95 protein-coding genes, 20 tRNA genes, 1 rRNA gene, 1 pseudogene, 1 riboswitch and 2 other annotated features (1 of these 120 running past the window's edge) are annotated in these 115,343 nt (G+C 38.3%); of the genes and pseudogenes, 32 read left to right on the top strand and 85 right to left on the bottom strand.

From position 1 onward, the window contains the following. Positions 1-40, bottom strand: partial view of a septation ring formation regulator EzrA gene (gene ezrA, locus ACZ11_RS15710; RefSeq protein WP_049667475.1) — the beginning only. Its footprint begins 1,664 nt before the window's first position; the window shows 40 of its 1,704 coding nt (coding positions 1-40); the start codon lies at positions 38-40; its stop codon lies off the left edge, out of view. 191 nt (positions 41-231) lie between these two features. Here ezrA and hisJ point away from each other — a divergent pair, with 191 nt between their 5' ends. Then, a complete protein-coding gene (hisJ, locus tag ACZ11_RS15705) occupies positions 232-1,026 on the top strand; it encodes a histidinol-phosphatase HisJ (protein WP_049667474.1) in 795 nt (264 codons plus the stop codon). A gap of 24 nt (positions 1,027-1,050) precedes the next feature. Beyond that, entirely contained in the window at positions 1,051-1,530 is a 480-nt protein-coding gene (locus ACZ11_RS15700; protein ID WP_049667473.1) for a GAF domain-containing protein, read from the top strand. Between the two features lie 67 nt (positions 1,531-1,597). Here the strand turns inward: ACZ11_RS15700 and ACZ11_RS15695 are convergent, their stop codons facing one another. Then, a complete protein-coding gene (locus tag ACZ11_RS15695; protein ID WP_049667472.1) occupies positions 1,598-3,505 on the bottom strand; it encodes a sensor domain-containing diguanylate cyclase in 1,908 nt (635 codons plus the stop codon). 459 nt (positions 3,506-3,964) lie between these two features. Between ACZ11_RS15695 and rpsD the strand changes: the two genes are divergently transcribed. From rpsD to ACZ11_RS15680, 3 genes are all read left to right on the top strand, one after another. After that, the gene (rpsD, locus tag ACZ11_RS15690) at positions 3,965-4,567 is read left to right on the top strand and encodes a 30S ribosomal protein S4 (RefSeq protein ID WP_049667471.1); all 603 of its coding nucleotides are present in this window, start codon (positions 3,965-3,967) and stop codon (positions 4,565-4,567) included. Positions 4,568-6,346: 1,779 nt separating this feature from the next. After that, positions 6,347-7,552: an iron-containing alcohol dehydrogenase gene (locus ACZ11_RS15685; protein ID WP_049667470.1), complete on the top strand. Its 1,206-nt coding sequence runs from the start codon at positions 6,347-6,349 to the stop codon at positions 7,550-7,552. Between the two features lie 134 nt (positions 7,553-7,686). Continuing rightward, on the top strand, positions 7,687-8,496 hold the full coding sequence (locus ACZ11_RS15680) for a cobalamin-binding protein (protein WP_049667469.1): 810 nt from the start codon (positions 7,687-7,689) through the stop codon (positions 8,494-8,496). A gap of 31 nt (positions 8,497-8,527) precedes the next feature. On the opposite strand, the gene ACZ11_RS15675 is transcribed toward ACZ11_RS15680, so the two are convergent. Then, entirely contained in the window at positions 8,528-8,797 is a 270-nt protein-coding gene (locus tag ACZ11_RS15675; protein WP_049667468.1) for a hypothetical protein, read from the bottom strand. A gap of 542 nt (positions 8,798-9,339) precedes the next feature. Further along, a complete protein-coding gene (tyrS, locus tag ACZ11_RS15670; protein ID WP_049667467.1) occupies positions 9,340-10,608 on the bottom strand; it encodes a tyrosine--tRNA ligase in 1,269 nt (422 codons plus the stop codon). Positions 10,609-10,691: 83 nt separating this feature from the next. Beyond that, positions 10,692-10,895, bottom strand: a binding site (T-box leader). A gap of 102 nt (positions 10,896-10,997) precedes the next feature. Here tyrS and ACZ11_RS15665 point away from each other — a divergent pair. Together ACZ11_RS15665 and ACZ11_RS15660 are read left to right on the top strand one after the other, a co-directional pair. After that, positions 10,998-14,114, top strand: a complete 3,117-nt coding sequence (locus ACZ11_RS15665; RefSeq protein ID WP_049667466.1) for a transglycosylase domain-containing protein — start codon at positions 10,998-11,000, stop codon at positions 14,112-14,114. A gap of 92 nt (positions 14,115-14,206) precedes the next feature. Continuing rightward, positions 14,207-15,088 (top strand): NAD-dependent epimerase/dehydratase family protein, encoded by an 882-nt coding sequence (locus ACZ11_RS15660; RefSeq protein WP_049667465.1) that lies wholly within the window; start codon positions 14,207-14,209, stop codon positions 15,086-15,088. Positions 15,089-15,153: 65 nt separating this feature from the next. On the opposite strand, the gene ACZ11_RS15655 is transcribed toward ACZ11_RS15660, so the two are convergent. The 7 genes from ACZ11_RS15655 to acsA all read right to left on the bottom strand — a co-directional run bounded on the left by ACZ11_RS15655 (position 15,154) and on the right by acsA (position 23,034). Then, positions 15,154-15,447 carry a hypothetical protein gene (locus tag ACZ11_RS15655; RefSeq protein ID WP_049667464.1) on the bottom strand — a complete coding sequence of 98 codons (294 nt, stop codon included), beginning with the start codon at positions 15,445-15,447 and terminating at the stop codon, positions 15,154-15,156. Between the two features lie 226 nt (positions 15,448-15,673). Next, a complete protein-coding gene (locus ACZ11_RS15650) occupies positions 15,674-16,804 on the bottom strand; it encodes an acetylornithine transaminase (RefSeq protein ID WP_049667463.1) in 1,131 nt (376 codons plus the stop codon). Between the two features lie 150 nt (positions 16,805-16,954). Beyond that, the gene (gene argB, locus ACZ11_RS15645) at positions 16,955-17,725 is read right to left on the bottom strand and encodes an acetylglutamate kinase (RefSeq protein ID WP_049667462.1); all 771 of its coding nucleotides are present in this window, start codon (positions 17,723-17,725) and stop codon (positions 16,955-16,957) included. Next, positions 17,688-18,920, bottom strand: a complete 1,233-nt coding sequence (gene argJ / locus ACZ11_RS15640; protein ID WP_049667461.1) for a bifunctional glutamate N-acetyltransferase/amino-acid acetyltransferase ArgJ — start codon at positions 18,918-18,920, stop codon at positions 17,688-17,690. The genes argB and argJ overlap by 38 nt, the downstream gene beginning before the upstream one ends. A 61-nt stretch (positions 18,921-18,981) precedes the next feature. After that, entirely contained in the window at positions 18,982-20,016 is a 1,035-nt protein-coding gene (gene argC, locus ACZ11_RS15635) for an N-acetyl-gamma-glutamyl-phosphate reductase (RefSeq protein WP_049667460.1), read from the bottom strand. 324 nt (positions 20,017-20,340) lie between these two features. Beyond that, positions 20,341-20,886 carry a DUF7010 family protein gene (locus tag ACZ11_RS15630; RefSeq protein WP_049667459.1) on the bottom strand — a complete coding sequence of 182 codons (546 nt, stop codon included), beginning with the start codon at positions 20,884-20,886 and terminating at the stop codon, positions 20,341-20,343. Between the two features lie 420 nt (positions 20,887-21,306). Continuing rightward, positions 21,307-23,034, bottom strand: coding sequence for an acetate--CoA ligase (acsA, locus tag ACZ11_RS15625; RefSeq protein WP_403089431.1), 1,728 nt, complete (start codon positions 23,032-23,034; stop codon positions 21,307-21,309). Positions 23,035-23,383: 349 nt separating this feature from the next. Between acsA and ACZ11_RS15620 the strand changes: the two genes are divergently transcribed. From ACZ11_RS15620 to ACZ11_RS15610, 3 genes are read left to right on the top strand one after another with little or no spacing between them, the layout of a single operon-like run. Continuing rightward, positions 23,384-24,016, top strand: a complete 633-nt coding sequence (locus ACZ11_RS15620) for a GNAT family N-acetyltransferase (protein WP_049667772.1) — start codon at positions 23,384-23,386, stop codon at positions 24,014-24,016. Positions 24,017-24,040: 24 nt separating this feature from the next. Beyond that, entirely contained in the window at positions 24,041-24,691 is a 651-nt protein-coding gene (locus tag ACZ11_RS15615) for an acetoin utilization AcuB family protein (RefSeq protein WP_049667458.1), read from the top strand. Next, a complete protein-coding gene (locus tag ACZ11_RS15610) occupies positions 24,688-25,848 on the top strand; it encodes an acetoin utilization protein AcuC (protein ID WP_049667457.1) in 1,161 nt (386 codons plus the stop codon). Before ACZ11_RS15615 ends, ACZ11_RS15610 begins: the two co-directional genes overlap by 4 nt. Before the next feature lie 149 nt (positions 25,849-25,997). Here ACZ11_RS15610 and ccpA read toward each other — a convergent pair whose 3' ends face one another. Both ccpA and ACZ11_RS15600 read right to left on the bottom strand, forming a co-directional pair. Further along, positions 25,998-27,002, bottom strand: coding sequence for a catabolite control protein A (ccpA, locus tag ACZ11_RS15605; protein WP_049667456.1), 1,005 nt, complete (start codon positions 27,000-27,002; stop codon positions 25,998-26,000). 826 nt (positions 27,003-27,828) lie between these two features. Next, complete coding sequence (locus ACZ11_RS15600; RefSeq protein ID WP_049667455.1) at positions 27,829-28,914, bottom strand: bifunctional 3-deoxy-7-phosphoheptulonate synthase/chorismate mutase; 1,086 nt, start codon at positions 28,912-28,914, stop codon at positions 27,829-27,831. A 172-nt stretch (positions 28,915-29,086) separates the two neighbouring features. Between ACZ11_RS15600 and ACZ11_RS15595 the strand changes: the two genes are divergently transcribed. Beyond that, the gene (locus tag ACZ11_RS15595; protein ID WP_049667454.1) at positions 29,087-31,252 is read left to right on the top strand and encodes a cell division FtsA domain-containing protein; all 2,166 of its coding nucleotides are present in this window, start codon (positions 29,087-29,089) and stop codon (positions 31,250-31,252) included. A 221-nt stretch (positions 31,253-31,473) separates the two neighbouring features. On the opposite strand, the gene ACZ11_RS15590 is transcribed toward ACZ11_RS15595, so the two are convergent. From ACZ11_RS15590 to ACZ11_RS15555, 8 genes are all read right to left on the bottom strand, one after another. Then, complete coding sequence (locus ACZ11_RS15590) at positions 31,474-31,974, bottom strand: YtxH domain-containing protein (protein WP_049667453.1); 501 nt, start codon at positions 31,972-31,974, stop codon at positions 31,474-31,476. A 134-nt stretch (positions 31,975-32,108) separates the two neighbouring features. Then, complete coding sequence (locus ACZ11_RS15585) at positions 32,109-32,615, bottom strand: DUF948 domain-containing protein (RefSeq protein ID WP_049667452.1); 507 nt, start codon at positions 32,613-32,615, stop codon at positions 32,109-32,111. Positions 32,616-32,720: 105 nt separating this feature from the next. Next, positions 32,721-34,034 carry a UDP-N-acetylmuramate--L-alanine ligase gene (gene murC, locus ACZ11_RS15580; protein ID WP_049667451.1) on the bottom strand — a complete coding sequence of 438 codons (1,314 nt, stop codon included), beginning with the start codon at positions 34,032-34,034 and terminating at the stop codon, positions 32,721-32,723. A 230-nt stretch (positions 34,035-34,264) separates the two neighbouring features. Further along, positions 34,265-37,492: a DNA translocase FtsK gene (locus ACZ11_RS15575; RefSeq protein WP_049667771.1), complete on the bottom strand. Its 3,228-nt coding sequence runs from the start codon at positions 37,490-37,492 to the stop codon at positions 34,265-34,267. Positions 37,493-37,875: 383 nt separating this feature from the next. Then, the gene (gene ytpR / locus ACZ11_RS15570; RefSeq protein ID WP_049667450.1) at positions 37,876-38,490 is read right to left on the bottom strand and encodes a YtpR family tRNA-binding protein; all 615 of its coding nucleotides are present in this window, start codon (positions 38,488-38,490) and stop codon (positions 37,876-37,878) included. Next, positions 38,487-39,311, bottom strand: a complete 825-nt coding sequence (locus tag ACZ11_RS15565; protein ID WP_082172821.1) for a DUF1444 domain-containing protein — start codon at positions 39,309-39,311, stop codon at positions 38,487-38,489. Before ACZ11_RS15565 ends, ytpR begins: the two co-directional genes overlap by 4 nt. A gap of 741 nt (positions 39,312-40,052) precedes the next feature. After that, positions 40,053-40,574 carry a DUF84 family protein gene (locus ACZ11_RS15560; protein WP_049667449.1) on the bottom strand — a complete coding sequence of 174 codons (522 nt, stop codon included), beginning with the start codon at positions 40,572-40,574 and terminating at the stop codon, positions 40,053-40,055. A gap of 75 nt (positions 40,575-40,649) precedes the next feature. After that, the gene (locus ACZ11_RS15555; protein ID WP_049667448.1) at positions 40,650-41,726 is read right to left on the bottom strand and encodes a M42 family metallopeptidase; all 1,077 of its coding nucleotides are present in this window, start codon (positions 41,724-41,726) and stop codon (positions 40,650-40,652) included. 282 nt (positions 41,727-42,008) lie between these two features. Between ACZ11_RS15555 and ACZ11_RS15550 the strand changes: the two genes are divergently transcribed. Next, complete coding sequence (locus ACZ11_RS15550; protein ID WP_049667447.1) at positions 42,009-42,323, top strand: peptidase M4; 315 nt, start codon at positions 42,009-42,011, stop codon at positions 42,321-42,323. A 467-nt stretch (positions 42,324-42,790) separates the two neighbouring features. On the opposite strand, the gene ACZ11_RS15545 is transcribed toward ACZ11_RS15550, so the two are convergent. From ACZ11_RS15545 to pepV, 8 genes are all read right to left on the bottom strand, one after another. After that, positions 42,791-44,017: a carboxylate--amine ligase gene (locus ACZ11_RS15545; RefSeq protein WP_049667446.1), complete on the bottom strand. Its 1,227-nt coding sequence runs from the start codon at positions 44,015-44,017 to the stop codon at positions 42,791-42,793. Positions 44,018-44,543: 526 nt separating this feature from the next. Continuing rightward, the gene (locus ACZ11_RS15540) at positions 44,544-45,407 is read right to left on the bottom strand and encodes a YtnP family quorum-quenching lactonase (RefSeq protein ID WP_049667445.1); all 864 of its coding nucleotides are present in this window, start codon (positions 45,405-45,407) and stop codon (positions 44,544-44,546) included. An 11-nt stretch (positions 45,408-45,418) separates the two neighbouring features. Further along, positions 45,419-46,066, bottom strand: coding sequence for a tRNA (guanosine(46)-N7)-methyltransferase TrmB (gene trmB, locus ACZ11_RS15535; protein ID WP_049667444.1), 648 nt, complete (start codon positions 46,064-46,066; stop codon positions 45,419-45,421). A 95-nt stretch (positions 46,067-46,161) separates the two neighbouring features. Beyond that, positions 46,162-47,094, bottom strand: a complete 933-nt coding sequence (locus ACZ11_RS15530) for a diacylglycerol/lipid kinase family protein (protein WP_049667443.1) — start codon at positions 47,092-47,094, stop codon at positions 46,162-46,164. 3 nt (positions 47,095-47,097) lie between these two features. Beyond that, positions 47,098-48,102 carry a nuclease-related domain-containing protein gene (locus tag ACZ11_RS15525; protein WP_049667442.1) on the bottom strand — a complete coding sequence of 335 codons (1,005 nt, stop codon included), beginning with the start codon at positions 48,100-48,102 and terminating at the stop codon, positions 47,098-47,100. 87 nt (positions 48,103-48,189) lie between these two features. Further along, positions 48,190-48,378, bottom strand: coding sequence for a hypothetical protein (locus ACZ11_RS25895; protein ID WP_152911520.1), 189 nt, complete (start codon positions 48,376-48,378; stop codon positions 48,190-48,192). Between the two features lie 163 nt (positions 48,379-48,541). Continuing rightward, positions 48,542-49,396: a D-amino-acid transaminase gene (dat, locus tag ACZ11_RS15520; protein ID WP_049667441.1), complete on the bottom strand. Its 855-nt coding sequence runs from the start codon at positions 49,394-49,396 to the stop codon at positions 48,542-48,544. A 27-nt stretch (positions 49,397-49,423) separates the two neighbouring features. Then, positions 49,424-50,830, bottom strand: a complete 1,407-nt coding sequence (gene pepV, locus ACZ11_RS15515; RefSeq protein WP_049667440.1) for a dipeptidase PepV — start codon at positions 50,828-50,830, stop codon at positions 49,424-49,426. Positions 50,831-51,184: 354 nt separating this feature from the next. Between pepV and ACZ11_RS15510 the strand changes: the two genes are divergently transcribed. From ACZ11_RS15510 to ACZ11_RS15500, 3 genes are all read left to right on the top strand, one after another. Further along, positions 51,185-51,406, top strand: a complete 222-nt coding sequence (locus ACZ11_RS15510) for a DeoR family transcriptional regulator (RefSeq protein WP_049667439.1) — start codon at positions 51,185-51,187, stop codon at positions 51,404-51,406. Between the two features lie 314 nt (positions 51,407-51,720). Beyond that, a complete protein-coding gene (locus tag ACZ11_RS15505; protein WP_161804469.1) occupies positions 51,721-52,656 on the top strand; it encodes a hypothetical protein in 936 nt (311 codons plus the stop codon). A gap of 105 nt (positions 52,657-52,761) precedes the next feature. Continuing rightward, on the top strand, positions 52,762-53,937 hold the full coding sequence (locus tag ACZ11_RS15500) for an MDR family MFS transporter (RefSeq protein WP_049667437.1): 1,176 nt from the start codon (positions 52,762-52,764) through the stop codon (positions 53,935-53,937). Between the two features lie 12 nt (positions 53,938-53,949). Here the strand turns inward: ACZ11_RS15500 and ACZ11_RS26365 are convergent, their stop codons facing one another. The 8 genes from ACZ11_RS26365 to asnB form a co-directional block, all read right to left on the bottom strand. Beyond that, positions 53,950-54,096, bottom strand: a complete 147-nt coding sequence (locus ACZ11_RS26365) for a hypothetical protein (protein ID WP_161804468.1) — start codon at positions 54,094-54,096, stop codon at positions 53,950-53,952. After that, positions 54,084-54,242 carry a hypothetical protein gene (locus ACZ11_RS26360; protein ID WP_161804467.1) on the bottom strand — a complete coding sequence of 53 codons (159 nt, stop codon included), beginning with the start codon at positions 54,240-54,242 and terminating at the stop codon, positions 54,084-54,086. Before ACZ11_RS26360 ends, ACZ11_RS26365 begins: the two co-directional genes overlap by 13 nt. Continuing rightward, complete coding sequence (locus tag ACZ11_RS26355; RefSeq protein WP_161804467.1) at positions 54,230-54,388, bottom strand: hypothetical protein; 159 nt, start codon at positions 54,386-54,388, stop codon at positions 54,230-54,232. Before ACZ11_RS26355 ends, ACZ11_RS26360 begins: the two co-directional genes overlap by 13 nt. Continuing rightward, entirely contained in the window at positions 54,376-54,624 is a 249-nt protein-coding gene (locus ACZ11_RS27070) for a hypothetical protein (RefSeq protein WP_236690888.1), read from the bottom strand. Before ACZ11_RS27070 ends, ACZ11_RS26355 begins: the two co-directional genes overlap by 13 nt. A gap of 256 nt (positions 54,625-54,880) precedes the next feature. Continuing rightward, positions 54,881-56,395 carry a sensor domain-containing diguanylate cyclase gene (locus ACZ11_RS15490; RefSeq protein WP_049667435.1) on the bottom strand — a complete coding sequence of 505 codons (1,515 nt, stop codon included), beginning with the start codon at positions 56,393-56,395 and terminating at the stop codon, positions 54,881-54,883. A gap of 176 nt (positions 56,396-56,571) precedes the next feature. Further along, the gene (locus ACZ11_RS15485) at positions 56,572-57,285 is read right to left on the bottom strand and encodes a pseudouridine synthase (RefSeq protein ID WP_049667434.1); all 714 of its coding nucleotides are present in this window, start codon (positions 57,283-57,285) and stop codon (positions 56,572-56,574) included. A 9-nt stretch (positions 57,286-57,294) separates the two neighbouring features. Beyond that, positions 57,295-58,908, bottom strand: a complete 1,614-nt coding sequence (locus tag ACZ11_RS15480; protein WP_049667433.1) for a putative polysaccharide biosynthesis protein — start codon at positions 58,906-58,908, stop codon at positions 57,295-57,297. A 550-nt stretch (positions 58,909-59,458) separates the two neighbouring features. Then, complete coding sequence (gene asnB, locus ACZ11_RS15475; protein WP_049667432.1) at positions 59,459-61,306, bottom strand: asparagine synthase (glutamine-hydrolyzing); 1,848 nt, start codon at positions 61,304-61,306, stop codon at positions 59,459-59,461. Between the two features lie 591 nt (positions 61,307-61,897). Between asnB and ACZ11_RS15470 the strand changes: the two genes are divergently transcribed. After that, positions 61,898-63,148 (top strand): BaiN/RdsA family NAD(P)/FAD-dependent oxidoreductase, encoded by a 1,251-nt coding sequence (locus ACZ11_RS15470; protein ID WP_049667431.1) that lies wholly within the window; start codon positions 61,898-61,900, stop codon positions 63,146-63,148. Between the two features lie 142 nt (positions 63,149-63,290). Here ACZ11_RS15470 and ACZ11_RS15465 read toward each other — a convergent pair whose 3' ends face one another. The 9 genes from ACZ11_RS15465 to ACZ11_RS15425 all read right to left on the bottom strand — a co-directional run bounded on the left by ACZ11_RS15465 (position 63,291) and on the right by ACZ11_RS15425 (position 76,736). Next, positions 63,291-63,983 carry an AIM24 family protein gene (locus tag ACZ11_RS15465; RefSeq protein ID WP_049667430.1) on the bottom strand — a complete coding sequence of 231 codons (693 nt, stop codon included), beginning with the start codon at positions 63,981-63,983 and terminating at the stop codon, positions 63,291-63,293. A gap of 391 nt (positions 63,984-64,374) precedes the next feature. Continuing rightward, on the bottom strand, positions 64,375-65,646 hold the full coding sequence (locus ACZ11_RS15460; protein WP_049667429.1) for an L-lactate MFS transporter: 1,272 nt from the start codon (positions 65,644-65,646) through the stop codon (positions 64,375-64,377). A gap of 780 nt (positions 65,647-66,426) precedes the next feature. Then, the gene (locus tag ACZ11_RS15455) at positions 66,427-67,365 is read right to left on the bottom strand and encodes a hypothetical protein (protein ID WP_049667428.1); all 939 of its coding nucleotides are present in this window, start codon (positions 67,363-67,365) and stop codon (positions 66,427-66,429) included. Next, on the bottom strand, positions 67,352-67,873 hold the full coding sequence (locus tag ACZ11_RS15450; RefSeq protein WP_049667427.1) for a sigma-70 family RNA polymerase sigma factor: 522 nt from the start codon (positions 67,871-67,873) through the stop codon (positions 67,352-67,354). The genes ACZ11_RS15455 and ACZ11_RS15450 overlap by 14 nt, the downstream gene beginning before the upstream one ends. Positions 67,874-67,970: 97 nt before the next feature. Beyond that, positions 67,971-70,388 (bottom strand): leucine--tRNA ligase, encoded by a 2,418-nt coding sequence (gene leuS, locus ACZ11_RS15445; RefSeq protein ID WP_049667426.1) that lies wholly within the window; start codon positions 70,386-70,388, stop codon positions 67,971-67,973. 91 nt (positions 70,389-70,479) lie between these two features. Next, positions 70,480-70,691: a binding site (T-box leader), on the bottom strand. A gap of 417 nt (positions 70,692-71,108) precedes the next feature. Next, positions 71,109-72,860, bottom strand: coding sequence for a dihydroxyacetone kinase subunit DhaK (gene dhaK, locus ACZ11_RS25305; protein ID WP_082172820.1), 1,752 nt, complete (start codon positions 72,858-72,860; stop codon positions 71,109-71,111). 380 nt (positions 72,861-73,240) lie between these two features. Then, entirely contained in the window at positions 73,241-74,971 is a 1,731-nt protein-coding gene (locus tag ACZ11_RS15435; RefSeq protein ID WP_049667425.1) for a SulP family inorganic anion transporter, read from the bottom strand. Positions 74,972-75,035: 64 nt separating this feature from the next. Then, positions 75,036-75,383 carry an ArsR/SmtB family transcription factor gene (locus ACZ11_RS15430; protein ID WP_049667424.1) on the bottom strand — a complete coding sequence of 116 codons (348 nt, stop codon included), beginning with the start codon at positions 75,381-75,383 and terminating at the stop codon, positions 75,036-75,038. A 174-nt stretch (positions 75,384-75,557) separates the two neighbouring features. Continuing rightward, positions 75,558-76,736: an MDR family MFS transporter gene (locus ACZ11_RS15425; RefSeq protein ID WP_049667423.1), complete on the bottom strand. Its 1,179-nt coding sequence runs from the start codon at positions 76,734-76,736 to the stop codon at positions 75,558-75,560. Positions 76,737-77,007: 271 nt separating this feature from the next. Here ACZ11_RS15425 and ACZ11_RS15420 point away from each other — a divergent pair, with 271 nt between their 5' ends. Further along, positions 77,008-77,964 (top strand): TIGR01212 family radical SAM protein, encoded by a 957-nt coding sequence (locus ACZ11_RS15420; protein ID WP_049667422.1) that lies wholly within the window; start codon positions 77,008-77,010, stop codon positions 77,962-77,964. Then, the gene (locus ACZ11_RS15415) at positions 77,961-78,539 is read left to right on the top strand and encodes a tRNA (mnm(5)s(2)U34)-methyltransferase (protein WP_049667421.1); all 579 of its coding nucleotides are present in this window, start codon (positions 77,961-77,963) and stop codon (positions 78,537-78,539) included. The genes ACZ11_RS15420 and ACZ11_RS15415 overlap by 4 nt, the downstream gene beginning before the upstream one ends. Positions 78,540-78,611: 72 nt before the next feature. Here ACZ11_RS15415 and ACZ11_RS26345 read toward each other — a convergent pair whose 3' ends face one another. After that, positions 78,612-78,767: a hypothetical protein gene (locus ACZ11_RS26345; protein WP_161804466.1), complete on the bottom strand. Its 156-nt coding sequence runs from the start codon at positions 78,765-78,767 to the stop codon at positions 78,612-78,614. Positions 78,768-79,014: 247 nt separating this feature from the next. Here ACZ11_RS26345 and ACZ11_RS15405 point away from each other — a divergent pair. Beyond that, positions 79,015-80,159: pseudogene (locus tag ACZ11_RS15405) on the top strand (IS3 family transposase). Between the two features lie 66 nt (positions 80,160-80,225). Here the strand turns inward: ACZ11_RS15405 and ACZ11_RS15400 are convergent. Both ACZ11_RS15400 and ACZ11_RS15395 read right to left on the bottom strand, forming a co-directional pair. Then, the gene (locus ACZ11_RS15400) at positions 80,226-81,728 is read right to left on the bottom strand and encodes an alanine/glycine:cation symporter family protein (RefSeq protein WP_049667419.1); all 1,503 of its coding nucleotides are present in this window, start codon (positions 81,726-81,728) and stop codon (positions 80,226-80,228) included. Positions 81,729-81,854: 126 nt separating this feature from the next. Beyond that, positions 81,855-82,661 (bottom strand): alpha/beta hydrolase, encoded by an 807-nt coding sequence (locus ACZ11_RS15395; RefSeq protein WP_049667418.1) that lies wholly within the window; start codon positions 82,659-82,661, stop codon positions 81,855-81,857. A 136-nt stretch (positions 82,662-82,797) separates the two neighbouring features. Between ACZ11_RS15395 and ACZ11_RS15390 the strand changes: the two genes are divergently transcribed. Next, positions 82,798-83,316, top strand: coding sequence for a gamma carbonic anhydrase (locus tag ACZ11_RS15390; protein WP_049667417.1), 519 nt, complete (start codon positions 82,798-82,800; stop codon positions 83,314-83,316). A gap of 177 nt (positions 83,317-83,493) precedes the next feature. On the opposite strand, the gene metK is transcribed toward ACZ11_RS15390, so the two are convergent. After that, the gene (gene metK / locus ACZ11_RS15385) at positions 83,494-84,690 is read right to left on the bottom strand and encodes a methionine adenosyltransferase (protein WP_049667416.1); all 1,197 of its coding nucleotides are present in this window, start codon (positions 84,688-84,690) and stop codon (positions 83,494-83,496) included. Positions 84,691-85,166: 476 nt separating this feature from the next. After that, positions 85,167-85,285, bottom strand: a riboswitch (SAM riboswitch). A gap of 825 nt (positions 85,286-86,110) precedes the next feature. On the opposite strand from metK, the gene pckA reads away from it, so the two are divergent. The 3 genes from pckA to ACZ11_RS15375 all read left to right on the top strand — a co-directional run bounded on the left by pckA (position 86,111) and on the right by ACZ11_RS15375 (position 89,460). Then, on the top strand, positions 86,111-87,697 hold the full coding sequence (gene pckA / locus ACZ11_RS15380; RefSeq protein WP_049667415.1) for a phosphoenolpyruvate carboxykinase (ATP): 1,587 nt from the start codon (positions 86,111-86,113) through the stop codon (positions 87,695-87,697). Positions 87,698-88,199: 502 nt separating this feature from the next. Beyond that, the gene (locus ACZ11_RS25885) at positions 88,200-88,481 is read left to right on the top strand and encodes a hypothetical protein (protein ID WP_161804465.1); all 282 of its coding nucleotides are present in this window, start codon (positions 88,200-88,202) and stop codon (positions 88,479-88,481) included. Positions 88,482-88,503: 22 nt separating this feature from the next. Further along, positions 88,504-89,460: an alpha/beta hydrolase gene (locus ACZ11_RS15375; RefSeq protein ID WP_049667414.1), complete on the top strand. Its 957-nt coding sequence runs from the start codon at positions 88,504-88,506 to the stop codon at positions 89,458-89,460. Positions 89,461-89,583: 123 nt separating this feature from the next. Here ACZ11_RS15375 and ACZ11_RS15370 read toward each other — a convergent pair whose 3' ends face one another. The 3 genes from ACZ11_RS15370 to ACZ11_RS15360 all read right to left on the bottom strand — a co-directional run bounded on the left by ACZ11_RS15370 (position 89,584) and on the right by ACZ11_RS15360 (position 91,489). Further along, the gene (locus ACZ11_RS15370; protein ID WP_134008221.1) at positions 89,584-90,360 is read right to left on the bottom strand and encodes an alpha/beta hydrolase family protein; all 777 of its coding nucleotides are present in this window, start codon (positions 90,358-90,360) and stop codon (positions 89,584-89,586) included. Beyond that, on the bottom strand, positions 90,344-90,808 hold the full coding sequence (locus ACZ11_RS15365) for an NUDIX domain-containing protein (RefSeq protein WP_049667412.1): 465 nt from the start codon (positions 90,806-90,808) through the stop codon (positions 90,344-90,346). The genes ACZ11_RS15370 and ACZ11_RS15365 overlap by 17 nt, the downstream gene beginning before the upstream one ends. Before the next feature lie 363 nt (positions 90,809-91,171). Beyond that, positions 91,172-91,489 carry a hypothetical protein gene (locus ACZ11_RS15360; RefSeq protein WP_049667411.1) on the bottom strand — a complete coding sequence of 106 codons (318 nt, stop codon included), beginning with the start codon at positions 91,487-91,489 and terminating at the stop codon, positions 91,172-91,174. A gap of 138 nt (positions 91,490-91,627) precedes the next feature. Between ACZ11_RS15360 and ytzI the strand changes: the two genes are divergently transcribed. The 4 genes from ytzI to ACZ11_RS15355 all read left to right on the top strand — a co-directional run bounded on the left by ytzI (position 91,628) and on the right by ACZ11_RS15355 (position 93,334). Beyond that, positions 91,628-91,774 (top strand): YtzI protein, encoded by a 147-nt coding sequence (ytzI, locus tag ACZ11_RS25880; RefSeq protein WP_100544130.1) that lies wholly within the window; start codon positions 91,628-91,630, stop codon positions 91,772-91,774. 70 nt (positions 91,775-91,844) lie between these two features. Next, on the top strand, positions 91,845-92,006 hold the full coding sequence (locus tag ACZ11_RS26665; protein WP_169776087.1) for a hypothetical protein: 162 nt from the start codon (positions 91,845-91,847) through the stop codon (positions 92,004-92,006). Further along, complete coding sequence (yidD, locus tag ACZ11_RS25300) at positions 92,003-92,236, top strand: membrane protein insertion efficiency factor YidD (RefSeq protein ID WP_082172819.1); 234 nt, start codon at positions 92,003-92,005, stop codon at positions 92,234-92,236. The genes ACZ11_RS26665 and yidD overlap by 4 nt, the downstream gene beginning before the upstream one ends. 108 nt (positions 92,237-92,344) lie before the next feature. Further along, complete coding sequence (locus tag ACZ11_RS15355) at positions 92,345-93,334, top strand: metal ABC transporter solute-binding protein, Zn/Mn family (protein WP_049667410.1); 990 nt, start codon at positions 92,345-92,347, stop codon at positions 93,332-93,334. Here ACZ11_RS15355 and ACZ11_RS15350 read toward each other — a convergent pair. The 6 genes from ACZ11_RS15350 to ACZ11_RS15325 form a co-directional block, all read right to left on the bottom strand. Continuing rightward, the gene (locus ACZ11_RS15350; protein ID WP_049667409.1) at positions 93,282-94,502 is read right to left on the bottom strand and encodes a transglutaminase domain-containing protein; all 1,221 of its coding nucleotides are present in this window, start codon (positions 94,500-94,502) and stop codon (positions 93,282-93,284) included. The two genes, ACZ11_RS15355 and ACZ11_RS15350, sit on opposite strands and share 53 nt — an antisense overlap. 786 nt (positions 94,503-95,288) lie before the next feature. Further along, complete coding sequence (locus ACZ11_RS15345) at positions 95,289-96,713, bottom strand: o-succinylbenzoate--CoA ligase (RefSeq protein WP_049667408.1); 1,425 nt, start codon at positions 96,711-96,713, stop codon at positions 95,289-95,291. Positions 96,714-96,986: 273 nt separating this feature from the next. Further along, positions 96,987-97,805: a 1,4-dihydroxy-2-naphthoyl-CoA synthase gene (gene menB, locus ACZ11_RS15340; RefSeq protein ID WP_049667407.1), complete on the bottom strand. Its 819-nt coding sequence runs from the start codon at positions 97,803-97,805 to the stop codon at positions 96,987-96,989. A 64-nt stretch (positions 97,806-97,869) separates the two neighbouring features. Continuing rightward, complete coding sequence (menH, locus tag ACZ11_RS15335) at positions 97,870-98,679, bottom strand: 2-succinyl-6-hydroxy-2,4-cyclohexadiene-1-carboxylate synthase (protein ID WP_049667406.1); 810 nt, start codon at positions 98,677-98,679, stop codon at positions 97,870-97,872. Then, positions 98,667-100,391, bottom strand: a complete 1,725-nt coding sequence (menD, locus tag ACZ11_RS15330; RefSeq protein WP_049667405.1) for a 2-succinyl-5-enolpyruvyl-6-hydroxy-3-cyclohexene-1-carboxylic-acid synthase — start codon at positions 100,389-100,391, stop codon at positions 98,667-98,669. The genes menH and menD overlap by 13 nt, the downstream gene beginning before the upstream one ends. Beyond that, the gene (locus ACZ11_RS15325; protein ID WP_049667404.1) at positions 100,384-101,769 is read right to left on the bottom strand and encodes an isochorismate synthase; all 1,386 of its coding nucleotides are present in this window, start codon (positions 101,767-101,769) and stop codon (positions 100,384-100,386) included. Before ACZ11_RS15325 ends, menD begins: the two co-directional genes overlap by 8 nt. A gap of 404 nt (positions 101,770-102,173) precedes the next feature. On the opposite strand from ACZ11_RS15325, the gene ACZ11_RS15320 reads away from it, so the two are divergent. Further along, entirely contained in the window at positions 102,174-103,094 is a 921-nt protein-coding gene (locus tag ACZ11_RS15320) for a 1,4-dihydroxy-2-naphthoate polyprenyltransferase (RefSeq protein WP_049667403.1), read from the top strand. Between the two features lie 24 nt (positions 103,095-103,118). Here ACZ11_RS15320 and ACZ11_RS15315 read toward each other — a convergent pair whose 3' ends face one another. The 4 genes from ACZ11_RS15315 to ACZ11_RS15300 form a co-directional block, all read right to left on the bottom strand. After that, the gene (locus ACZ11_RS15315; protein WP_049667402.1) at positions 103,119-104,045 is read right to left on the bottom strand and encodes a dipeptidase; all 927 of its coding nucleotides are present in this window, start codon (positions 104,043-104,045) and stop codon (positions 103,119-103,121) included. Positions 104,046-104,093: 48 nt separating this feature from the next. Continuing rightward, positions 104,094-104,543 carry a TraR/DksA C4-type zinc finger protein gene (locus ACZ11_RS15310; protein ID WP_049667401.1) on the bottom strand — a complete coding sequence of 150 codons (450 nt, stop codon included), beginning with the start codon at positions 104,541-104,543 and terminating at the stop codon, positions 104,094-104,096. Between the two features lie 205 nt (positions 104,544-104,748). Next, a complete protein-coding gene (locus ACZ11_RS15305; RefSeq protein WP_049667400.1) occupies positions 104,749-105,510 on the bottom strand; it encodes a MerR family transcriptional regulator in 762 nt (253 codons plus the stop codon). Between the two features lie 419 nt (positions 105,511-105,929). Then, positions 105,930-107,141, bottom strand: coding sequence for a diaminopropionate ammonia-lyase (locus ACZ11_RS15300; protein WP_049667399.1), 1,212 nt, complete (start codon positions 107,139-107,141; stop codon positions 105,930-105,932). A 162-nt stretch (positions 107,142-107,303) separates the two neighbouring features. Here ACZ11_RS15300 and ACZ11_RS15295 point away from each other — a divergent pair, with 162 nt between their 5' ends. Further along, positions 107,304-107,942 (top strand): NAD(P)H-binding protein, encoded by a 639-nt coding sequence (locus ACZ11_RS15295; RefSeq protein WP_049667398.1) that lies wholly within the window; start codon positions 107,304-107,306, stop codon positions 107,940-107,942. Positions 107,943-108,014: 72 nt separating this feature from the next. Here ACZ11_RS15295 and ACZ11_RS15290 read toward each other — a convergent pair. The 22 genes from ACZ11_RS15290 to ACZ11_RS15185 all read right to left on the bottom strand — a co-directional run bounded on the left by ACZ11_RS15290 (position 108,015) and on the right by ACZ11_RS15185 (position 111,563). Continuing rightward, a tRNA-Glu gene (locus tag ACZ11_RS15290) sits at positions 108,015-108,086 on the bottom strand. Between the two features lie 2 nt (positions 108,087-108,088). Beyond that, positions 108,089-108,179 (bottom strand) — tRNA-Ser (locus ACZ11_RS15285). 8 nt (positions 108,180-108,187) lie between these two features. Then, a tRNA-Asn gene (locus tag ACZ11_RS15280) sits at positions 108,188-108,264 on the bottom strand. 7 nt (positions 108,265-108,271) lie between these two features. After that, positions 108,272-108,345 (bottom strand) — tRNA-Ile (locus tag ACZ11_RS15275). A gap of 1 nt (position 108,346) precedes the next feature. Beyond that, positions 108,347-108,420: transfer RNA gene (locus ACZ11_RS15270), tRNA-Gly, on the bottom strand. A gap of 5 nt (positions 108,421-108,425) precedes the next feature. Next, positions 108,426-108,501: transfer RNA gene (locus ACZ11_RS15265), tRNA-Phe, on the bottom strand. A gap of 16 nt (positions 108,502-108,517) precedes the next feature. Continuing rightward, positions 108,518-108,593: transfer RNA gene (locus tag ACZ11_RS15260), tRNA-Asp, on the bottom strand. Between the two features lie 4 nt (positions 108,594-108,597). Further along, positions 108,598-108,672 (bottom strand) — tRNA-Met (locus ACZ11_RS15255). Between the two features lie 49 nt (positions 108,673-108,721). Next, a tRNA-Ser gene (locus ACZ11_RS15250) sits at positions 108,722-108,814 on the bottom strand. Positions 108,815-108,827: 13 nt separating this feature from the next. Continuing rightward, a tRNA-Ile gene (locus ACZ11_RS15245) sits at positions 108,828-108,904 on the bottom strand. Between the two features lie 7 nt (positions 108,905-108,911). Further along, positions 108,912-108,985 (bottom strand) — tRNA-Met (locus tag ACZ11_RS15240). 26 nt (positions 108,986-109,011) lie between these two features. Continuing rightward, positions 109,012-109,087: transfer RNA gene (locus ACZ11_RS15235), tRNA-Ala, on the bottom strand. 6 nt (positions 109,088-109,093) lie between these two features. After that, positions 109,094-109,170, bottom strand: a tRNA-Pro gene (locus tag ACZ11_RS15230). A gap of 13 nt (positions 109,171-109,183) precedes the next feature. Then, a tRNA-Arg gene (locus ACZ11_RS15225) sits at positions 109,184-109,260 on the bottom strand. Positions 109,261-109,279: 19 nt separating this feature from the next. Continuing rightward, a tRNA-Leu gene (locus ACZ11_RS15220) sits at positions 109,280-109,368 on the bottom strand. A 5-nt stretch (positions 109,369-109,373) separates the two neighbouring features. Continuing rightward, positions 109,374-109,448 (bottom strand) — tRNA-Gly (locus tag ACZ11_RS15215). Positions 109,449-109,496: 48 nt separating this feature from the next. Then, a tRNA-Leu gene (locus tag ACZ11_RS15210) sits at positions 109,497-109,581 on the bottom strand. A gap of 20 nt (positions 109,582-109,601) precedes the next feature. Beyond that, positions 109,602-109,677, bottom strand: a tRNA-Lys gene (locus ACZ11_RS15205). A 5-nt stretch (positions 109,678-109,682) separates the two neighbouring features. Beyond that, positions 109,683-109,758: transfer RNA gene (locus ACZ11_RS15200), tRNA-Thr, on the bottom strand. 3 nt (positions 109,759-109,761) lie between these two features. Beyond that, a tRNA-Val gene (locus ACZ11_RS15195) sits at positions 109,762-109,837 on the bottom strand. 10 nt (positions 109,838-109,847) lie between these two features. After that, positions 109,848-109,963 (bottom strand): 5S ribosomal RNA (gene rrf, locus ACZ11_RS15190). 520 nt (positions 109,964-110,483) lie between these two features. Next, positions 110,484-111,563 carry a cysteine desulfurase family protein gene (locus tag ACZ11_RS15185; RefSeq protein WP_201778538.1) on the bottom strand — a complete coding sequence of 360 codons (1,080 nt, stop codon included), beginning with the start codon at positions 111,561-111,563 and terminating at the stop codon, positions 110,484-110,486. A gap of 91 nt (positions 111,564-111,654) precedes the next feature. On the opposite strand from ACZ11_RS15185, the gene nadB reads away from it, so the two are divergent. From nadB to nadA, 3 genes are read left to right on the top strand one after another with little or no spacing between them, the layout of a single operon-like run. Further along, positions 111,655-113,241 (top strand): L-aspartate oxidase, encoded by a 1,587-nt coding sequence (nadB, locus tag ACZ11_RS15180; RefSeq protein WP_049667397.1) that lies wholly within the window; start codon positions 111,655-111,657, stop codon positions 113,239-113,241. Next, positions 113,198-114,058, top strand: coding sequence for a carboxylating nicotinate-nucleotide diphosphorylase (gene nadC, locus ACZ11_RS15175; protein ID WP_049667396.1), 861 nt, complete (start codon positions 113,198-113,200; stop codon positions 114,056-114,058). The genes nadB and nadC overlap by 44 nt, the downstream gene beginning before the upstream one ends. Further along, positions 114,045-115,148, top strand: coding sequence for a quinolinate synthase NadA (nadA, locus tag ACZ11_RS15170; protein WP_049667395.1), 1,104 nt, complete (start codon positions 114,045-114,047; stop codon positions 115,146-115,148). The genes nadC and nadA overlap by 14 nt, the downstream gene beginning before the upstream one ends. Positions 115,149-115,343: the final 195 nt, after the last annotated feature.

Here is a 115,343-nt window from a genome sequence, read left to right as displayed (position 1 = left end):
AAATTAATAGTAGGATAACCGGAATGATGATATACTCCATCGTAAGCCTCCTTATTCTACAATAAACGAATTGGCTAGTTGTTTTTATTATATACTATGTTATCGCCTTTTGTACTAAAATTTGAGTGTTTTTTATGTATTTACGCCTTTCAAGAATAACACTTACTTAAGTTTTGAACAATTTGCGCAAATTAAAGTAGTTTATCTAAAAGCTAAAGGAGTGGTAATTTTATGAAATTTGACGGCCATGTTCATAGTCCATATTGTCCACACGGTACTTCTGATTCATTTAAGCAATACATTGAAAAAGCAATCTCTCATAACTTTACAGATATTACCTTTACAGAACATGCACCATTACCATTGAATTTCACTGACCCTACACCACAGCAAGATAGTGGTATGAATCCAGAATTTTTAATGCCCTATTTCGAAGATTTACAGTGCCTTCAAAAGGAGTACGCAAAAGACATTCGCATTCATATCGGACTTGAGGTTGATTATATTCAAGGCTTTGAACAAGACACCCGTAAATTTCTTGATACATATGGACACTTTTTAAATGACTCTATTTTATCAGTCCATTTTTTACAATGGCAAAATATCTTTGAATGCATCGACTTTTCTCCAGAAAGTTTTATGGCTTTTTCAAAAAAAGTGGGCTCTATAGAACAAGTGTATAATCTATATTATGATACCGTCCTACAATCCATTAAAGCAGATTTAGGGCAATACAAACCTAAGCGCATTGGACATCCTTCACTTATTCACAAATTTCAATTAGCACATACGGTGAAAATTGATGATTCTGCGCGGATTCGAGAAGTTTTAGATTTAATGAAGGAAGAAGGTTATGAGCTAGATTTAAATAGCGCTGGTTTAAGTAAAACACATTGTCAGGAACCTTATCCACCTTTTTCCTTTATCGATTATAGTAAATCTATTGGGTTACCAATTGTTTTTGGTTCAGATGCTCATAGTGCTGCTGATTTACATCAACACTATAATGTTATATACCCAAAATAAATAACTTTCAAACGAGGTGCCATTATGTTTACACAAATTAATTATGAAGGGCCAATTGCCGAGCAATATAATACATTAGCAAAACAGTTAGATGCCCTACTTACTGGTGAAAGCGATCGCATTGCTAATTTAAGCAACGCCTCAGCTTTACTAAATCTTTTTCTACCTAACATTAACTGGGTTGGTTTTTATGTATTACAGGGGGAGGAACTTGTATTAGGGCCATTCCAAGGCTTACCTGCCTGCGTCAGAATACCAATTGGACGAGGTGTTTGTGGAACAGCTGTAAAAAAAGAAGAAACAATAGTGGTAAAAGACGTACATGACTTCCCAGGGCATATTGCCTGTGATGCTGCGTCCCAATCCGAAATTGTTATTCCCTTAATAAAAGAAGGACAGGTCATCGGTGTTCTTGATATTGACAGCCCAATCGTAAATCGCTTTTCTAAGGAAGATCAAGAGGGGTTAGAGCTATTCGTAAAAACCTTACTTCTCCATTTATAAAAAAATGCCCTGAAATGATTTATTTTCATTTCAGGGCATTTCAGCGCATAAGGCTGACGTTTTATGTTCAAAAACAACTATTTTCTTTTATTACATTATAATTTTTTTGATCGGATCGATTATGAATACAAAATCGATTTTTACCACTGTTTTTCGCTTCATAAAGTGCTGTATCTGCATGTAGGAAAACAGATTGAAATGCTGGACGGTACTGTTCGTCCCATGTTATGAGACCTGCTGAAATAGTCACCTGAGGATCTGTTGCATTTGGAATTATTGCAACAATTGTTGCTGCTAATTCGATTGCTTCTTTCTCATCAATATTTGGGATATACACAGACATTTCTTCTCCACCCCAGCGTGCACAAATGCCACGACCTCCAATAGTTTCTTTTAACTTTACTGCAATTTGCATAAGAATCTTATCACCAACTTGGTGACCATACGTATCATTAATGTATTTGAAATTATCAATATCAATGAGTAAGAACATCCCTGATTGATCATTTTTAAGCGACTTTTCTACATACTGGTCTAAATAACTTCTTGCATACAATTTCGTTAAATGGTCCAAATCCACCATTTCCTGAAGTTGATTACGTAATATTGAGTTTGCAATTGCTAAAGAAGAGTGATGGATTAATGATTGCATTAATTTAAAGCTATCAAATGAAAAGAAGTAGGGCTCCTTGTGTAACACAATACTAAAGCCATTAATTTTTTCTTCCATTAAAATCGGGATTGCCATAATTGAACGATATTCAATTTGATTAGGGGTTAATCTACTGAAATCGGCAATAAATAGTGGATCGTCAGTATGTTCAAAATGTTGTTCAACATGTTTTATATATGTTTGACACTTTTCTGCATTGAATAATGCTGTACTAGCATCCGTCACTTTAAAAGTGTCATTATGTTTAAAAGCGAAACAAACTTCCATTGGTTGAAAGGATTTCATTAACTGTTTTTGAAGGAAAAGTAACATTTCATTAATGTCAATCCTCATATTTAAACGATGAGATGTTTCATTGATGAGTTGTAAATCACTTACTAGGCGATGTGATTGATGATATAATTTTGCATTTTCTAGCGCATTTCCTGATGTTTGTGCTAGCATTCGTACAAAATCTTTTTCAGTCGTTGAAAAAAGATATGTTGTAGGAGCACTTACTTGTAAAATACCATAAATAGCTTGTCTACCTTTAATAGGGGCGTTTAATAATCGACAATTCATATCGCTTGCAAGCTCCGTCGTCAGCTCTCCTGAGACAAAAGCCTCAATAGTCGCAGGTCTTTCAGATAAGTAATCAAAAAGCTTAATATCGATAGTCGTATGACGGTCTTGATCATTCGATAGGATAAGCTCCACGTTAAACTCTGGGAAATTATCCTTAATATTTTTCAAGACATTTTCTAAAATTAAATCAATATCCATAGTGGAATGAAATAAATCTGTCATATTGTACAATTTTCTATATTGATCTTCATTCACTTTTACTTCAAAATTTTCACTAATTATCTGAAGAACGTTCGTAAGCGTTTCGACAAACCTTTCCCCGTAATCCGAAGTCATAAAGTCTGTCCAAACATCGGTTGCCTCGACAAGTAGCACACCAATTGGATTTTTCCCTTCTGCTTGGAAAAGCACCATATCTGTCATCATCGTATATGCTTCTTTTTCTTTTAATATATAAGGGACTTTTACCAACTTCTGTTGATAGAAGCTAGCTTCAATCATTAACCATGACACAGCATTTAGTTTTGTTTCAATTGTTAAAGTAGCCATCTCTTCAACAGGTATTAAAGAATTACCTTCGAAACCGAGAAATGTCACATTTACAATTCCAAAGTGCTTCTTTAGACACTGTTTCAATGAGTAAAAATACCCATTAAAACCGGCTTGTTCCTTAGAACTTACCCAAATGCTCAAAACATCTGATTTTATATATTTTAGCGTTTGTAAATGGTCTGTCATGAAATCACCTTTTCTATATAACGTCCAAATCAATTACTATTAACTTACAGTATAGTATACATAATTTGTGTCATTTTGACTATGTTATTCTATTCTACTTTTACGTTTTACATTTCACACTGTATCATTAACTATTACTGAATATTTCAATATGTACAGTGAGGAAATTTTTACTATTATACCTTTTTCAAAAATAGTTAGTCTAATAATTGACGTCTATGTAATAAGCAGTTACAATGAAATTTGTGTAAAATAAACGCAGCAGTGGTATGAGCTTATTACTGTATTTTATTCCTCTTTTTTGTTTAGTATAACTAAACAGTTTCTAATAGATGGTGTATTGCGTAACCTAACGGCTGCATAGGCGAAAATACATGAAAATAAAATGCGTATAAGAATGGGTACTACTGGTTTTTGTTTTACAACAAAAAAACCAAATTTAAAGGAGGAGACAACAATATGTCTCGTTATACAGGTCCATCTTGGAAATTATCACGTCGTCTTGGTATTTCACTAAGCGGTACAGGTAAAGAAATCGAAAAACGCCCTTACGCACCAGGTCAACACGGTCCAAACCAACGTAAAAAATTATCAGAATACGGTTTACAACTTCAAGAAAAACAAAAACTTCGTCACATGTACGGCATGAACGAACGTCAATTCCGTACTCTATTCGACCGCGCTGGTAAAATGAAAGGTGTACACGGTGAAAACTTCATGGTTCTTCTTGAAACTCGCCTTGACAACCTAGTTTACCGTTTAGGTTTAGCTCGTACTCGTCGTGGATCTCGTCAATTAGTAAACCACGGCCACATCTTAGTAGATGGCAAACGCGTTGATATCCCTTCATTCAGCGTAAAACCAGGTCAAACGATTTCTCTTCGTGAAAAATCTCAAAACCTTGCTGTAGTAACAGAAGCAATCGAAGTAAACAACTTCGTACCTGACTACTTAACATTTGATGCTGACAAAAAAGAAGGTACATTCACTCGCCTACCAGAGCGTTCTGAATTATCAGCTGAAATCAACGAAGCATTCATCGTAGAGTACTACTCTCGTTAATTTTTTAACGTTAGATTACTTACGGTTCTTAAACCTCGCAACCTTGTGTATACAAGCGTTTGCGAGGTTTTTGTTTTTAATAAGATAATCGGAAATTTACGTTTCTATTGATTTTCGGGGCGCCTGAGGGAGCATTTTTTCACCTTAATCAATTAAAAAATAACATACGAACAGGTGTACACTAACTCAGAATTATTCAAATATCTTCCACGCTTCAAAAAAGATATTCTTCCCTCCCCCCTTCTACCTATAAGATTGAATAAATTAGGAAAATAATACAAATCAACTTTTGTCCCCTTTTAAGCATATTTTGATAAAACCTCATTGGAGAATTATCAAAACTGAGTTGCGCTTATTGCGATTAAATTACAAACAGGCAAAAATGGTGAAAAAAATCAAGTTCAAGTTGAGTATAAAATCGTACGGACATTTATTTATCTGAATTTTATCAATTTTTGTTCAAATGATGACAAAACTTGATTTTATAACATTTATAGTTAATGGTATTTTATTAATATACCCGGTAAAAAGTAAAGAAGGAGGAAATACCATGCTTAAATTTTATTAATATTTTAAATTAGGATACTACTTTCAAGTAGTAAATTACTATTTCGTAGAAAAAGAGCCGAGTAGCAATTACACGGTTAGGGAGTTTTTTTAAAAGTTTTTCGTATTAGAATAATCAGAAAATAAGGTTCACCGTTATTGCATATTTGCTTATTATCGAAAATGAAAGGAGGAAAAACATGACAAAAAACATTCTTATTTTTTCTCTAGGTTTTGTGACGTTCTTCATTTTCTCAATCATTTTCAGATTTTTCTTTTAAAACAAAGGAGGTGGATTGCAATAGGTCTTAAAAGAATTGTTGTAATAATACCTGCCGTTGGAGAAACAATAAATACTTTTCCCTCCCAGTCTCCACTCCAATCAACTTTTAGTGATGAGCCCTGAAAATGCTAAAAAAATAAAAAAGGAACCTTTTGTCTTTACGGAAGTCTAAATGGAAAATATTTAAAATTACAAGGAGGAAATTATGGGGTTTTCTGAACTTACTGTTCTGACCTTAATTTATAGTGGCATGATGATCTTTTTCTTAGTACCTTTTAAAAGGCAGCGAAGCAATTTTTAATCCATTTTTAAAGAAAGCTTACTGCAAATCACTTTTCATAAAAAAGCTTTACTGGCCAGCTTTTTGTTAGTAGCTATTTGGTTCGGTTATGAGCAGGAGATCTATCATTTTAATGCTCACAGTGGTTATCCCCCTATCAATACAGATTCAGAAGCAACTTTCTATTTGTGCACATTAATTGGGTATACAGTCATTCTTTATTTACTTCTCGCATTATGGATTTCCTTAAACATTTTAAAAAGAAAGATAAAATAATTAAATATTCTAATAATTTATGACGTTTTTTTGTACTTTACAATAGTAATCACACAATTTATAAACAACTTAATCACTACTTTTATAATAGAAACAATATATCAGTTTTTTACTATTCATTCCATCTTTAAAATAGAACCGACTCTCCAAAAATATATTTTACTTTCATAAGAAAACAATTTAAAAACGCTTTCATTTAAATAATCTTAGATAATTCAATCTTTCAACAACCTGAAAAAACAGCTAACTTTTTTGTAAAATAATAACATGAATAAAATTTACAATTTTAATAAAAATACGAGTTGAACTTTTACAAGGAATAGAATAACATGAATTTCGAAAGGTGGTTCGCCATCATTCAAGCAATAACAATTTTGTTAAAGGGGTTGGAAATATGTCAGACGTTCTAAAGCAATTTGTAATGCCAAAAACAAACTTATTTGGACCTGGAGCAATTCAAGAAGTTGGTACACGCTTAAATGATTTAGAAGTGAAAAAGACATTAATCGTAACAGATGAGGGCTTACACAAATTAGGTCTCTCTGAACAAATTGCTAACATCATTACAGCTGCTGGAATTGATGTAGCGATTTTCCCGAAAGCAGAACCAAATCCAACAGATCAGAACATTGAAGACGGGATTGCAGTGTATCATGCTGAAAACTGTGATTCAATCGTTTCTCTTGGAGGCGGTAGTGCACACGATGCAGCAAAAGGTATCGGACTTATTGCTTCGAATGGTGGACGCATTCATGATTACGAGGGCGTTGACAAATCACAAAACCCACTGGTTCCATTAATCGCTATTAACACAACTGCTGGTACAGCAAGTGAAATGACTCGCTTCACAATTATTACGGATACAGCTCGTAAAGTGAAGATGGCCATCGTGGACAAACATGTTACTCCACTACTATCGATTAATGACCCTGAGCTAATGATCGGCTTACCTCCTGCTCTAACAGCGGCAACTGGTTTAGATGCTTTAACACATGCAATCGAATCATTTGTGTCGACAAACGCAACACCAATTACTGATGCATGTGCAGAAAAGGTACTTCAGCTAGTTCCTGAATATTTACCACGTGCCTATGCAAACGGTGCAGATTTAGAAGCACGTGAGCAAATGGTTTACGCACAATTTTTAGCGGGCATGGCGTTTAATAATGCATCACTTGGCTATGTGCATGCAATTGCTCATCAATTAGGTGGTTTCTATAATCTACCACATGGCGTATGTAACGCTATTCTATTGCCACATGTTTGCCGCTTCAACTTAACAGCACGTACTGAGCGTTTTGCAAGAATCGCAGAATTGTTAGGCGAAAACGTTGAAGCGTTAAGTAAACGTGATGCTGCTGAGAAAGCAATTGTAGCAATTGAAAATCTTTCTAGAGATTTGAACATTCCAAGTGGCTTCCGCGAATTAGGTGCGAAGGATGAGGATATTGAAATCTTAGCGAAAAACGCAATGTTAGATGTATGTGCTGCAACAAACCCACGTAAAGCAACTTTAGAGGAGATTAAACAAATTATTACGAACGCGATGGGCCCTGTAGCGAAGAAAGAAGAGTCACTTGAAGCTGTCGCACTTTCTTAATAAACAATAAAACAAATTGAACGGCATGTCTTTTACAGGCATGCCGTTTTTGTTGAGTCGAAAATGCGTTCGCTCATTGTATGTAACGCCAACACCCGCTATACTTTTCTTAAAAAAGAATTGGAGATATGAATATGCGTTTAATCTCAATTTGTCCTAGTAATACCGAGCTTGTGGCTTATTTAGGCCTGACTGATCAGCTTGTTGGTGTCGATGATTTTTCGGATTGGCCATTAGCAGTTAAAGACTTACCTCAACTTGGCCCAGATTTATCGATTGATATGGATGCATTAGAGGCGTTGCAGCCTGATCTTGTACTCGCATCCTTAAGTGTCCCTGGCATGGAAAAAAATATTGAAGCTTTACAGGCTAGAAATATTCCCCATATTGTTTTTAATGCTAATTCATTAGAGGAAATCGCACAAGATATCCATACTTTAGGTAAAGCCTGTGGAGTTGAAGGGCGTGCAAAAGAAATTTCTGAGGAATATTTACATTGTATTGATCGTCTTCGTACAGTTGCTCAGTCGATTCCTAAAAAGCCTACCCTCTATTGGGAGTGGTGGCCAAACCCTATCTTTACGCCAGGTAAAATAAATTGGCTAACTGAAATTAGTGCCGTTGCTGGTGGGCAAAATCTGTTTCAAGATGTAGAACTAGCAAGCGTGCAAACTGATTGGGCTGATGTAGTAAGGCGCGACCCAGACTATATTATGATGGCTTGGGTAGGAGTTGCCTTTGAGCGTATTCAACCAGCAAATTTATTAAAACGTGCACATGCGCAGGAGCTACAAGCCGTTAAAATGAAACAGCTTCACGTAATGGAGGAATGGCTTTATTGTCGCCCATCACCTCGCCTCATAGAGGGGGCATTAAAGCTTGCGAACATGCTTCACCCAGAAGAATATAAGAACGAAAAGCTTCCTAGTTTTTTAAATAGCTAAAACGAAACAATATGTCAGTGGCATTGTCGTACTAAATAAAGTGTGGCTGTTCATCAAAGCGAGGGGATGATTTCCGTTCCGGCTGGGCGCTTTGTTGCTGTCGCTTCGCTTTCGCGCAGAGCAGCGCTTCCTGGGGCGTCCGATGAGCCGCTTCGCTACGCTCCAGGGTCTCGGGCCAACAGATGTTTTTTGCGCGAAAGCGCAGTGTTAACGTAGCGGCAGCAGCACCGACGTTGGTCACGAAGGCGTTATCACAGGACGTGATGGTTTTAGCCTTCGTTCCTCTATCGCTAATCCCCAAGGAGTCGCCCAGCCTCCACTCCAATCAACCAATTTATTTAGCGTATATTTTCTGGCATGTTACTTATTTATAGTGATAAAACGCAGCATCAGCGCATGCAAAGCTAAGGTAGCAGCTAAACGTTCACCCATAGGAGAACGCATAAAGATTTCCTTGACCATTTTTCAACCAAAAGAAACATCCCCTCAAATTCCGAGGGGATGTTTGACGTGTGAGTCTGGAATCAATTATGCCTCCTCGGCATAATTGCGTCCGGAATCGGATTTGTGCTTAGGCCTGCTGGATGCAGGTCAGTTAGCCGTTATCGCAAGGAAGCAATGGTTTTAGGCTAACATCCTTTAAGAACTCCATTCCGATTCCGTGACATCCGCCGGAGGCTTTAGGCCAACACGAAGTTGGTCACTCAGTCGTTGCCACAGGACGTGGCGTTCTTAGACTGAGTTCCTCTATTTTAGCAGATGTTTGGACACCCGCTGAAAAGTGACTTAAAACTGCATTCATCTCCCCCCCTTATTGAGGTGGGAGATGAATGCTGAAAGAAATTAAACAAACTTCACCATATGGTATTTTTTCTTGCCGCGACGAACAATACTGAATGCATCTTCTAAACGATCTTTGCCGTCAATTACATATTCTAATTCAGTGACCTTTTCACCGTTCACGCTAATCGCACCATTTGTTACGTCTTCACGAGCTTGACGTTTTGAAGGTGAAATACCCGCTTCTACTAATAAGTCCACGATGTTTTTATCTTCTTTCGCCAATTCAATAGAAGGAACATCTTTAAACGCATCCTTCATTTCATCAGCAGAAAGTGCTTTTAAGTCTCCAGAGAATAAAGCAGCTGTAATGCGGATTGCTTGGTCTAATGCTTCTTGACCATGAATTAAGCGAGTCATTTCTTCAGCTAATGCTTTTTGTGCCTTACGTAAATGTGGTTCCTCTTCTACAGATACTGCTAAAGCTTCAATTTCTTCACGAGAAAGGAATGTGAAGATTTTTAAGTATTTTACAACGTCAGCATCCGCAGCATTAATCCAGAATTGGTAGAACTCGTAAGGAGATGTTTTCTTACTATCTAACCATACTGCACCACCAGCTGTTTTACCAAATTTCGTACCGTCTGCTTTCGTTACTAAAGGAATTGTTATACCAAAAGCTTTCGTTTCTTGCTCATGTGTTTTACGAATCACTTCTAAACCTGTTGTAATATTCCCCCACTGGTCAGAGCCACCTACTTGAATACGACAGTTGTAATGGTTGTATAAATGATTGTAATCAATACCTTGAATTAAAGTGTACGCAAACTCAGTAAATGAAATCCCTGTATCAAGGCGTGATGCAATCGTATCCTTTGCTAACATGTAATTCACGTTAATTAATTTCCCGTAATCACGTAAAAATTCAATCGTATTTATATTGCCGATCCAGTCACGGTTATTCACTAATTGTGCACCATTACCATCTTCTGCAAAGTCAAAAATACGCTCTAATTGACTACGGATACCTTGAACATTTTTATCAATTTGCTCAACTGTTTGTAATTGGCGTTCTTCAGAGCGACCAGATGGATCTCCAATCATACCAGTCGCACCCCCAACTAACAAAATTGGACGGTGGCCCGCTTTTTGGAATCGACGTAGCGTTAAAAGAGGCACAATATGCCCAATATGCATAGAATCCGCAGTTGGATCAACACCACAGTATAAAGATACAGACTGTTCATCTAATAATTTTGTCATACCCTCAGCATCAGTTTGTTGGTATAACAATCCGCGCCATTCTAAGTCTTGTAATAATTCGTTCGTCATTTTTATTCCTCCTAAGTGTTTATTATTTCGTGTAGGGAGAATTATTTTAGAAACAAAAAAGTCCCCACACGCAAAACATTGCATGCAGGGACGTTAATAACTAACGCGGTACCACCCGGCTTGAAGATGTCATCCATCTTCCTCTTCATTCAACCGCCTTTATCGCAGGCGCGCACGTCTAAGCTCCAAGCACGTAATTCGTCTCTACATTATGACCAGCTTTCACCAACCGCTGGCTCTCTAAACAGGGAATATAGACACTACTGCAAGCTCTTCATCACTAGAAAACTATAAGCATTATTCTATACGATTCTTTTTCATTGTCAATAACTATGTTCGACCTAAATCAATATGTGCTATAATAGACAAGATTTTAGGGGGTCGATACATTGAAAGATTGGATTGAGAAAATCAATGCAAAGATCGATGAGTTAATTCAACAAAAATGGATGAAGAAATTACGCATTTCAGGAAGTGTTACCTGGAACTTATTTTTACTATTTTTAGTCTTTGCATTGGTAGGCACTGTATTTGCCAGTTCAGTTGGCGCTGGCTATTTTGCTTCACTTGTTAAAGAAGAGCCACTACGCTCAAAGGAAGAATTACGAAAAGAAATTTTCAACTACGATTCAACAAGTGAAATTTATTTTGCTAACGATATTTATATCGGAAAATTACGTACAGATTTAGACCGCCGAGTAACAACATTAAACGATGTTGCACCTGATGTTGTTAATGCGGTATTAGCGACAGAGGACGAGTATTTCCGTGAACATAACGGAATAGTTCCGAAGGCCGTCATCCGCGGGCTACTTCAAGACGTAACAAACTCTTCCACTCAAACTGGTGGTTCTACACTAACACAGCAACTTGTAAAAAACCAAGTATTAACAAACGAAGTATCTTATGAACGAAAAGCAAAAGAACTTTTACTTGCTATGCGTTTAGAGCACTTTATGTCGAAGGAAGAAATTTTAGAGGCCTATTTAAACATAATTCCTTATGGTCGTAACGCTTCCGGTCGAAACATTGCAGGAGTTGAAACAGCTGCAGAAGGTATTTTCAATGTAAAAGCAAAGGATTTATCGCTTCCTCAAGCAGCGTATATAGCTGGGATTCCTCAATCACCTTTTGCTTACACACCTTTCACAAATACAGGTGTACTCAAAAGTAAAGAAGCTCTTCAACCGGGTATTGATCGTATGAAAACTGTACTTTATCGTATGAAAGACGCAGGTTATATTAACGAAGCTCAATATAAAGAAGCACTCGCTTACGATATCACTGCTGACTTCCGTTCACCAGAGATGCGCGCAGAAGATCGCTACCCATGGCTCACGTATGAGCTTGAAAGTAGAGCAAAAGACATTATTGCAGAAAAACTAGCAGAAGAAGATGGTATTGATCCAGAACGCTTAAAAAATGAGAAAAAATTAAAAGATAAATATACGATCCTAGCAGATCGTGATGTCCGCTCAAAAGGTTACCGTATCTATTCAACTATTAATAAGGATATGTACGATTCGATGCAAAAAGCAGCGGAAAACTTTCAAAATTACGGTCATACTTACACCGTTAAAGACAAAGATCCTGTAACAGGTGAAGAAATTGATGTTGAAATGCCTGTACAGGTTGGTAGTATTTTAATTGAAAATAATACTGGACGTATTTTAAGCTTTGTCGGTGGTCGTGATTTTGAATTAAAAAGTTATAACTATGCTACACAGGCAAAACGCTCAAATGGCTCAACAATGAAGCCTTTACTCGTATATGCACCTGCAATAGAATACGGTGTAATCGGTGCAGGTAGCCCATTAGTCGACGTAAAATTCTCTATCGGTAGTTGGAGTCCAAGCAACTACATTACTAATGATGAACGAGGACTTATACCTGCACGTGAGGCATTAGCTGATTCACAAAACTTATCTGCTTTACGTCTTTATTATGATATCCTTAACAGACGTCCTGCCGATTATTTAGTAAAAATGGGAATCTCAACTTTACAGCCTGATGACTTCACAAACATTGCAGCTGGGATTGGTGGAGTAAAAGATGGTATTACTGTTGAAGAGAACACCAATGCCTATGCAACCTTCGCAAACGGGGGACAATTCATTGACTCTTATATGATTGATAGAATTGAAGACCAAAATGGAAATATCATATATAAACACGAAGTTAAACCTGAACAAGTGTTTAGTCCTGAAACCTCTTATATCGTTACAGATATGTTACGAGATGTGTTAACAAAAGGAACAGGTACAGTTGCAAAAAATTCACTGAAATTCTCAGCTGACTTTGCAGCTAAAACAGGTACTTCACAAAATTATAAAGACGTATGGCTTGTTGGCTATAACCCGAATGTTTCTCTTGGTGTATGGATGGGTTATGATAACAACCAATCTCTGTATACATTTAATAATACGTATCAGCAGCCTAGTGTGCGAATTAACAAGCTTTGGGGAACATTAATGAATTCTGTGTATGATGTCGATCCACAATTAATCGCCCCTAAAACTAGATTTACGCAACCGAAAAACGTTGTCACTGCATCATTCTGTGGTATTTCTGGTTTAGCGCCTTCAGCAGCATGTACTAATGCAGGTCTCGTACGCTCTGATTTGTTTAACGCGAAAGTATTTTTACCTTCTCAGCCTGATGATAGCTTAGCTTCTTCAAGCGTTGTTACGATTAAAGGTAAAACGTATAATGCACTCTCTAACACACCTCCAGAATTTGTAAAACCAGGTGGTGCAGGTATTAATCAAGCATTTATTAATCGAATGTTAGGCAGACTTGGTGGTAACCCAGCCAGCCTATTACCAAAAAATTCGTCATTATCGAATTCATCGGTAGCAGCTGTTGATTTCCCAGCCGATAGCAATGCGCCAGCAGCAGTAACTGCTTCAATTAATGGTAATACATTATCTTGGACAGGATCTTCAAATGACGTAGTCGGTTATCGAATATATAATGTAACAAACGGTGGTAAAACTCTTGTCGGATCTGTGCTTGAATCATCACAAAGTATGACGGTAGCAAGTGGTCAAGCCTATGTTGTTGTCGCTGTAGATATTACAGGTCTAACTTCGTCGCAATCCAATGTCGTTTCTTCTGGCGGTAGTGCGAGTGTAGAACAACCCGAAAAAGACGATCAAGAAAAAGTTCCACCAACTACTCCACCTACTAATGGCAATGACTCGAACCATAATGGAAATGGTTCGGAAAACGGCAATGGCTCTAGTGGTAGTAACGGGAACGGCTCGAATAACGGCAATGGTTCCGGTAATGGCTCAAATAACGGCAATGGTTCTGGTAATACCGGAAACGGTTCGAATAACGGAAGTGGTTCCGGTAATAACGGAAACGGCTCAAATAACGGCAGTGGTTCCGGTAATAACGGAAATGGCTCGAATAACGGCAACGGTTCCGGAAACACCGGGAATGGCTCTAATGGAGGAGACAACGGAAATACAACTCCACCGACTGATCCACCTTCACAATAATAGACAGGCATACTACAATTATTTTTGAATTGTAGTATGCCTGTTTTTTTGTCATTATAAAGAAGACTACTAATTTGAAGGGGTGGAAATAATTGAACATTTTAGTTTTAGGAGGCACTCGTTTTTTTGGTAAAAAGCTTGTTGAACTTTGTCTTCAAAATGGTCATAGTGTAACTATTTTAACACGTGGACAAAGCGAAAATCCTTTTGGTACAAAGGTAAAGCAGCTAATTGCTAATCGAGATGATGCCGATTCGTTGTCACAGGTACTATCAGGTACAACATGGGATATTGTCTATGATAATATTTGCTATTCTCCTAACGAAGCTCATAATATATGTAACATTTTAGAAGGTAAAACGAAAAAGCTCGTTTTTACATCTACTTTATCCACATACGAAATAGACGGCGTTGTCAAAACTGAAGGAGATTTTAATCCATTTGATTATGAAGTTCGGATGGGGAACCGTGAAGATTTTTCATATGGTGAGGGTAAGCGACAAGCAGAGGCGGTACTTTTCAAAGAGGCCACATTCCCTGTCGTCGCTGTACGTTTCCCGATTGTTATGGGTGAGAACGACTATACACGCCGTTTACATTTTCATATTGAACGAATTTTACAGGAACAGCCTATTTCTTTACCAAATATTGAAGCAAAGATGAGCTTTATTACGGATGACGAAGCAGCTGCATTTTTATATTTTGCTGGCATTACACCAATGGAAGGACCTTATAATGCAACAGCTACAGGCGCAATTTCGTTAAAGGATTTACTGGAGCTTATTGAAGAAACAACCGGAAAGCATGCAAAAATTTCTCTGGTAGGTGGCGATGAAATGTCGCAGTCACCATACGGGGTTCCAGCAGATTGGTATATGACAACTACAAAAGCAGAAGCTGCAGGCTTTACATTTAGTCAACTCCACGATTGGCTCCCTACTCTTGTGAAAACATTAGTAAAAGAGCTGCAATAAAGTGAAACTTTAATCGGTGGGGTGTTCTTTACCCCACTGATTATTAGTCTTCACCAATCGGATATTTACGGGCAGTTAGCCTCCACTAATTTCTTTGTTCTCATTGAATTTAAAGCGGGGGGGACCTGACGCTTCTCTTTTGATACAGATAAATTACTGCCCGTTAATGCGGGATAAAATTTTACTAAACTACCCAATGGTTTGCGGATGGCATTTGTTAAAACGTAAACCATGTAAGTTGATTGGAGTGGAGGCTGGGCGACTACTTGGGGATCAGTAATAGAGGAACGAAGGCTAAAAACATCACATCCTGTGATAACGCCTTCGTGACCAACATCGTGTTGGCCCAAGCGGCTCATCGGACGCCCCCAGGAAGCTCTGCTCTGCGCGAAAGCAAAGCGACAGCTACAAATGTTTTATCTGTGCGAAAGCGAAGCGTCAGCAACAAAGCGCCCAGCCGGAACGGAAATCAACCACACGTTATGGTGATAAGTCTTTTTTGATTGGCTATTAAAAATCTGCTAGACTTCTCGCAAAAGAAAGTCTAGCAGATTCATTTTTTATCGTATTTAATTTGACCTGACACTATAACAGTATCGTTTTTAAAATCGTAATTGCCTCATCTATTTCCTCTTTTGAAACTGTTAATGGCGGTAGTAGACGAATAACGTTTGGTCCTGCTCCTACTAACAATAAGCCGTTTTCCTCTGCCGCAGCTATATACGAAGCTACCTCAGTATCACCACAGCCAATGCCAAGAAGTAAGCCCTGACCCTGTACCGTATACGTAGAAGGTAGATTTTCTTTCAACTGCTTAACAAAATACGAGGATAGCTCCTGTACATTTTGTAAAAAAGCAGGTTCAAAAACATGATTAAGCACGGTTTCAGCAACACTCATCGCAAGTGGGTTCCCGCCGAATGTTGTACCATGTGTGCCAGGACTAAATGTATCATATAACTCGGCTGTTCCAAGCATCCCACCGACTGGGAATCCACCACCTAGCCCTTTTGCCAATGTCACGATATTTGGCTTTAAAATCGTTTGCTCATAAGCAAATCTTGTTCCTGTCCGTCCAATACCTGTTTGAACTTCATCGATAATTAGTAATATTCCTTTGTCTTCACAGGCTTTAGCGATTGCTGCTGCGAATTCTGGTGATACACTGTTAACACCGCCCTCACCTTGAATCATTTCCAGCATAATTGCTGCGACAGAATCATCAATCGTTACTTCAAGTGATGCCACATCATTAAAAGGAAGAATCGTAAATTTTTCAACAAGTGGTCCGAAGCCATTATGTACCTTGCCCTGACCTGTTGCGGACATCGCTCCGAAAGTTCGCCCATGAAAGGATTTTTCAAAAGTAATAATATGATTTTTCCCTGTATGCTTACGTGCAAGTTTGATGGCCGCTTCATTTGCTTCCGCCCCACTATTACAGAAAAATGCATGAGAAAAATGTGTATCTGCTATTAATTTTTGCGCAACCTTCTCCTGACCGGGAATATCAAATAAATTAGAAATATGCCAAAGCTTTTGACTTTGGTCTTGAATTGCCTTCACGACTGCCGGATGTGCATGACCAAGACTCACTACAGCGATTCCACTTGTAAAATCTAAATATTTTTTCCCAGTCGAATCTTCTACAACAGTTCCTTGCCCTTTGACAATTTGGGCGCGGCGTTTACCATAGTTTCCAAATAAAGCACTCATTTTATCAACTCCTCAAAGTAAACCTTAAATCTTCTTTTCTAAACAACTATATTGCTACTTCTATGCCATTAGAACGGTCACTCTTATCTATAAAGCAGAATGACTTTTACTGAGGGAGAATGAAATGAAACTTTAATCATTTTGGTTTCTTCATCCCTCGGATAAAATCGTCGTGCCTACTAAGGATTCCCCAACGATTTGTACTGATGGAATACCTGCACTTAAGCATTCGAGAGCTCCTTGAACTTTTGGTATCATCCCACCATAAATATGCCCCTCCTCAATCCATTGATTGATAAAGAAAGGTGTTGCTTTCAATTGATACTCTTCGTTAATTCGAATACCACTTACATCCGTTACAAGTATTAAGCTATCTGCATCTATAGCTAGTGCTATTTCACTCGCTACTGTATCTCCATTAATATTTAATGCCTGACCATGTTCATCTGATCCAACACAGGCAATAACCGGTACAACCCCCGCACTAATTATTGCTTCTAGCAAAGATGTATTGACGGTTTTCACTTCACCAACAAAACCGTATACATCTTTATCTAGATAATCCGCTATAATTAACTGACCATCGAAGCCGTTTAATCCAATTGCAGCAATGCCAGCTGTTGTTAATTCATGAACAAGCGCAGGATTGACCTTTCCTATTAGCGTTGATTGTACAATATCAATTGCTGCTTCGCTTGTGACACGAATACCGTTTAAAGCATGTGATTCTATCCCGCGCACCGCAAGTTCACGGTTAATAGCTGGGCCACCACCATGGGTAATAATAAGCTCTATACCGCTTTCTTGGAGTTTTTTAAAATTCTCAAAAAACGACTCATTTAAGCCCTCTAGCGTACTTCCACCAAGCTTAATGACCATTCGTTTACGAGCGGTATGAGGCATTGATTTGAACGTAGTCATAAGTTAGATCACATCCCCAAGCATGCCCCTTGCCTTCCCCAATACCAAGTGACACATAGATTTTCACTTCATGCATTTTTAAAATTCGAATTAGCCCATCCTCCGAAAATGGAACTGGCTCACCGTTTTCAACCATAGTTACACCGCCAATTTGGATCGTAATTTTTTCTGGATCAACTGTTGCGCCACTATAGCCTACAGCGGCAATAATACGTCCCCAGTTTGCATCACAGCCAAATACTGCCGTTTTCACAAGCGGTGAACCAACTACTGTTTTAGCAATTTTGCGTCCTTCTTCATCCGAAAATGCCCCTTCAACTTCAACCTCAATCAGCTTCGTTGCACCCTCACCATCTTTGGCAATCATTTTTGCTAAGTCTTCAGCTACAGTTTTTAAAGTATAGTAGAAGTTTTGCCAATCTGGATGGTCAGGAGTTAAAGCTACATTTCCAGCTAAGCCGTTTGCCATGACAACTACTGTGTCATTCGTAGATGTATCTCCATCCACTGTAATTGCATTAAAAGTCATATTTGTTATATCAGATAATGTAGCTTGTAGGACATCTGATTCAACATTTGCATCCGTCGTAATAAAACCTAGCATCGTTGCCATATTTGGTTCAATCATACCTGAACCTTTTGCAACACCAGCGATAATAACCTCTTTGCCATCCACAAGAGTACTGTAACTTGTGTTTTTCATAACCGTATCTGTTGTCATAATAGCTTGAGCAAAATCAATAGCACTTTCTAAATTATCCTTTGGCTCTAACTGATTAATCCCATTTTCTACCGGCTCCATATTCATAATTTCACCGATAACACCCGTTGAGCAAACACCTACTAAATTTGCCTCAATACCAAGCTTTTCTGCCATGAGGACCTGCATTGTTTGTGCATCCTTCGCCCCTTGCTTCCCTGTACATGCATTAGCATTTCCGGAGTTGACAATCATCGCCTGCATTTTCTTCGTAGTGTACACAACTTCTTTCGTTACTTTTAATGGTGCTGCCTGCACAGCGTTCGTTGTAAAGACACCTGCTACACTTGCGGGTACTTCACTGACTAACACAGCTAAATCTTTTTTCTTATGCTTTAAACCACAATGTAAGCCTGCAGCTTTAAAGCCCTTTGGTGAAACAATATTTTTACTTGATAATTTCTTCATAATACTTGCGGATGCTAATAATGTCATAAAATCTTTCCTCCTTAGTTAATCAATTTTCCTTGGCATATAAGATTAGCTGACTCTCTGCTTAAATAAAGAACGGAACGACATCTAATCCTGTCGTTTGTGGTAAATCAAATTGAACGTTCATATTTTGAATGGCTTGCCCTGCAGCCCCTTTAACTAAATTATCGATGACGCCAACAATTGTGGCACGATTCGTACGGCTATCAACTTTCACTAAAATATCGCAATAGTTAGAACCTTTAACGCGGTTTGTTCCTAGACTATTTACATCTGTAACAATCCGTACAAACGGATGCTTTTCATAGGCATTCTGTAAACAAGCTACTAGCTGCTGCTCTGTAACACCAGACATAACAGGCGCATATGAGGTAGATAAAATCCCTCTAGTCATTGGTACTAAATGAGTATTAAAAGAAATGGTTGTATCAATTCCCGCAAACATTGAAATGGCCTGCTCGATTTCTGGTATATGCTGATGTGTATTCGTTTTATAGATCGAAAAGCTTTCGTTTGCCTCACTAAAATGCGTAGTTTGCGATGGTTTATTTCCAGCTCCTGAAATCCCACTTTTCGCATCAATCACTAAAAAGCTCGCATCAATCAATCGTTCTTTTAGCAATGGTAACAGCGAAAGTAAAACAGCTGTTGGATAGCACCCTGGATTTGCGATAAGAGGAGCATGTTGAACATTTTCTGCATTCCATTCAGTTAAGCCATATACACTTTGTTGAATAAATTCTAATGGTGCCGCTTTTTTACCGTACCATGTTTCATAGCTCGCGGGATCTTGTAAACGGAAGTCACCAGATAAATCAATTAATTTAGGACCTTTGCCTACCAATGGAGGTAATAGTTCACTTGTCACCCCTGAAGGCGTACTTGTAAAAACAACATCAAATTTCTCTAAAGCCCCATAATCAATTTTTTGTAAAGGTATATCGGCAATATTAACGAGATGACCAAACTTAGAAGAAAAAATTACACCTTCTTCTGAGGATGTGAATAAATCAATCCGCTCTACCGCTTTATGATTATGTAAAAATCGAATAAGCTCTAACCCGCCATATCCGGTTGCACCAACAATTCCTACTTTCAATGCACTCACCTCTGAAATAAGTTAAAATTAGTATACGTCTGCATTTTTATTAAGTCAAATGAATTTTTATTTATATTTAAACTTTTCTAAATCTTCGCTGATTATCACCATAACGTGGGATTGATTTCCGTTCCGACCGTCAAAAAAGCTGCTGAATTGAATAAAAAAATGGGAAGAGGAATCAAAGATGCTATTTGCAACGCTGGATACACGCATATGATGAGGTACTTTGAATTCATGGAAGTTGAGTTTCAAGAGTAATAGAAAGAAACGGTGTAGTAGATATAGTTTCTTCTATAAAAAAAATCACTTAATAATAGGTGATTAAACAAGACTGACTTTGAGTTCTCTTAGAATTAGAAGAACACCAATTCCATACACAATAGAAATTGCTAAAGGTACAAGAGTGAAAGCTTGATCAACAAGGAAGCCACCTAAGATTAGAGCAGAAAGACAGGTTCCTAAAGTAACAAATAAATAAGCTTTGCTTTTATAAATCCATATGTAAGGCAGAAAATGAGAGCCTGCAAGTAAACCAATTGTGAAGGGCAAGTATTCAGGTATTTTCATATATACAATTATAAATACAGGTATATAAAAAGCTTGAGGAGCTGCTACTATTCCTCCCAAAGTACCTAAAGGGTTGTCAGTAGAGAATAAATTAACTCCAAGAATTTTACTAATGAAAATTCCTATAGGAAAAATGACACCTAAACCAAATATCCAAATTAAACGTACAGCCTCTATTGGGAAAACTAAGGGCATTAGGGTGAAAATTAAAAAGACAACGGCGCCAGAAAGCAAAATGGGATACCCTTTTTTTACTTCAAATATAATTTCTTTTTGTAAATTTTCAAGTGTTTTATTCATTAAAGCACCCCCTTTAAAAATATCGGTAAAATACTTCTATAACATACCATTTTTATTACACTTCTACCATATATGATTCAATAATGGAATTTTTTTGCGATAGCATTATTGAAGGCTATGGAGAGATTGCATAGGAAGGGCAATTTAATTACTGCACATTTTGAGTAAAATAATAAATAAGGTGATCCACTACTTATTACGAATATCCAAAAATTTATGAGAAATCATATTTAAACTAACTGAGTGCTTTAGTTAAAAATTCGGTTTGTGAAATATCAAAACAAAAAGACAAAGTTCATTCTCTACACATTTTGTAGATAAAATCTGCCTTTATGTTTTAATAAATTAGAAAACAGCCTTCAATAAAGAAAGCAGGAATTTTTCGTCGACCGAATAAATTCCTGCTTCTTATGCTACAAATCAATCTTCCATCGTTGATAAATCCCCAGTTGGTAAATTTAGCTCCCATGCCTTTAACACACGACGCATAATCTTACCACTACGTGTTTTAGGTAGCTTATCCTTAAATTCGATTTCACGAGGTGCTGCGTGTGCAGATAAGCCCTTCTTTACAAAATTACGAATATCCTCAACCAATGCATCTGAAGGTTCAACACCCTCACGTAATGATACAAAGGCTTTAATAATTTCACCTCGTACAGGATCCGGCTTTCCGATCACCCCTGCCTCGACTATATCAGGATGCTCGAGTATCTTACTTTCTACCTCGAAAGGACCTACCCGCTCACCAGCCGTCATAATAACATCATCTACACGCCCTTGGAACCAAAAGTAACCATCATCATCCATATAGGCAGAGTCCCCAGACACATACCATTCACCTTTTAAGAAATAAGATTCATAACGCTCTGGATTTCCCCAAATTTGACTCATCATTGCAGGCCAACCACGTCGAATTGCTAAATTTCCCATTGTAAAAGGTGGTACTTCATTGCCTGCATCATCAACAATCGTCGCATGAATACCTGGTAATGGTTTTCCCATTGACCCTGGCTTAATATCCATAGAAGGATAGTTACAAATCATATGGGCACCTGTTTCTGTCATCCACCATGTATCATGAATACGGTGTCCTAGCTCATCAATCCCCCAACGAATTACCTCTGGATTTAACGGCTCACCAACAGATAAAATGTGACGTAACGAAGTTAGATCATAGTTCTCAAGCACACCACTACCAGCACCCATTAACATTCTGAAAGCAGTTGGTGCACTATACCATACTGTTACACTATAGTCCTCAATTGCTTGGTACCAAGCTTGTGGTGAAAATCTCCCGCCAACAATTAGCATTGTGACACCATTTAACCATGGACCAAAAATGCCATATGCTGTGCCTGTTATCCATCCTGGATCGGCCGTACACCAGTAAATATCGTCTTCACGCAAATCTAATACCCATTGCGTTGATTGATATTGTTGAAGCATTGCATTATGAACATGCAATACGCCCTTTGGTGCTCCAGTTGATCCAGAAGTATAATGAAGAATCATACCATCCTCTCTGTCCACCCATTCAATATCAAATTGAGAAGATGCTTCTTTCAAGCATCTATTAAAATCTAAAGTTTGTGGTGTTTCCTCTATATCTGATCCCACTAAAAAGACGTGCTGCAAATGCGGTAGCTTTGCTAAAGGTACACGTTCAAGCAACTCGGGTGTTGTCACTAATACTTTAGCTTCACTATCTGCAAGTCTGTCATAAACAGCACCTTCCATAAATGCCTCAAATAATGGGCCTACAATAACACCCATTTTCAATGCGCCCAATAATGAAAAATAAAGCTCAGGTGAACGCGGCATGAAAATAAATAATCGATCACCTTTTTCTAAATTTGTTGCTGCCTTAAAAACATTTGCGGCTTTATTCGTCAGTTTTTTCATTTCATTGAAAGAATAAGCCTCTTTACGCTTTCCATCATTAAAATAAAGTGCAACTTTGTTTTTTCGATGCGTTTCTGTATGACGATCAATTGCCTCATATGCCATATTCACAAGCCCTGTTTCATACCAACTAAATCCCTTTTCTGTCTCTGCCCAATCATGTGTTGCCGCAGCTTTCTCATAATCAGGCAAATTATATTGCCCCGGTAAAGCATTCAACTTCTCCAACATTTTCATCCCCATGAAACTACCCCTCTCTTTGTTATCGCCTTAGTACATTAGTAAGCAAATTTCAAATCGTCGTCGTAATTTCATTAATTCCCCCTTCAAAATCCGCCACCTTCTCCAAAGACAACTACGTTATGTAGCACTTGTTATATAACAGTTAAGATAGTGTTGAATTAGTGAATTCTTATTCACACTACATTCATCTGTTAAATAACAGGTGCGGTATAAATATATTTTACACGAATCCACCATAAATGTCTTAATATTTTCACTTTTCCAAAAACGCAGGTATATTTTGCAAAAGATAGCGTTTTTCCGCAGGAAATCAGCTATAATGGAATTATTAAACTCAGGTGGTGTAATCATGGAACATAAAAAAACTTTTTTTTCTGTTACAAAGGAAACTAAGCATGGTACTGTGTATGTGGAAGGACCTGTTCCTCCAGAAAAATTAGCTACATATTCATTCCACGAAGGCTTGGTTGCTTTTAGACCTCCAAAGCAACAGCAGCAAGCCATTATAGAAATTGCAGGACTTCCTGAAGGACGAATTATTATTATTCGAAATGAAAACATTATTGTAGGCTACGTCACTTATCTTTATCCCGATCCACTCGAACGATGGGCGGAAGATCGAATTGATAACATGATTGAGCTAGGTGCTATTGAAGTCGTTCCAGACTATCGGGGTACAGGTGCTGGTAAGGCACTACTAGCTGTGTCTTTTATGGGAGATGAAATGGAAGACTATCTTGTTATCACTACCGAATATTATTGGCATTGGGACTTGAAAGGGACTGGTTTAAATGTTTGGGATTATCGCAAAATGATGGAGAAAATGATGGGCTCTGCCAACTTCGAATATTTTGCTACAGATGATCCTGAAATTACATCACATCCTGCTAACTGCCTGATGGCACGTGAAGGAAAACGCGTGCCTCCTGAGACTATGGAAAGATTTGATAGACTTCGCTTTAGAAATCGCTTCATGTATTAAAACCAACACAAAGGGGATGAGTATATGATCGTAGAAGAAATTATGAATGATGAGCCCTACACGCTGGCTCCTACAAATACAGTGGTTGAAGCGCTAAAGTTAATGCGTGAGAAAAAAGTACGTCATTTACCAGTTGTAGATGAGGAGTATCATGTTCTTGGGGTAATCACTGAAAGAGATATAAAAGAGGCTTTGCCTTCCTCGTTACGGGATGAGCCTAATACTCCAGTTTTTAATGCAAAAGTAGAAGAGATTATGGTTAAAAATCCACTTGTCGGTCACCCACTTGATTTCGTAGAAGAAGTAGCTCTTACTTTTTATGAATCTAGAGTAGGCTGTTTACCGATTGTCTCTGGAGGGAAATTAGTTGGGATAGTAACTACCACAGATTTACTCTATACGTACATAGAGTTAACTGGTGCCACTGAACCTGGCTCAAAAATTGAAATTCGTGTATCCGATACGCCAGGAATATTATTTGAGATTACTAAAATTTTTCATGAACATCATGCAAATGTCCAAAGCGTCTTAGTTTATCCTGACTCTGAAAATACGCAAAACAAAATTTTAAGTATTCGAGTAAAAACTCTGAATCCACTAGCTATGATTGAAGAGCTTCGTAAAGAGGGCTTTGATGTATTATGGCCTAATTTACCCGGTGTTTCATTACAATGAAAAAAGCAGTATTTGTGTACTCGCCAGAGCAACTCGGATATAAATTTTCAGATACCCATCCTTTCAATCATAAACGCTTGACGCTTACAATGGATTTGTTAAAGAATATTGATGCTCTTGATGATTTGGACATCGTTCCGGCTCGTGTCGCAACAGAGGAGGAGCTTTTACTTGCACATGACCCAAAATATATTGATATCGTTAAAAGAGCAGGGCATGGTGAGCTTTCAGAGGCACAATGTGAAAGCTACGGCATAGGCACCGAAGATACACCCATTTTTGAAAATATGCACGAAGCAAGTGCACAGCTTGTTGGCGGAACGTTAACAGCTGTCGATTATGTTATGGAAGGAAAAGCCGAGCACGCCCTCAATTTAGGTGGAGGGCTACATCACGGCTTCCGTGGCCGTGCCTCAGGTTTTTGTATTTATAACGATAGTACAGTAGCTATTCGCTATTTGCAGGAAAAATACAATGCTCGTGTACTTTATGTAGATACCGATGCCCATCATGGGGATGGGGTGCAATGGAGTTTTTATGAAGATCCAGATGTTTGTACATTGTCTATTCATGAAACAGGACGCTATCTTTTCCCTGGAACTGGTAATATTACGGAACGCGGAAATGGACAGGGCTACGGCACTTCTTTTAATTTCCCAATTGATGCTTTTACAGAAGATGAGAGTTTCCTAGAAATATATGAAAAGGCGATGCGAGAAGTCTTTGAATTTTTCAAGCCGGATGTTGTGCTAACACAAAACGGCGCAGATGCACATTATTTTGACCCATTAACACATTTATATGGAACAATGAACATTTATAGAGAAATCCCAAAGCTTGCGCATAAATTAGCACATGAATATTGTGGGGGGAAATGGATTGCCGTTGGCGGTGGTGGCTACGATATTTGGCGTGTTGTGCCTCGTGCATGGTCTATGCTATGGCTTGAAATGACAGATCAGCTATTACCGACAGGACCTCTACCTCAAGCATGGTTAGATCGTTGGCAGCCTGAAGCACCAGTGCCTTTTATCCCAACTTGGGGGGATCCAAATCCATTGTATGAGCCCATACCTCGAAAGGCTGAGATTGAAGAAAAAAACGCGCAAATGTTAACCAAAGCGCTTCATATTATTCGCAATGAAAAACACATTTAACACTATGCCTCACGACAATCGTGAGGCTTTTTAATTTTACCTTAGTCCTCTATCAGTCATTCTTGGCGTTCTATCCATCGCTTTCACCTTTCATTTACGTCTATAAAAAAACACGCAAATCCATTATCAGATTTACGTGTTAAATACTGTTATTTACTTTTGACAGATTGTCGATGTTCAATACGATGCGGTAAAATAACCGCTTCGTCCTCAACAGGCTCTTTGTTCATCAATTTTGTCAGCAAGCGCATTGCGACAGCTCCGATATCGTACAGTGGTAATGCGACACTTGTTAGCTGTGGGCGAACCATGCGGGCTAATTTTGAATTTTCAAAGCTGATCACTTCGATATCCTCAGGTACATCTTTGCCTGCATCCTGCGCACCATGAATCAATCCAATTGCTAATTCATCACTACCTGCAAAATACGCAGTTGGTGGATTTTCAAGTGAGGATAATGTTTCCCAAGCCTCTAAGCCCATATCATAGCTCGATTCTTCTGCAGCGATTAGTGATTCATCTATAGGTAAACCTGCGTCTTGTAAGGCTTTTTTATAAGCTTCAAGTTTGAATTTTCCATTAATAGTATAAGTAAGCGGACCTGTTACGAAAGCGATTCGCTTATGGCCATTTTGAATGAGTAATGTAATCGCCTCATAAGCCGCTTGGTAATAATCAATGTTTACAGTCGCAATTGTTTGCGATTCATCTACTGAACCTGCAAGCACAATTGGTACAGGTGAATGATCCATAGTTTGTTGCATTTTTTCAGTTACTTCATCACTCATCATAACAATACCGTCAACCTGTTTTCCTAGCATTGTATCCAGTAGCTGAAGCTCTTTATCTTCATGTTGATCTGAGTTGGCTAAAATAATATTGTAACGATACATTGTTGCAATATCCTCTACACCACGTGCCAGCTCCGCATAAACATTGTTTGCAATATCCGGGATAATCACGCCAACTGTTGTTGTTTTCTTACTTGCTAATCCACGCGCTACTGCGTTAGGACGATACTCTAATCGTTCAATTACTTCTAATACTTTTTTTCGTGTTGCTGGTTTTACGTTTTGATTACCATTGACTACACGAGAGACCGTTGCCATAGAAACATTTGCTTCTCTTGCAACATCATAAATTGTAACAGTCATCGTACGTGCCTCCCTTTTTCCTTTTATAGCCTTATCATACGATAATTTTCATATTCTTTTCAAGAAGCAGTATGTACATTAAAAGAAAAACCAAGTACAAATAGTACTTTTCTAGTCATTATTTTGTCAATATATATATAAACACCGCCTGCCGATTAAAGCAAGCGGTGTTTATCAACATATCAATTATACCCCGGCATAATTCCGTGACATCCGCCGGAGGCTTTGGGCCAACACGATGTTGGTCACTCAGTCGTGTGTTGTTGCTTTCGCACAGAAAGAAAACCTGTTGTTGTTGCTTTCGCTGCGCTTTCGCACAGATAAATTGCCACAGGACGTGGCGTTCTTAGACTGAGTTCCTCTATTTCAGCGGTGTTTGGACACCCACTGAAAAGTAACTTAAATCTGCATTCATCTCACCACCTATAGAAGTGGGAGACTTCTGTACCTAACGCTCCGCTTTCGGTACAAAAGTAATTTGTAACTGCCGTTTCACTTACGTTACGTTACATAAAACATCTGTAGCTGACGCTTGGCTTTCGCTACAGAAAACATTTGTTGCTGTCGCTTCGCTTTCGCACAGATAAATTGCCACAGGACATGGCGTTCTTAGACTGAGTTCCTCTATGTCAGCGGTGTTTGGACACCCACTGACAAGTAACTTAAATCTGCCTTCATCTCACCACCTATAGAAGTGGGAGACTTCTGTACCTAACGCTACGCTTTCGGTACAAAAGTGATTTGTAACTGCCGTTTCACTTACGTTACATAAAACATCTGTAGCTGACGCTTTGCTTTCGCTACAGAAAATAATTGCTGAAAGAAGTTATGCATTAATTTCATGGCTCTTCATGAAATTTTGTAGTGTTTGGTAGAAAGCATCAAATGTTGGAATATCCATTTGTTGTTGTGAATCAGAAAGTGCTACAGATGGATCTGGATGCACTTCTGCCATGACGCCATCAGCACCAATAGCAATTGCTGCCTTAGCACATGGTAATAGTAAATCACGACGACCTGTTGAATGCGTTACGTCTACAAATACTGGTAAATGTGTTTCTTGTTTTAAAATTGGTACAGCAGAAATATCTAATGTGTTACGAGTTGCTTTTTCGTAAGTACGAATACCACGCTCACAAAGAATGATGTTCTCATTTCCTTTAGACATAATGTATTCTGCTGCGTGAATGAATTCATCAATTGTCGCTGCTAAGCCTCGTTTTAAAAGTACAGGTTTATTTGTTGCACCCGCTGCTTTTAATAATTCAAAGTTTTGCATATTACGCGCACCAATTTGGATAACATCGATGTAATCTAAAGCTTCCTCTAAATGACCTGGTGTAACGATTTCTGTAATAACTCCTAAACCGTATTCCTCGGACACACGTTTTAAAATCTTAAGTCCTTCTAATCCAAGACCTTGGAAGTCATATGGAGAGGTACGTGGTTTATATGCACCACCACGAATTAACTTTTCACCTTTTGCTTTAATAGATGCTGCTACTGCTGCTACTTGCTCGTATGATTCTACTGCACAAGGTCCAAATACGAAAGATGGTTTTCCTTGGCCAATTAGCTCACCATTCACATTAATGACAGTATCTTCTGATTTTTTCTTGCGAGAAACAAGTAATTCTTTTTTCTTATCCGCTTCAAGTTGTTTTAAAGCTGTTTTAAAGATTTGCTTAAATATATAATCAACCGTCATTTGGTTTAATGGACCTTGATTGTGTTCTTTAATAAGATCAAGCATGTGTCGTTCACGTAGTGGATCATAGCGATTCACACCTTGTTTTTCTTTAATCTTACCTATTTCATCAACTACTGCTGCACGTTCGTTAATTAGACGAAGAATTTCTAAGTTTAAATCGTCTATTTGACTACGTAAGCTTTCTAAACCTTTTTGGCTCATGTTTCTTGCTCCTCTCCTCATGACAGACACTTTCAGAACTCTGAAATGTATGTTACATTTTTAGATATTAGCAACATTATAATCAATGTTGCACAGAATGTCACGCATTTTTAATTTAGCGCTTCAACTCGCTAAATTATATTAACATATAACGAGAAAGGAAGCGAGTATATTGAGTTCAAAATTATTTGCACTTGATATTGGTACACGTTCTGTAGTAGGCATTATTTTAGCTGAAGATAATGACCGCTTTCACGTGGAAGACATCTTAGTAAAAGAACATAAAGAACGCGCCATGGTTGATGGTCAAATACATAATGTCATGTATGTGGCAGATTTAATTAATGAAATTAAACACGAACTTGAAGAGAAGCACGGTCCTTTAACAAAAGTGAGCGTCGCTGCGGCTGGTCGTTCATTGAAAACAGAACAAGCAAGCGTGACGATCAATATACGTAATCGACCAATCTTTACAGAAGAAGATATAAGTCGTTTAGAACTACAAGCTGTTCAACAGGCACAGCAACAGCTCCTTCAACACAAAGAAGAAGCAAAAATAAGCCACTATTATTGTGTTGGTTATTCAGTTTTATACTACCGTTTAGATGGCGAAGAAATTGGTAGCCTACTCGATCAGCAAGGTGATGAAGCACAAATTGAAGTTATTGCTACGTTCTTGCCACGAGTTGTAGTAGAATCACTTATCGCGGCTCTTAAACGTGCGAATTTAGAGATGGATGCACTAACATTAGAACCTATTGCGGCTATTAATGTACTTATCCCTCCAACAATGCGTCGTTTAAATGTGGCGCTTGTTGATATTGGTGCTGGTACATCTGATATTGCCATTACCGATAAAAGCACTGTTGTCGCATATGGCATGGTACCAACAGCTGGTGATGAAATAACAGAGGCTTTAAGTGACCACTACTTACTCGACTTCCCTGTTGCCGAAGATGCGAAGCGTCAACTGCAAACAGAAGAAGACGTTTTAATTCAGGATATTTTAGGCTTCGATCAATATTATCCGAAACAAGAGGTTCTTCAAGCCATCGAGCCTGCTGTTAAGCAACTTGCAAAAGCCATTGGGGAAGAAATTTTACGCCTCAATAATCAGACAGCTCCTAAGGCGGTAATGCTTGTCGGTGGAGGTAGCTTAACACCAAATCTTACAGCTGAGCTTGGACTAGTACTAGAATTACCTGCTAATCGCATTGCCGTTCGAGGGATCGATGCCATTCAGAACTTAACGAGGGAAGATCATATTAAAGCATCTCCTGAATTGGTAACACCCATCGGTATCGCCATCGCAGCAAAAAAAATGCCTATTCAATATATGAGTTTAACTGTCAATGAACAAGTAGTTCGCCTTTTTGAATTAAAAGAAATGACCGTTGCAGATGCATTTTTAGCAGCCAATATTCGAGCAAAGCAGTTATATGGAAAACCGGGCCATGGATTATCAGTGAATGTTAATGGACAAGATATTTTCATCCCTGGTGGCCACGGTCAACCTGCAGAAATTTTAGTAAATGGTCATCAGGCTTCCACAAAAACGATGATTAAAACAGGCGATGCCATCCAGCTAATTGAAGGCCAAGACGGTCAGCCAGCTAATGCTACGTTAAGAGATATTGTAGATGATGCTGCCATTAAAACAGTTTCAATTCAACATACAAAATATGTAATTGAACCACAAATAACTGTTAATGGTTCTCCTGCATCACTCGATAGTGCATTAAATGATCGAGATGTTGTGATGTTTGAAATAGCTGTAACAGTCGAGGACGTATTTAAGCTCACAAATAATTGGGAGTTAATAAAACAATTTGAGTCATTTTATATTCAAGTGGATGGAAAACCACTTTATTTACCAGAGTTTTCAGCTCATTTAATGATTAATGGTAAACCATCTAAAATGTCATATGCTGTCCAAAATGGTGATGATATTACATTTCAGCAACAAACATTCCCTACCGTTCAACTGATTGCTGACCAAATGAATGTTTTACTTGAGGATAAAATCATCATACACTTTCAAAACGAGGTGTTAGAGCTGAAGAAAATGGCCAACGAAGTCCTCATTAATCATGTAGTGGTATCACCTCTTTCAACTGTTCCAAATGGAGCAATAATTTCATTTAAAGAAAAAGACCGAAGTCGTTGGATATACCAGGATGTGTTCCGCTTCTCTAATTGGCAACTACCTACTACATTTAAAGGTAATTTTACAATTTTACGAAATGGTCAACCGGCAAGCTTCGATATGGAGATATTCGGCGGGGATAAATTAGAGATTTTACTAGAAAAAGCACCTATATCTGAACAAATGCGCTAAAGCGCTCGTTTACATCCGACAAGCGCTGGAGAGCCCGAAGCAAAAGTAAACGCTCCACCACTTTTGCCCGAGGGATCGAAGCGACCTCGAGGATGTAGCGTTTTAGCCTAGACGACGACTTTGCTCTAGTTTATCCACAGGCAAAAAATCCATAGTTTCCTTAACAATAAAAAAGGGATACGTTACATCTTTGATAAGATGTAACGTATCCCTTTTATCTATTATGCGCGAACTTCTTCGCTTTTTTCTTCAGCTTGTCCCTTTTCTTCACTAGCATCCTCTGCTTTAGGTTCTTCACTAGGGATGAAATCCTCCAGTGGTTCTTCACCCTCAAAAGAAACAGTACCATCGTCAAAAACAGTTGGTGCTTTTGCTGATTTTAATGTTTTTACTTTCTCTACTAATTGTGTAGATTGTTCTTGAATTTGTTTAGATAATTGAACCGTTTTATCTTTAGCAGTTGTCGAGAAATCTGCACTCTTATCTTTTAAGTTAACAGCTTGTACTGCTACATCGCTACGTAAATCTTTTCCTGATTTTGGAGCTAGTAATAAGCCTGCAGCTGCACCTACTATACCCCCAACTAATGCGCCAATAACAAAATCCTTCATGTTCACTCGCTCCTCTTCATAGATCGACTCTTGCGGATGATAAAGCTGTGGCAATGAACTTTCGATTTGTTGTTCCTTCACTTCATTATAATTTGGCTTTTGAGTTGTCATGCAACAATTCCTCCCCATCTTATTATCTAATTTGCTTAGACTGGTTGTCCATCTGCTTTCGCGGATGCATTCTTCAACATATGCTTAAGACTTTATTTTTATTCCGTTGACATTTAATGCCTACCGAATAATAATTATTTTTTACGGCCCCATTTTCTTTTCGGTTTTTCCGACTGCTCTGATTCAGAAAAATAAATATCTTCTTGAATCACCTCATTGGCCTGATCGATAATTTTACGTTTCTTCCACTTATCTGCAATGCCCATTGCGACATTACTCCATTGAACAACTTGTGCAATTTTTTCTTCATTTTGTTCCACAGTTTTAGAAATTGAAGAAGTAATTTGCTGTACAGATGTATTTAAACCATTCACAGAGTCGCCAATTCCTTTGACTGCATGAACAACGGAATTTAACTGTTCAGATTTCTCTTGAATATCCTCTGCCAAGCTATTTGTTTTGGATAGTAAGGAAGTCGTTTCACGAGTAATACCTTCCATTTGTCCTTCAATACCTGATAATGTTCCAGCTAAGCTGTTAAGAATTGGTTTGAGCGAAAATAATGTCATTCCAACGCTCACACAAAAAATTAAAAAACCGATTGCTGCGATAATTGCTGCAATATACAAAATAATTTCCATAACTAGACCTCCTGCATGTTCTCTTTACTATTCCTTACCTTATTTTCGACAAAAAAAACTGATTTCCTCCTCATTTTTGAGAAAAAACAGCTTATTCCTTGCGGACTAAGCTGTTTCGTTGTTCTTTAGCACGTCTTCAAAAGCATCTTGGAATTTGTGAACATCGCCTGCGCCCATAAATAAAAATACTGCGCCCTTATGCTTTGTTAACACTTCAATTCCTTCAGTGGTAATCACTGCACTGCCTTCAATTAAAGACGCTAAATCTTGGATTGAAAGTGCGCCTTGTGTTTCCCTTGCAGAACCAAAAATATCACATAAGTATGCTGTATCTGCAAGACTTAGACTATCTGCAAAATCCTGTAAAAAAGCTTGTGTACGTGTAAATGTATGTGGTTGGAAAATAGCTACTAGCTCACGATCCGGAAACTTTTGTCGTGCTGATTGAATCGTTGCACGGATTTCAGTTGGATGGTGTGCATAGTCATCTATTAATACATTATTCCCAATATTCGTTTCTGTAAAACGTCTTTTTACACCTTTGTATGTGTTTAAACGTTCTTGAACGATTTCTGGTGAAATACCTTCATATTGGCAAAGTGTAATAACAGCTAAAGTATTTAATACTGCATGATCCCCAAACAATGGGATAAAGAATGTACTATAAAATTCATTGCGGACAAATACATCAAATTTTGTACCCTTAGTTGTTTTTTCAACATTACGAGCCTCAAAATCATTTTCAGCCCCAAAACCGTAATAAACAACAGGTACCTTCGCTTGAATACGTTGTAGATGTTCATCATCACCGCAAGCAATAATTGCTTTTTTAACCTGTAATGCTAAAGATTGAAATGCTGAATAAACATCCTCTATGTTTGCAAAGTAGTCTGGATGGTCAAAATCAATATTAGTCATTACAGCGTAATCTGGATTGTAAGCTAAAAAGTGTCGACGGTATTCACATGCTTCCATCACAAAGAAGTCAGCATTTTCATGCCCAGCTCCTGTTCCATCACCGATTAAATAAGAAGTTGGTTTATACCCACCTACAACATGAGACATTAAGCCCGTCGTAGATGTTTTACCATGTGCACCAGTAATAGCAATCGACGTATAATTACCGATATATTCACCTAAAAATTTATGGTAGCGAATAACTTCTACACCGATTTCACGAGCACGCTCTAATTCAGGATGGTCATCAGGAAATGCGTTCCCTGCTATAACTGTCATACCTTCTTTAATATTATCTGCATTAAATGTAAAAATTGGAATATTGCGATCACGTAACGGCTGTTCCGTGAAGAAATATTTATCAACATCTGAGCCCTGTACTTGTTCACCAGCATCAAATAAGATTTGTGCAAGTGAACTCATGCCAGAACCTTTAATGCCTGTGAAATGAAAAACTGTCATTAATTAAACCCCCCGGGAATTCAATATCCCTTCTATCATCTATTAGGTGTATCGTATTTTTTTCAACTAATTATTAGGTATTAATACCTTTGTAAGTACTAAAAAATACGTACTAATCATCACATCTCGTCTATTATAGCACTATTTATGCATAAGGATAAATGTGTAACTTTTCTAAATATACTAATTTTGACGCGAATAAGATAATCTATACGAAAACAATGTAATTATTATTCAAACATAGCAATTAAATCTTCTTCTGTAATGTAACTTTCTCGTGGTTTACTGCCACGTGCCTCAGACACAAAGCCATGTGATTCCAACATATCGATTAAACGAGCAGCACGATTATAGCCAATATGATATTTGCGCTGAATTAAGGAAGTAGAAGCTCCTCCTTGCTCATAGACAAATCGACATACATCCTCGAACAGTTCATCTTGTTCAGCAGAAACCTCAGTCTTCTTTAAAAGTTCTTCCTGATCAAATATATAATCAGGCTCTCCTTGCTCACGGACATGCTCAATGATCGCTTCAATTTCATCATCTGTCACAAACGTCCCCTGCAAACGCACAGGAGCAGACATACCATTACCTAAATATAACATATCGCCTCGTCCAAGCAATCTTTCTGCGCCTTGCGCATCTAAAATTGTACGTGAGTCGATTTGTGAAGATACCGCAAAAGCAATACGAGTAGGAATATTTGATTTAATAAGCCCTGTTATAACGTCAACAGACGGTCTTTGAGTTGCCACAATTAAATGGATACCACAAGCACGTGCCTTTTGAGCAATACGACAGATCGCCTCCTCTACATCTGCAGGAGACATCATCATTAAATCTGCCAATTCATCAATGACAATTAGAATATACGGTAATTTTAAGCTATGTTCATTGTTTTTATCCGCAATTGCATTATAACGTGTAATATCACGTGCACCTGCATGTGCAAATAACTGATAACGACGCTCCATTTCCTCCACTGCCCATTTCAGTGCAGCTGTAGCAGCCTTTACATCTGTGATAACTGGGCTAACTAAATGTGGAATATGATTGAACGGTGCTAATTCTACCATTTTAGGATCGATAAGCATCAGCTTTAATTCATGTGGTGCAGCTTTATATAATAAACTAACCAAAATTGAATTGATACAAACCGATTTACCAGAACCTGTAGCTCCGGCAATTAAGCCATGTGGCATTTTTCTTAAATCAATGGTTACAGGCTTCCCTGTTAAATCCAGACCCAATGCTGCTTCTAACGGTGAATCTGACTCGAGGAAAGAAGCACTATTTGTCACTTCTGATAATCGAACAGCGCGAGATACACGGTTCGGTATCTCAATGCCAATTGAGCTCTTCCCAGGAATCGGCGCTTGGATGCGGATGTCTTTCGCTGCCAATGCAAGCTTCAAATCATCTGATAGATTACGGATTTTGCTAACCTTTGTACCATGACTCACGGTTATTTCAAATTGTGTCACGGCAGGTCCTTGCATAATGGATTCTATTTGAGCTGAGACTTGGAAATAGGACAAAGCTTCAACCAATGTATCTCCCTGTTGCTCCATCCACTCAGTATCTTGTGTTTTTTCCTCAGGTGGCTCTAAAAACTCATCATCTGGCTTTTGATACACACGAACAGGTTTTCGAGGTGTTTCCTTTACTTGATCCTCCACTAATGTTTCATCTAATTTAGAAGGTTGCTCTGGATATTCCTCTATATCAATAGAATTCTCCTCAGGAATATCTATATTCTCGGGAGTAAGCTCCTGTTCAGTTGTTGTTTCTACTTCCATTTCGGTAGTTGCCGAAATTTCGTCGATGCTCTCGACATCAATCACTGTCTTTTCTAATGTCAAAACGTTAGACATTGATGTTACTGGTGCCATTGAAATGACTGATACACTTTCTGTTGCATCATTGAATGGAGTAGTATTTTGAATAAGAACCTCGTTTTCCTCCGTCGACTGTGTAGCTATTTTATTGTCCAGCTCTAACTCGCCAATCTCTATATCTATAGATTGTGAAACTTGTTCTTTATCGAATGGAGTAGTATTTTCAATAGAAACCTCGTTTTCCTCCGTCGATTGTGGTGCTACATTATTGTCCAGCTCTAACTCACTAATCTCTAAATCTATAGATTGTGGCAGTTCTTTATTGAATGGAACTAATTGAGGTTCTGCATCCAAAATAATAAGCTCAGAAGAAGTCTCCTGTTCCTCTTGGCCTTTTTCAACAATTGTTGATGTCGGGGTCGTTACTTTTAATTGTTGTTGAATTCTCCATTTCTCTTTATCCGTTTTTAGCATTAAAACATTAAATGGAATGCCACTTTTTTCTTTCTTTTCTACTGATTGCACTTCTAAAGATTGTTCTTGCAACACATCTTGCTTATCATCTTCATTCATTGGTGGCTGGACTACTGTAATTTCACCAATGTGGATGGTAGAATTTTCGATTTGTACTTGTTCTACAACTACTTCTTTTACATGGATTTCTGATTGATCAGCTGAAAGTTGTTCAACATTCAGCTCATGCTGAACGGCTTCTTTCACTTGATTTTCAAATTCTACGGCAAAAGAAGTTGTTTGCGGTACAGGTAATTCCGTCGTCGTTTTATCACTATGATGATTTGTTTCGTCTGTTAATTTATCATCAAAAGTAATCGGTTGCTTTGCAGGTGCTTCAATTGTTTCAGTGATTTCAAGCTGTTCAGATTCATCTTTCCGAACTGCGCTAATAGGCCTTTTTTCTTCTAGTATATTTTCAATAGCCTCATTTGTTGTCGCTTCTTTTATAGGCTTAGAAGCTGTAGGTATTTCTAACTCTTTCTTGTCGTGCTCTTCCTTTCGTTTCTCTAATAAATGCTCAATTGGGCTTGGCTTAGAAAAACCATAGACTGGTGACGGAACATCACTTGGTACAAAACGCTTGCGATTTTCGGGTAAAACACTTTCATCTGCTTTTTCTAATTGATAGTTCGTTTCTTTAGGTGACTTCGGCAACTCATTTTGTGCATCTCGAAAAACAAGACTTGCTTTTGAACGATTCTCTTGTTCAGGCTGACTTCGTGTAATCGTCGTTCTTCCAGTTCTCTTCGTCCGATTTGCTAATAGATCTCGAATACCTGAAACCTCAATATTATAAACACTCGAATCCACAATATGATTATTTAAATGCCTCGGTAACGATAAATCTTCAATTTGTCCGGAGTAAGCATCGTCCATTTGATTGAATGCTTCTTTTAATGGTGGTGTTGATGGTGAAGCTGAAAACTCTTCATCCTCAATTAACGGAAAACGAAAAGTTTTTTGCTTTGCTACAGTTGCTTCTTTATATGAATGCAACTGTTCAGATTGTTCTTCCTCATAGTCTTCATAAAACTCTTCATATTCGTAATCTTTGTCATCTTTATTTAAAAATTTATCCATTTGTTTTTTTAACCAATTCACATTGTTCACTCATTTCTCTTACACTTCATTTATAGCATTAACTAAATCAATTATGCCTCGGCATAATTGTAGCTGTCGCTTTACTTTCGCTACAGAAAATATTTGCGAAAGAAGTTAAATGTCTATAACAAAAAGCATACCATAAAAATGTAATAGAAACTTGCATTAAGAGGCTCATTCTACACAAAAAAATCGTTATGTTACTAGCAAATTAGTAGCATAACGATTTTAAGTACATATATTCAATTTTGTCTCGGCAAATTGTAGCTGCCGCTTTGCTTTCGCTACAGAAAACACTTGTAGCTGCCGCTTTGCTTTCGTAACAGAAAACATTTACCGATGTCACTGCACTTTCGAGCAGCTAAACGGTGCTTCCGAAGGCTTTATCTAGTTGGTGTTTCAAACGCACTACCAGTTATCGCATCTTCCGGTAATACTAAAATTCCTTTTTCAGAAGGTGCATTTGGTATTGCTAATTCACGCGCTGAACATAACATACCGTAAGATTCAACACCTCGCAAATTACCTTCTTTAATAAGCATTCCAGAAGGCATCACTGCACCAATTTTTGCTACAACAACTTTTTGACCTGCTTCCACATTTGGCGCACCACATACAATTTGTAATGTCTCTTCACCTACGTTTACAGAACAAATGCTTAGTTTATCAGCATTTGGATGCTTGTCCTTAGTTTCTACATAACCCACGACAAATTTTGGAGAAAAATCTACATTAAGGCTGATTACAGCTCCATTTTTCGCAATAGCTGCCTCTAGCTGCGCTGCTAATTCTGGAGTAACTTCAACTAGACCTTTTGCATCAGTTTGTATATAGTTGCTGGCATTAAATAAATTAAATGCTTTAATTTCTCCAGTTTGTGCTTCCTTTAAAATAGCGATATCACCTGCACGTTCTACCTCTGTCTTCACGATTGATTCTGTTGCTAATTGTACTAGCAATACATCCCCTACATGCTCTTTGTTGTAAAATACATTCATTGTTTCTCTTGCTCCTTTTTAACTCTGTTTTTTGCTAATATAAAGATTGGTTCTAGCTCCCCATCTTCATAAATAAATGATAATGACGTGATCGGTACAGTACCGACAGCGAAGAAATGCATCGTCATCTGCGCTAATACATCATACCCTGTTTCATTACGAATATCACCTACTATTAATACATCCTGATGTGGCACAGATAATGTCATGTCACCTTCAATGTTAGTCTGCATTTCTTTCAGAAAGCTTTCATTTAAAATACGACTTGCATCGTAGCCATCATTAGCATTAACAAAATAGAAAATATTCCCCGCAACTTCATCTTTTTTATAAACTGTTGGTAGCTGCTTTACAGAAAATCGTGCCATTTCACGAACTTGCTCTACTGTTAATTGTAGTACCTCTAACATGGATTCATCAATAAAACGATAGGTTTTTCCTAGATCAAGTGCATAAAAAATACGTGTTTCAGCTGTATGTTCAGTAGTGATGAATGCATGCCCCTCCTTCGAGGCTTGAGGGTAGGATGTTGCGCGAATAACTGGATAAATTTGTGTAGTAGCTTGGAATCCTTGTTCCATCTCTTGCTCCATAGCATTAAAGGTTTGCTCGATTGTATAAACAACTTCATCGATTGCAGCCCCTTGCTTATCATTATATTTTGCTAAAATGCCTGGTAGAGAAAGCTCCATCCCTTTACCAATTTTTTTATGGTTTAGGCGTAATTTATCGTGCTTTTTATCAAATTCAAAATCAAACTTTTCCTCATTCAATTGTTGTTTTAATAGGGTCACAAGTTGTTCTGACTTAATTTGTTTCACCTAGCTCATATCCTTCCTTCTAAATTAATGTATTTTTGGCGTAATTACCGCTGTAGCGCAAAAAAATTGTCAACTGGGTACCCTTCAAAAATGAATTATACCCTTATTCAGCTCATCAACAATATAGGTAGAATTCTATTGTAGCTTAATATGATCAATTATGCCTCGGCATAATTGCGTCCGGAATCGACTTTGTGCTTAGGCCTGCTGAGGGCCGACACGATGTCGGTCATTTCGGTAATGCCACAAGACGTGGCGTTTTTACCGATGCAGGTCAGTTAGCCGTTATCGCATGGATGCGATGACCTTAGGCTAACATCCTTTATTGAACTCATTTCCGATTCCTTGACATCCGCCGGAGGCTTTAGGCCAACACGACGTTGGTCACTCAGGCGTTTTCACAGGATGTGAAGCTCTTAGCCTGAGTTCCTCTATTTCAGCAGATGTCTTTTGTACCGAAAGCGCAGCGACAGGCACAGGCGTTTGGACACCCGCAGAAAAGCAACTTAAAACCTTATCTATCTCACCACCTATAGAGGTGGGAGACTTCTGTAGCTGACGCTTCGTTTCGATACAGAAAATAATTGCTGAAAGAAGTTAAATGATGAGAAAACGGCTCACATATTTGTGAACCGTTCTGTTCAAAACTATCCAATCATCTGTCTTTCTATTTTAAAAAAATTATTTTAAAGTTGCAACTTTACTATCCTTTACTATTCCAGTATCACTAATCAAAAGACACTAGTCATGTGCTAATGTGAATAAATATTGTCCAATAAGAAGCGAAACTATATGCTCGAACATCATCTGACGACTTACTAACCCCTGTGTGAAAACACCTACAGCTCCCGCACCTTGTCGGATATCTCGGCGTTGTGTATAGTGCTCCATTACAGGCCCAAGTTCCTTCCCAGCTCTTATTTCCTGGGCAATTTCTTCTGGTAATATAATTTGTGCGCCAGCAGCTGTATAAGTTTTTCCATCTGATACTGTAAGTGCTCCCCAGTTACAAACGTACATAACACCATCAATTTCAGTCACTCCACCCTCTAATCCAAACGATAATTGCGCGCACGTCTCTTTGATTGCGTTTTCCGAACGGTTAATTGCTCCCAATCGTGTTTCTTCTTGAGTCATCGGTTGATCAGATACTTGTGAAGCAGCCTTAACGTAGGTGAAATTTGGATTATCAAAATATTTTCTAGCTATAACTTCAACTGCCTCTGTTTTTGCTTTGTTTGTTGTTCCAATAGTTATGTTCATTTTCTAATCCCTCTTTCTTCGCATAGAAAAAGATGCCCCTAAAGGCATCTTTTAACTTCTTTCGGTGGAATCGCTTTACACATTAGCGCGAATCGTTGCTAATGTCGAACGATCTGCTTTTTTCACTAGTTCCACAATTAAAGCTTTTGCAGCTGCATAGTCATCAATATGAATAATTGACGCAGCTGTATGAATATAACGTGAGCAAACACCAATTACTGCACTAGGAACACCGTCATTTGCCGTGTGCACACGACCTGCATCCGTACCACCTTGTGATACAAAATATTGATAAGGGATATTATTCGTTTCCGCAGTATCTAAGATGAATTCACGCATACCTCTATGTGTAACCATCGTACGGTCAAGAATACGTAATAATGTCCCTTTTCCAAGCTGACCAAATTGATTTTTTTCTCCTGACATATCATTTGCAGGTGAAGCATCTAGAGCAAAGAATAAATCCGGTTTAATCATATTTGCAGATACTTGAGCACCTCGCAGACCAACTTCTTCCATTACATTGGCACCTGAATATAAATGCGAGGCTAGCTTTTCACCTTTTACCTCTTTCATCAATTCAATTGCCAATCCACAGCCATAACGGTTATCCCAAGCCTTGGCCATAATTTTTTTCTGATTGGCCATTGGTGTAAATGGGCAGACAGGGATAATTGATTGACCTGGACGAACACCAAGTTCAATAGCATCTTCTTTATTGTCTGCACCAACATCTATTAGCATATTTTTAATATCCATCGGTTTAGAACGTTCAGCATCTGTTAATAAATGGGGTGGTATTGATGAAATTACGCCAGGAATTACACCGTTTTTGGTAAATACTTCAACTCGTTGTGCTAGCATAACCTGGTTCCACCAGCCACCTAATGTTTGAAAGCGGATCATACCGTTATCAGTAATAGAAGTAACCATGAATGCCACTTCATCCATATGACCAGCAACTAACACTTTTGGTGCATCAGCAACTTCACTATGCTTCACACCGAAAATACCCCCTAAATTATCCTGAACGATCTCATCCGAGTACTTTTCCAACTCAGAACGCATGAACGCACGTACCGCATGTTCATTACCCGGCGCGCCTGGTAATTCTGTTAGTGTTTTAAATAATTGTAATGTTTCCTCATTCATGTTGACTCTCTCTCCCCACGAAGTAGAATATTCTTCCTTGTCATTGTAACATATTTATCTATATTCATCAGAAAACTCTTATTTTTCAATAAGTAGAAGATAACTGCGAGTGTAGCCCATCTTCAAAAGTTATCCCAAATTTGCTCTGTACTAAAGCGAAGCATCAGTGCAATTTCCAAATTCGAAATATTGATACATTTCCTGAAAAGTGCTAATGTGTGAACGTGCATTCACTCTGTATGCTATGTTAAAATGGAGCTATAGAAAAAGGAGGAAAAAAGCATGAAATTACGTGATTTTTTAATTGGTGTTGCTACTGGCCTAGCTGCCGCAGTCATTGTTAAAGAAGCAAGTGAAAAGGTTTCTCCGTATGTACCTGCAGGACAAGTACTTGAAAACATAAAAAAGGAATTTAAAAAGGATTCACCGATTGACGGTTCTTGGATTTTTATGAAAACAGACAATTTCTCAAACGGCATTATGACTATTCCAGTATACCGTGGAGGTATCTCTCGTATGCATGAGGGCGAAATGCAAACATTTGAATTCGCTGCTGACGCACGCTCAGGTGTTGTAGTAGAGTTACAAGAAGTATAAACTTACACATTAATACGCGACAAAAATTATAGACTACAAAAGAAGCCATCTCAGCTATTTGAGATGGCTTCTTCCTTGTTTTAGAAAAACTTTTATGTCCATCAAATTAAGGTGTGGTTCTTCAACAAAACGAGAGGTTGATTTCCGTTCCTACTGGGCGGGGGGCGTCCGATGAGTCGCCCAGTCTCCAACCCAATCAACCACTTAACATAGAGTGTATCTTCTGGCATCTTACTATAGTTTATAGTGATTAAACAAAACTTTAGCAGATTTTTTTGTGCGAAAGCGAAGCGACAGCTACAAATGTTTTCTGTAGCGAAAGCAAAGCGACAGCCTCAAAGCGAGTAGCCTGGAATGGAAATAACCCACATTTAAAAAAGTACAACTTTTATAAATTTCTCCTTAATCATTTTGTTTTCTGATTCTATGAAAAAACCATCTCAGTTATATGAGATGGCTTCTTTGTTTTACTCAGACAATCCTTTATTGTTGAAGTATTTTTTATATTTGCGATAATAATTTAAATTATTTAACGTTAGCTTCACCCAACGTTTCGCATTCATATCTTGATTAAAGTAAAGAGAGTTTGTATATTTCCCTTCACGAATTAATTTTTTCGCTTCTAGCTTAAGCTTTTCATTGGATGCATATTTGAATAGAACACCCTTAGGAATGATCATCCATAAATGCTTGTCCTGAACATAAGTTACTTCCTGTTCAATATTTAACATATGGTCATCAGCTACATATTTCATTAAATTATGACCACTTGCTGTTACATAATAACTAGAGCGACCATTACGTAAGTTAATTTCAAACAACTTATACTGTTTGTCACGCATATCGTATTTCATATCGAAGTTAGCAAAGCCTGTATAACCGATATCCTCTAAGAAGAAACGTACTTGATCCATTATTTCTTTATCGTATGTTGTAACAATTGCTGCATAGCTACCGATTCCTTCAGGTGAATGCTCTTCTAAGATTGGGTTTCCTAGACACATTAGCTTCACTTTGCCATCTTTCCCTACATACGCATTTAATACACGCATATACGAATCATCACCTGGAATGAATTCTTGAATAATCATTGTATCCTGATAAGTTGAGCTATAGATTGCTTTTAAAATAGCTGTTTTTTCTGCTTCATCATGTGCAACGAAAACTTTTTTCTTACCTGGGAATTTACATGCCCAGTATTCCACAGAGTTAGAAGCCTTTAAAATAATTGGGTAATCAAATGGTGGTGTAAAGTTTTCGTAATTGTCTGCTGTTACAGTCGTCGTACCTGGATATTTAAAATCGTACTTATCACACATTTTATAGAAATTTTCTTTTAATAAAATTTCATCCATAAGTGACTCATCGATGTAAGGTACTGTAAAATGCTCCTGTAATGTTGGCTTATTTTTGATAATAAGCTTTGCATAATCATCTCCACAAGCTAACAACAGTAGTTTTTTATCAGAATATTTTTTTGCGACCTTTGCAAGTGCAGGTGCAAATACATCCTGTTCATTTAAGCGATCAATCTCTTCGAAATTTATGATATGACTGTCTTGCGTTGCCGTTAAATGTGAACGTCCTAATACAAGTGGTTTAATACCGTATGCCTCATAAAATGCACGTGCCATACCATATGCATTCATATCTGATCCTAGTAATACTGGTAAAAATGGTTGCTCAGTTGCCATGTATATTTCAACTCTCTTTTATGTTTTAGTATAGCTTTTAGTGTATCATATTTTCCAAGATGTTCACGAAAAAAGTGTCAAAAAAATGGGGTATAGATAAATAAGCTCTTCACCATAACGTGTGGTTGATTTCCGTTCCGGCTGACGCTTCGCTTTCGCGCAGAGCAGAGCTTCCTGGGGGCGTCCGATGAGCCGCTTGGGCCAACAGGTGTTTTTTGCGCGAAAGCGAAGTGCTAACGTAGCGGCAGCAGCAGGATGTTGGTCACGAAGGCGTTATCACAGGACGTGATGGTTTTAGCCTTCGTTCCTCTATCGCTGATCCCCAAGGAGTCGCCCAGCCTCCACTCCAATCAACCTTTTCACATAGAATTTATCTTATGGTTTGTCACTCTAATTTATAGTAATAATACAAAATTTCAGCAAGATGTTTTTTGTGTGAAAGTGAAGCGACAGCAACAATTGCTTTTATATATGAAAACATATTGAAAAAAACGTGCGAACACAAAAGGTTCACACGTTCTATTAATTAGAATGTAATAACAGCTTGTCTACTACGTTCTAGCTTGTCTACAATTTCTTTACCTGTTTCATCCCATTTAATCATGCGGTAATACGCATCATGGTAGAAGATAAAGCCGTAGCCATTCGCAAGTGCTTCTTTCATTATACGTTCCTTTGCAAAAACACTTGCCATTGGATAATCGTCATACGCTAAAACCCATAATGGATTTTGATGTGCATGTGTTGGCATAATATCTGCCATATGCAATAATACCTCGCCATTTTGAGTCAATTTTATAATGGCGTGACCATTACTATGACCACCCGTATGGATCATTTCAATACCCGGAGCTACCTCTAACGTACCTTCATACGTTTCTACTAAGTGCTGAACTGGCTCCCAGTTTTCTTTCCAATACGTATTTTTCGAGCGAATATTTGGATCACGCATTTCGTCCCATTCGATTTTCGTTACAAAGATTTTGGCATTCGGGAATGTTGGTACAAGTACATCATCTTCCCATTGCGTTAAACCTCCAGCGTGGTCAAAATGTAAATGCGTCATTAATACTGCATCAATATCAGCTGTTGTTAATCCTAGCTCCTGTAAGCTAGCCGCTAATGTTGATTCCTCAGTTACCCCAAAGTTTCGTAGCTGTTTTTCATTTAATTTGTTAAAGCCAACGCCAGTATCAATAATATAGTTTTTGCCACCATATTGAATTAAAATCGGCTCAGTTGGTAGCTCGATTTGATTTTTTTCGTTGACTGGATATTTACGTGACCAAAGTGGTTTTGGTACAACGCCAAACATAGCACCGCCATCAAGGCAAGTGACACCCCCGTTTAGCCATGATAATGACATACTGTGAAATTTTAACTGATCCATCCATACTCCCCCTATTTAATTAAGAATTGCGATTCTAGACGATAAATTGGCTGTCCTTTAGCAGAAAATTTCTGCTCATATTCAGTCATAACATTATCCTCAGGCATATTCGCATGTAGGTCGAGTGATACATACTTTAGTAACATACCATATTCAGAAATACTAGTTAATGAATACTCAAACAAACCACGGTTGTCCGTTTTAAAATGGATTTCCCCCTCATCCACTAAAATCGACTCATATAATTTCAAAAAGTCCCCGTGCGTTAAACGTCGCTTAGCATGGCGCGTTTTTGGCCAAGGATCTGAGAAATTCAGATACACACAATCTATATCATTTTTTTCAAAGAATTTATTTAAATCTGCGCCATTTACTTTTAATAGTCGTAAATTCGCTGGAGATTTAGCTTCTATAATTTTTTCCAATGCACAAACAATTACACTGTCATAAAGCTCAATGCCAATATAATTTATATCCGGATTTTGCAAGGCCATACCTGTGACAAATTGTCCTTTCCCAGTACCTACTTCAATATGTAGTGGGTTGTCATTTCCAAAAACAGCCTGCCAATTCCCTTTAAAGTCTTCAGGATTTGGAACAATCACCTCTGGATGATTCGTAATCATTTCCTCCGCCCAAGGCTTATTTCTTAATCTCAATTTTTTTCCTCATTTCTTTCTCGTGAAATTATGTTTTTTATAGTATAACGTATTACCATAAAATCCGCATGATATTATTGCGAAATGGTATTTTTTTAATGACCCTTTGATATAACCTGCCATGCCTCACGTTGCACAGTACAATGAATCCTCGTGCCATCTTTAATTTCTCCAATATAATTACCATCCGAATGACAATCAATGTTATTTGCGTGCACGAAAATGTTAAATTGATTGCCTTGTAAAAAAGTAATCTCTTTAAATTTTGTATGTTTTTCAAAAAAAACCGTGACAAAAACTAGTAGCAATTTAAGTCGTGAAATACCGTGAACGATTGTTATTTCAACTTGTCCATCATCAGGCTTAGAAGATGGGGAAATTTTCATACCCCCCCCGAAATAAGGTTGATTGCTCATCGCAACAAACCATACCTGCTTAAATTTCCATTCTTGATCGTCTGTACGAATAGTTACATCAAAGCATCTAAAGCTAAATAGCCCTCTTACAACAGCTGCAGCATAGGAAAGCTTGCCAAGCCCTATTTTATTGAGATAAAACTTCAAACGGGATTTATTAATACGCTTTGTGACAAATGCATCAAAGCCCACACCAGAATTGTTAACAAAAATCGCATGCTGCTGATCTCCAAATTGAACTGCACCAACGTCCATTTGGAGGTTAGTCGTGTCTTTTTGTATATAGCTTTCAATTTGAAAAGCATTATTAAATGTAGTAAAGTATCGTGCGAAATCATTGCCAGAGCCAGCACGAACTACACCAATAACTATAAATTTATTATGTACAATGCCACTAACAACCTCATGAATTGTGCCGTCACCGCCAACAATAACAATTAATTTTTTAGTTTGAGCATCTTGAGCCCAATTTTTTGCAAGTTCCTGTCCATGTCCCTCATATTCTGTATAGGCAACTTCATAGTCCATTGTTAAATGCTGTTGAAGGTGGTGCCAAACTTTCTTACCTTTGCCGTGCCCCGCTGCTTCATTCACAATAAATAATACTTGCATTTACTACTCTCCTGCCGGTTGAGAAGATTGTTTCCAAATATCTCGATTAAAGGATGTTGTTTGTACGTTATTTAAAATTGTTTGAGAAGCACGAATTTGCATATGCTTCATAGGAGAAGACACTTTCTTTAAATGCTCCATCCACTCCCCATAATTTCGACGATCAACAAATTGAATTCCGTAAGATGACCCTGGATAATCGAAATAGCCATTCTGTGTTAAAATAACCTTGCGAATCGGCATACTTATATTGTCCTGCATAAATAATTGAGTTAATACAGACTCCATGCGATTTAAACTTATCATCGGATTAAGAACTTTTGAATCCTTCGTCCCTACTTTTTTTATCCAGAATCGCTCACTGCCTCCTACATAAACGGCTTGATTTTCTGCTTCTAGTACAGTTATACAAATACATTCTGTCGGTGACATTAGTACGACATCAAGCTCTATGGGTGCTTTTCTAATTTGCAAAATTGGATAGTAAAAAAGTAAATAATTATCCGGTAATTTTTGCAATAAATTTCGTAACAAGGGGTCACGCATAAAACGAGGATCTACATACGATTTTTCTCGTAATGTTGAACTTGCCCATTTCATTTGGAAATGGAAAAATTGATCGATAAACATTCGTTTTAATTCATGAATAGATTGTGGCGCATAGACAATTTTCGGTTCAAATGTTAAAGTCGTTTCTTCTTCAGGAATAATATCTTCATCACTCACTAGTTCATTCGATATTTCTATCTGTTCAACGTCCTCATTTTCTTCCTTCTGACGACCTGCGAATATTTTTTTAAATAAAGAGAATCTCTCTTTTTCTGCGAAGGAATCATTTTCTGAATCGTCGTCGGTATGTTGCCATTCACTAATTTCTTCCCCTAACTCCCACTGTCGCTTAACACGCTCCCATTGACTTTTCTTTAAGCGTACAAATTGTGTCGGATATCTCGCTAAATCAATTTGATAGCGTGAAATATAATCTTGTAATTTCACCAATTGTGCCATGTTAAGGTCACTCCAATCTTACTCGCTCTATATCTCTAATTTGCTCTTTTCCCCATTACTGCTTGGAAGGCAAATCGAAGTATCAATTTACTCCTTGGTAATTGTAGCTGTTGTTGTTGCTGCCGCTTCGCTTTCGCACAGAAAACACTTGTTGCTGCCGCTTCGCTTTCGCACAGAAAACACTTGTTGCTGCCGCTTCACTTTCGCACAGAAACACTTGTTGCTGTCGCTACATAAAAAATTGCTAAATAAAGATAAATAGACATTTGCATTCATTACATCGACATTTGCTCTTTAACTTTAAATTCCGATAGCAATCATTTTACAACTGCATTCATCCTTTTTATTTTACATGACGTTTCAGGATAAAACATCCATAATTTACTCTATAGAAAAAAGAGAACTACCCAAGTTTATGGTAGTTCTCTTAATGGTTCATTTATTTCACATTAATAGAAAGCGGTAATTTCGCTTCGAATGCTTGCTGTAATTTACGAGTCCATTCACCTGGAACTCCAGCACCAATTTTATTTCCATCAACATCGATAACTGGTGTTACTTCAGAAGATACAGATGACACAATTATCTCATCCATTGTTAATACATCAGCTTTCGTCATTGGTTCTTCAATAACTGGCAAATTAATTTCCTCAGCACATTTCAAAATAACTTGGCGTGTAATACCGTTTAAAATGAAGTTATTTGCTGGGTGAGTATAAAGCTTACCATCTTTAATGCCGTAAACATTTGCTGATGAACATTCTGTTACGATGTCTCCACGATGTAAAATAGCTTCATAGCAGCCTTTTTCAGATGCTTCCTGTTTTGCCAGTACAGCACCTAATAAGTTTAATGATTTAATATCACAACGTAACCAGCGAACATCCTCTACGAAGGTAGCCTTAACACCTTTTTCAAAGTTTTCATATGAACGCTCGCCAGCCTTAACATTCCCTGTTAATATAGCTGGAACACTTGCATCCGGGAAAATATGATTACGAGAAGTTGTACCACGTGTAATTTGGAAGTAAACATGTCCCGTTTCCAAATTATTTTTTTCGATAAGTTCATGTAATAATTTGTGTAATACGTCTTTAGTATAAGGAATGACAAGACGAATTTTTTCGGCACTCGCATAGAAACGATCAATGTGTTCTTGTGCTGTGAACATGTTTCCGTTATAAACTTTAATTACTTCATAAATACCGTCACCAAATTGGTAACCTCTGTCTTCTGGAGATACTGCAATTGACCCTTCTTCAACGATTTGATCATTCCATAATGAATATGCCATGTTTCGTTCATCCTTTTCATATTTAATTTATTTGTTTCCTGCAAGTTCAACAATTGCTTCAGCATAAATAGCTGCTGCTTTTATGAGATTTTCAATGACCACAAACTCATCCGCACGATGCGCTACGTCAGGTTCACCCGGGAACAGCATGCCAAATGCAACACCTTTTTTCATCACACGTGCATACGTACCGCCACCTGTAGATAGTAAAGGCGTTTCATAATCCCCTGTTTGACGTCTATAAATATCTGCTAAAGTCTGGATAAATGCATCGTCCTCGCTTACATAATGAGGCTTTGAGTCATCTTGAATATCCAATGAAAATCCTTTTGCCACAGCTAAGCGTTGTGCTTCCGTGATTTTTTCATCAAACGGATATGTGACAGAATAGCGCATACTAATTACCATGCTACCACCTTTAGCCACATCATAAGTTACAATGCCTGGATTCAATGTAGTTTTACCAGACATTTCATCCTCAAATTGTAAATCAAGCTTGTTACCATAATGGTCTTGATAAAAAACATCTGCGGTAAAGTCGACAAATTGTTTACTTGCCTCTGTCGTCAACTCTTGTTGTAAAAATGCTGTAAGATAAACAGCTGCATTGACACCTTTTTCCGGCTCCATTGCATGGGCTGCCTTACCTTTGATAGTTATTATATAGCGAGAACCCTCGATTAATAAAGAGCCTTCTAGCTGATTTTTGCTTAAAAATGCGTGAAAATTCTGTTCGAATTGTGGAGAGACAAATTGTACCGTTGCTTTTGCAAAATCAGGTACCATATTTGGTCGCTTTCCAGCATTAAATAGTAATAGCTGTTCTTTCGAAGCATCGCCTGTTTTATTTTGAGAGAACACTAGCTCCGCGATGCCTTTTTCAGCATTGATGAGCGGGAAATCCGCATCTGGTGCAAATCCAATCGTCGGCATTTCCTCATGTTTAAAATAGTGGTCGACACAGCGGAAGCCTGTTTCTTCATCCGTACCGATAATCATACGTACTCTTTTATTAAGCTCTATGCCAGCATCTTTCACAAGTTTCATGGCCATCCATGCCGCAATTGTTGGGCCTTTATCATCTATTGCGCCACGAGCAAATAGCTTACCATCTGCTACAGTGCCGCTGAAGGGTGGGTATGTCCAATCTGTTTCATCACCAACTGGTACTACGTCAACATGACATAAAATACCTAATAAATCATCGCCTTCACCCATCTGTATGTGACCTGCATAATTGTCAATATTTTTAGTTTGCAGTCCTTCAGCTTGGCCCTTTGCTAATAACCATTCAAGAGCCTTTAGTGGACCATCACCAAAAGGTACTTCACTAGTGATCGTATTCTCATCGAGAACACTATTAATTTGCACAAGCTCCTGTAACTCTTGTATCAATTCATCTTGCCTTTCTTTAGCAGCTTGTAACCAATCCATATGATGTACCTCCTTAATGTATTATCATTATTCTACTCTTTACAACATAAATTACAATCATCTTTCTGACAACTTTTCTATATCTTGTTTCGGACAATACCACATATAGCATGTTTTTCACCTATTCCCACAAAATACAGTATAAATTTTATGTCTTTATTGTAAATTTCCCTTGCATTCACTAGAAAATTGACTAGCTTTTCTATATAATGAAGTTATCAGAATAATTTTTCTGAATATAAAATTAGAAAAGGGGATGTCTAAGGCAGCTACTTATTAGCCTAAGTGCACTCCGCACAAATTGTCGTCCGCTAGTCTTTGCCAAGAGAATTAAGATGAAGGAGTGGTTCATTTATGAAACCAACTACTGATCGAATGCTTAATCGTATTAAAGACGTGTACATGTTTATTTTAGACAAAGGAACCGTGTCTACACAGGATTTAGTCGAAGAGTTTAGTATCACTCCTCGCACCGTTCAAAGGGATTTGAACGTGTTAGCCTTTAACGATTTGGTGATGAGTCCAAGTCGAGGCAAATGGACAACGACGAAGAAAAAAGTAAAATTGACGTCTTAGTTTTTACGTGTTACACGTATTTTGTATGGGAAAAGAATGACCTTTCGTCGTGGTCATTCTTTTTTTGTTTTCTACTATTTTTTTTGATTTCCTCACAATTTATCAAGCAAATTACCTCTCAAAGATTGCGATTACTTTTAGTGGAATTTCCCTCTATTCATTATTTATGATATTCTTCATCAAAAGTTGAGGATAACATTATTATAAAAGTATGCCATGTATATAAGGTGATTGGAGTGGAGGCTGGGCGACTCCTTGGGGATTAGCGATAGAGGAACGAAGGCTAAAACCTCACGTCCTGTGGTAACGCCTTCATGACCAACAACGGTGCTGCTGCCGCTACGTTAACACTACGCTTTCGCGCAAAAAACATCTGTTGGCCCGAGACCCTGCAGCGCAGCGGATGTTTTCTGTGCGAAGGCGAAGCGTCAGCAACAAATGTTTTCTGTAGCGAAAGCAAAGCGTCAGCTACAATGTTTTATCTGCGCGAAAGCGAAGCGTCAGCGACAAATGTTTTCTGTAGCGAAAGCAAAGCGTCAGCTACAATGTTTTATCTGCGCGAAAGCGAAGCGTCAGCGACAAATGTTTTCTGTAGCGAAAGCAAAGCGTCAGCTACAATGTTTTATCTGCGCGAAAGCGAAGCGTCAGCGACAAATGTTTTCTGTAGCGAAAGCAAAGCGTCAGCTACAATGTTTTATCTGCGCGAAAGCGAAGCGTCAGCGACAAATGTTTTCTGTAGCGAAAGCAAAGCGTCAGCTACAATGTTTTATCTGCGCGAAAGCGAAGCGTCAGCGACAAATGTTTTCTGTAGCGAAAGCAAAGCGTCAGCTACAATGTTTTATCTGCGCGAAAGCGAAGCGTCAGCGACAAATGTTTTCTGTAGCGAAAGCAAAGCGTCAGCTACAATGTTTTATCTGCGCGAAAGCGAAGCGTCAGCGACAAATGTTTTCTGTAGCGAAAGCAAAGCGTCAGCTACAATGTTTTATCTGCGCGAAAGCGAAGCGTCAGCGACAAATGTTTTCTGTAGCGAAAGCAAAGCGTCAGCTACAATGTTTTATCTGCGCGAAAGCGAAGCGTCAGCGACAAATGTTTTCTGTAGCGAAAGCAAAGCGTCAGCTACAATGTTTTATCTGTGCGAAAGCGAAGCGTCAGCTACAAAGCCCCAGCCGGAACGGAAATCAACCACACGTTATGGTGATGAACCTTATTTATGCGATGCCCTATATTTGCTAAGAATTCATGTATTTTGATAACATTCCTTTTCTCAACATTATCCCCTAATGTTTTTTGACTATTTACAATTGATTAACAATCCGTTAAAATCGAAACATTCTACATTTTGAGAGGAGGATTCTATGAAACTTCCCAAACAGTTTCATCCACTAGTTTGGATTATTTTAGGGGGAACTATTTTCACACGTATTGCAAGTTTTATGGCAATGCCCTTTTTAGCAATTTACTTACATAATGAGATTGAAGCATCCCCTTTACAAATAGGTTTGACAATTGGTATTGCACCGTTAATCTCCACAGTTGGAGGATTCTTTGGTGGTTATTTAACTGACCGCTTTGGTAGGAAAAGCATCATTTTGCTTACTATTATTATTTGGAGCATCGTGTTCTTTGGCTTTGCAACAGCACAAACAGTTTGGTTCTTCGTAGCTTTGAACGCCCTAAATGGCTTATGTCGCTCCTTCTTTGAACCCTCGACACAGGCATTAATGATTGATTTTACTCCTGCAGATAAACGAAAAAGATTGTATTCGTTTCGTTACGCAGCCATTAACATAGCGGCTGTGATTGGTCCCATTATTGGTGTTTATATTTCTCAATTGTCCAGCCCAAGTATTCCATTCATGCTGACAGGGACTATGTATATTATTTATGCTGTATTTTTATTTTTCGTTTTAAATCGCTATGAAATGCAGCAACCAAAAGCTTCTACACCAACTAAAATACTGCAAACCTTTACGATTCTATTAACAAATCGTGTACTACTAAGCTTTATTTTGGGGGCAATTTTAATAAATATCGGTTACTCTCAATTTGATTCAACATTGCCACAAATCATTGAACTTAAAATTGAAGATGGTACCAAGCTTTATTCTCTACTAATCTCGCTAAATGCAGCAGTTGTGTTATTACTACAATTACCGATTAGTATACTTTCGGAACGTTTTTCATCAACAACTACTCTATTAGTAGGGATTCTGTTCTTCGTATTTGGTCTTTTATTATTCGGCTTCTCAAATAACTATCTGCTATATATAATCGCTATGATTATATTTACGATTGGTGAAATTTTCGCCTTTCCAACTATGAGTGTCATGATTGATGAAATTGCGCCTGATACACAAAAGGGAACCTATTTAGGAGCAGCTCAATTTAAAAATTTAGGGGGCTTTATTGGACCAATTATTGGTGGGTGGTTGCTAACTCATTATATGAACGCAATGTTTCCGGTCATTGCTGTTCTAGTTTTATGCAGTTGTATATTTTATAGATCTAAGCTTAAGCCACAACAGGAGTAAAGTGGCTCATCTTCATAAAGTGTGGTTGATTTCCGTTCCTACTGGGCGATTTGTAGCTGTCGCTTTGCTTTCGCTACAGAAAACATTTGTTGCTGTCGCTTCGCTTTCGCACAGATAAAACATTTGTAGCTGTCGCTTTGCTTTCGCTACAGAAAACATTTGTTGCTGTCGCTTCGCTTTCGCACAGATAAAACATTTGTAGCTGTCGCTTTGCTTTCGCTACAGAAAACATTTGTTGCTGTCGCTTCGCTTTCGCACAGATAAAACATTTGTAGCTGTCGCTTTGCTTTCGCTACAGAAAACATTTGTTGCTGTCGCTTCGCTTTCGCACAGATAAAACATTTGTAGCTGTCGCTTTGCTTTCGCTACAGAAAACATTTGTTGCTGTCGCTTCGCTTTCGCACAGATAAAACATTTGTAGCTGTCGCTTTGCTTTCGCTACAGAAAACATTTGTTGCTGTCGCTTCGCTTTCGCACAGATAAAACATTTGTAGCTGTCGCTTTGCTTTCGCTACAGAAAACATTTGTTGCTGTCGCTTCGCTTTCGCACAGATAAAACATTTGTAGCTGTCGCTTTGCTTTCGCTACAGAAAACATTTGCCGCTGACGCTTCGCTTTCGCGCAGAGCAGAGCTTCCTGGGGGCGTCCGATGAGCCGCTGATCCCCAAGGAGTCGCCCAGTCTCCACTCCAATCAACATATAAACATGGCATATGTTTTAACAAATGTCATCCACAACTTTTAATGATGAGCCAATATAATGGAAGTAATAGGGCTTTACGGATTTAATTTCTGACAAAAATATCGCTCCATTTCTATAAGTGAATCTCAAGCATATCATGCCTCGGCATAATTGCGTCCGGAGGCTTTAACTTCTTCTGCTTGGACTCACTAATAGGAATGGAGCGAGCATATAATTTTATCCTTAAAAATTTGAAGTGGCTTTAGCTTTCTTTATTAGTAAGAGCCTTTACATAACTAGTGTATCGGTCTTTACCAGCATTTTTCGATTGATACAACGCCTTATCTGCACGTTCAAATAAGCTTCTTTCTGACTCATCTGGATGAATGCAAATGGCACCCCCCATACTGACTGAAAGTACAGACCATCTATCAATAGAAAAATTATCCTCATACTTCAAGTGATGAATTTTCTCCAAAATAGAATTCGCTAATTTTTCCATATGTTCATCCTTCGTATCATATAAAACAATTGCAAATTCATCTCCACCAAATCTTACAACAAAGCCATTTTCCCCTACTTCTTGTTTTAAAGTTTTTGCTGTTTCAATCAGAATTTTATCACCTTCAACATGGCCATACCGATCATTTACTTGTTTAAAATTATCTAAATCTAACAGTAATAAACCAGGTTGATTCGTCTTCCTTTGTCTTAATAGCTTATCCATTTTTCTAATATAGGTAGCACGATTATAAACATTTGTTAAAGGATCATATGTTGCAAGATGAATCGTTTTGGAAAGGAGTTTGTTGATGACTAATAGCATGATGAAGGAAGTTACTAAAGCAATAAAAAGCAAAACTCGAAACTGCTTTGTATTTTTAGTTAGCGCTCTTATTTCTGTGAAATTACCATATTTCACAAATACAACTCTTTTAGAGGATTCTCCCCGAATCGCTTCAGCTTCATATGGTAAAAAGCGGTACTTCTCAATATAACCATTTTTAAACTCCTTTTGATATTCCGTTGGCTTCATTGTTTTTTTGGCTTGCTCAAAATGCTCTTGAAACATTTTCGATTGATCATTTACAGTTATTTCACGAGATTTAGAATCATCAAAGAAAACCCCTCCCGCATTTATCGTTTGCACTTCTAACAAATCAACATAATTATCAATTAGATAGTCAGCAGTCTTTGCGAAGTTAAAAGTTTGGAATACAGGATCTTCAAGTAAGTCTATACCTACCTCGAATAAATATTTCTTGTCAGGTGTTGCTAAATAGCCAAATTTTCGATATCCCCCAGTAGTTGTTGAAATATCTATACCATCAGTGTAATATTGTCCGCTTGCTCGACGTTCGTCTAGTAAAGTAGAAAAACGATGGCAGCATTCAGAAAAATTTAAACCTTTATCTTTTTCAAAAGTTGTATAAATTACGGTATTTGATTGGTCGAGTATGTACACATCCATTCCATTCTCGCTTTTTATTTTCTGTAAATCCCACTTTGCTATATATGGATTTTCTTTATAATATGTAATTAGTTTTCGTAGTACTTCTTCCATTTTGTCAGAAAGATTTTTATCAAAATAAAAATATGCATTATCTACAGTTTGCATGTCTCTCAGAATATGATTTTCAATTAAAGTTCTATTCATGACTTCTTGTTTTTTTATATCCTCAGTAAGTATCTGCCTATTCACATAAAAAATTACAGCAACAAGTATTAACGCAAAGGCAATTAAAGATATTAATAATTTAATTCTTAGGTTTTTCATTAACTTGTCCTCTACTTATCTTCACCATCATATTTTTACTGAAACATTTAGAGATTAATTAGTACGATAGACTAAATGGCCTTTCACCAAAAGTTATATTAATTATACAATTACTGGTATAAGTATGTATATAAAAAATACCTCGATACTAATCTTCGTTAGTATCGAGGAACTCTTTAATCCCTATTTTGTATGCAGGCTAGCTCTTCAGCCGTTAATTCTCGATATTCTCCCAATTCTAAACTGTCATCTAGCTTTAGGTTGCCCATAGATAAGCGTTTCAAATACGTTACACGTTTACCAACAGCCTCAAACATACGCTTCACCTGATGAAACTTACCCTCTTGGATCGTTAACTCAATTTCTGATTGCTGAGCAGATTTTAATATGATGAGCTCTCCTGGCTTTGTAACATAACCGTCGTCTAGCTCAACACCTTGAGCAAATGTCTCACGGTCTTCCTCAGTCACAATTCCTTCTATTTGTGCATAGTAAACCTTCGGCACATGTTTTTTAGGAGATAATAAATTATGTGCTAACATGCCATCATTTGTTATCAACAATAATCCCTCTGTATCTTTATCTAGGCGACCTACAGGGAAAGGCTCGAAATGTTGATGTAAAGGATCTAACAAATCGATGACAGTTTCATCTCGTAAATCTTCCGTTGCAGAAATAACTCCAGGAGGCTTATTCATCATAAAGTATACAAATTCTGTATAGTTCACACGTTCACCAAATACGGAGACATCCTGCTTGTCAGGATCAACATGTGATGCTGCATCCTTCGCATATACGCCATCTACTGTCACTGCTTTTTGCTTTAGAAGCTGCTTAACTTCCTTGCGTGACCCGTAACCCATATTCGACAGTAATTTATCTAAACGCATTAGTACCTCCTATTTAAATCCCAGTTTGTTTGTAATTCTTGTCAATCGTTCACCGAGAAGCTTTTGTGCTAAGCCTAGGCGTAAAGACAAGAAGCCATATACTGCTACACCTACTCCAGCACAAATAACAGAATAAACTAATGCAGAGAATTTACCACTTACTGGTCCCATTAATAACACTAAAAGTTTATGAACGATTAGTACACTTACCGCCATTGCCGCTGTCAAAAGAGAAATGAGCATGACACGACGAATAACCATTTCTGATTTGTAGTTCAGTGTTTTTCGTAGCACAAGCATATTAATGATAATTGAAACACTATAGCCAATAGCTGTAGCAAGAAGTGCGCCATCTGCCTCCATCCAACGAATTAACGGAATGTTAATCGCTAGCTTAACGAAAATTCCAGTTAATAAGCTTAAGACAATCCACTTTTGGAAGTCAATGCCCTGTAAAAGAGCTGCTGTCACTTGGAATAATGCAAATAAAATAGCAACAGGTGCATAATGGGCTAAAATCATAGCCCCCATCTCGCTTTCAGTATAGAGCATAAAGTATATTTCATTCGATAACAATGAAATTCCAACTACCGCAGGCAATGTAATAAAAATTAATATTTGATATGTTTTATCCATTGCATGTCGTAGCGCTATATATTCACCTTGCGTAAAATATTTTGTAATCGTCGGTACTAGTGCCGACGAAAAACCTGTAGCTAACATTACTGGGATAATGACAACCTTTTGTGTTGTAAAGTTAATCATTGATAAATACTTATCCGTTACTTCCGCTAAGCCTATAGATATCATAGCTCCATTAAACGTTAACATATCCACTAACTGGAATAACGGATTAGCTACGCCTACAAATACCATCGGAATCGAATACGTAATTACTTCTTTATATATGTTGGACATAGGTAGCTGTGTAGACGTCACACTTTGACTGCGCAGCAAATCAAATTCAGGTTGATATTTCTTCCAATAATAATAAAGTACTAGCAACCCACCAATTGCCCCAATAAAGGCAGCAAATACTGCAAAGGAAACGGCCGTTTCTGGTTTCCCGTTGAAAACTACCACTACTAAGAATGAACCACCCAATAACACAACAATACGAACAATTTGTTCCACTAACTGAGAAATCGCAGTAGGCTCCATTTTGTCATAGCCTTGGAAAAATCCACGCCATAGACTCATAAATGGCACGACAATTAACGCAAAGCTAACCCAACGAATAACCGAAGCAATTTGCTCTACCGTAAATGCCTGATCATCACTTTTAATAACAAGCCCTGCTATTGGCGTAGCTAGCGCAAAGAGAAAAATAAACGCCGCTAACCCCGTACACATCATAATAAGTATGCCTGATTTCATAAGCTTGCGGCCTGATTGATAATCACCCATTGCATTGTATTTAGATACAAACTTGGATACAGCAATTGGCGCACCCGAGATGGCTACTGCTAGCATTATCGAATAGGGAATATATGCATATTGATAAAGGGCAACATTTTCCTCACCCACAATTGCATAAAAAGGAAAAATATAAATTAATCCGAGCACCTTCGATAAAAACATTCCCATTGTTAATATCGCGGTACCTTTCATTAAATTGGACATCGTACCCATCCATTCATCGTAAAATCAATATTTTCAATACCGTAACACTTATAAAATATTTGCTGTTAAAGATGCTTGTTTCAAATACAAACAGAGCAGGCGTTGTTCTAAGCATTCGAGGTTCAACCTGCTTCTTGAGCAGTTCTTTCTGTTTCCCGTGTACTTTCGCGAAAGCGTCAGCGGCACGAAGTTGGTCTCTCAGTCGTTGCCACAGGACGTGACATTCTTAGACTGAGTTCCAATATTTCATCTGATGTTTAGACACCCGCTGAAAGAAGTTAAAAATAGCTTTCTTTTACTGTTCAAACCATAATACTACCGCCAGCAAAATTCAGCCAAAACAACAAGAAAGCTTATCATCGCAAAATATTAAATAAGTAAACCAACTGTAATCTTAACATATTTATAGGTAAACAGACGCATAAATACATTAAAAAGTTCTTGAAGCTCCATAAAAAAATAGCGATTATGTCCTTCCCACGGAAAGTAGATGGCTCAAAATAATCGGTGGAGATTAAGAAAACCCCCACCGATTAAAGCTACTTCTCTATTACATATCTACGAAAAATTGTTTATACCATACTAAGAACACATATGCTGTCCAAATATAACGACCACGATTTGCTTTTTCTTCATAGTGCTCATCTAGATAGCCTACTAATTGCTTTGTATCAAAGAATTCATTGGCAAAGTCCGTTGTAAACATTTCTTTAACCATCTTGTAATACTTCTCTTCACGTAGCCAGTGACGAATTGGCACTGGGAAGCCAAGCTTCGGACGTTTTGCCCATTCTTCAGGTAATTCCTGATGTGCAGCTTGACGAAGAACATATTTCGTATCAATGTCATTTACACGATATTTTGATGGAATGTTTTTCGCTAATTCCATCACTTCTTTATCTAAAAATGGTACACGTAATTCAATAGAATGAGCCATACTCATTTTATCCGCTTTTAATAAAATATCGCCTGGCATCCAAAGATTCAAATCAAGATACTGCATTTTAGTAACATCATCATCACCTGGAACCTCATCGTAAATACGTTTTGTAATCGTTTTTACAGATGGACCATTTTTATAGTCTGGTTTCAATACATTTAATGCATCTTCCTCGTCCCATACAACCGCTTCCCCAATGAAGCGTTCTTCTACTGTTTGACCACCTTTAACAAGGAAGTGCGTATATTGATTTTTAGGTAATGCCTCTGCTATGCCACGTAATGCTTTACGAATTCCAAATGGAACTTTCTCATACTGTTGCATTTTGCCAGAGTTTTGGTACCATGAGTAACCACCAAAAATTTCATCCGCACCTTCACCTGAAAGTACTACTGTCACATCCTTCGACGCTAACTCAGAAAGGAAGTAAAGTGGTACAGAAGATGGGTTCGATTGTGGCTCGTCCATATGCCACTGAATTTTTGGCAATGCTTCAAAACACTCATCTGCCGAAATATATTTACGCTCATTTTGAATATTTAATGTATCAGATAAATCTTTTGCTAAATTTGTTTCATTAAACATATCCTCGTAGTCAGAGAAACCAACAGAGAAGGATTTATCAGGGCGTAATAATGAAGTAATATAACTTGAATCAATACCACCTGATAAGAAAGAACCAACCTTTACATCACTGATTTGATGCGCATCTACTGATTCTCTTACTGTCGTACGAATGTCTTCTACATATTTTTCAATTGGAGCTTCTTTTGCATGGAATTTTTTATCCCAATATTGCACAATTTGCTTTTGTCCATTTTTAATAAGCATATAGTGTGCTGGTTGTAATTTGTACACACCTTTAAAGAACGTTTCGTCCATTGAAGAATATTGGAACGTCAAATAAGGACGTAGTGCATCTTTATTTAATTCTTTAATAAATGATGGGTGTGGTAAAAATGATTTAATTTCTGAACCGAAAATAAAAGTACCATCTGTTGTGTTTTCTGTATAATACAGTGGCTTAATACCAAAGCCATCACGAGCGATGAATTGTAAATCATGCTTTTTATCCCAAATACAGAATGCGAACATTCCGCGAAGCTTTTTGACAAAGTCTACTCCATATTCAACATAACCATAAATAATAACTTCACTATCAGAGTGTGTTTTAAAGTTATGGCCTTTTTCAATCAAATCAGCACGTAGCTCTTGGAAGTTAAAGATCTCTCCATTAAATACGAGAACGATGTTACCATCCGCACTGTACAACGGCTGATTTGCCACGTCTGATAAGTCGATAATGCTTAATCGACGGAATCCTAACGTTACTGTATCATCACTGTGAATCCCACCGCTGTCTGGTCCACGGTGAATAATTGTATTCATCATATTTTCGATCGTCTGATGATGATCGATCACATTTGTTCCATTAATATAGCCTATAAATCCGCACATTCTATTTTTCACCTCATAATTTAGTGCATAACCTTTACCATAATAGCATGAAAAGACATTCATTTCATACAGACAATGCAGATAAAGCAAAACTTTCATCAGTGAGGTTATTCAACACTGATTATTCGTTCAAACGACGAGCACTTTATCTCTCAATTATACTTGAATTTTCCATCTAAACTTTACACATGTAAGCTATTCACCATAACGTAGGGTTGATTTCCGTTCCGACCGGGCGCTTTGTAGCTGTCGCTTCGCTTTCGCACAGAAAACATCCGCTTCGCTGTAGGGTCTCGGGCCAACACGATGTTGGTCACGAAGGCGTTATCACAGGACGTGATGGTTTTAGCCTTCGTTCCTCTATCGCTAATCCCCAAGGAGTCGCCCAGCCTCCACTACAATCAACTTATATATAGCATACGTTTAGCAAACACATTTCCTAGATTTTGGTAAATAACTCTATATTAAAGTAGAAGATAAAGCATTATAAAATACTTTTGTTATATTTTCAATGTGAAAGAAGCCCCTCTATATAGACTTCATGTATAATAGGAAAGATTCCTAATTTGAAGAGAAAGTGAGTTTAAATATATGTACGATGTTATCGTTATCGGTGGTGGCCCGTCCGGTTTAATGGCTGCTATCGCTGCTGGAGAGCATAAAAAGAAAGTATTATTACTTGAAAAAGGGACAAAGCTCGGCAAAAAATTGGCCATTTCAGGCGGTGGTCGCTGTAATGTCACAAATCGTTTGCCAGTTGAAGAAATAGTTAAGCACATCCCCGGAAACGGTCGTTTTCTATACAGCCCATTCACGGTTTACAATAATGAAGATATTATCGCTTTTTTTGAAGGACTTGGTGTGGCATTAAAAGAGGAGGATCACGGGCGTATGTTCCCTGTATCTAACCGTGCACAAGATGTTGTAGATTCACTTATTCGTCAGCTTCAGAGGCTACATGTTGAAGTGCGCTTAAATACACCCGTTAATAAGCTTCTAATGGATGAGGAAAAAATTCTCGGAGTACGCCTTACAGATGGCACAGAAATTCGTAGTGAGGCAGTAGTAGTTGCCGTTGGTGGGAAAGCTGTTCCACAAACAGGCTCAACAGGAGATGGTTATCCATGGGCAGAGCGCGCTGGCCATAAAATTACTACACTTTTTCCAACTGAGGTTCCTGTTCTATCGAAAGAGGATTTTATTCAGGCACGCGAGCTACAGGGGCTTGCGCTTAGAGATGTCGCTGTCTCTGTTTTAAACAAAAAGGGCAAGGTGCTCGTAACACATCAAATGGACATGCTCTTTACTCATTTCGGATTAAGCGGACCAGCTGTTTTACGCTGCAGTCAATTTGTCGTGAAAGAATTAATGAAAACAGGTTACGAGCCTGTGACAATGCGTATTCAATCTCTTGTTGATTATAATGAGGAAACATGCCTGCAATATTTAAACAGAATCATTAAAGAAGATCCGAAAAAAGCGGTGAAAAATGTTTGGAAAGGAATTGCACCTGAACGCTGGCTTCTATTTTTATGTGAACGTGCAGACATTGATGTACAATTGACAGGCGCTGAATTATCACAGGAAAAAATCCGCAATTTAGCTAAACTACTCGTTAATTTCACAATGACAGTTAGTGGTACGCAATCCCTTGAAAAAGCATTCGTCACTGGTGGTGGCGTCTCTGTTAAAGAAATTGAACCAAAGACAATGGCCTCAAAGAAAAAGGCAGGTTTATTTTTCTGCGGAGAAATCCTTGATATTCATGGCTACACAGGTGGCTATAATATAACGTCTGCACTCGTTACAGGACGTATTGCAGGGATGAATGCAGGAATGTAATATACTCTGTTTCAGACTTCTATTAGTGGTTTTTATCAGAAATCACCTCATTAAATGCACCACAACATTTGCAAAGATTTCCTTGAACATTTTGTTTTTCCACATTATAAAAAGCGTGTCCTGAAAAAGCGGACACGCTTTTTTAGCTATCTTTAGACATATATACTTCCTCAAATGGTTGAATAATAACAAATCCTTCACCTGAAAACGCCATTTGAATGGATTCACCACTACCACGACCGATAAATGTTCGGAAGCTAATATCTGTTTTAAACTCTGGTGACAAATTACCTGACCATGCTACTGTGGCATGTGGATCAGTATAGACCGTTTCACCAGGCTTTACTAACAAGGTTAACGGTTCGAAATGAGTTGTAATGGCTACTTTCCCTCTACCTTGTAAGGTTACATTAAACAAGCCACCTGACATGACTCCAGCCATTTTACGCATTAAATGAATATCCCAATCAATAGTTGGCTCAAAGGCAAGTAAATCATTGCCGTTTACACAAATACTTTCATCCTTTAAATCGAAGACCGTTATTTTTTTTCCTTGATCGGCTAAATAAAGTCGTCCCTTACCTATTGCTTTCATAAGTTGCGTACCTTCGCCTGTTAATGCTTTTTTAAACATTTTACCGAGGCCATGCTCCAGCACACGCTCACGCTCAAATTTTATATCTCCTATGTAAGAAATCATCGCGCCCATCTTCGACCAAACCTCGCCATTTAGGTTGACCTCTAATACACGCTCAGTTTCTAACTCGAAATATTCATTTTCGTTGTCGTCCTGCTGAGTTTTATTGATAAATTCATTTAAAGAAAATTTCCCCATTTCACATTGCCTCCTTATTTATTTTATATACGTTTTAACATATGAAAAGATTCAATCAAATAAAATAAATGATAAAAATGAACAATTGAATTATTAGTTACTTTTCTTTTCATTAAAAAGACTAGCTTTAAGAGAGTGACAAAAAATAAGTTTTAGGTCGCCCTCTTGAAAATGAACCCCACAATTGCTTCCCGTTACAAAATTTCTCTTTTGGTAGCGAAATCACTTTATTTCCCATAATGATATTGACATCAGACACCAACTGTTATACATTAAACAAAGATTAATCAAGTGTTATATAACAATAACTACAAAAAAAGACCATACAAGCGTCATGTGCGAAATGACACTCATATGGCCAATACCTTCAAGTGCGAATTGAAAGTATATTTTATTGTGTAGCGGAGACGTCTCCAACTTTTTCAGAAGCTTGTTTTAATGCTGTTCGTTTACGTACATCTGCACGTAAAGTTAATGAAATAATTAACGAAGCTGCAATTAATCCTGTAAACACATAGAATACTGGAATGTAACTTCCATAAGAGTTTTTAATTGTGCTCACTAAAAGCGGGCCGAAAATACCACCTAATGACCAAGTCGTTAATAAATAACCATGAATGACCCCAAGTTGTTTCGTACCGAATAAATCACTTGCAAATGCAGGTAGATTCGAGAAACCTCCACCATAGCAACTAACAACTAAGAAAATAAGTGCTTGGAAAACAATAACGTTTGTTGTATGAGGTAAGACGATAAATGCAACTAGCTGTGCGATAAAGAAAATTACAAAGACGTTTGAACGACCAATATAGTCAGACACAGCAGCCCATATTAAACGACCACCACCATTAAATAATCCCATTATTCCTACCATTGCTGCGGCTCCCGCAACTGATAATCCTACAATTTCTTGAGCCATTGGAGATGCAACAGAAATCATCATAATACCTGCTGTTACGTTTACTAAATGCATCGACCAAAGCATCCAGAAATGCTTAGTTTTAACTGCTTCACGTGCTGACATGACAGCTAAATCTTTTTTCACTACTTCTTTACCATTATTTGCAGCAGCCTTCATATTCGCTGGCATGTAACCAGGTTTAGGCGGTGCTATATATGAAGCCCCTAAAATCATTAACGTGAAATAACTTGCCCCTAAAATAAAGTACGTTGTAGAAATACCCACAGCCTCCATTAAGTTAGCTGCAACTGGCGCTGTAATAAGTGCCCCTGAACCAAATCCAAGTACAGCCATACCTGTTGCTAAACCGCGGCGATCCGGGAACCATTTTACTAATGTCGATACAGGCGAAATATAACCAATACCCATACCCAATCCACTTAGTAAACCATATGTTAACCAGTACAATGTTACGGAATCCATAGAAATCGCTACACCCGCACCAGCTTGTCCTGCCCCAAATAGAACAGCTGCAATCATTGCAGATTTACGTGGCCCCATTTTTTCTACTAAGTTACCAAATAATGCTGCTGAGAAACCAGCAAGCCCCATCATTATTGTGAAGGCAACAGTTACGTTTGTTTCACTCCATCCCATTTCTGTGACAATCGGTATCTTGTATACACTGTATGCATATGCTCCACCGATTGAAAGGTGAATAGCGATTGCGGATAATGCAATTAACCATCTATTTTTATTCATAATTTCTCTTTTCTCCCCTCTTTTTCTACTTGTGAAAGTTTTATGAACGTCCCTGAAAACAATTTAACACTTAGAATTATTCAAATGCAAGATGTTTTTTAAAAAAATATTATTTCTCCAAAAAGTTTTTTATTTTTTTCCCTAGTAATTTTATGGCGAAAACCCTACAGCCTCTAAGAAAATAGGTGTTTATTAAACAAAAACTACAACATTTTTTAGCTAATATTATTTTTCTACTCTATTATCAAGTTACACATAAATTATTTTGATATAATTAATTTTGTGCATATTTTCACATACAATCAATGTATATTCCAGTTTTTTAACTCACATAATTCCTTTGTATTTCTTTAAAAGAACCAAAAGAAATATTCATTACATAGAAATATTTAGAGTAAAAGAGAATTTAATGGCTTAAATTAACAAATTTCTTTCACTTAAATAATGACTAAAAAACAATACCAAATGACACATCTTACTTTTAATGGGTATCCAATTAAATATACCCAATACATATTGTGTATGTTTCAAAATGAATAATCCTTACCTATTCATTTTTATTATTCAAATATATATTTTTTCATTTAAAATAAATCCTGAACATTTTTACACTATGGCCAGTAATGCTTTTTAAACTTAAAAGCAACTAAACCAATAAGTTATAACAAAAACATTTGCTATAGCAGACAAGTAAAAAAGTACTTTTTAATCAATTAATTTATTACTGAGTGCCAAGTATCAAAAAAGACGCTCTTTACAGATTGAGCACCTCTTTCCTTTTTATAAAAAATAAATGATAAATACAATTATTATTGGCACTAGTATAATAAATGAACCGATCGATATATAATGTCTTTTTTCCTCACGCGCATAATAATAGTCAATCACAATAGAATCTACCGTGAAGACAGCTAGAAATACGCATATTCCAGCTGTATATAAAAACCACCCATATATATTAAATGCAATTAAAATCGCCCCTTTTATAAACATAGCAATATACGTTGAACGTTGATGGCCTGTATTTATATATTTCGGCTCCTTTGGAATGTTAAACTTTTTTCTAATTGCTTTTACTAAAAGCCACTCTAGAAAGAGAACAATGAGTAAAAAAGTAAACATCTCACCGAAACTGAAATCTTTTCCATCTTTTTGCATAAGGGCAATAAATGCTGAAGCAGTAACGTCGTCTTTCACCTTGTAAAAGGTATTTGTATGTCGATCGCTAAAAGCTAGCTGTTCACCGTTTAAGAACATTTTTAGCTGCACAGCCTGCCCATTATCAAACTCCACCCACACATCACTATATGCATAATAATTAGTGTCCTTTTGCGATATAACCGCCTTCTTTAGTACATCTGCAATGAGCGTTGTTTCCGGATCTGTTTTATAAGCTTGTTGTCCTAAAATCCAGCCAGTTCTTCCTGCCTTAAAGGTATCTTCCTGCCAATTTTGCGCAATGGTAAATTGTTTAATATTTTCATGTTGGGCTAGTTCAACAATGGTAGCATGTTTAGCCGTGTCTACTTGTTTCCATGGCCCAATTACAATTAAAATGAGGATCGTCACGACTGCTCCAATGATAATCGTTGGATATTGCCATCTACTAGGTTTTTTATTTTGCTGAGATACATTTTGCAAAATTCGCTCCTGCATTTGTTGTGAAAAACGCGGTACTTCTCCAAGCTCTTTATCCAATTTATCCTTAAAAGATGTCATCTTCTAGCACCTCCCAATGACTCGAGTCCAGTTTTTCCTGCAGTATTTGCCTAGCTCTACGTAATCTTGTTTTCACTGTATTTTCTGCACATGCAAGAACCTCTGCTATCTCTCGAACCTTTAATTCTTGATAATAATAAAGAATAATTACTTCTCGATAGGTGATTGGAAGCTCAAACAAAGCTGCTGTTAAAATTCTTCGTTCATCCTTTTCAAGTAAATTTGTTTCAGGCGTTCGCTTGCTAGCTCCAATGTGCAGCTTTTCAAATAAAATATGACGCTTATTTTTCCAGCTTCTTAAATAGTCATGACTTTTATGTACTGTTATTTTTACTAAATATGTTTTTAGTGAGGATCGTTGTTCAAAGCTCTGCTGCTGCCGATAATAAGCAAAGAATACATCTTGAACGATTTCTTCTGCAATTGCCCAGTCTTTAACATATAGGTAAGCTACTCGAAGACAATATTCACCATGCTCATCTATAATATTTGCTAAATGCTCACTCAAACAAACACCTCCTATTCACACTATAGTCGTATCGAAATCTCAGTTGGTTTCAGTAGAAAAGAAAAAAGTGCCCAAATATTGGACACTTTTTACATTATTACTTAACTACGATATTAACAAGCTTACCTGGAATGACAATAATTTTCACTAAGTCTTTGCCAGCCATATACTCTTGTACTTTGTCATCTGCAAGTGCTACTTTTTCGATTGCTTCTTTTGAAGCATCTTTCGCTACGATGATTTTTGCACGTACTTTGCCGGCAACTTGAACTGCGATTTCCACTTCATCATCAACGAGTTTAGACTCATCATATGTTGGCCATTGCGCATATGAAAGTGTTTCGCCATGACCTAATATCTGCCATAACTCTTCAGCAACGTGTGGAACCATTGGAGCTAGCATCTTCACAAAGCCTTCAGCGTAAGCTGTTGGGATAACATCCGCTTTGTAGCAATCATTGATGAATACCATCATTTGTGAAATAGCTGTATTGAAGCGGATACCTTCGTAATCCTCTGTCACTTTTTTCACAGTTTGATGATATGACTTTTCAAGCGTTTTGTCATCAGAAGCTTGAATTTTCTCAGCGATTGTACCGTCTTCTTCATTGACAAATAAACGCCAAATACGATCTATGAAGCGACGTGCCCCATCCAAGCCATTTGTTGACCATGCAACAGATGCTTCAAGTGGACCCATAAACATTTCATATAGACGTAAAGTATCAGCACCGTGTGAAGAAATGATTTCATCAGGGTTAACGACATTGCCTTTTGATTTAGACATTTTTTCATTACCCTCACCAAGAATCATCCCTTGGTTAAATAATTTTTGGAATGGCTCTTTCGTGTGTACAACACCTAAATCGTACAGTACTTTGTGCCAGAAGCGAGCGTATAGTAAGTGTAATACGGCATGCTCTGCCCCACCGATATAAATATCAACTGGTAACCAGCGTTTTAATAACTCAGGGTCCGCAATTGCTTCTTTATTTGTCGGGTCAATATAACGTATGAAGTACCAGCTAGAACCTGCCCATTGTGGCATCGTGTTCGTTTCGCGACGACCTTTTTTGCCTGTTTCAGGATCAACAACATTTACCCATTCCGAAATATTCGCTAGTGGAGATTCACCAGTACCTGAAGGACGAATATTATCTGTTTTCGGTAGCATTAATGGTAATTCTGATTCCGGTACTGGTGTCGTTGTACCATCTTCCCAATGAATCATAGGGATTGGCTCACCCCAGTAACGTTGACGAGAGAATAACCAGTCGCGAAGACGGTAAGAGATTTTCTTCTCCCCTACGCCTTTTTCCTCAAGCCATTCAATTGCCTTAGCAATACCGTCCTCTTTGTTTAAGCCATCAAGGAATTCAGAGTTAATGTGCTTACCATCTCCTGTGAATGCTTCTTTACTAATGTCTCCACCTTCAAGAACAGGAGTAATTTCTAAACCAAATTCTGTTGCAAATTCATAGTCACGCTCATCATGTGCTGGAACCGCCATGATTGCACCTGTACCATATGATACTAACACGTAATCTGCAATCCAAATCGGCATTTTTTTACCGTTAATTGGATTAACTGCATAGGCACCTGTGAATACGCCTGTTTTTTCTTTCGCTAAATCTGTACGCTCTAAATCAGATTTCATTTTTACTTTATCTAAATAAGCTTCAACAGCTTGACGTTGTTCAGCAGTTGTAATTTGTTCCACTAATTGATGCTCAGGTGCAAGAACACAGTATGTAGCACCGAATAATGTATCAGGACGAGTTGTAAATACTGTGAAGTTTTCATCTGTTCCATCGATACCAAATGTTACTTCTGCACCTTCTGAACGACCAATCCAGTTACGTTGCATATCCTTAATAGACTCTGGCCAATCAACTTCCTCTAGGTCGTCGATTAAACGATCAGCAAATGCAGTAATTTTAAGCATCCATTGTTTCATCGGACGACGTTCTACAGGGTGACCACCACGCTCTGATTTTCCATCGATAACTTCTTCGTTTGCAAGTACTGTACCAAGTGCTGGACACCAGTTTACTGCTACTTCATCTACATAAGCTAAGCCTTTTTTATAAAGTTGGATAAAGATCCATTGTGTCCATTTATAATATTCAGGATCTGTTGTGTTAATTTCACGATCCCAATCATAGCTAAATCCTAACTCTTGGATTTGACGCTTGAATGTCGCAATATTTTTCGCTGTGAATTCTGCTGGGTCATTTCCTGTATCAAGTGCATATTGTTCTGCTGGTAAACCGAATGCATCCCAGCCCATAGGATGTAGGACGTTATAGCCTTGCATGCGCTTGAAGCGTGAAAGGATGTCTGTCGCTGTGTAGCCCTCTGGATGTCCTACATGAAGACCTGCACCTGATGGGTACGGGAACATATCTAACGCATAAAATTTTGGTTTTTCTGTTTCATTTTCAGTTTTGAAAGTTTTGTTATCAGCCCAATATTGCTGCCACTTTTTTTCAATTTGTTGATGATTAAAACTCATAATTTTTTCCTCCTTTGAATGTGTCATACTTTTCACCTAAAGAATTGACAAAATATTTTAAAAATAAAAAAACTCGTCCCTTTCTTTGTCAGAAAGGGACGAGAGAATTCGTATCTCCCGCGGTACCACCCACATTAGTGATTACACTCGGCTCTTGCTTCCTTAACGCGGAATGAACGGCACGCGCTATTTCACGCGGGCAGACTCAGAAGGCGAGTTCAATTTGCTCTCCTACTAGCTCCCACCAACCGCTAGCTCTCTAAAAAGAACCACAAATTTACTATTCCTCATCATTGTCTTTACATGTATTGCATTTATTCTAATGGAAAGTACTGAAAAGCACAAGACTTTGTTTACATACTACCCATTATTGAACAATTCAATCCCTAAAGGTAGCAATACCCAGAATAAGATAGGTGCAAATAGAACACCCCGTTAAGAAAATGCATATAAAACTCATTCTCTTCTTTATTTTTTCCTTTGGCTGTTTTCAAAAAGATTGTTGCTATAATTTATAACCTAAAGGACCTTTCATATATTCATTAATCACATTTTTTTTGAATTCTTCCCTGTATCTCACCTTAAAAAACACCCCTTTTTGACCCTAACTTTAGGGGTGCAGTACCGTTTTGTAGATTAAATCTGTCTTTTAGTTTTAACAACAACAATCTTTGAGAAAACGGCATTTCCTTTTATTCGTCTACACAATTTGAACTACAATTATTTTAAACTACGAGAAAGCTCGGTAAAAATAACCCCTAGCGCATAAGCTCCAGCATCCGGATATCCTAGGCTTCTTTCACCAACTGCACCAGCACGACCCATTCGAGCAACGATGTCTTTTGTATATTCCGCTCCTTTAACAGCAGCCTCTGCCCCGTTTTCAAAAGCTGTTTTAATATCCGTACCAGCTGCAGCGCTTTCTAACCAAGCATTTACACAAGGTACAAGCGCATCTACAAGCGTTTTATCGCCTACCTCTGCCCCTCTTCCGAAAGAGCGCTCACCGACAGACTGAATACCTTTAAGCGTAGCTTGTAACATTTCAGCAAACTCTCCGACTGTTAATTCCATTTTTTCTTCTACAGCTTTACTTGCCGCTAGGAAAGCCCCTCCCCAAATTGGACCAGAAGCTCCTCCGCAATGTTCCATAATTATCATAGAACACGCATCAAGGAAAGTTCCAATATTTAAATGTTCTTGATTTAGAATCGAGCTCCATCCTCGTTTCAATTGCTTAAATCCTTTAGCGACGCTCATTCCAAAATCGCCATCACCTGCATGGGTATCCAGTTCACAGAAAGGCACTTCGTTCTTAATAATAATTTCGCTCATTTTATCTACAAGATAAATCATATTATTTAATGTGATTACCTCATTTTTGATGATAGCGTGTTCTTCCTCTGTTTCAGTCTCAAAGAAAACTTGCTTCTCTTCTTCGTGATCATTAATATCTACGTATTCTACACTCTCAGCTGGTCCATCTACCTTAAATGCAGGTGTATTACATTCTTTCGATAGTAATGTTTTCAGCTCATCATCTAGTTTCATTACTGTTAGAGAAATCCCGGCCATATCAATACTTGTCATGTAATTGCCTACAAACGTTCTATTGATTCGAATATTTCTTTTACTCAACTCTCTAGTAACTGCATTGTTAAACAGATAAAGTTCTTGCAGAGGTGTACCGCCAAATCCATTTATTAAGACTGCAATTTCAGCATCTTCATCTAGTCCTAAATCTTTCATAAGGTCATTTGTCATGCGGAAGGCTAATTCATCTGCAGTCATCATTTTTTCACGTTTTCTTCCTGGCTCTCCATGAATACCGACGCCATATTCCATCTCATCTTCACCCAATTTGAAAGTCGGTGATCCACTAGCCGGAACCGTACAAGAAGTTAGTGCTAGACCAATTGTTCGAACATTTGCCGCTGCTTTTTCCGTCACAGCTTTGACCTGCATCAAATCCATACCTTCTTCTGCCGCGGCACCAGCGATTTTATGTACTAACACAACTCCCGCAACGCCGCGTCGTCCTACTGTATAAAGACTATCTTCTACTGCGATATCATCATCTACGCGGACATACTCTACTTGAATGCCATCCTCAGAAGCTAATTGAGCACCATTTTTAAAGTTCATAATATCTCCGCTATAATTTTTAATAATGAGCAGTGTACCTTTTTTGCTAGCTGTTGCTTTAATTGCTTGATATACCTGTATTTGTGAAGGAGAAGCAAATACATCACCGCAGACCGCAGCATCCAGCATTCCTTTTCCGACTAACCCCGCATGTGCCGGTTCATGTCCACTACCGCCACCGCTAATTAAAGTTACCTTATTTTCATTCATTTCTTTTTTCTTAATTACTTTATACGTTTTTAACAACTCTAGTTCCGGATGAGCCATAACCATCCCATTGCACATTTCCATAACGAGTGTTTCAGGTTGATTCATAATTTTCTTCATTTTTATTCCTCCCCTGTAAGCTTGGTTACATTCTTCGCAGCCTATTCGTATCCATACTTCTATAATTATTCATAGGAAATTCCTGCTATGATATGATTTTTATTATTCGAAAGCATTTTCTTATTAATTATAGCGAAGTGAAAGCGTTTTACTGCAGAAGGACAAAGTGAACGATTTGTCTAAAGACATTCAGCTCACATTAATGAATAAAGTTGCGGGGATGATTATAACGACCTCTCAGGCAGTTCATCTCCCACCTAAATTCTTTGCCTTCGCTAAATTTCGAGGTGGGAGACTTGTACCTGCGTTTCGCTTTCGGTACAGATAAATTACTGCCCCTTAGTCTTCACCAATCGGGCAGTTAGGGGCAGTTAATTTATCTATTGCCCCTTGATGCGGGATAAATCCTGACATTCACGGAAAGCAAAGTGCTTACATCCAATACATTTATTTGTATCTAAATAGCTTAGAGCTTTATTTATTGCTTCTCCTGTATGGGGATAGAAATTATCCTCACCAATCTCAGCATACAAGCCATTGTTTTGTAACGCTAGTTTCAATTCATCTTGCACACCTGTAACTAAAATAGTGCCACCCTGGGCTTTAAAACTCTTGATGACATTACCAAAATAGGCCTCGCCTGTTGTATCTAAAAAGGGCACTTTACTCATGCGTAATATTAAAACTTTTTGCTGATGCTGAATGGAACTTACAATTGCCTCCTCAAAAGTTTGAGCTGCGCCAAAGAAAAGTGGACCCTCAATTGTATAAATACTAATTTGTGGACAATCACGCTTCTGATGAACAGCATGTGATTGTACCTTCCCCTTCCCACTCTCTTTCGAATGATCCGGTAAAACTTTTGTTACTACAAGCTTTTCGCTCATACGCTTCGCAAATAATACGACTGCCAACACAAGCCCCACCTCTACAGCTAATGTTAAGCTTGTAAAAACAGTAAGAAGAAACGTAATGATTAAAACGAGAGAATCTCCTGTTTTTAATTTAACGATATGCGTAAAATGCTTTTGCTCACTCATATTCCAAGCTACAACCATTAAAACTGGAGCCATACTTGCTAAAGGAATATGTGAAGCAAAGGGCGCTAATAATAATAAAGTGACTAATACAAATACACCGTGAATAATACCTGATATTGGTGAAACTGCACCTGTTTTAATATTTGTCGCAGTACGAGCAATTGCCCCCGTTGCAGGGATCCCCCCAAAGAAAGGAGTGACGATATTAGCAATTCCTTGACCAACAAGTTCTCGATTGCTATTATGCTTTGTATTTGTCATGCCATCTGCTACGACAGCAGATAGAAGTGATTCAATTCCACCTAGCATGGCGATCACAAAGGCTGGTCCAATAAGTAGCTGAATTCGCTCTAATGTGATATCTGGAATTGCAAAATTCGGTAATGTATTTGGAATTTGACCATAGGCAGTTGCGATTGTGGCAACTTGTCCAGAAAAAAAGAACGTTGCAATTAATGTAGAAACAACAATGCCTGCTAACGCCCCTGGAACTTTGGGTAAAACTTTAGGTGTTATTAAAATAATGATGAGACTAATGATTGCCGTTAAAACACTATAAAAGTTTGCTGTACCAATATGGATAACAATTTCTTTTACATTGTCAATAAAGTACTCATGTCTTTTAATATTAGTCAAACCTAAAAAATTAGCGATTTGGCCTGTAAAAATAATAACTGCAATTCCTGCTGTAAAACCTATTGTCACGGGACGCGGGATAAATTTTATTAATGAGCCAAGTTTAAAGATCCCCATTAAGCACAAAATAATCCCGGCCATTAATCCAGCGATTAGTAAGTTTTCATAGCCATACGAAATGACTACCCCAAGCAGAATTGGCACAAACGCACCTGTAGGTCCCCCGATTTGATACTTCGAGCCACCCAAAAGAGAAATAAGTATCCCAGCAATAAAAGCTGTATATATTCCATATTCAGGCTTAACACCTGACGCAATAGCAAAGGACATTGCCAGCGGTATTGCCACAATCCCAACAATAATCCCTGAAATTAAATCTTTCTTCAAATGATGAACAGAATATCCTTCATATCGTCCTGTAAACAGTGACTTCATCTATAAATCTTCCCTTCAAAATAATAGCAAGGTAAATGTTTCATAAGAACTCAGTCTACAAAATTTACATATCCTCTTCATTATTTTCGTTAATAGTCATTTCTTCTAATCTTGAAATTGTATTTATCAAATGATTGTTGAAAATATCCTTCGCAACACCAAGTAATTCTCCAATCATCGGATCGCTTAAAGAATAGTAAACTTTTTTCCCCTCTTTCGTCCCATGCACAATATTTTTGCCTCGTAATACACTTAATTGCTGAGAAACAGCTGAGCCCTCTTTTTCTAAGCAGCTTTGAATTTCATTGACATTTTTTTTACCATCTACTAGTAATTCTAGAATTCTGATTCGTAATGGATGTGCTAACGCTTTAAAAAAATCTGCCTTAAATTGCTGCAAGCTCTCTTCCACATAAATCCCTCCACGGAACTTCATTTTCATATATTCAAATATTTGAATATGTATGATTGATTGTACGCTACAATATGTTAACTTTCAATATCAAACATAAAAAAAACGAGCAAAAAACGTGTTTCCCACACAGTTTTTGCTCGTTTCTGAAAAATCTTTGTTAAATTTAACCTATTATTCTGTCACTATTTTATTCTTTCGCAAAGGATAATCATAGATAAGGCATGGAATAATCGCAAACAATACAATAATTACTAGGATTAATACGAGTACAACCATGCCAAACTGATCGACCATAATACCACCAAATAGAGGGCCAATCATACGACCAGTTGTCGCCGCACTATTAATAATCCCCTGATAAAAGCCCTGACGTCCTTTTGGTGCAAGCTGATTGGCGATGGTAGGTAAAGCAGGTGTATAAAACATTTCACCAAAAGTTAGCACAACCATTGCTGCCCCAAACATTTTAAAATCACTTGCAAATGCAATGATTCCAAAGGATATTGCAATAAGGGTAACGCCAAATACTAATTGACGCTTTAATTTATTTTCCCAACGTTTCACTAGCGGCGCAATTAGCGGTTGCCCTAAAACAATCAGTAGACCATTAATAGTCCAAAGTAAGCTGTACTGTTTCAATCCTAATCCTAGATCTTGCGTATAGGAAGAAATAGTCGCACTCCATTGTGAATAAGCTAGCCAGCATAGTACAGAGGAAGAACTTATAATTAATAATGCATAAAACGGCGCTTTATTTATTATTCGCTTACTTTCACCCACGACATTCTTCGGTGCAATGCTCCCCGCTTCGAATCGTTTAAAAGTAAAAAACGCTATAAAAAAGAACAAAATATACATAGCTAAGTTGACCTTAAAGACGTATTCAAATTTGTAATCAGCAACAACGCCAGCAAGTGCAGGACCAATTGCTACTCCTAAATTTTGAGCTAAATAAATTGCGTTAAAGGCCTTTCGTCCACCCTCTGGCCATGCAGTTCCAGCTAATGCAAACATTCCTGGGAAAACAATGCCTCCACTAAAGCCAAGAATCGTTAAAATCCACACATAATGTGGCCAACCGTGCCAAATCGTTAAAGCAATTAATGAGACAATCGTCAAAAGAATGCCCAACATTGTTGATTTATAGCCACCTACTCTATCAAATAAATAACCACCTAAGAGGTTTCCTAATACGCCAGCAGCAGAATTCAACATCAACACGAAGCCAGCCATCGCAAGTGACTTCCCTAAATAATCGTGCATATAAATGGCGTTTAAAGGCCATAAAAAGGAGTTGCCTGTCGTATTCACAAGCATTCCGATAATTAAAAACCAAACACTTTTTGGCATAGAATGTCCTCCATTATTTCGCTACTCTAAATAGTTAGTTTATGTTGAAAAATACAAAAGCACAAGAAAAATAATTTTACTCTTTTTACATAGGCTTAAGAATATTTTTTGTGGAGTTTTTTTCGGTCCTCCTTATGATTTACTCCGGTCGATGTCCTTTTTGCTTAGCTTTCCGCGTCATTCGCTCAGGTCATTCACATAATATTAAATTCTTCCCCCATGACGGAAGCACTAGCACGTGATAAAATATACCGTTAGAGGAGTGAAACAAATGACAGAAACAAACTTTCCTTTTCCTTCAGATGGGAAAAGATATTATACATGGAATCGCTATTTACGTGAGCAATTTGGTCATAAAGTTTTTAAGGTAGCACTAGACGCGGGCTTTGACTGCCCAAATCGTGATGGTACCGTCGCCTTTGGAGGTTGTACGTTTTGTAGTGCAGCAGGTTCTGGTGATTTTGCAGGCAATAAAGTTGACCCTATCGAGGTACAATTTGCTGAAATTCGTGACAAAATGCATCAAAAATGGAAAGACGGCAAATACATGGCCTACTTCCAAGCATATACAAATACACATGCACCACTACCAGTATTAAAAGAAAAATTTGAAGCAGCGTTGTCCCAAGAGGGTGTTGTTGGATTATCCATCGCAACGCGTCCAGATTGTCTGCCAGATGATGTAGTTGAATATTTAGCTGAATTAAACGAGCGCACTTATTTGTGGATTGAGCTTGGGCTTCAAACTGTGCATGAAAAAACAGCGAATCTTATCAACCGTGCCCACGACTATGCAACATATGTGGAAGGTGTTGAAAAGCTACGAAAACATGGTATTCGTGTATGCTCGCACATTATTAACGGCCTACCTCTTGAAGACTCTAACATGATGATGGAAACTGCTCGTGAAGTCGCAAAGCTTGATGTACAAGGCATTAAAATTCATTTACTACACCTTTTAAAAGGTACACCAATGGTTAAGCAATATGAAAAGGGAATGTTAGAATTTTTAGATCAGGACGTTTATACAAAGCTAGTAGCAGATCAGCTTGAAATTCTACCACCAGATATGGTTATTCACCGTATCACAGGTGATGGACCGATTGATTTAATGATTGGGCCTATGTGGAGTGTTAATAAATGGGAAGTATTAAATGGAATTGATGCAGAACTTGAACGCCGCGGAAGCTGGCAAGGGAAATTTTATCAAGCTGAGGTTGCCAAATGAAGCTACAACGCGTTATACAATATGCACAACAGCTGATAAAAGATACAGTTGAAGAGGGCGACACTGTAGTGGATGCCACAGCAGGAAACGGCCACGACACATTATTTTTAGCACAGCTTGTCGGCGATGAAGGTCAAGTATACGCCTTTGATGTTCAAAAGAGCGCTGTTGATGCAACTCTCCATCGCCTTTTAGACAATGGCTTAGAGCATCGTGCACTTGTTTTACATAGAGGGCATGAAGAAGTAGCCAACTATGTACACAAGCCAGTAGCTGCCGCAATTTTCAATCTTGGTTATTTGCCTGGTAGTAATCACGACATCGTTACACAACCAAATACAACAATACAAGCAATTGAAGATTTGCTAAAGCTGCTCAAAATCGGTGGTATTATTGTCCTTGTCATTTATCACGGTCATCCGGGTGGCAAAGAAGAGCGAGACGCTGTGATAGAATATGTCAGTCAACTTCCCCAAAAAAATGTACATGTATTAAAATATGAATTTCTAAATCAACAAAATGATCCACCCTTTGTGATTGCTTTAGAAAAAATGAAAGATTATCCTTTAATCTAATCCATATACGCCCGAAATAAGATAAGTATTTCGGGCCTTTTTTTGAGGGTTATCATCATAACGTGGGGTTGTTTACGTTCCGACTGGGCGCTTTGTTGTTGCTGTCGCTACGCTTTCGCACAGATAAAACATTCGCTGACGCTTCGCTTTCGCGCAGAGCAAAAGGGTTTCATTCTGTGCGAAAGCGTAGTGCAACGTAGCGACAGCAACAGCACCGAAGTTGGTCACGAAGGAGTTATCACAGGACGTGATGGTTTTAGCCTTTGTTCATCTATCGCTAATCCCCAAGGAGTCACCCAGTCGTAACGAAGATCAACTTGCTCTGAACCACCCCGATTTTATTTTATAAAAAATAAAAAGCTATCTAATAGAATGTTAAAATCCGCACTGACCTAAAAAAATGAGACAAATAAAAACACCTTTCGTTGAAAAACGGGTATTGTACCTTATCAAATCAACGTGGAGGTGTTTTTCTATGAGGACAAGAATTAGTTATCCAGTAGAAGTTAAAATGAAAGCAATTGAAATGAGATTAGCAGGGATCCCTGTAAAACAAGTACTAGAGGAGCTAAATATTCGTAACCATTCTCAGTTAAAAACATGGATGAAATGGTACAGGAATGGTGAATTACATCGTCTTGAACAACCTGTAGGAAAACAATATACCTTTGGCAAAGGACCTGAATATGAAAGTGAAACCGCTAAATTACAATCATAGATTCGTTATTTAAAGCAACAAATTGAAGTTTTAAAAAAGTACGCAGAGTTGGAGAGGATGTGGTCCCAAAAGTTGTAGTTTCGCTTGTAGAGGAGTTAAAAGAAATTATGCCGATTGGTGAAATCTGCCGTCATTTAGGTGTAGCCCGTTCATCGTATTATCGCTGGAAGGCCAATAGAAACAAATTAACTCAAAAGGATCTTCGAGACCAACAAATTGGTGACTTGTGCAAGCTACACATATTCAGATACGGCTATCGAAAAATCACAGAATTACTTAAGGGTATTAGTGAGAAAACAGTGCAAAGTGTGATGCAAAAATATGACTGGCAATGTCGTGTGAAGGTAAAGAAACGTAAACGTACAGGACAACCAGCTCATATTGTTCCTAACTTATTAGCACGTGATTTTACGGCAACAAAACCGTTAGAAAAGCTTGTAACAGATATTACTTACTTGCCTTTTGGACAATCCATAATGTACCTTTCAAGTATCTTAGACCTATTTAATGGCGAAATTATTGCGTATACAATTGGGTTTACACAAGATACTGACCTTGTCTTAGATACGCTGAATCATTTATCAGATTTACCAGAGGGCTGTATTCTGCATAGCGATCAAGGTTCTGTTTACACATCTTACGCATATCAGAAGGCAGTCAAAGAAAAAGGAATTACCATGAGCATGTCTCGTAAAGGCACGCCCGCTGATAATTCCCCAATTGAAACGTTTCACTCCTCGCTAAAGTCTGAAACGTTCTACCTCGATGATATTTATCGCACAACAAATGCGTGTGTAATAAATATTGTCGAAGAATACATTTACTATTATAACAATATTCGGATTAAAACGAAATTAAACAACCAGTCGCCGGTTCAATACCGTCAACTGGCTGTAAAATAAGGTGTTTTCTTACTGTCTCAAAAATGACACTCAGTGCCATCTATTAGATAGCTTTTTCTTTATAGTCTATTTATTTTTTCGTTTTTCATTATAATCTACCCAGAAATCTGCACCTTTAATTCCTAGTTTACGAGGATCAAAAACAGGATCTTTTCCTTCTTTTTTCTGTTTCTCATAATCCTTTAATGCGACTATAGCAGGCTTCATAATAATTAAAATCGCTAAAACGTTAATCCAAACCATTAAGCCAAGTCCAACATCCCCCAAAGCCCACGCAAGATCAGATGTGCGGATTGTACCGTAAAACGCAGAAATTAAAATTGCAAATTTAGCCAGCCATATGACGACTTTTTCTGTAGCTCCTGAGAATAAATAAGCTACATTTGTTTCAGCAATGTAGTAGTATGCCATAATTGTCGTAAAAGCAAAGAAGAATAAGGCAATCGCTACGAATGGTCCACCAAAACCTGGTAGTGAAGAATCAACTGCATATTGTGTGAAGGCTGCACCTTCTTTAATACTTTTCGCAAATGTTATTTGTTCTTCTCCCGTTAATCCGCCTTTATTGAAATCACCAACATAAACATATGAACCATCTGCAGCTTTTTCATCGTGTACATTATACATACCCGTAAATAAAATCATAAATGCTGTAGCTGAACAGATTAATAGAGTATCAATATACACAGAAGCGGCTTGAACGATACCTTGTTTAGCAGGGTGTGATACTTCTGCAGCCGCTGCCGGATGCGCACCTGTCCCTTGACCCGCCTCATTTGAATAAATACCGCGTTTAACCCCCCAAGCAATAGCGGAGCCAATAATACCACCAAAGATCTCATGTGCACCAAATGCGCTAGAAAAAATTAATGAAAATACAGCTGGTACTTCTTTAATATTCATTGCAATTATAATGATGGCCATCAGAATATATGCTAATGCCATAAACGGTACGATGATCTGTGCAGCATTGGCAATCCATTTAACCCCACCGATAATAATAGTACCTAATAATACAACAATAATAAGTCCTGTAATCCAAGTCTTAACATCGAAAGCGTTTTCAACAGCTGTCGCAATTGCATTCGATTGAACACCCGGCATCAATATTAACATGGCGGCTAATGCGGCAACAGCAAATATAACTGCAAACCACTTTTGCCCCATTCCTTTTTCTATGTAATAAGCCGGCCCGCCACGATATTCTGTATCTTTCTCTTCTTTATAAATTTGAGCCAACGTCGACTCAACGTAAGCAGTTGCCGCACCGATAAAGGCGATCGCCCACATCCAAAAAACAGCACCAGGTCCCCCCATCCCGATTGCTGTAGCAGTACCGGCAATATTGCCTGTACCTACTCGACCAGATAATGCGATAGACATCGCTTGGAAAGATGAAATCCCCTTATCCGATTTTTCGCCTTTAAACATTAAAACAAACATATCTTTAATGTGTCTTACTTGTAGGAACCGTGTAATAATTGAAAAAAAGAGTCCAATTAACAAAATGCCATAAATAAACCATGGTCCCCATAAAATCTCATTAATTTTCCCAACGATTGTTTCCATTTTACCCCTCCAATGTGATAAATATTACTTTAAGACATTATAGTATTACACTTTTCTGAAAATTTCAACATTATATTCAAGTAACAAAAAGTTAGTAATTTTCTAGTTAATTGGAGAGGTAATTCACTATTCAATTATATAGCCAATTCTTCGAAGAGCATTATTGATAAAATCACGTATATAAACAAAAATCTCGTCACGCTCTACTTCATGAAATAGATTATGATAACAGTTTGCCCATTCTTTGAATTGAAACTCTGTAAATTCCATCTGATGAAGCCAATTACGCGTTTGTTTAGTTTCAGTAATTTTATCTTTTTCAGCTGTCATAACTAACATCGGCATATTAGGAAACTCAGCCTTAGGCAATAACACTAAAGTACGCATCATTTGCTGTAGCTCTCGATACCATTTCACTGAAACGACAGACGAAAAAGGAACCTCATCCTTCATCTCATCTCTACCTTCTACACTGCGCGTTAACGATTCTAATGTAATTTCATGGGTCAACTTCACATTTGCAGTCAAGGCACTTAAACTAGTTAAAGCATTCGATAGTTTACCTGGCAATAGCTTTAACTGAAGCCAAGGTGAAGTTATTATAATCCCTGCACATTCATATTTTCGTTTTTGCATGGTATGTAGTAATAGTGTCGCACCAAGCCCATGTCCTATTAAAAATACAGGTAAATTATACGAAAAAGCATTCTCCATTAAATGCCTTGTATATTTGTTGTATTCTTTAAAATCTTCATCGTGAACACGTGAAAACCCTACATTTACTCCATGATTAGGTAAATCCCCCATGACTATGTGGAAGCCTTCCAATCTAAGTTTTTCTATAAGCCATGCATACCAACGGTGATTTTCATATGCACCATGAAGAATAGCAACCACAGCCTTTGCTTGTCCATCAGCTTCCCATTTCCACATTTCTCATAGTCCTCCTAAAAAAATAATTACACAATGATTATATCGGAATATCTAGATCATTTTAATTTTATATTTCCATCAAGTTGCGTATTTGATACGATAATATTACATCATAGAAAGAAAAGAGGCGATTCTAATGATCTATCCATTTAAAGGTAAGACACCCAATATCGATCCATCTGTTTTTATTGCCGATTATGCAACCGTTACTGGTGACGTTACAATAGGTGCTGAAACGACGATTTGGTTTAACACAGTTATTCGAGGGGATGTATCACCAACAATTATAGGAAAAAGAGTTAGTATTCAAGACCTCTGTTGCTTACATCAAAGCCCCAAGTATCCACTTATTATTGAAGATGAAGTAACAGTAGGACATCAGGTAACTTTACATAGCTGTACGATTCGAAAAAAAGCCTTAATAGGTATGGGCTCTATAGTATTAGACGGGGCGGAGATTGGAGAGGGTGCATTCATTGGAGCGGGTAGTCTTGTACCTCCAGGCAAAGTCATTCCTCCAAATAGCTTAGCATTAGGTCGTCCTGCAAAGGTTGTAAGAGAATTAAATGATGAAGATAAAGAAGACATGGAACGCATCATACGTGAATATGTAGAAAAAGGTCAATACTATAAATCTCTTCAATCAAAAAATTAATAGCTATTTCAACTAAATCAAAGCAGCTCCACGTTTGCTTGGGCAACCGAGCCATCCACGATTAGGGTTAGGAGCTTATTTTTTCGTTAAAAACAGCGAAAGGGGCTATTAAAGCCCCTTTCTTTAATAGTATTTTAAAATATTTTCCTAGCTACTTCATCACTTTAGCTGAATAGTTTATAAACCTGCTTTTTCTTTTAATGATTCAGCTTTGTCTGTTTGTTCCCAAGGTACATTTAAATCAGTACGACCGAAGTGACCATATGCTGCAGTTTGCTTATAAATAGGACGACGCAGATTAAGCATTTTAATAATCCCCGCTGGGCGTAGATCAAATAGCTCGCGTACCCATTTTACAATTTCACTTTCTGCAACTTTTCCTGTCCCAAATGTATCAACAGCAATAGATACAGGTTGAGCAACACCAATCGCATAAGCTAGTTGTACTTCAGCTCGATCCGCTAAACCAGCTGCTACGATATTTTTTGCCACATAGCGTGCTGCATATGCCGCCGAACGGTCTACTTTAGTTGCGTCCTTACCTGAGAAAGCACCTCCACCATGACGTGCATAGCCACCGTATGTATCAACGATGATTTTACGTCCAGTTAGACCAGCATCCCCTTTAGGACCACCAATTACGAATCGGCCAGTTGGGTTGATGAAATATTTAGTATCTACATCTAGTAATTCACTTGGAACAACTGGAGTAATAACGAATTTTTTTAAGTCTGCTTGAATTTGCTCAAGTGTAGCTTCTTCATCATGCTGTGTTGAAATTACAATCGTATCAACGCGTACTGGTACATTGTTTTCATCATATTCAACCGTTACTTGTGTTTTTCCATCTGGACGTAAATATGCTAGTTCACCAGATTTGCGTACTTCCGTTAAACGACGAGCTAATTTATGCGCTAAACTAATTGGTAACGGCATAAGCTCTGGCGTTTCGTTACATGCATAACCGAACATTAAACCTTGGTCACCTGCGCCAATTGCTTCAATGTCAGCATCTGTCATAGAGCCTTCACGTGCCTCTAATGCTTGGTCAACACCTTGAGCAATATCAGGTGATTGCTCGCCAATAGCAACAAGTACTGCTAGGTTTTCAGCATCAAAGCCGTATTTCCCACGTGTATAACCGATTTCTGCTACAGTATCACGAACGATACCTTTAATATCTACATAAGTAGAAGTAGTAATTTCTCCTGCTACTAATGCTAAGCCTGTTGTTACTGTTGTTTCACACGCTACACGCGCGTTTGGATCTTCTGCTAAAATTGCATCTAAAATGGCATCCGAGATTTGGTCACAAATTTTGTCTGGATGTCCTTCTGTTACACTCTCTGATGTAAACAGTCGACGGTTTGTCATTTGATTTTCCTCCTATTACTTATACAAATAATATTTGTGAATTAATACGGTACTCATTACCCATGTCAAGTTCGCCCCTAAGGATTGAACTCCCAAGCCGTTGTTGCTGTCGCTACGTTTGCACTACGCTTTCGCACAATGAAACAACTGTTGCTGTCGCTACGTTTGCACTACGCTTTCGCACAATGAAACAACTGTTGCTGTCGTTACGTTTGCACTACACTTTCGCACAATAAAATAACTGTTGCTGTCGTTACGTTTGCACTACACTTTCGCACAATAAAATAACTGTTGCTGTCGTTTCACTTACGCGCAAATAAACAGCTGCTGCTTTTAACACGAGGATTTTGAAAGATCCGTCATTATAATAAGGAAAGGACTAAATACTTACCTTTAATTCGTTTTTAACAATAAAAAAATCCTTTTCTCACGTTTACTTAACATGAGGAAAGGAATAATGACTTCATAACCTTTCACTCTTATCGTTCAAGGGGTTTTCCCTTGCATCAGGTTGGCACCAGCGCATGTCGTGAAATAGTTCATGCAGGTTGCCGGGTTTCACAGGGCCTGACCCTCCACCAGCTCGGGATAAGAGTATCCGTTCAATATCTCATAATACGTAAAAGGTCGAACATTGTCAAATATTTTTAACTTCTTTTAGCGAGTGTCAAAACACCAGTACCTGTCGCTACGCTTTCGGTACAAAAGACATCCGCTGAAAAAGAGGAACTCAGTCTAAGAACACCACGTCCTGTGGCAATTTATGCGAAAGCGAAGCAACAACAACGGCTGAGAAACCAACATAGTGCCGCTGACGCTGCGTTAGCACTACGCTTTCGCGCAAAAAACATTTGTTGACTTGAAGCCGATTCCGGACGCAATTATGCGGAGGCTTAATTGATTGTATTCGTATAAATAAAGTATGGGAAATAAATCGAGAAACTAATTTGTATTATGCTGTAAATTAAAACAAAATAATCCCTACTCTCCACCTCACATCATGTGTTAACATATGTGTAACCCTTTACAGACATTTTGTAGTGAAAGGAAAGCGTCAGCTACAGAACATGTGGGTGGATGAATATGATTGTAGCCCCTTTTCAGTCGAAGACAAGCTCCAACTAATAACGAAACAAGCTAAAACTTCACATCCTGTGCGAACCTCATGTTAGCTAAAAGCTTCCAAAGACAATTTTGCTGTGTCGAAAGTGAATGTGTGAACACTTATTAAATAGGGTAAGAAGCATTATCAAAACGACTAAATTTACTTTTTGTCGTTTTCTTGAAAAGTAATAAAATCTGAAAAATAATTTCTGAATTAGTATAGATTATTTAAGCAATTGTGTTATACTATTTTTGAAATTAAGAAAATCTCCCTCAGACTCAAGGGAATACTATAAAAAAGGATGGTATTTAATCGATGAATTCAGTAGAAATTGCAACCGAACTGAAGGAATTATTAAACGGCGGTAACATTAATGTTCAACTTTCAGTACCACAATTAGCTGAAAAAGCTACATCTCGTGGTGAAGCTATGTTAACAGTAGATGGCGCAGTTCGTGCAGAAACTGGCAAATACACTGGTCGTTCACCTAAAGATAAATATACGGTAGAAGAAGAGAGTACAAAGGATAAAATTGACTGGGGGAAAGTTAACCGACCAATTTCTTCTGAAGTGTTCGATAACTTATATGTAAAAGTAGTAAAATATTTAAAAGAACGTGACGAATTATTCGTATTCAAAGGCTTTGCTGGTGCTGACAAAGATTCACAATTAAGCATCCAAGTAATCAATGAATATGCTTGGCACAATCTTTTCGCTCATCAATTATTTATCCGTCCAACTAAAGAAGAATTAGCTTCTCATGTTGCTGACTTCACAGTTATCTCAGCTCCTAACTTTAAAGCAGACCCTGCAATTGATGGCACTGCTTCTGAAACATTCATCATTGTATCACTTGAAAAGAAAATTATCCTAATCGGTGGTACTGAATACGCTGGTGAAATCAAAAAATCTATTTTCGGTATTATGAACTACTTATTACCACAACAAGGCATCCTTTCAATGCACTGCTCAGCAAACGTTGGTGAAGCTGGTGATGTTGCATTATTCTTCGGTTTATCTGGAACTGGTAAAACTACTTTATCAGCTGATCCTGACCGTAAGCTTATCGGTGACGATGAACATGGTTGGTCTGATAACGGTGTATTCAACATTGAGGGCGGTTGCTATGCAAAAACAATTAACCTTTCTGCTGAAAAAGAACCAGAAATCTACAATGCAATCCGCTTCGGTTCTGTACTAGAAAACGTAGCTGTTGATCCAGAAACTCGAGTTTGTGACTATGATGATGGTTCATTAACAGAAAATACACGTGTAGCTTATCCAATTCAATACATTGAAAATATTGTTGATCCATCTGTTGCAGGTCACCCAAAAACAATCATCTTCTTAACAGCTGATGCGTTTGGTGTATTACCTCCAATCAGTAAATTAACAAAAGAGCAAGCAATGTACCACTTCTTAAGCGGTTTCACATCTAAACTTGCTGGTACAGAACGTGGTGTAACAGAGCCAGAACCAGTATTCTCAACTTGCTTCGGTTCTCCATTCCTTCCACTTCCAGCAACAGTTTATGCTGAAATGTTGGGTCAAAAAATTGACGAGCACGGTGCACAAGTATTCTTAGTGAACACTGGTTGGACTGGTGGCGAATATGGTACTGGTAGCCGTATGAAGCTTTCTTACACTCGCGCAATGGTACGTGCTGCAATTGATGGCAAATTAACTAATGTTGAAACAATTCAAGATTCAGTATTCGGATTAAACATCCCAACTTCTATTGAAGGTGTACCAACAGAAGTGCTTAATCCTCGTGATGCATGGGCAGACAAAGCTGCTTATGATAAAAAAGCTGCTGAACTTGCTGGTTTATTCAACGACAACTTCAAGAAGTTCTCAGATGTTTCTGAAGCTATCACTAAACTTGGCGGTCCATTAAAATAATTTACTATGCAAAGGGAACGATTTCAGTCGTTCCCTTTTTTGTATTAAAAAACAAAATATTCAAGCAAATCTTTGTGAATGTTTTAGAGCTTTAATTGAGGATACTTTCCATTCCATGCTCCAATTTAGAGTAATAAAACAATTGTGCGAAAGTGGAGCGACACTAGCAACAAAGCGGCGGAAGCGGCACGATGCTCGCACAGAAAAGAGAGTAGTAATTTGCCAGAAAATACATGCTAAATGAAGTGGTTGATTGGAGTGGAGACTGAGCGACTCCTTGGGGGTCAGATCACAGCGTCACAGATGAGACCCTGGAGCGAGCTCATAGGGGAACGAAGGCTAAAAGCATCACGTCCTGTGATAACGCCTTCGTGACCAACATCCTGCTGCTGCCGCTACGTTAACACTTCGCTTTCGCGCAAAAAAACACCTGTTGGCCCAAGCGGCTCATCGGACGCCCCAGGAAGCTCTGCTCTGCGCGAAAGCGAAGCGTCAGCGGCAAATGTTTTCTGTAGCGAAAGCAAAGCGACAGCTACAAATGTTTTATCTGTGCGAAAGCGAAGCGTCAACAACAAATGTTTTATCTGTGCGAAAGCGTAGCAACAGCAACAACAAAGCGCTCAGTCGGAACGGAAATCAACCCCCTCGTTTTGCCGAAAGAGCCAATGACATAATAGTATTTCAACAACATGCAAAGGAAACGAATAGAGTCGTTCCTTTTTTAATCCCCCCCATTTTAGAGAATTCTACTTTTCATATTGTTAACTTTGTGTATAATTCATAATAGTAGTTTTAGGGGGAAAAATATGAAAAGAAAGTATAAAGTGATTATTACCATTGTCAGTCTTCTATTAGTATTATTTGTTGTGGCTGGATTTTTTGCAGGGAATTATTTTTATAACTTCGCCTTAAATCCTAGTACTGATAAATCAGATGTGTTTAATGCTCCACACAATTCTATTGCTCTTAGTCCTGAGGATGCTAAAGAAAAAGAAGAGAGTGAGAAGTGGTTTAAAGAGAATTACAAGGACTCTTATATACAGTCTTTCGATGATTTGAAATTACATGCCTATACGCTTAAAAATACAAATGCAACAAATAAATGGGCAATTGTTTTTCATGGATACTCATCTGATGGCTCACAAATGACAAAGTACGCTAAGCATTTTTATGATACAGGCTACAATGTACTCGTGCCTGATGCAAGGGCTCATGGAAAAAGTGAGGGTGCCTATATCGGTATGGGCTGGCATGATCGGCTTGATGTAGTCTCTTGGATTAATAATGTTATCAGTTCTGATAAAAACGCTGAAATTGTTTTGTATGGTGTTTCCATGGGAGGTGCTACAGTGATGATGGCCTCAGGAGAGGATCTACCTAACAATGTTAAGGCTATTATTGAGGATTGTGGTTATTCCTCAGTTTGGAATGAATTCTCCTATCAATTGCAAGCAATCTTTAATTTACCCGAATTTCCTATTATGCACTTTTCTTCAATTGTTACGAAGTTAAGAGCTGACTTTACGCTTGGTGAAGCTGATAGCGTCAAGCAAGTAGCAAAATCGAAAACACCGATGCTATTCATTCATGGAAGTAATGATACATTCGTTCCATCTGATATGCTAAATGAAGTATATGAGGCCGCCAATGTACCGAAAGAGAAATTTATAGTTGAAGGTGCTGGACATGGTGGTGCAGAAAGCGTTGCCGGAGACGCTTATTGGAAAACTATTAATAACTTTTTAGAAAAATATATAAAGTAAATAGCCTTTTTTTACCGTTCAGGTGTCTGCCATAAAGCACCTGAACGTTTTTTTGTCTACCTGATCTGTGTCTTTTACTTTTTACGTACTTCAAACAATACACTTCTCTCAAAACATAATGTTTTATTGAAGTTTCATCCACTCGCAAAGTGCATGTACTGTTGCTCTATTTTTGGCCGGTGGATACTGATGAGCATAGCGAAGATCATACCATGTTTCATATCTTTTATTAGCATCCTTCAAATAAAATTCTAACTGTCTTGCATGTTCAATATCTACATTTTCATCACGGTAGCCATGAATAATAAGTACTGGAGCTGTAATGTGCTCTACCTCAAAAAGTGGTGTTCGAGCATCATAAGCCTCTGGTACACGATTAGGTGTCCCACCAATAACACGCTTCATCATCCTGCGCATATCTGTTCGCTCCCAATATGTAGCTGTTGCATCAGATACCCCTGCCCATGTCACAACAGATGTAATATCTCTACGTAAGATTGCAGTCCAAAGAGCCATAATACCACCACGTGAAAAACCAAAGACATGTATATTATCATTGCAAAACTGTTTTAGTACGTCTACTGCGTATACAGCGTCATACCGATCAGCTCCTGCAAACTCATCTCGACCTTCTCCACCTCGATTGCCACGGTAATATGGGGCAAAAACGATAAAGCCTTGAGCTGCAAACTGTGCGACACGCGAAGGTCTAACCATGCCAATACTTTGCATACCTCCCCGCAAATATAAAAAGCCATCATATGTACCTTCTGCTTTAGGCTCTGCTAGTAATCCCTTCACACGTAGACCATGTGACATATAAGTAATTTCCGTTAAACGAATAGCTGGATTAGGCGAAGGATAAGGACGTTTTCCAACGATCTTACCATTGGTCATAATGTTTCAACTCCTCCAGCATTTTCTGCATACCTTCATCCTTCATATGAAAGCTTAAATTTGGATGATGAGCAAATTCTTCATCGGTTAGCCAAGTCATTCCTGAAGTTTCTAAATCAAAATCAATGTCTTCCTGCCCCGCAAACTGTGCGGTAAAGACCGTTTTACAAAATAAAATGTCATCATGAACGGCGTATTCTGCAAACCATCTAAGTTTTTTCACATGAACACCAGTCTCCTCGAATACTTCCCTAATTGCTGCCTGCTCCAATGTTTCCCCAGGTTCTTGCTTTCCTCCTGGAACCTCTACACCACGTCGTTTATGAATTGTACATAACCACTTATTTTCATGTTTTAATAAAACGAGTACATGCTTAGGCTCAATGTCCAATTCGCCTCTTTTAAAACTTAAATCCACTTGTAAACCATTTAAATCTGTAAATGCAAACATGCTCTTTAACTCCTTTTTCTATATTTCATACACTGAGTCGAATCAATTACTAAAAAATAATAGCATTCTACAGCGTTACGATGATGATCTTTTACTTCACTATAGAGTAATCATGTATCTATAATCAACAGTTAAATCACTAATATTAACTTCCATTAAACGGTGCGATAGGCGTCTTTTTTCAAGAAGTAATACCTCATCTAATACTATGTTTATTCGATTGCAAACAACAACAGTTCCACAAATTGGAGTTTACTCACTACTAACTACTAGTGCCCACTATGACAATGGTTAATCCCTCAAGAGAAATTAGCTTACATCAATATAAAAAAGAGTCACTGATGTTTTTCAGTGACCCTACCTTTAGACACGTTTATTGAAATATGGAAGCTGTTCAACAAACGCCTTCGTATCCGCATCCCCATACTCATGGACGAGTGCATAGATTTTTTTTAATCGCAAATCAATTTCATCATTTTCTCTATCAAGATGATACTGTATATATGGCAATTGCGCACGCCATGCATTCGAAATTTCTAACATCTGCATTTGCTGAAAAATCTTTTCAAATACATCTAAAGCTTGGCGATCTATGTTGAGTTCAAAGTTCCACTGTCCTGCATATGGATTTGTATAATACGTTCTATTGGCAAGTGAAAAGTATACACGCTGACGATCCATCTCTACAAAACACTCCTTTTACCATAGTATGGTGGTAAAAGGACTGTTTTATTCGCTGGAATGTCAAACTTCCTTCACAACTAAGTAAGATTATCTAATTTATAATAGGAAGTATGAATAAGGAACGGAGTGAATGCCATGAGTTTAATCACACTCTTAGTTGTAGCAGCAATCATCGTTATATTAGTAACAGTCGCGACTATTATTAGTGTCAATCGCGCGTATGCTTTTAAACATACAGTTGATGATAAACCACAGCAAAACTTTCATCAAGATGATGACTAGTTCAATTTGTACATTTTTTTAAGATATTCTTTTATAATATTATTAACTAATAGAATTTGGAGTGAACGCAATGGGAGTACCATTACCAATAATCATTATGATCGCAATGATGATGCTTATGTTTGGCGTTTCTGTCATTGTCTTGTTGAAGAAAAAAAGCAATTTCTTTACACAAACTATCGATGCTAAGCCTAAGCAATTCAACGCTAAACAAAAGGACAAACAACTATGAAATATCCCTTTATATGGCTCATTAAGTTTTACAGAAAATTTATATCACCCATGACGCCGCCATCCTGTCGCTTCCATCCTACATGCTCCTCTTATGGACTTGAAGCTTTTCAAAAACACGGTGCCATTAAAGGATTCTATTTAACAATTAAACGTATATCAAAATGCCATCCATTCCATCCAGGTGGCTTTGATCCAGTACCTGAAAAATGGCCTTCGAAAAAGAATTAATGTTCGAAGGTCATTTTTTCTTGTACTTTTTTCAGATGTGCGTTATTATAGAAACTGTTCAAAAAAACAAATCGTAATGATTACTATTTTAAAGAGGTATACTATAAGATGAAAAAATTATTTTTGTTATTTTTAGTTGCAGTTCTTGCCCTATTCACTGCTGCCTGTGGGAATAAATCGGCTACTTCCAAACAGTCAGAGACAAAGGATAAATTAACAATTTATACAACTGTCTATCCATTAAGTTATTTTGCACAACGAATTGGTGGCGATTTTGTAGAGGTTTCTTCTATTTACCCTGCTGGCGCCAATGAACACACATTTGAACCAACACAAAAAGATATGATGAAATTAGCAGATGCCGATATATTTTTCTATATAGGCCTAGGACTAGAAGGCTTTGTTGAGAATGCCAAAAAGACACTAGCTAATGAAGATGTAACAATGGTAGCAACTGCAGATAAGGTTTCAGATGAAAAATTAGCTGTCAGCACAGGTCACTCACATGATGATGAAGAGGAAGCACATCATGATCATGAAGACGGACATGAAGATCATGATCACGGTAATGTAGATCCGCATGTTTGGCTATCTCCAACTATCAGTCAAGACTTAGCACTTTCCATTAAAAATACTCTAGTTGAAAAAATGCCAAAGCAAGAAGCTACGTTTACAGCTAACTACGAGGCATTGGTAAAAGAACTACAAGGTTTAGACAATGAATTTAAAGCTATGGCTGATAAAGCGCAAGAGAAAACGTTCTTCGTATCACATGCAGCATTTGGCTATATCGCAGGACAATACGGCTTAGATCAAGTAGCAATAGCCGGTTTAAACTCACAAAATGAGCCTTCTCAAAAAGAACTTACGGCGATTGTTGATAAAGCAAATGGATTGCATATTCACTACATTTTATTCGAGCAAAATGTCTCTTCTAAACTAGCCAAGGTTATCCAAAAAGAGGTTAACGCAAAGCCTCTTATCTTGCACAATTTAAGCGTTTTAACAGCAGATGATGTAAAGAATAATGAAACATACTTCACCCTTATGAAGAGAAATATTCAAACTTTAAATACTGCATTAAATGCTCACAAATAAATAATAAAGGAGGTGCCCCGAACATCGTATGGGGCACCTCCTTTATTATGACGTACTTTTCTTGTGGCATTCGTTTTTCCGCTCTATAAATACTAACTAGCCCTTTTTTCTTATGCGTAGCATTTCGTGTTATCTTTCGATTATCTTTTACTTGGGCTACATTACTTTCTAAAATGATTGGTTCCCATTTATTTAGAGGAACCTGAACAGAATTATCGCTTTTATTACCTTTTAAAAGCAGTCTAGGCTGTTCAATTAATTGTTTTACTATTTGTTTATTTTTACTAAAAATGGACAGCCCTTTATCAAAGGCAAATTGACCATCCAGTATTGGTTTTGTAATAACTTCAACCTTATTTGTTTTTTGTAAATCAACATAGGCTTCGCTTGTAGCAGCTGGGAAACTCGTATAGTCCCAAGAGTGATCCTGAGCTAATTGACGATCAGACACTAAAAAATAATTATAACGGACCTCACCCTTACGATCAGGCAATGGATCATCCCATGTAACATCGATATGATACCAAGCATTATTAAGCTTCACTAAGACCCAGGCGTGTAGTTGTTCCCCTACTTTTCCTGGTACATATTGTACCTCAAAACCTAGCTTCTCTAGCATTCGATAAAGCACTAAAGCATATGCCTGACAAACTCCCTTATTTTCCGTAAGCAATGTGTAGGGAGAATATTGACTTCCTTCGGTTTCCTTTGAATATTCAGCAGATAGAACGATAAAATCATGTGCAGCTTGTAATTTCTGCAATTCACTTAATCCATGCATAGGTGCAATAATATTCGTCAAAGTCTGTTCTACAAATGCCTCCTCTTCCTCCGAAATATGATAGGTAAAATCAAACCTAATGACAATATTATTGGCATAGCCATTATATTTCCATTTAAAACTAGAAATATTGGCGTAAATATATGGATCCTGAATAGCATGTTTAATAAGCTCAGATAGTTCATCTTGTATTTCCGATGTATTACCAGTATAACGAATGTCAAATTCAGTAGATAATTCCATTACTTGTTTTTGAATTAGATGTTGTAGTGTTTCTATTGAATTGGCCGTTGCAATATTCTTTTGTTCATAATTTGCGAATACTTGCACATGACTCATTTGTAGAACAAATAATATAATGACAACATTATATATATATTTTCTCATATGAGTCTTTCTCCTTTACTAACTAGTTTATGCCTGTCATTTCTTATTATGTTAATGAATGATTAATTTAATCCCAAAAGTTAACTAAAAATGACTTATCAATTATCCATCGGCATAATTCGTCCAGAATCGGCAGGAGGCCAACATGATGTTGGTCACTCAGTCGTTGCCACAGAACGTGGCGTTCTTAGACTGAGTTCCTCTATTTCAGCGGATATTTGGACACCCGCTGAAAGAATTTAAAACGAATAAAAGAAGCCTTCATATAATGAAGGCTTCTTTCATAGTGGTGAAAAAATGGTCAAAGAAATCTTTTTGAATGTTGGGGTGCTTTAAACGAGGAGGATTTTCCGTTCCAGGCGCGATGCTTTCTTCACTTTTGTTGCCCCTACCGCTTCATTAGCACTTCGCTTTTGTGCAGATAAATAATGTTGCTGTCGATTCGTTTTTGAACAAATATTAATTACTGAAGATACGTTTTTTACGAGTTATATGCCATAAGATACATGCCAAGTGAAAGGTTGATTGGAGTGGAGACTGGGCGACTCCTTGGGGATCAGCGAATAGAGGAACGAAGGCTAAAATCATCACGTCCTGTGATAACGCCTTCGTGACCAACCTCGTGTTGGCCCGAGACCCTGCAGCGAAGCGAAGCGGCTCATCGGACGCCCCCAGGAAAGCGCCCAGTCGGAACGGAAATCAACCACTCGTTTTGCCGAAGAGCCATACTTTGCAATTAAAAACACGAAAAGAAGCCATCATATCAATGAAGGCTTCTTTTTGTTATTAGTTCATTAATTTTCTACGAAGTAGCTTGTTGGCTCCGTTTCGAGGGAGCTCGTCCGTAACAACAATTTCTTTTGGTATTTTATATTTAGCAAGCTTCTTTTGACAAAATGCTTGTATTTGCTCTACCTGTACTTCTTCTTTTAATACAACAAAGGCGATTGGTACCTGTCCCCACGCTTCATCATCAATGCCGCAGACTCCAGCTTCTTTAACAGCAGGATGTGTAAGTAGCACATTTTCGATTTCAGCAGGATAAATATTTTCGCCACCTGAAATAATTAAATCCGCCCGACGATCAATGACAAATAAATAACCTTCTTCATCTATATAACCAATATCCCCAGTATGAAGCCAGCCATCAATCGTTGCATTTTTTTGGGCAAAACGACCAATGTACCCCGGTGTAACATGTGGGCCTCGTATGCAAATTTCTCCTTCACCATTGTCATTCGGCTCAGCAATGCGAATTTGATTAAAAAACAATGGTTTACCTGCAGATCCAATTTTCCGCATCGCATCTTCATTTGCTAAAGTTGCAGTTTGTGACGAAGTTTCAGTCATACCATACGTTTGAGCCACAGCTAAATTTAATGCTTGCGCTCTCTTTAAATAATCTACTGGCACAGGTCCACCACCCGCTAGCATCATTTTAAATTTTGATGAAGCTTGCGCGTTTTTCTGTTCAAGTGTATGTAGAATCCTTTCCAATGTGACAGCGACTACCGACATATGTGTAACCTCACCATCCCTTATATTTTTGGAAATGGCTTCTGCATCGAACTGATCATATAAATGCACTTTATTGCCGTACAACAATGAACGTACTAAAATAGAAAAGCCACTAATATGAAAAAGTGGTACAGCACATATCCAAATATCCTCCGCATGCAAACCTATATTTAAAACAGAGGCCGTTGCACTTGCCTGGTGATTTCCAACAGTTTGACAAACGCCCTTTGGAAAACCAGTCGTACCAGATGTATACATAATCGATGTTGTTTGGTTTAAAGACCACTCTTTCGTAATATCAATAGCCGCTTCTGTACTTTTTTCTATAGTAGAAAATGAATAATAAGATGTATATGATGGTAATTTTTCTATATCCTCATCTGCAATTAATACTGCCAAAGCACCTGAATCCTCTAGCTGATAGGCAATTTCATCCTGTGTTAGCCTACGATTTAGCATGACCATTTCACATTGTAAATGCATACATGCGTACATCATGATGACAAGGGAAGGCTTACTCGGCCCCATTATTGCAATACGGTCCCCTTGCTTAATATCTAGTGCTGTAAGTTGACGAGCACGTTTTAACGATAAATCATTTAATTCTTGAAATGTCCAAGTCTGACCATTATATGTTAAACCGTTTCGTAAAGGTGTTAAATATGCTCGCTGTAATATCCAATTTAGATACATCTCGTTATTCCTCCAATCAGCCTTAATCGTACCGCTTTTTCACATCATCCGTCTATCCGTCACTTTGATGAAGTAATCCGTTGTTTTGAAAAGTCTATCCGTTTCTCTGAATTGGTTTTCTACCACTTGACCATGCAGCTTCGTCGCTTGGCCATGGCATTTCCGCAAAGCCGTAACTTTCCGTCGCTCTAGCAAGTCTATCCGTCTCGCTCCCTTAGATATACAAAAAGCTCGTATCTCATTAAGATACGAGCCGTTCAACGTTTCAGATAATCAAGGGAATCTTGGGAATTGACCGAAATCTGGTTGACGTTTTTCTTTGAATGCGTCACGACCTTCTTTAGCTTCATCTGTTGTGTAGTAAAGAAGAGTAGCGTCGCCAGCCATTTGTTGAAGACCTGCTAAACCGTCTGTATCTGCATTCATTGCTGCTTTTAAGAAGCGTAGAGCAGTTGGAGACATTTGTAGCATTTCTTCACACCATTGTACAGTTTCATCTTCTAATTGCTCATAAGGAACAACTGTGTTGACTAATCCCATATCAAGTGCTTGCTGTGCATCATATTGACGGCAAAGGAACCAAATTTCACGCGCCTTTTTATGGCCGATAATACGTGCAAGATAGCCTGAGCCATAACCAGCATCGAATGAACCTACTTTTGGTCCAGTTTGTCCAAAGCGAGCGTTATCAGCAGCAATTGTTAAGTCACAGACAACGTGTAATACGTGTCCTCCACCGATTGCATAACCTGCAACCATCGCTACTACAGGTTTTGGAATAACACGGATTAAACGTTGTAAATCAAGAACGTTTAGACGTGGGATCTCATCTTCACCAACGTAGCCGCCATGGCCGCGTACTTTTTGGTCTCCTCCTGAACAGAAGGCGTGCTCACCTTCACCAGTTAAAATGATAGCTCCTACATTTTTATCATCACGTGCACGTGAAAAAGCATCGATCATTTCCATTACCGTTTTTGGTCGGAATGCGTTGCGCACTTCTGGACGGTTGATCGTAATTTTTGCGATACCGTTATAGAACTCATACTTAATGTCTTCATAAGTATGTAAACTTGTCCATTGACGTGTCATTGAATTGCCTCCTAAAAATTAAATTCGTCTCGTTCAAAATCGAGGCGATAACGTAAAAATTATATTACGTTAAATACTCCTCTACTATTGTAGCAAACTCAGCGGGATTTTCCACATGAATTGCATGTCCAGCGTCATTTACTGTCGAATGCTTGGCATTTTTTATTAACGCTTTTATTTCTAGTGCGATTTTACAAAATTTCTCATCTAGTGAGCCTGTAATTAATAAAACAGGATATTCAAGCTTCTCCAACGACATCCAATTTGATGGCTGACTGCCTGTACCAATCCCTCGTAAGCTACCTGCCAAGCCTTCCTCCTTTTGAGAAAGTCGCTCTAACCTAATCGCTTCTTGTACACTGTACGGTAAATTCTTTTGGGACTCAAACAAAGGAATGTTTTCCCACGCATTAACAAATGATAACAAACCGTTACTAATTATCTTTTCAGCTAAAGTGTTATCTCTCTCACAACGTTCAGAACGCTCCTTAGAAGTTCGTAAACCTGGAGAAGCGCTTTCTAAAATTAGCTTTTCAATACGCTCTGGGTAGGAGATTGCATACGATAATGCAATTCTTCCTCCCATCGAATAGCCGAGCAGCGTAAATTTCTTGAGCTGTATTTGGCAAAAAACTTCCTCTAAATCTTGGATTTGTGCTTGCATAGAGAAACGGCTAATTTGCTGAGGTATAGCTGTATGGCCATGTCCAATTAAATCAATGGCAATAACTCGTACACTAGGTAGAGCTTTCGCCAAATTTCCCCATGTAGCCGTACTACCTGTAAAACCATGCAATGCAACAAGCGTTTGCTCCGCTTCTTCATTCCAGATTTCCACGTATGTTTCAAGCCCTCGAATCATTAGCTTTGCCATGCTTTTAACCCTGCATTAATGCGGTTCCACAGTGCCCGATGCGCATACACATTTTCCTCTCGATTCGTGAAAATTTCAATTAAGCGCATTGGTCGTTTTTTCATCGTAGTGAACTTTACTGATAGCTCTGAAATATCATTTACGCGTATATAATCCATATCGTACATTTTAGCAATATCATGGAATTTAAGGGCAGTTGGCGTGCCGAATAAATCTTCATAATGTGCCTCGACAGTAGATTGTGGTAAATAAGAGAAAATACCGCCGCCGTCATTATTCATAACGATAATTGTCAAATTGCATTCCTGGTATCTTGAAGCAATAAGACCGTTGACATCATGTAAAAAGGCTAAATCGCCAATAAGCAAGTAGGTTTCACGGTTATTTCCTTGACTAAAGCCCATTGCAGTTGATACGACGCCATCAATACCATTTGTTCCACGATTCGCAACAATTCGAATATCCTTTGGCGTCGCCATTAAAAACGTATCCATATCACGCACTGGCATACTGCTACTAACAAAAATATCACTGCCACTAGGAATCATTTTTAGTAATCGACTTACCATTGATCCCTCATCAATCGCACCATCAGAATAATGCTCTATATACTCAAGTGCAATATCATTAGCATCTTGCCACTCAGCTAGATATTCTGTTTCTAGAGCTGTTTCAGAGATTTCTAATTGCGTCAGCCATTCACCAATACTCGCATGAACAAAATGAGTAGACACACCTGTAGAATCACGGAACATCGGATCTTCATCGACAACAATATACGCATTAGGCTGAGATTTAGTAATAAATTGCATAATAAATTTAGAAACAGGCTGTGCTCCTAAACGTAGCACAGTATCTGGTGCAACTATTGCTTTAAAATCTTCACTTTTCATAATGGCATCATACGTCGTGATTAAATAAGGCAGACAATCCTCTGGGACAGATGACCGCATATTAGATAAACTCTCGACAATGACCGGCCATTTTAATTGACGAACAAACTCCCACATAATTGTTAAATCTGTACCGAGTGCTAGCTCACCAATAATAATAAAGCCTCTTTTGGTTGCACGTAAAATCTCCGCTAGCTCTTGTTGAGTCGCCATTGAAGGTATTAACTGACCCATACTACTGTGCTTAAATGTCGCTTCTGGAAGTTCCTCTCGAAAATCAATCAACAAAGGTTCTCTGAAAGGTACATTAATATGCACCGGTCCAAATGGTGCGCTCATTGCCACTGCTACCGCACGCGCAATATGACGCTCAATAAACGGCAATGTTGGTGCAGCACCATCTGCCAAAGGGAAATCCACGCTCCATTTGACATTTGTACCATATAGATTCGGCTGATTAATAGCCTGTGGTGCACCGACCTCTCGCAATTCATGTGGACGATCAGCTGTAATTACAATTAACGGTACACGAGCATAGCTTGCTTCAACAATGGCAGGAAAATAGTTTGCAGCAGCTGTTCCCGATGTGCATAAAAGAACAACGGGTTTTGCTGTAGCCTTAGCAATTCCTAGCGCAAAAAAAGCAGCCGATCGCTCATCTACCTGACGATACATATGGAGCTGTTTCGTTGAAGCAAATGCATAAGCTAAAGGTGTCGAACGTGAGCCAGGGCTGACAACAACGTTTTCAACACCAGCTTGCACTAGTGATGCCACCATTTTATAAACATAGTCCGTTAAAATTTTCTGTTCACTCATGTAATTGTCCTCCTAGCGCACGAAGCATTGGACGGAATTTCACTAATGTTTCCTCATATTCAGATTGTGGCTCTGAATCTGCTACAATACCGCCACCAGCATATAAATAAGCTTTATCCTTAAGTAAAGCAGCCGAACGAATGGCCACCGCAAATTCCCCATTGCCTTCTGCATCTACCCAACCAATTGGAGCAGCATAAAGCCCACGATTCATAGGCTCATACTTACGTATAGCTTCCATTGCCTCTTTCCTTGGCACACCGCCTAAAGCTGGAGTTGGATGCAAAGATTTTGTCAGTTGTAATATTGTTGCCTCACTATTTAACTGACCTTCAACAGGTGTATATAAGTGTTGTATATCTCTAATCTTTAGTAGGCGAGGGCTATCCGGTATTTTCATCTCTATACAATTTTCACGGAATGTTTCCGCAATCATATCGACAACATATTGATGCTCGCCACCATTTTTCGAATCATTTAATAAGCTTTGTCCATAGGCTTCATCTTCATCTGCTGTCTTACCACGTTTAATAGACCCTGCCACACATGATGAAAAAGCGCGGCCTTTTTCTACTTTTACAAGACGCTCAGGGGATGCACCAAAGAACAATAATTCTTGACTCTCTAAACCAAATAAATAGCTCTCCGGCTGCTCATGAATAATCTGTGATAGTACCTGAGGTGAAGAAACTTGTTCTTTAAATTGCAATGCTAGTGAGCGTGCAATAACGACTTTATCTGCCTTCTTCTGCTTAATCAATGCTGTTACTTGGTCAATTGAAGCTAAATATGGCTCCTTATATGGCTCAAAATAACTTGTGATTTCAGGCTTTGAATACGTTTTCACTTCTTTTACCTGAGCAGCATGAATTAAATGATCTCGCTCTTTACGTAGCGCTTCAAATTGAGATTCTGCCAGCTCATTTTTTGAAATAAGGTGAATACTTACAAACGCTTTGTCATCACGGATGACAAGCTGGTATGTTGCGAGTGCAAAATAAGCCTCTGGAAAGTCTGTCCACTCCCCAGTTACTTCATTTTGTGGATCGAATGTAAATCCACCAAACAAAATTGGTTGTAGCTCGCTTTGTCCCTTCACACAGTTTTTCGTTAAACTTTTCCATTCCGCTTCTACTGCATCGAAGCGATCATTTTTGGCGTTATTTTGAATTGTATAGGCATGTCCTAGCCCTACTAATGTCATTGTTTTTTCTCTATTTTGCCAATAAAATCGTTCACCTTTATAAAGCTCCTCGCCCGCCGCATAAAATGCGAGAGCAGATAAGCGACTTACTTCAATTGTTTCCATATAAAAATGAAGGTTTTGGCCCAAAGAGTCCACTTCTACCTCTGTGGCTTGGTACCACTTCTGTTGCATGAAAATTACCTCCGTTGTTGCAATGTACATAATGAATGACGCACGGTATGTTTTGTACTCGTTCTACACTTTCAGTCATAAATATCAACTGCTTTGGCTTTTCTTTAGCACAATCAGCATTCATCTCACCACCTATTGAGGTTAGAGAATTCTGTACCTGTCGCTACGCTTTCGGTACAAAAGACATGTGTTAAAAGAAATTAAATAGCCGTCATTTTTCAATTGCTAGCCTATTCTTCGTACTGTTGCTTTTATCTTAATTATTGTTTTCAGTTCATAAATGCATGTTCTATTGTATCATTTTTTTACTTGAACTGTATGTAATAAGCTGTGAACCTACCCATTTTCTCATTCTTCGTATAAAATAAGAATAGTCTACAACATTTGAAGGAGAGAAAGACCTTATGACCAAAGTCATTGAAGCTGATAGGGGTTTTAAAGTTTGGTGGCATTTAACACGTCCACATACTTTAACCGCTTCATTCGTTCCAGTATTTTTAGGAACAGCGATTGCCTTAGCAATTGAAAAACAAACAATAGATTTTGGACTATTTTTTGCTATGCTCATTGCAAGTATGCTTATACAAGCAGCAACAAATATGTTCAATGAATATTACGATTACAAACTAGGATTAGACAACGAAAATTCTGTCGGTATCGGCGGAACGATTGTGCGTCACGGTGTTCAACCAAAAACAATTATGATGATTGCTTTAAGCTTCTATGCAATCGCTATGTTGCTTGGCATTTACATATGTGCCTCAACCTCTTGGTGGCTTGCTGCTGTCGGGCTTGTTTGTATGCTTATTGGTTTTTTATATACTGGAGGACCATACCCAATAGCCTATTCACCATTTGGAGAAATTGTATCTGGCGCTGTTATGGGAATGGGGATTATCTTAATCGCCTTTTATATTCAAACACTTACTGTAACATTAGATGCTGTTTTGCTTTCAGTACCAAGTATGATTTTAGTTGGGGCTATTATGCTGTCCAACAATATCCGTGATATCGTTGGAGATACAGAAGGTGGTCGAAGAACACTTGCTATTTTAGTAGGTCGAGATAATGCCATTTCTGTGCTATCTGGCTTTTTTATCGTTTCGTACTTATGGGTAATCGCTCTTGTAGCAATTGATGGTATTACTTTTTGGGCTCTAATCATTTTCTTAAGCGTTCCAAAACCACTTCGTGCGATCCAAATTTTCCGCGATAAAAAAGAAGCCAAAGAAGTTATGCCTGCGATGAAATTTACAGCGCAAACAAATACGTTCTTCGGCTTCCTCTTAGGAATCGGCTTATTAATTCAATATTTCTTTTATTAAAATCCAATTAAAGATGCAGTAGCCTTAACGGGCTACTGCATTTTTTACATAGCGTCGAAAATTATTACTTGCAATGCCATGAACTTCTTCGATTGAAAAATGTTCACGTAATGCCTCTAACAAATTTTGTGCCTCTCCTGCGTGTGCTAAGCCTTTCACAGTAACATCTATTCCATCGAAGTCTGAACCTAATCCTAGGTGCTCTATCCCTACTATATTCGCCAGATGCTTCACATGCACTACTAAATCATCCATCGTAGCATTGTCATGGATAAAATGCGGGTAGTAAACGACATGAATATGACCACCATGCTGGACAAGTGCTTTTGCCTGAGCATCCGTTAAATTTCTTGGATGATCACAAATTGCACGTGTATTGCTATGGCTCGCAATAATATGCTTCGCTAGTGGCAAGACATCCCAAAAGCTCTGTTCATTTAAATGGGATACATCGATAATAATATCTCGCTCATTTAGCAAGTTAATAACCTCTTTACCGAACGGTTTTAAACCAAGGCTTGTATCCTGTTCAGCACCATGGGCCACAGCATTTTCCTCATTCCACGTTAGGCCAACAAGCTTGACACCTGCATCTAATATTGCTGCAAGCTTTGCTAAATCTTCACCGATTGGACCACAGCCCTCTAAGCTTAAAATTGCACCAATTTCATGCGGAGCTAAAGTATCTAATTGCGACCAATCCGTAATATGCACCATGCCCTCAGTCTGTAATACATGTGTATGGAAGGCTTCAATTTGCCGCACAACCTCTAAAAATCGCATATTTTGCGGAGTTTTAGGATTAATAAAAATAGCAAATACTTGTGCCTTAACCCTTCCTAATTGTAATCTCTCACGATTAGCTTGCAATCGTACATCATCTTCAAATTTCGCCGCTTCTAAAGTTGTTAATTTCAATAGAGCATCGCAATGTAAATCAATTATGTCCATATCCTCACCCCATACAGCTATTATACTGCCTGTGAGTGAAATTGCTTACTAACTTTTATCCTGAGGTGTATCAGAAGAGCCAAATTCCTCAAGTTCTATGAAATCATCCGATCTCGGCGTAGAAGACAACACATCTTCCTCTACTGGCCTTAAATTATCTTCTTTATGCTCCGCGTGCTCAACACATGTCAATGCTTTCGGCATAGCTTCTAAGCGACCAATAGGAATCTCTTTACCACATACAGCGCATTTACCATACGTACCATCCTTCATCGCTTGTAGTGCAGCCTTTATTTCCTCACCATCGTCACCTCGATGCTCATCAATCGCCATTTCCGTTAGCTGATCCGTTAAATCACTCGCATTGTCAGCTGGATGGTTATCATAATTAGACAGCTCTGTCGCTTGTGGACGCTCTGATTCCTCAAGTTGCTGTTCTATTTCCTGTAATTCCTGCTCTAATTGCTTTCTTAGCTTTTCCATTACTTGTGGGTTCAAAAAAATCTCCTCCTCATGCCTTCATTTTTTCCTAAATTAATATTTCTAAAACACTAAAGCATGAGGAGGTGTTATTTATTTTGTATAATTTAAAACCGTCACTTCCTGCGACAACGGTTAACTAACTTGCGTTGTGCAGGCCTAAGTACAATTCAAAATCCCAACACATTGTTTAGCTGTTGCGAAAGCAAAGCGTCAGCTTCAATTACGCCATGGCGAAATTGATGATGGCATCATGTAAAAATTGTGCTGCTCCTTTAGAAACACGCTCATCGTAATATGCTGAAAATCGTTCATCCGCTATATACATCTGAGCTAGACCTGCATGTGCCTCTTTAGAATATTGTGACCATGTAAAGCTAAGCCAACGCTTATGAAGCTCTGCTACCTCCATTGCCACATCATTGTTCGTATCGCCGATTTCCATCGCTTCTTTTAAACGATTAAATAATTGCTGTTCTAATTGCTGCATTGCCTCATACTGTTCCTCTGTCATATTCATTAGCTTCGCATTTGATGCATCAACCGTGTTGTCACCATATTTCGCTCGAATTTCTTGACCATATTGCTTTTCATTTTCTTCGATTAGCTTCTCTTTAAATCCATTAAATTTCTCTTCGTTTGCCATTGGTTGTTCCTCCTCTATAGATTGAATGGTTTTTTCCACTGTTTGTAATATCTTTTCTAGCTGCTCCTTGCGTTTCAGTAAAGCAGTGCGATGAGTTTTGAGCGCTTCTGTATGTTGAAAATCAGGCGCTTGAATAATTTCTTTAATTGTTGCTAGCTTCATATCTAATGCTCTATAAAATAAAATTTGCTGGAGCATATCAACTTCAAATTGTTCGTAAAATCGATAGCCCACCTCATTCGTTCTTGCTGGCTTCAGTAATCCAATTTCATCGTAATAACGCAGTGTTCTTGTGCTAACTCCGGATAATTGAGCAAGCTCTTGAATTGTATATTCCACATTTTTCACCTCCACTAATGCTACTGTAAATGTTTACGCAACGTTAAGGTCAAGAAAAAAAATTAAGAAAAATTGGCTCTTTACTATAACGTTGAGTTGATTGCTGTTCCAACTAAGCGCTTGCCTGTGGCGTCCAGTCTTCACTCCAATAAATTTATGTAAATGGCATACTTCTTAATAAATTCAATACATGTGAATGAAAAAAGCAAACTAGAACATTTTATTGTCACTAGTTTGCATTTTCTTAAAAATCAATTATGTCTCGGCATAATTGCGTCCGGAGGCTATAACTTCTTTCAGAGGATGTTTTGCACCCGCTGAAAAGTGATTTAATACCGCATTCAACTTTCCCCTATAGAGGAGGGAGACTTCTATAGCTGACGCTTTGCTTTCACTACAAAATCCTTTGCTGAAAGCAGTTAGACTTTTGCATACTTGCCATGCCACACAATATTTCTGTAGTTATCTACATCTGTGTCACCTTCAGTGTTAATAAACAATACTCGAGAGTTTTCATCTAATTGTAATGAATCCTTCAGTTCTGTATATTGCTCATTCATCATCAATTCATAAAAACAGCCAACTGGGGCAGCTCCTGATTCTCCGGCAATAATTCGTGCATCTGTTGCTAGTGGATTGCCAAGAATGCGCATACCTGTTGCAGCAACTTCCTCATCACAGCAAATACTTGCCTTCGTATATGTCTTTAACAGGTCCCAAGCGAGTGGGTTCGGCTCACCACAAGCAAGACCGGCCATAATTGTTTGCATCTCTCCACCAACCGTTACAAACTGCTCGGCTCCTGCCTTAAAGCTTTCATAATAGCAATTCGCTGCAAAAGGCTCAACTAAGACAAATGTAATCTCCTGCTCATAATATTGTTGTAAGAAAGCTACAACTGCACCCGCAAAAGATCCAACCCCAGCTTGTAAAAATACATGCGTAGGTGCTTTTTCCACCTGCTCAACGGCTTCTTTTATTAGTGTTGTATAGCCTTGCATAATCCATAACGGAATTTCCTCATAACCTTCCCACATCGTATCCTGAATAACGACCCAGTCATTTTCTGTTGCTAGCTGTGAAGTATAACGAACTGTATCATCATAATTCATTGTCGTTATTTCAGCATATGCACCTTCATTTTTAATATTTTGAAGGCGCTCCTCTGCACTACCAGTAGGCATATAAATGCGAGCTGTCAAACCAAGCTCTCTAGCAGCCCAAGCCACTCCACGACCGTGATTGCCGTCTGTCGTTGAAATAAACGTTAAATCCCCTAGCTGCTCTTTTACTTCTAGTGATTTAAGCTGCTCAAACGATAGCTCATCAATATTCCTACCTAACTTTTTGGCAACGTATTGCCCAATTGCATAAACGCCACCTAATACTTTAAATGCATTTAAGTTAAATCGATAAGATTCATCTTTTACGAAAATACTTTGTACCCCAACTAGCGATGCAAAAGCATTTAAACTACGTAATGGTGTGCTTTCAAATTTCTCGTATGTACGCTGAAATCTACCAACACGATTTACTTGTTCCGTTGAAAAATTACATAGAAAAGGTGCTACTTGTTCCACGTTCTTCTGTAACAAATATTGATAGTTTTTAGTCCACAATAATTTTCCCATCCATATCCCCCTAGCTTTTGTTCTAGTTTCATCTTAGCGTATAGATTCACAAAACAAAATACTACACTCATCTATATTACAAATTTTAGTAATATAGATAAATTTGAATCTTTTTTATGAGATATTCGTAGATATACTAGTATATTCAACCGGAGGTATATAATGGATAGACCTTATAAGATCGCGATAATTGGAGGAACAGGGAAAGTAGGAAAGCATATAGCAACTCACGCAATACAAAAAGGATATCCTGTTCGGATGCTTGTTAGAAATCCTGAAAAGTTACTGCATAAAAATAATGCAATTGAAATAGTGAAAGGGCAAGTACAGGACATAGAAAACATCCGAGAACTTCTTAAAGATTGTCAAGTTGTTATTAATACATTTGGTCAACCACCTAAAGAGGAGCCCATTTATAGCAAAGTTACTACTAATATTTTTAAAGTGATGAAAGAGTTAAACATTAATCGTTATATAGGTGTTTCCGGTGGTTCTCTAACGATTAAAGAGGACAAAAAAAGCATGATGAATCGGTTTGGAGCAAAGATGTTTGAAGTTTTTCTTTCGAAAATGATGCAAGATAAAAAATTGGAATGGGAATTTTTATTAAATAATAAACAGATCAAATGGACATTAATTAGATTGCCGTTTGTAAAAGATAGCTTAACATCCAATCAGATAAAGGAAAACCTTACGGATATGCCTGGTACCAAAATAACTAATCAAGATATAGCCACTTTTATCATTGATCATATAGATAATACAAAGTACGTGCACAAAGCACCGTTTATCTCTCATTAATGTAATAGTCATAAAGCTATTCTTATAAAAAAAAATGCAGTAGATGTAGTTTACATCTACTGCATTTTAGTATGACCCGTACGGGATTCGAACCCGTGTTACCGCCGTGAAAGGGCGGTGTCTTAACCACTTGACCAACGGGCCAATGGCGGAGAAGGAGGGATTTGAACCCTCGCGCCGGTTACCCGACCTACACCCTTAGCAGGGGCGCCTCTTCAGCCTCTTGAGTACTTCCCCACAAAAAATGGCTCCGAAGGCAGGACTCGAACCTGCGACAACCTGATTAACAGTCAGGTGCTACTACCAACTGAGCTACTTCGGAATAATGATGGGCCTAAATGGACTCGAACCATCGACCTCACGCTTATCAGGCGTGCGCTCTAACCAGCTGAGCTATAGGCCCTTGGAGCGGGTGATGAGAATCGAACTCACGACATCAGCTTGGAAGGCTGAGGTTTTACCATTAAACTACACCCGCAAATATGGTGGGTCAGGACGGAATCGAACCGCCGACACTTAGAGCTTCAATCTAATGCTCTACCAACTGAGCTACTGACCCATATTTTTTAAAAAAATGGCGGTCCCGACCGGGATCGAACCGGCGATCTCCTGCGTGACAGGCAGGCATGTTAACCGCTACACCACGGGACCATTTTGGTTGCGGGGGCCGGATTTGAACCAACGACCTTCGGGTTATGAGCCCGACGAGCTACCACTGCTCCACCCCGCGTTAATAATATATTCTTTTCGAGTTTTTCAAGCACCATTTAAAAATAAACTGGAGGAGGTAGAGGGATTCGAACCCCCGCGCGGTGTTACCCGCCTGTCGGTTTTCAAGACCGATCCCTTCAGCCAGACTTGGGTATACCTCCGTAATTATATAAATGGTGGACCTTGCAGGACTCGAACCTGCGACCGGACGGTTATGAGCCGTCTGCTCTAACCAACTGAGCTAAAGGTCCTTTAAGATGGCGGCAGAGGGGATCGAACCCCCGACCTTACGGGTATGAACCGTACGCTCTAGCCAGCTGAGCTACGCCGCCAGGATCTTTATACTGGTTATCTTTTATGGTGGAGCCTAGCGGGATCGAACCGCTGACCTCCTGCGTGCAAGGCAGGCGCTCTCCCAGCTGAGCTAAGGCCCCATAAAATGGTCGGAATGACAGGATTCGAACCTACGACCCCTTGGTCCCAAACCAAGTGCTCTACCAAGCTGAGCTACATTCCGATAAATATTAATTTGGCGCGCCCGACAGGAGTCGAACCCATAACCTTCTGATCCGTAGTCAGACGCTCTATCCAATTGAGCTACGGGCGCTAATTATTAAAATAAAAAATGGTGCCGAGGGCCGGAATCGAACCGGCACGGTAGTCACCTACCGCAGGATTTTAAGTCCTGTGCGTCTGCCAGTTCCGCCACCCCGGCACATTTGGAGCGGAAGACGAGGTTCGAACTCGCGACCCCCACCTTGGCAAGGTGGTGTTCTACCACTGAACTACTTCCGCATGTGCATAAGATTTATTTATCCTGGCAATTATGAAATTTAAAAAATATGGTGCGGGTGAAGGGAGTCGAACCCCCACGCCTTGCGGCGCTAGATCCTAAGTCTAGTGCGTCTGCCAATTCCGCCACACCCGCATATTTTATTGGCAATAAAATGGTGAGCCATGAAGGACTCGAACCTTCGACCCTCTGATTAAAAGTCAGATGCTCTACCAACTGAGCTAATGGCTCTAAAATGGTGCCGGCGATAGGAGTCGAACCCACGACCTACTGATTACAAGTCAGTTGCTCTACCAACTGAGCTACACCGGCAAATGGTGGAGGATGACGGGCTCGAACCGCCAACCCCCTGCTTGTAAGGCAGGTGCTCTCCCAGCTGAGCTAATCCTCCTGGGTATTATGCCTAGCGACGTCCTACTCTCACAGGGGGAAGCCCCCAACTACCATCGGCGCTAAAGAGCTTAACTTCCGTGTTCGGTATGGGAACGGGTGTGACCTCTTTGCCATCATCACTAGACTATTAACAGCTTTCAATATACGTTGTATCTTGAAACTCTTATGTATTTCGTTTTGAAGTTTATTACCTGTCCTTCAAGACAAGAATTATTGTATAACGTTTTCTCACATTGTGCAACACTTTTTTATAAAAAAAAGAAATAATTACTTTATGAAGATATTTTTGTTATGAAAGAGAAATTATCACTCTGCTATTTATTATAGCAATTGTTCAATTAAAAGAAAACAATTAATTTATCAGATAGATTGATTTGCTATTTTATTCATAAAAAGATGCTGATTTTCGCTTCAAGCTAACTCCTTCCTCTAGCAAACATTTAAGCCTTGTCACTTTTCACGCAAGAATCTTTGCTCTGCTACAGAAGTACTCGAATAGCAATTCGCTCCAATCAGCTAGAATAATGGATACAAAATATCTTTATATATATTATGAACATGCCTGTTAATTTATAATTTCAATATTATTTTATTATAGATTCTTATTTTTCTTCTTATCCTTTACTATTTTAATCTGAGAAACACTAAATTACGGAAAGTGCCTTTTGTAATCGATCAATTTCTTCAAATGTTGTTGCTGGACCAAAAGATATTCTAAAAAATTGACGCGCCGCTTCTATAGAATATCCCATTGATAAAATCGCCTTCGTACCAGATTCACTATGAATATCACAGGCACTTCCTGTAGAAATACATATCCCCGCTTCATTTAATTTTAACAAAACGTATTGCCCCTCTACCCTTTTCATCAATACACCACAAATATTAGGCAATTGCCCCTTACACTCAATTATTCTACACGTTTCCGGTAAACTTTTCTGAAAGTATTGACGTAATGCTTCATAATGCTGAAGCTCATATTGATAATCTTCAATCGCGGTAGCAAAAGCGACAATAGCTGGGGTATCTAGCGTTCCCCCCCTTAGCCCACGCTCATGCGTGACACCTGGTGCTAATGCAGGAACACGGAGCTTAGGATTAATATAGATAGCTCCACATCCTTTTGGCCCACCTATTTTATGAGCTGAAACAGTAATAGCATCTACTTTCTGTTTTAAAGGAAGTTTACAGAAGGACTGTACACAATCGACATGCAAAAGAACATTTGATTGTTTTGCAATCTCGGCTATTTCTTCAATAGGTTGAATAGAACCTATCTCTGAATTTACATGTTGGAGAGTGATTAAAACCGTATCTTCTTGTATTGCTTCTAGTAAGTGCTCTACATGAATACAACCATCTTGTTGTAAAGGTAACTTCGTGACCACAAAACCCATTTTTTCAAGTGTATTTAAAGCAGCATGTACGGATGTGTGTTCAGCTTGTGATGAAATAATATGCTTACCTTTATCTGCAGCTAAAGCTAACAACAAAATCGAAATTAAATTACCCTCAGTTCCGCTTCCGGTAAAAATTACACCATCACTGTTTACTCCAAGAGATTTTGCTACAACAGCTCTTGCCTGTTCAACAAAATAATGTGCTTGTCCTCCTAGATCATGTAAGCTTGCACTATTTCCATAATACTGCCCTGCTACCTCGCAATATGCTTTAAGAGCTTTTGGAGTCATTGGAGCGGTTGCAGCGTAATCCAAATAAATCATCTTATTCTCCCCTTCTAGTTCATCAAGTCTTGTTTTCTCTTTTATTTTATGTAAAGATATGTGTCAAGACAACTGTAAAGAAGGTATATATATGGATGTAATGACAGATGTACTTATTATCGGTAGCGGTGTTGCTGCACTTCAAACTGCTCGACTACTCGAAGGACATTTTCAAATTCAGATAGTTACAAAATGTTCAATTAAAATGAGTAGTTCTTATCGTGCTCAAGGTGGTATTGCTGCCGTTACAGGTCAAGAAGATCATCCAAAGTTTCACATTGCTGATACGTTGACTGCTGGTGAAAATCATCATGAAAGAAGGAATGTTGAAGTACTAATAGAAAGCGGCACTGAAATAATGCGTGATCTATTAAATGAGGGCTTCCCTATCGATCGACAAGTTGATGGGTCCCCGGCTCTAGGCTTAGAGGGTGCACATAGTCATCACCGTATTTTACATGCAGGTGGTGATCGTACTGGCCAAGTAATGATCGATTATTTGCTCAATCAACTTACACCTAATATCGTTGTGAATTGCTATGAAATGGCTTACGAACTTTTATTGAATCTAGATGGAGATTGTGTTGGCGTTCTTACAAAAGGAGCAGAGGGAACGAAGCGCTATCTTGCCCACCACGTCATTCTAGCGACAGGAGGTGCGGGTGCTATTTATTCTTGTACGTCTAACTTTGCTACGAATACTGGAGATGGTATCGCTTTAGCATATCGTGCAGGAGCTGCCATCAGTGATATGGAATTTATGCAATTTCATCCGAGCTTACTTTGGAGTGGAGGGCAGGCCAAAGGATTAGTCTCTGAAGCTGTGCGCGGAGCCGGTGGAAAATTTGTCGATGCACAGCGTCATCCCATAATGGAAGGTATACATGAACAGTTGGATTTAGCACCACGCCATGTTACTGCACATGCATTATTTAATAAACGTGCTGCTGGGCAGGTGACCTTTATTGATATTTCAAATATCGAACGCTTTGAAGAAAAATTCCCTACGATTGCTCAGCTTTGCTATGACAATCAAGTTAATTTACAAGATGGGTTAATTCCTGTAGCACCAGGTAGCCATTTCTTAATGGGTGGTGTTGTTGCTGATGACAAAGGAAGAACATCTATTCCTAACCTATATGCAATTGGAGAAGTTGCTTGTACTGGGGTGCATGGTGCCAATCGTTTAGCTAGTAACTCTCTTTTAGAAGGCATTACGTTTGGACAAAGAACAGCCCAATACATTATTCAAACAGGTTGTAAGCAAAATAACTTCTTAATTGATGACAAACATCGCCAACAAACAATGCCATCATTATTTACAAAAGATCAGTTACGACAAATGATGATGCACACATTAGGCATTGTGCGAAATCCCATCGATATGGAACAATTCGTACAACAATTGCCATCAATGCAAACACTACTGCATGTTGATTTAGATGGCTTGAATCAGCAGGAACTTGAACTTTACATGATGCATATTGTCGCTACATTAATGGCACACGCAGCCATTACACGAAAAGAAACTCGCGGAGCACATATTCGCATTGACAGACCACACAATGATCATCAGTGGGGAAACCGTTGGATCATTTTTCAACAAGGACAGATGAAAGTGAGGAATTCATTATATGAATATCATCAAACTAGAGGAAATGCTAAAACAATTTTTTAATGAAGATATAGGCGATGGGGATATATCGAGTGAATTTATTTTTTCTCCAGAACAGCAGGGATCATTTTCTTTTTATGCGAAGGAAAGCGGCATTTTTTGTGGGGGCCCTATCATTAAGCATGGATTTCTTCTACTTGATCGATCTATGGATATTATCCTTTATAGAAAAGATGGTGAAAAAGTTAATGCTGGTGATATTCTTGCTGTTATCCAAGGACCACTTCAAAAGTTATTAATGGGTGAGCGTGTAATTTTGAATCTTATCCAGCGCATGTCCGCTATTGCCACAGCTACAAATTTAGCGGTACGAGAAACAGCAGGTACTAATGCGAAAATATGCGATACACGTAAAACAATGCCTGGAATGCGTATGTTAGATAAATATGCTGTTAGAATCGGTGGCGCCTATAACCATCGCAACGGTTTATACGATTCGATAATGCTAAAGGATAATCATATTGCTTTTGCAGGTAGTATTACTAAGGCCGTACAGGCGGCCCGTGAGAAAATCGGCCACACCATTAAAATCGAAGTCGAAATCGAAACAAAAGCCCAATTGGATGAAGCAATTGCAGCTGGTGCAGATATCATTATGTTTGATAATCGAAGCCCTGAAGAAATAAGTGAATGGCTTCCAACAGTTCCCTCACATATTGCTACAGAAGCTTCAGGCGGCATTTCGCTTCATAACTTAAATAGTTATGCTGAAACAGGTATTCAATGGATTTCACTCGGAGCACTAACACATTCAGTAAAAGCCTTTGACATAAGTGCACTTGTACAAACGAAAGGAGCTAATTCCATTGTCCATCACTAGTTTATTACAACAAACGTCACTACTACCCGAGCATTATCGTGCATTAACTAAAAATGACATGGAATCTCGCATTCTAGCTATAAAAAAGAAATTAGGTAGTAAGCTCTTCATCCCTGGGCATCACTATCAAAAAGATGAAGTGATTCAATTTGCAGATGCAACAGGGGATTCCTTACAGCTTGCTCAATTATCAGCAGCAAACAAGGAAGCTGAACATATAGTATTTTGTGGCGTTCACTTTATGGCGGAAACAGCTGATATGCTTACAACTGTACAGCAGCATGTTTATTTACCTGATATGCGTGCAGGCTGTTCAATGGCAGACATGGCAGACATTTATCAAACAGAACAAGCATGGCCGATTTTACAGGAACTCTTTGGCGATACCATTATCCCTCTAACATATGTCAATTCTACTGCTGCCATTAAAGCATTTACTGGACGTCATGGTGGAACCTGCGTCACATCGTCCAATGCAAAAGAAATGGTTAAATGGGCATTTACGCAAAAACCACGTATTTTCTTTTTACCAGATCAACATTTAGGTAGAAATACTGCCTACGATTTAGGAATACCGCTTGAAAATATGGCCGTTTGGAATCCTCATACAAATATGCTTGAGACAGATCAGTCTCCAGAAAACATTCAAGTCATTTTATGGAAGGGACACTGCTCCGTCCACGAAGGTTTTACAGTTCAGCATACGGAGCTTATACGTCAAGTTCATCCAACTATGCGTATCATTGTTCATCCTGAGTGTAGTCGCGAAGTTGTTGCCGCTGCAGATGATGCGGGTTCTACAAAATACATTATCGATACGATTAATAAGGCAGCGAGTGGTTCGGCATGGGCAATCGGTACTGAAATGAATCTTGTGAATCGTATTATCAAGCAGCACCCTGATAAGCAGATTATCTCTTTGAATGAGAATTTCTGTCCTTGTCTTACAATGAATCGAATTGACCTTCCCCATCTACTTTGGTCCTTAGAAAGTATAGAAAAAGGGCAGCCACATAATTGTATTCGTGTAGATACTCACACTGCTGAAGAAGCACGTAGCTCACTTGAAAGGATGCTTTTTAGAGCATAAATGGCCAAACGTCTACTCATTTCTGGTAGGCGTTTTGTCTTATAGTTACCGATTTTCTATGTAAGCATGTTGTGATATTCATTAACCTTAGACTCTTAAAAACTATTTTTATACAAAAAAAAATACAGTAGATGTAAATTACATCTACTGTATTTCAGTATGACCCGTACGGGATTCGAACCCGTGTTACCGCCG

The sequence above is a fragment of the Lysinibacillus xylanilyticus genome (genome assembly GCF_001183605.1).
Lineage (GTDB): Bacteria > Bacillota > Bacilli > Bacillales_A > Planococcaceae > Lysinibacillus > Lysinibacillus xylanilyticus.
Note: the sequence above shows the minus strand (reverse complement) of the source record. Positions and strands in the feature narration are given on the sequence as shown.

What these genes read in the sequence shown, in the direction of transcription:
- ACZ11_RS26665 (WP_169776087.1), top strand. Translation starts at nt 91,845, where the DNA reads ATGGGAGTACCATTACCAATAATCATTATGATCGCAATGATGATGCTT.
- ACZ11_RS15630 (WP_049667459.1), bottom strand. Translation starts at nt 20,886, where the DNA reads ATGAATAAAACACTTGAAAATTTACAAAAAGAAATTATATTTGAAGTA.
- ACZ11_RS15465 (WP_049667430.1), bottom strand. Translation starts at nt 63,983, where the DNA reads ATGGGGAAATTTTCTTTAAATGAATTTATCAATAAAACTCAGCAGGAC.
- ACZ11_RS26355 (WP_161804467.1), bottom strand. Translation starts at nt 54,388, where the DNA reads ATGTTTTCTGTAGCGAAAGCAAAGCGACAGCTACAAATGTTTTATCTG.
- ACZ11_RS15375 (WP_049667414.1), top strand. Translation starts at nt 88,504, where the DNA reads ATGAAAAGAAAGTATAAAGTGATTATTACCATTGTCAGTCTTCTATTA.
- ACZ11_RS15695 (WP_049667472.1), bottom strand. Translation starts at nt 3,505, where the DNA reads ATGACAGACCATTTACAAACGCTAAAATATATAAAATCAGATGTTTTG.
- ACZ11_RS15470 (WP_049667431.1), top strand. Translation starts at nt 61,898, where the DNA reads ATGTACGATGTTATCGTTATCGGTGGTGGCCCGTCCGGTTTAATGGCT.
- ACZ11_RS15295 (WP_049667398.1), top strand. Translation starts at nt 107,304, where the DNA reads ATGGATAGACCTTATAAGATCGCGATAATTGGAGGAACAGGGAAAGTA.
- ACZ11_RS15365 (WP_049667412.1), bottom strand. Translation starts at nt 90,808, where the DNA reads ATGTTTGCATTTACAGATTTAAATGGTTTACAAGTGGATTTAAGTTTT.
- ACZ11_RS15525 (WP_049667442.1), bottom strand. Translation starts at nt 48,102, where the DNA reads ATGGCACAATTGGTGAAATTACAAGATTATATTTCACGCTATCAAATT.
- ACZ11_RS15655 (WP_049667464.1), bottom strand. Translation starts at nt 15,447, where the DNA reads ATGAGCCGCTTGGGCCAACACGATGTTGGTCACGAAGGCGTTATCACA.
- ACZ11_RS15320 (WP_049667403.1), top strand. Translation starts at nt 102,174, where the DNA reads ATGACCAAAGTCATTGAAGCTGATAGGGGTTTTAAAGTTTGGTGGCAT.
- pckA (WP_049667415.1), top strand. Translation starts at nt 86,111, where the DNA reads ATGAATTCAGTAGAAATTGCAACCGAACTGAAGGAATTATTAAACGGC.
- ACZ11_RS15435 (WP_049667425.1), bottom strand. Translation starts at nt 74,971, where the DNA reads ATGAAGTCACTGTTTACAGGACGATATGAAGGATATTCTGTTCATCAT.
- ACZ11_RS15680 (WP_049667469.1), top strand. Translation starts at nt 7,687, where the DNA reads ATGCGTTTAATCTCAATTTGTCCTAGTAATACCGAGCTTGTGGCTTAT.
- leuS (WP_049667426.1), bottom strand. Translation starts at nt 70,388, where the DNA reads ATGAGTTTTAATCATCAACAAATTGAAAAAAAGTGGCAGCAATATTGG.
- menH (WP_049667406.1), bottom strand. Translation starts at nt 98,679, where the DNA reads ATGGCAAAGCTAATGATTCGAGGGCTTGAAACATACGTGGAAATCTGG.
- ACZ11_RS15545 (WP_049667446.1), bottom strand. Translation starts at nt 44,017, where the DNA reads ATGGCAACTGAGCAACCATTTTTACCAGTATTACTAGGATCAGATATG.
- menB (WP_049667407.1), bottom strand. Translation starts at nt 97,805, where the DNA reads ATGACACGTCAATGGACAAGTTTACATACTTATGAAGACATTAAGTAT.
- argB (WP_049667462.1), bottom strand. Translation starts at nt 17,725, where the DNA reads ATGACTACGTTCAAATCAATGCCTCATACCGCTCGTAAACGAATGGTC.
- ACZ11_RS15400 (WP_049667419.1), bottom strand. Translation starts at nt 81,728, where the DNA reads ATGGAAACAATCGTTGGGAAAATTAATGAGATTTTATGGGGACCATGG.
- ACZ11_RS15325 (WP_049667404.1), bottom strand. Translation starts at nt 101,769, where the DNA reads ATGCAACAGAAGTGGTACCAAGCCACAGAGGTAGAAGTGGACTCTTTG.
- tyrS (WP_049667467.1), bottom strand. Translation starts at nt 10,608, where the DNA reads ATGACGAACGAATTATTACAAGACTTAGAATGGCGCGGATTGTTATAC.
- dat (WP_049667441.1), bottom strand. Translation starts at nt 49,396, where the DNA reads ATGGCATATTCATTATGGAATGATCAAATCGTTGAAGAAGGGTCAATT.
- ACZ11_RS15355 (WP_049667410.1), top strand. Translation starts at nt 92,345, where the DNA reads ATGAAAAAATTATTTTTGTTATTTTTAGTTGCAGTTCTTGCCCTATTC.
- asnB (WP_049667432.1), bottom strand. Translation starts at nt 61,306, where the DNA reads ATGTGCGGATTTATAGGCTATATTAATGGAACAAATGTGATCGATCAT.
- ACZ11_RS15620 (WP_049667772.1), top strand. Translation starts at nt 23,384, where the DNA reads ATGGAACATAAAAAAACTTTTTTTTCTGTTACAAAGGAAACTAAGCAT.
- ACZ11_RS25885 (WP_161804465.1), top strand. Translation starts at nt 88,200, where the DNA reads ATGTTTTCTGTAGCGAAAGCAAAGCGACAGCTACAAATGTTTTATCTG.
- dhaK (WP_082172820.1), bottom strand. Translation starts at nt 72,860, where the DNA reads ATGAAGAAAATTATGAATCAACCTGAAACACTCGTTATGGAAATGTGC.
- ACZ11_RS15600 (WP_049667455.1), bottom strand. Translation starts at nt 28,914, where the DNA reads ATGAGCCAAAAAGGTTTAGAAAGCTTACGTAGTCAAATAGACGATTTA.
- nadC (WP_049667396.1), top strand. Translation starts at nt 113,198, where the DNA reads ATGAATATCATCAAACTAGAGGAAATGCTAAAACAATTTTTTAATGAA.
- nadB (WP_049667397.1), top strand. Translation starts at nt 111,655, where the DNA reads ATGGATGTAATGACAGATGTACTTATTATCGGTAGCGGTGTTGCTGCA.
- ACZ11_RS15350 (WP_049667409.1), bottom strand. Translation starts at nt 94,502, where the DNA reads ATGAGAAAATATATATATAATGTTGTCATTATATTATTTGTTCTACAA.
- ACZ11_RS26365 (WP_161804468.1), bottom strand. Translation starts at nt 54,096, where the DNA reads ATGTTTTCTGTAGCGAAAGCAAAGCGACAGCTACAAATGTTTTATCTG.
- ACZ11_RS15485 (WP_049667434.1), bottom strand. Translation starts at nt 57,285, where the DNA reads ATGCGTTTAGATAAATTACTGTCGAATATGGGTTACGGGTCACGCAAG.
- ACZ11_RS15360 (WP_049667411.1), bottom strand. Translation starts at nt 91,489, where the DNA reads ATGGATCGTCAGCGTGTATACTTTTCACTTGCCAATAGAACGTATTAT.
- ACZ11_RS15510 (WP_049667439.1), top strand. Translation starts at nt 51,185, where the DNA reads ATGAAACCAACTACTGATCGAATGCTTAATCGTATTAAAGACGTGTAC.
- ytzI (WP_100544130.1), top strand. Translation starts at nt 91,628, where the DNA reads ATGAGTTTAATCACACTCTTAGTTGTAGCAGCAATCATCGTTATATTA.
- ACZ11_RS15540 (WP_049667445.1), bottom strand. Translation starts at nt 45,407, where the DNA reads ATGGATCAGTTAAAATTTCACAGTATGTCATTATCATGGCTAAACGGG.
- ACZ11_RS15315 (WP_049667402.1), bottom strand. Translation starts at nt 104,045, where the DNA reads ATGGACATAATTGATTTACATTGCGATGCTCTATTGAAATTAACAACT.
- ACZ11_RS15505 (WP_161804469.1), top strand. Translation starts at nt 51,721, where the DNA reads ATGACCAACAACGGTGCTGCTGCCGCTACGTTAACACTACGCTTTCGC.
- pepV (WP_049667440.1), bottom strand. Translation starts at nt 50,830, where the DNA reads ATGGATTGGTTACAAGCTGCTAAAGAAAGGCAAGATGAATTGATACAA.
- ACZ11_RS15585 (WP_049667452.1), bottom strand. Translation starts at nt 32,615, where the DNA reads ATGGAAATTATTTTGTATATTGCAGCAATTATCGCAGCAATCGGTTTT.
- ACZ11_RS15420 (WP_049667422.1), top strand. Translation starts at nt 77,008, where the DNA reads ATGACAGAAACAAACTTTCCTTTTCCTTCAGATGGGAAAAGATATTAT.
- ACZ11_RS15615 (WP_049667458.1), top strand. Translation starts at nt 24,041, where the DNA reads ATGATCGTAGAAGAAATTATGAATGATGAGCCCTACACGCTGGCTCCT.
- ACZ11_RS15345 (WP_049667408.1), bottom strand. Translation starts at nt 96,713, where the DNA reads ATGTATCTAAATTGGATATTACAGCGAGCATATTTAACACCTTTACGA.
- ACZ11_RS15185 (WP_201778538.1), bottom strand. Translation starts at nt 111,563, where the DNA reads ATGATTTATTTGGATTACGCTGCAACCGCTCCAATGACTCCAAAAGCT.
- ACZ11_RS15610 (WP_049667457.1), top strand. Translation starts at nt 24,688, where the DNA reads ATGAAAAAAGCAGTATTTGTGTACTCGCCAGAGCAACTCGGATATAAA.
- ACZ11_RS15685 (WP_049667470.1), top strand. Translation starts at nt 6,347, where the DNA reads ATGTCAGACGTTCTAAAGCAATTTGTAATGCCAAAAACAAACTTATTT.
- ACZ11_RS15480 (WP_049667433.1), bottom strand. Translation starts at nt 58,908, where the DNA reads ATGTCCAATTTAATGAAAGGTACCGCGATATTAACAATGGGAATGTTT.
- ACZ11_RS15500 (WP_049667437.1), top strand. Translation starts at nt 52,762, where the DNA reads ATGAAACTTCCCAAACAGTTTCATCCACTAGTTTGGATTATTTTAGGG.
- ACZ11_RS15700 (WP_049667473.1), top strand. Translation starts at nt 1,051, where the DNA reads ATGTTTACACAAATTAATTATGAAGGGCCAATTGCCGAGCAATATAAT.
- ccpA (WP_049667456.1), bottom strand. Translation starts at nt 27,002, where the DNA reads ATGACTGTTACAATTTATGATGTTGCAAGAGAAGCAAATGTTTCTATG.
- ACZ11_RS26360 (WP_161804467.1), bottom strand. Translation starts at nt 54,242, where the DNA reads ATGTTTTCTGTAGCGAAAGCAAAGCGACAGCTACAAATGTTTTATCTG.
- ACZ11_RS15555 (WP_049667448.1), bottom strand. Translation starts at nt 41,726, where the DNA reads ATGAATGAGGAAACATTACAATTATTTAAAACACTAACAGAATTACCA.
- menD (WP_049667405.1), bottom strand. Translation starts at nt 100,391, where the DNA reads ATGAGTGAACAGAAAATTTTAACGGACTATGTTTATAAAATGGTGGCA.
- ACZ11_RS15590 (WP_049667453.1), bottom strand. Translation starts at nt 31,974, where the DNA reads ATGACAACTCAAAAGCCAAATTATAATGAAGTGAAGGAACAACAAATC.
- ACZ11_RS15395 (WP_049667418.1), bottom strand. Translation starts at nt 82,661, where the DNA reads ATGTGGAAATGGGAAGCTGATGGACAAGCAAAGGCTGTGGTTGCTATT.
- hisJ (WP_049667474.1), top strand. Translation starts at nt 232, where the DNA reads ATGAAATTTGACGGCCATGTTCATAGTCCATATTGTCCACACGGTACT.
- ACZ11_RS15415 (WP_049667421.1), top strand. Translation starts at nt 77,961, where the DNA reads ATGAAGCTACAACGCGTTATACAATATGCACAACAGCTGATAAAAGAT.
- metK (WP_049667416.1), bottom strand. Translation starts at nt 84,690, where the DNA reads ATGACAAACCGTCGACTGTTTACATCAGAGAGTGTAACAGAAGGACAT.
- ACZ11_RS15560 (WP_049667449.1), bottom strand. Translation starts at nt 40,574, where the DNA reads ATGAACATAACTATTGGAACAACAAACAAAGCAAAAACAGAGGCAGTT.
- ACZ11_RS15650 (WP_049667463.1), bottom strand. Translation starts at nt 16,804, where the DNA reads ATGAGTGCTTTATTTGGAAACTATGGTAAACGCCGCGCCCAAATTGTC.
- ACZ11_RS25895 (WP_152911520.1), bottom strand. Translation starts at nt 48,378, where the DNA reads ATGAATGCAAATGTCTATTTATCTTTATTTAGCAATTTTTTATGTAGC.
- yidD (WP_082172819.1), top strand. Translation starts at nt 92,003, where the DNA reads ATGAAATATCCCTTTATATGGCTCATTAAGTTTTACAGAAAATTTATA.
- ACZ11_RS15455 (WP_049667428.1), bottom strand. Translation starts at nt 67,365, where the DNA reads ATGACATCTTTTAAGGATAAATTGGATAAAGAGCTTGGAGAAGTACCG.
- rpsD (WP_049667471.1), top strand. Translation starts at nt 3,965, where the DNA reads ATGTCTCGTTATACAGGTCCATCTTGGAAATTATCACGTCGTCTTGGT.
- ACZ11_RS15530 (WP_049667443.1), bottom strand. Translation starts at nt 47,094, where the DNA reads ATGCAAGTATTATTTATTGTGAATGAAGCAGCGGGGCACGGCAAAGGT.
- ACZ11_RS15425 (WP_049667423.1), bottom strand. Translation starts at nt 76,736, where the DNA reads ATGCCAAAAAGTGTTTGGTTTTTAATTATCGGAATGCTTGTGAATACG.
- ACZ11_RS15490 (WP_049667435.1), bottom strand. Translation starts at nt 56,395, where the DNA reads ATGAAAAACCTAAGAATTAAATTATTAATATCTTTAATTGCCTTTGCG.
- ACZ11_RS15390 (WP_049667417.1), top strand. Translation starts at nt 82,798, where the DNA reads ATGATCTATCCATTTAAAGGTAAGACACCCAATATCGATCCATCTGTT.
- ACZ11_RS15300 (WP_049667399.1), bottom strand. Translation starts at nt 107,141, where the DNA reads ATGGGAAAATTATTGTGGACTAAAAACTATCAATATTTGTTACAGAAG.
- ytpR (WP_049667450.1), bottom strand. Translation starts at nt 38,490, where the DNA reads ATGAATGTATTTTACAACAAAGAGCATGTAGGGGATGTATTGCTAGTA.
- ACZ11_RS15460 (WP_049667429.1), bottom strand. Translation starts at nt 65,646, where the DNA reads ATGAATAAAAATAGATGGTTAATTGCATTATCCGCAATCGCTATTCAC.
- argJ (WP_049667461.1), bottom strand. Translation starts at nt 18,920, where the DNA reads ATGACATTATTAGCATCCGCAAGTATTATGAAGAAATTATCAAGTAAA.
- murC (WP_049667451.1), bottom strand. Translation starts at nt 34,034, where the DNA reads ATGACAGTTTTTCATTTCACAGGCATTAAAGGTTCTGGCATGAGTTCA.
- ACZ11_RS15550 (WP_049667447.1), top strand. Translation starts at nt 42,009, where the DNA reads ATGAAATTACGTGATTTTTTAATTGGTGTTGCTACTGGCCTAGCTGCC.
- acsA (WP_403089431.1), bottom strand. Translation starts at nt 23,034, where the DNA reads ATGGGGATGAAAATGTTGGAGAAGTTGAATGCTTTACCGGGGCAATAT.